This window comes from Pseudotabrizicola algicola (assembly GCF_010915705.1).
GTDB lineage: Bacteria > Pseudomonadota > Alphaproteobacteria > Rhodobacterales > Rhodobacteraceae > Pseudotabrizicola > Pseudotabrizicola algicola.
The window spans coordinates 281,482-392,427 of sequence record NZ_JAAIKE010000001.1; the positions used below are offsets into that span (position 1 = coordinate 281,482).

Consider the following 110,946-nt stretch of genomic DNA (forward strand, 5'->3'; position numbering starts at 1 on the left):
CGCTGTCTGGCATGATCAAGCGGATCGTGCCGGGGGCCGAGACGCGGGCCATCGGCGTGCCGGCGGATATTGCGGCGCTGCAGGGCTGAGGGCGTGCCCGGGGCTGACCCCGGGGGGCTGTCTGCCCCCCGGACCCCCCGAGGATATTTTTGGACAGAAAATGAGGGCAGGGTCATGTTTGATCTGACGGGGAAGACGGCACTGGTGACGGGGGCTTCGGGCGGGATCGGGGCCGAGATCGCGCGGGTGCTGCATGGCGCGGGGGCCACGGTGGCGCTGTCGGGCACGCGGGTGGCACCCCTGGAGGCGCTGGCGGCAGAGCTGGGCGGGCGGGCGCATGTGCTGGTGTGCAACCTGTCGGACCCGGCCGAGGTCGAAGGGCTGGTGAAGCGGGCCGCGGAGGCGATGGGCTCGGTCGATGTGCTGGTCAACAATGCCGGGATCACCAAGGACGGTCTGGCGATGCGGATGTCGGACGAGGACTGGCAATCGGTGATCGATGTCAACCTGACCGCGACCTTCCGGCTGTGCCGCGCGGCCTTGCGCGGGATGATGAAGGCGCGCTGGGGCCGGATCGTGAACATCAGCTCGGTCGTCGGGACCACCGGTAATGGCGGGCAGGTGAACTATGCCGCCAGCAAGGCCGGGATGGTGGGCCTGTCGAAATCGCTGGCGGCGGAAGTGGCGAGCCGGGGAATCACGGTCAATTGCGTCGCACCCGGCTTTATCGAGACCGCGATGACCGAGAAGCTGAACGAGGCGCAGCGCGGGGCGATTCTGGGCGCGGTTCCGGCGGGCCGGATGGGCAGCGCGCAGGAGATCGCGGCGGCGGTGCTGTATCTGGCCTCGGCCGAGGCAGGTTATGTGACCGGCGCCACCTTGCATGTGAATGGCGGCATGGCCATGATATAGGCGCGGGCGTGGCGGCCAAGGCTGCGCACGGTCTTGTGAAAGCGTTTGCCTAAGCGTGCCACCCTTGCTATAGGCGCGCTGGAAATCGCCGGTTCAGCCCGGTGTCGTCGCTGTCGCGGCGGAATCGCCCCGCGAGGGGTAAGGAAAGTGACGGGAAGCCCTCCCGCTGATATAAGAGGAAGTGACATGAGCGACATCGCTGACCGCGTGAAGAAGATCGTCGTTGAGCATCTGGGCGTTGAAGAGGACAAGGTCACCGAGACCGCCTCCTTCATCGACGATCTGGGCGCGGACTCGCTCGACACTGTCGAACTGGTCATGGCGTTCGAGGAAGAGTTCGGGATCGAGATTCCGGATGATGCTGCCGAGACCATCCAGACCTTCGGCGATGCGGTGAAATTCATCACCGAAGCCGCCTGATCTTCGCGCAAGGTCGGACAGAACGGAACGGGCACCCCTTTGCGGGTGCCTTTTTCGTTTCGGGGCGGCGGATGAGGGGTGCGGGGCTTGGCTGGCGCCGGAAAAAGCCCCAGTCGCGGGACCGGGGCTTCGGGGCAGATCAGAACGGGATTTCGTCGTCGAGGTCGGAGCGGCCCGCCGGGGCACCGCGCCCGCCGCCCATGCCGCCGCCACCGCCCATGCTGCTGCCGCCCGAGGGGCCGCTGCCGTAATCATCATAGCCGCCACGGTCATCATAGCCGCCTTGTCCGCCGCCGCCGCCGCCTTCGCCGCGCCCGCCGAGCAAGGTAAGCTCGCCCCGGTACTGGCGCAGGACGATTTCGGTGGTGTAGCGGTCGGCGCCCGACTGGTCCTGCCATTTGCGGGTTTCGAGCTGGCCTTCGATATAGACGGTGGAGCCCTTGCGCAGATATTGTTCGGCGATCCGTGCCAGACTTTCGTTGAAGATCGCGACCGAATGCCATTCGGTGCGTTCCTTGCGTTCGCCCGTCTGCTTGTCACGCCAGTTTTCCGAGGTGGCGATGCGCAGGTTCACCACCTTGCCGCCATTGGCAAAGCTGCGCACTTCGGGGTCGCGGCCAAGATTGCCGACGATGATGACCTTGTTGACCGAGCCTGCCATTGGGTTCTCCGCTTGTCTGCTGTTGTCATGGGTCCGGCACCGGGCCGGGGATCACCGGAGCCTGTCCGGTCTTGGTTAAGAAACCTCTAGCGCACCTATACCGAGGCGCGGGCGGGCCTGCAATGCGGCGGCGGCTGACAAAGCGCGCGAGGGCGCAGGGCGGGCGGGCAAGAAACCGCCGAAATGCCCGCAAGGCCGTGGCGGCGCATCTGGGCTCTGGCATGGCGCGCGATTTTGCCTATAGTCGCGGTGGTCTGAGGCAAGCCGGAACCGATCCATGAAGCAAAGCAGCGCGCTCTTGTCTGTCTCTCTGGTGCTGGCGCTTGCGTGTCTGTCGCCTGCGGCGGCGGTGGCCGAGGGGTTGAACCTTTCTGGGTCGAGCAAGAGCCGGGCTTCGCTGTTCAATTCGCAGAAGAAGCTGCTCGACGGGCGGCTGGCCAAGCAATACGAGGCGTCGGTCCGGCTGACGCCCAAGGGCAAGGCGGCGGCCAGCGCGGCCCCCGAAGCCGCGGCGCCGCGTTATTCGGGGCGTTACAAGGGCGAGTATCTGGCGGTGGCGCGTGCCATGGCCAATCGCCACGGCATTCCCGAAGACCTGTTCCTGCGGCTGGTGCAGCAGGAATCGGGGTGGAACCCGTCGGCGGTGTCGCACAAGGGCGCGACGGGGCTGGCGCAGCTGATGCCGGGGACGGCGCAGAAGCTGGGGGTGGATATCAACGATCCGCACCAGAACCTCGAGGGCGGGGCGCGCTATCTCAGGATGATGTACAACAGGTTCGGCAGCTGGCGGCTGGCCTTGGCCGCCTATAACGCGGGGCCGGGGGCGGTGGAAAAGCACAATGGCATTCCGCCCTATGCCGAGACGGTGAATTACGTGAAGGCGATTCTGGGCTGAGGGCGCGGGGCCTTCGCGCACGGCGCCTTTGGCCAGCCGCCGGGGGACTTCGCGTCCCCCGGACCCCCTGCGGGATATTTGTGAACAGATGAAGGGGGCGGCGCATGCGGGAGGCGCCGCCTTTTCGATTTTACCACAGATGCGCGACGTGGGGGGCGATCAGGCGGGTGTAGACGTCACGCGCGGCCTGCATCTGTCCGGCGCTTAGGGCGGGCAGATCGGCGGCGGCGGCATTGGCGCGCGCCTGCGCCGGGGTCTTTGCGCCCGGAATCACCACGGTGACGGCCTGTTCCATCAGGATCCAGCGCAGGGCGAAGGCGGCCATCGGCGTGCCTTGCGGCACGAGGGGGCGCAGCGCCTCGACCGCTTCGAGCGCCACGTCGAAGGGAACGCCGCTGAAGGTTTCGCCCTTGTCGAAGGCCTCGCCGTTGCGGTTGAAGGCGCGGTGGTCGTCGGCGGCGAACTGGCTGTCGGGGCCCATCTTGCCGGTGAGCAGGCCGGAGGCCAGCGGCACGCGGGCGATGATGGCGACATCTTTCGCGCGGGCCTCGGCAAAGAAGCGGTCGGCGGGCTTCATGCGGAACAGGTTGTAGATGATCTGCACCGAGACCACGCCGGGGTGCTGGATGGCGGTCAGCGCCTCATCGATCGTTTCGACCGAGACGCCATAGTGGGCGATCTTGCCCTTGGCCCTGATCGCGTCGAGCGCGTCAAACATCGCGGGATTGCTGTAGACCGGCGTCGGCGGGCAGTGCAGTTGCACGAGGTCGAGGCAATCGACGCGCAGGTTCTTCAGGCTGCGGTCGATGAAGGATTCGATGGCGGCACCCGTGTAGGCTTCGGCGGTGTGCGGGTTCAGGCGGCGGCCGGCCTTGGTGGCGACGAAGGGGCGGGGGCCCTGGCCGGCCTGCGCCCGTTCTGCCAGCACCTCGGCGATGATCTGTTCGGACCGGCCGTCGCCATAGACATCGGCGGTGTCGATGAAGGTCATGCCGGCATCGAGGGCCGCGTGGAGCGTGGCCTTGGCATCGTCCCAGCTGACCTCTCCCCATGTGCCGCCGATGGCCCATGCGCCAAAGCCGATCGGGGTGGTGCTGTGGCCAGTGCGGCCAAAATCGCGGGTCTGCATCTTATGTCCTCCGGTTTGTGGCGGCAGTTTACGGCGGGCGGGCGGGGATTGCCACGGTGACGCAGGCCCTTTTCGGCGGGCAGCGGCTGCGCTAGGGGTTGGGGATGGAATTGGTGGTGGACAAACTGGCGGTGGCGCGGGGCGGTGTGACGCTGCTCGAAGGGGTGAGCTTTGCGCTTGCGCCCGGGCGGGCGCTGATCTTGCGCGGGCCGAACGGGGTGGGCAAGACGACGCTGTTGCGCACGCTGGCGGGGCTGCAGCCGGCGGTGGCGGGCCGCGTGAGCGCGCCGCCCGAAAGCCTGACCTATGCCGCCCATGCCGACGGGCTGAAGGCGGTGCTGACGGTGGAGGAGAATCTGGGCTTCTGGGCCGCGATCCACGGGGTTGGCGGTGTCGGTGACGCGATGGCGCGGATGAACCTGCTCGATCTGCGGGACCGCCGTGCCGCCAATCTTTCGGCGGGGCAGAAGCGGCGGCTGGGTCTGGCGCGTCTGTTGGTGACGGGGCGGCCGATCTGGGTGCTGGACGAGCCGACGGTCTCGCTCGATGTGGCATCGGTGGCGCTGTTTGCGGGGGTGGTGCGGGGGCATCTGGCGCAGGGCGGCATGGCACTGATCGCCACCCATATCGATCTGGGGCTGGACGAGGCGGCGGTGCTGGACCTTGCGCCGTTCAAGGCGCGGGTGACGGTTGGCTCTGGCGGATTTGACGAGGCCTTTGCATGAGGGCGCTTTTGCTGCGCGACTTGCGGCTGGCGTTTCGCGCCGGGGGCGGCTTCGGGCTGGGGCTGGCGTTCTTTCTGCTGGTGGCGGTGCTGGTGCCGCTGGGCGTGGGGCCGGAGCCTGCGACGCTGGCGAAGATCGCGCCCGGTATCTTGTGGGTGGGGGCGCTGCTGGCCTGCCTTCTGTCGCTGGACCGGATCTTTGCGCTGGATTTCGAGGATGGCTCGCTGGACCTGCTGGCGACCTCGCCGATTCCGCTGGAAGGGGTGGTGGCGGTCAAGGCCTTCGCGCATTGGCTGGTGACGGGCCTGCCGCTGACGCTGGTGGCACCCGTGCTGGGGGTGCTGCTCAACCTGCCGGGGCCGGGCTATCTGTGGCTGGTGGCGAGTCTTGCGGCCGGCACGCCCGCGCTGTCGGTGATCGGGGCCTTTGGCGCGGCGCTGACGGTGGGGATCAAGCGGGGCGGGCTGCTGTTGTCGCTGCTGGTCTTGCCCCTCTATGTGCCGACGCTGATCTTTGGCGCCGAGGTTGTGAAGCGCGGGGCGGCGGGGGCCGAGGTTTCGGTGCCGCTGCTGCTGCTGGCGGGGATCACGGCGGGGGCGCTGGCGCTGCTGCCTTTTGCGGCGGCTGCGGCAATCCGCGTCAATCTGCGTTGATGTTTGACATGATAGTGACTTGAGACGCGTTATGAGAGAGGTTAGGCCAGCCTGATGTCGTTGTGGGAATATGCCAACCCGAAGAAGTTCATGCAGCTCTCGGCCGGGGTTCTGCCCTGGGTGGGGGGGCTGACGGCGGTTTGCCTGATTGTCGGGCTGGTCTGGGGGTTCTTCCTGACCCCGGATGATTTCCGGCAAGGTTCGACGGTGAAGATCATCTTCCTGCACGTGCCAAGCGCGATGATGGCGATCAATGCCTGGGTGATGATGCTGGTGGCAAGCCTGATCTGGCTGATCAGGCGGCACCATGTGAGCGCGCTGGCCGCCAAGGCGGCGGCCCCGGTGGGGCTGACCTTTACCGCGATCGCGCTGGTGACGGGCGCGCTGTGGGGCCAGCCGATGTGGGGCACCTGGTGGGCCTGGGACCCGCGGCTGACCGCCTTCCTGATCCTTGCGCTGTTCTATCTGGGCTATATCGCGCTGTGGCAGGCGGTGGAGGACCCCGACACGGCGGCCGATCTGACGGCGGTGCTGTGCATGGTGGGCTCTGTCTTCGCGGTCCTGTCGCGCTATGCGGTGAAGTTCTGGAATCAGGGGCTGCATCAGGATTCGACCATCCTGAAGGTGGGCGAGAAAGACCCGATCGCCCCCGCCTTCTATGTCCCGCTGGTGGTCTGCATCGCGGGGTTTGTGTTGCTGTTCGTGCTGCTGGTGCTGATGCGCACCCGCACGGAAATTCGCGCGCGGCGTCTGTCGGCGCTGCTGGCACGGGAGCGTTTGGCATGATGCCGGATCTGGGGCGCTATGCGGTGGCGGTGCTGTCATCCTACGGGGCGACGCTGGCCCTTCTGGCGGCGCTTCTGGCGCTGACGGTCTGGCGCGGGCGGCGCGTCAAGCGCCAGTTGGCCGAGGTGGAGGCGCGGCAGGCCCGCGCCCCGACAGAAGGAGAGCGGTAATGGCCCGATGGTTGATGGTGCTGCCGCCCGTGCTGTTTGCGGGGCTGGCGGGGGCGTTCTATTTTGGCATGATGAACAACAACCCCAATGACATGCCGACCGCCTTTCAGGACAGGGCGGCCCCGGTGGTGCCCGTGACCGGGCTGGCGGGCGTGGCGCAACTGACCGATGCCGATCTGCGCACGGGGCAGGTGACGGTGGTGAACTTCTTTGCCACATGGTGCCCGCCCTGCCGTGCCGAGCATCCGGTGCTGCTGGAGATGGCGGCGGCGGGCGTGCGGGTGGCGGGCATCAACATCATGGATGATGATGCCAAGGCGATTGCCTATCTGGCCGAGGACGGGAACCCGTTCTTTGCGGTGGCAACCGATCCGCAGGGGCGCAACCGTGTGGAATGGGGGGTGACCGCGCCGCCCGAGACCTTCATCATCCGCGGGGATGGCACGGTGGCCTTGCGCTTCATCGGGCCGTTGATCGGGACGGATTACGAGAACCGTTTCAAGCCTGCGCTGGCGGCGGCCCTGGCCGCCGAGGTGCAAAGCTAGGCCAAGAGCAGCAGGCCAAGGAAGGCGAGCAACCCCAGTTCCGGCAAGGGCAGGGGCGGAAGGACCCGTTGCTGCGGTCTGGCGGGGGGCTGCGGGGCAAGCGGCGGGAAGCGGTGGGGCATGGGGTGGCATCCTGTGTTCTGGGTGCCATGACTGTGGCACAGAGGTCTGAACAGAAGATTGCCGATGAAAAAGGCCCGGTCCTTGCGGATCGGGCCTTTCCTGTCTGTGTGGCTCTGCCTTGGGCCTCATCCCTTCCTTGCGGGCGGTCTTCGGAGCGAAGACGCCCGCAAGGGCGGAGGAGCGGCCGGGTCAGGCCTTGGCCAGATCGCGCAGAACGTAGTGCAGCACGCCGCCGTGCTCGACGTATTCGATCTCGATCTCGGTATCGATGCGGCACTTGAGCTGGATGGTTTTCTCGGTGCCATCTGCATATTTGATCGTGCAGGGCACCAGCGACAGCGGCTTGAGGTCGCCGTCGAGCCCGTGGATCGACACCACCTCGTCGCCGGTGAGGCCGAGCGACTTGCGGTTCATGCCTTCGGTGAATTCGAAGGGGATGACGCCCATGCCGACGAGGTTCGAGCGGTGGATACGCTCGAACGACTCAGCGATCACGGCCTTGACGCCAAGAAGCGCGGTGCCTTTGGCCGCCCAGTCGCGCGAGGAGCCTGCGCCGTATTCGATGCCGCCGAAGATCACCAGCGGGGTGCCAGCTTCCTGATAGGCCATCGAGGCATCATAGATGCTGGTCTGCTGGCCATCGGGGCCTTTGGAATAGCCGCCCTCGACGCCATCGAGCATCTCGTTCTTGATGCGGATGTTGGCGAAGGTGCCGCGCATCATCACTTCATGGTTGCCGCGCCGCGAGCCGTAGGAGTTGAACTCGGACACCGGAACCTGCCGCTCGGTCAGGTATTTGCCTGCCGGGGTGGTGGCCTTGAACGAGCCTGCGGGCGAGATGTGGTCGGTGGTGATCATGTCGCCCAAGAGGGCTAGCACCCGCGCGCCCTCGATGTTCGAGATCGTGCCGGGGGTCTTGGCCATGCCTTTGAAATAGGGCGGGTTCTGGATGTAGGTCGACGAGGTCGGCCAGTCATAGGTTTGCGAATCCGTGACCTGCACCGCCTGCCACTTCTCGTCGCCCTTGAACACGTCGGCGTATTTCTTCTGGAATGCCTCGCGCGTCACGACCGCATGAACGATGTCGGCGATTTCCTGATTGGTGGGCCAGATGTCTTTCAGATACACCGGCTTGCCATCCTTGGAGGTGCCCAGCGGTTCCTTGGTCAGGTCGATGTTCATGTCGCCTGCCAGCGCATAGGCCACCACCAGCGGCGGGCTGGCGAGGTAGTTTGCGCGCACGTCGGGCGAGATGCGGCCTTCGAAGTTGCGGTTGCCCGAGAGCACCGAGGTGGCCACAAGGTCGCCTTCGTTGATCGCCTTGGAGATTGCCGGATCGAGCGGGCCGGAGTTGCCGATGCAGGTGGTGCAGCCATAGCCCACGAGGTTGAAGCCCACGGCGTCAAGGTCTTCCTGCAGGCCGGCGGCGTTCAGGTATTCCGACACGACCTGGGACCCGGGGGCGAGCGAGGTTTTCACCCAGGGCTTGCGGTTCAGGCCAAGCGCGCGGGCCTTGCGGGCCACGAGACCGGCCCCGATCAACACATAGGGGTTCGAGGTGTTGGTGCAGGAGGTGATCGAGGCGATCACGACCGAGCCGTCACGCAGCACGTAATCCTTGCCTTCGACCTTGGCGGTCGACAGGCCGTCGGTGTTGCCGGGAATGGCCTCGGCCGCCGGGGCAGGGGCGCCGCCTTCGGCGGTCATCTCGGCCTTTTCCAGCTTGGGCGCTTCGGGGGCCTTGCGCAGGCCGCGGATGTAGTCGCCGAAGGCGGTCGCGGCAGAGGTCAGCGGCAGATAGTCCTGGGGGCGCTTCGGGCCGGAGATGGCCGGAACGATGGTGCCCATGTCGAGTTCGAGCGTGCTGGTGTAGATCGGGTTGTAATCCGCACCGCGCCACATGCCGTTTGCCTTGGCATAGGCCTCGACCAGTGCGATCCGCGATTCCTCGCGGCCCGTCTGGCGCAGGTAGCGCAGGGTTTCATCGTCGATCGGGAAGAAGCCGCAGGTCGCGCCGTATTCGGGGGCCATGTTGGCGATGGTGGCACGGTCTGCCAGCGGCAGGCGGTCCAGACCGTCGCCGTAGAATTCGACGAACTTGCCCACCACGCCATGCTTGCGCAGCATCTGCACGACCTTCAGCACGAGGTCGGTCGCGGTGGTGCCTTCCATCATCTGGCCGGTCAGCTTGAAGCCGACGACTTCGGGGATCAGCATGGAGACGGGCTGGCCCAGCATCGCGGCCTCGGCCTCGATGCCGCCCACGCCCCAGCCAAGGACGGCCAGACCGTTGACCATCGTGGTGTGGCTGTCGGTGCCGACGAGGGTGTCGGGATAGGCGACAAGGTTGCCGTCCTGATCGGTGTCGGTCCAGACGGTCTGCGCGAGGTATTCGAGGTTCACCTGATGGCAGATGCCGGTGCCGGGCGGCACGACGCGGAAGTTGTTGAATGCGTTCTGGCCCCATTTCAGGAAGACATAACGCTCCATGTTCCGCTCATATTCGCGGTCCACGTTGGCCTGGAAGGCGCGGGGGGTGCCGAATTCGTCGATCATCACCGAGTGGTCGATCACGAGGTCGACCGGGTTGAGCGGGTTGATCTTTTGCGCATCGCCGCCAAGGCCAAGAATGCCGTCGCGCATCGCCGCAAGGTCCACCACGGCTGGAACGCCGGTGAAATCCTGCATCAGCACGCGGGCAGGGCGATAGGCGATCTCGCGCGGGTTCTGACCCTTGTTCTTGCCCCAGTCGGAAAACGCCTTGATGTCATCGACCGAGACGGTCTTGCCATCCTCGAAACGCAGCATGTTCTCCAGCACCACCTTGAGAGCGGCGGGAAGGCGCGAGAACTCGCCCAGGCCAGCCGCTTCGGCAGCGGGGATCGAGTAATAGCTGACGGTCTGGCCGCCGGCGGTCAGGGTCTGCTTGGTTTTCTGGCTGTCATGTCCGACTGTGACGGTCATTTTGGGCCTCTTGGCTAGGGGAACGGGAATGGCTTAAGGTCGTCTCCGGCCGCTTGTGCCGGGGAATCGCTGGCTTTGTATACAATTGTATGCCAAGAATCCAGCCCTCGTTTCAGTGAACTTGTGTCGATCTTGCCATGAACCGGGGCGTGATGGGAATTCATCTTGGCCTCGCAAAACCTTGATTGGCGGCTCCACAGTCGCGTCTGTAAAACGAAAGGGCAAGTTTGGGGATGACAGCAGTGACAAAGCGAGATTTGGTCAGCGCGGCGTTCGGGCTTTGGATTGGCATGTCCGGTGCGGCACTGGCGCAGAGCGCGCCCGTTGTGGTGGAGCTTTACACCTCGCAAGGCTGTTCGTCCTGCCCGCCCGCCGATGCCTTCATGGAAGAGCTTGTCAAAAGCCCCGATGTGATCGCGCTGTCGCTGCATGTCGACTACTGGGATTACATCGGCTGGCGCGATACCTTTGCCAGCCCGCATTTCACCCAGCGCCAGAAAGCCTATGCCAAGGCGGTCGGCAGCCGGATGATCTACACGCCGCAGATGATCGTGGGCGGGCTTGACCGGGTGGAGGGCAATGATCCGGCGCAGGTGTCCGAGGCGATCCGCCGCCATCAGGCGCAGACCAGTCCGGTGCGGCTTGTGGTGACGCGGGAGGGCGATCAGATCACCATCCGCGCCGAGGCCGATCCGCCGCTGACCAAGCCCGCGCGCATCCAGCTTGTGCGCTATCTGCCCGAGGCGACGGTTGCCATCGGGCGCGGCGAGAATGAAGGGCGCGAGGTGAAATACACTAATATCGTGACCGACTGGCAGTCGGTTGCGACCTGGCCCGGTGTGGACCCGTTCGAGATGACGGCCTCTGTCGCGGGGCCTGACCCTGTGGTGGTGATCGTGCAGACCGAGGGGCCTGCCGATGTGCTGGCGGCGGCGCAGATCAGGTAAGGCTCAGGGTTTCCAGCGGCGGTGAATCCAGAACCACTGGTCGGGATAGCGCCGGATCAGCCGTTCCAGATTGTCGTTGAGCGCCTGTGTCATCGCCTCGGGCGTGCCGTGCGGGATCGGGGCGTCGACGATGATCTGGAAGGACAGGCCATCGGGCTGGCGGATGGCATAGGTCGGGATCAGCTCGGCATCATATTTCAGGGCCATGTCGGCTGCGGACAGCGCGGTGAGCGCCTCTTGCCCGAAGAACGTCAGCTTCACGCCCTTTTGCATGCGCTGGTCGGGCAGGATGCCGAGCATGCCGCCGCCGCGCAGGTGTTTGAGCATCTGCCCCATGCCCGCGCGCCCGCGTTCGAAGATCGGCTGGCCGATGGTGCCGATGGCCTGCACATAGTGATCGTTGAACCAGGGGTTCGACATCGGGCGATAGAGCGCGCCCAAGGGATAGCCGCGCGCGATGAGCGCCGCGCGCACCGCATCGTAATTGCCGAAATGGCCGGTGGCGAGGATGACGGGGCGCCTTGCCGCATGGGCCGCCTCGAGGGCCGCGACGCCATCGCCTGTCAGCGGCAGTTCGGTGGTGCGGGCGATGAATTCGGCGCCGGAATAGATCTCGATCACCGTGCGGCCGATGTTTTCGGGCACGCGCGCGACCATGCGGTCGATCTGGTCGGCGGGCAGGTCGGGGAGCGTCAGCGCCAGATTGTCGCGGATGCGCTTGGGCCAGCCCGCGAGCGGCGCCACGATGCGCGCCATCACCCAGCCACAGAGCGGCACGCGCCAGCGGTAGGGCAGCGCGAGCAGCAGCCAGAGCACCGTGCGGATGGCGCGGTCAGACAGCCATTGGCCCCAGGTGCCGGTTTTGTGCGCGGTCGTGTCGGTCATCCGGTCCGTTTTACAGGCTTTTGGATGCGCCATGCACCCGTGTTTCGCGGTGCCAGACATAGAGACCCGCCAGCACGATCACAAGCGCACCGATGATCGTCGGCAGATCCGGCACCTCGTCATAGAGGATATACCCCCAGCCGGTGGCGAAGATCAGCCCGACATAGGCGAAGGGCGCGACGCTCCCCGCCTCGGCCAGCGTGAAGGCGCGGATCAGGAAGAGTTGCGCGACCGTGCCAAGCACCCCGATCAGAGCGAATTGCGGCCAATCAGCCATCGGCACCGGCACCCAGACAAAGGGCAGGGCGGCGCTGGTGACCGCCATGCCGAAGAGGGCGGCAAGGATCATCGGTGTCCATGCGGTTTCATGCGGGCCGAGGCGACGCGTGAGCAGGGCGTTGATGGAATAGAACACCGCCGCCGCCAGCGGCAGCAGGGCGGCAGGGGTGAACACCGACAGGCCGGGGCGGATGATGATGAGCGCGCCGATCAGCGCCGCGATCACGCCTGCGAGGCGGCGGGGGCCAAGCCGTTCGCCCAGAAACAGCGCCGCGCCCAACGTGATGAGCACGGGGTTCAGATCGCCCAGAGCGGTCGCCTCGGCCAGACCGATATAGGGAAGCGCCGAGAAGAAGCAGGCAATCGCACCAAGCTGGCAGGCCGAGCGCACCAGATGCAGCACGGGCCATTGCGTGCGCAGCATCTGCGGCAGGCGGGGGCCGAGCAGCAGTGCCACGATCAGCACCTGACCCGCAAAGCGCGCCCAGATCACCTGCGGCACCGGATAGCGCGCGATCAGCCCCTTGGCGGCGGCATCCATTGCGGCAAAGCAGAAAATCGCCAGCACCATCAGGAGAATGCCGCTTTTGGTGTCTTTGAGGGTGGGGGGTGTCATCATCCGTCCTTTGCGGAGCGGACGCTAGCCTGCGCGGATGCGGTTCACAAGCCATTGGATGCCGCGCCCCGCCATCGGGACGCGGGGGGCTGTCATTCCTCTTCGCGGTTCATCACGACTTCGCCCGCGCCTTCCAGCTGGCGGATGGTGGTGACGATGGCTGTCATCGCCTCTTCGGCGTCTTTCTCGCGCACCTTGCCGCGGCTGGCCATGTCTTCCCGCAGGGATTGCGCCATGCGCTGCGACATGTTGGCCAGAAAAAACTCCACCGTTTTGGCCTGTGCGGGATGGCTTTGCGCGGCGGTGAAGGCCGTGACAAGCTGCGCGGTGTCGACCATGCGCACGATTTTCGGAATGTCGCGCGGCATGATCCGCGCCGGAATATGCGAGAAGGTGAAGATCGCCTTGCGCACCTGTTCGGCGAATTCGGCATCTTCGGCATCGAGCCCCATCAGCACGTCATCGCGCGTCGCCGCCGTAGAGACGTTCAGGATGGCCCCCACCCGTTCCACCGGGCCTGCGTCAAAGGCGCGGGCCGGCTGGGCATCAAGCTGCGCCGCAAGGGACAGGCCGATGCGGCGCACGGTATCGGGGGCGACATTGCCGGTCATCGAGACGGCATAGGCGACGCGGCGGGCCTTTTCCCCCGGCAGACGGCCAAGGAGTTCTGCCGCCTTCGGCACCGGCAGCTTGGAGAGCATGACAGCCGCCACCTCCACGCTTTCCACCTCCAGCACGGGCAGGATGCGGTCTGCGGGCAGGGTCGTCAGCCTGTCCCACGGGTCCGCCTTGCCCGAGGCGCCCGCCAGCCTGCGCAGGCGGTTGGCGGCGGTGGGGCTGATGTGCCCGTCCATCATGGAGAGCGCGCCATCAATGCCGCCGGGAAAGGACAGCCCCACCTCTTCCAGTTCGGTCATGAATTCTTCGACCACCTGCGCCAGCGTCGCGCGGTCGACCAGACGCATCTGGCCGATCTGTTCGGTCAGCGCAGCCTGCATGTGTTCGGGCAAGGCAGAGACGGGCAAGGTCGCCCCCTCCGCCAGCAAAAGCCGCACGATGATGGCCGCCTTTTCGCGCGGAGTGGGTGCCCGCCTCTCTCCGTGGCTGCCGCCCAAGGAAACGGCGCGCTGCACCGGAGTGATGCGCGCCAGAGCATGGCCAAACTGATCCGACATCCGATTCCCCGTTCTGGTGGTCCTGCACGGGCAGGGTGTCACGTCGGGGTTAACGGTGGCTTACGTCCGGTCAGGTGGTCGGGGCAGGGATGCACTCGCCCTTGGCCTGATCCCAGGTCATCCCCTCCTTGCAGGACGAGGCGGTGATTTCTTTCATGCCCGAGCACTGGGCCATCGACATCGACGGCAGCAGCATGAGCGCGATGACGGCAGTGGTGATCGTTGTCTTCATCAGTCGTCCTTCCCATGAAAGTTGTCAGTCTTGCAAAGGTAGCACAGGACGGCCCGAATCAAGCCTGCTTTCCGGCGGCCTGCGAGGGCCGCCGGTCACGCTTCTGTTATGCGCCCAAAAGCCGGGCGTCAGGCGCCAAACACGCGGGCGAAGATCGTATCGACATGCTTGGTGTGATAGCCAAGGTCGAACTTTTCCTCGATCTGGGCCGGGGTGAGCGCGGCGAGCACCTCGGCGTCATTCAGGAGTTCCGTTTTGAAATCAGCGCCTTGTTCCCAGACCTTCATGGCGTTTCTCTGCACCAGACGATAGCTGTCCTCGCGCGAGACCCCCGCCTGCGTCAGCGCCAGCAGCACCCGCTGGCTCATCACCAGACCGCGGAACTTGTTCATGTTCTGCATCATGTTCTCGGGGTAAACCACGAGTTTCTCGACAACTCCGGCCAGACGGTGCAGCGCGAAATCCAGCGTGATGGTGGCATCGGGGCCGATGGCGCGCTCGACGCTCGAATGGCTGATGTCGCGCTCGTGCCAGAGCGCGACATTCTCCAGCGCCGGCACCACCGCCATGCGCACCAGCCGCGCAAGGCCGGTCAGGTTCTCGGTCAGCACCGGGTTGCGCTTGTGCGGCATCGCGCTCGAGCCCTTCTGGCCGGGACTGAAGAATTCCTCGGCCTCCAGCACCTCGGTGCGCTGCATGTGGCGGAATTCGGTGGCGATGTTCTCGATGCTGCTGGCGATGACGCCAAGGGTGGCAAAGAACATGGCATGACGGTCGCGCGGGATCACTTGCGTCGAGATCGGTTCGGGCGTCAGGCCCAGCTTGGCGCAGACATGCTCTTCCACGCGCGGGTCGATATTGGCAAAGGTGCCGACCGCGCCCGAGATCGCCCCCGTCGCAACTTCCGCCCGCGCATTGACCAGCCGCGCCCGCCCGCGCGCCATCTCGGCATAGAACCGCGCAAAGGTCAGGCCCATCGTGGTCGGCTCGGCATGGATGCCGTGGCTGCGCCCGATGCGCACGGTGTCCTTGTGCTCGTAGGCGCGGGCCTTCAGCGCGGCCAGAACCCGGTCCATCCCCGCCAGCAGCAGATCGGCGGCGCGCACCAGTTGCACGTTCAATGTGGTGTCCAGAACGTCGGAACTGGTCATGCCCTGATGCACGAAGCGCGCGTCATCGCTGCCGATATGCTCGGCCAGATGGGTCAGGAAGGCGATGACATCATGCTTGGTGACCGCCTCGATCTCGTCGATGCGGGCCACGTCGAACTCCACATCCTTGGCGCGCCAGACCGCTTCGGCATTGGCGCGCGGGATCACGCCCAGATCGGCCATCGCATCGCAGGCATGTGCCTCGATTTCATACCAGATGCGGAATTTTGTGGCGGGCGACCAGAGGGCAACCATCTCGGGGCGGGAATAACGTGGGATCATCACGAACCTATCATTGGAAAGGGGGTGCGCGGCCCCCTTAGACTGCGCACATGCATGACGCAAGGCAAAGGGGACCGGATGCTGCGTTTCGGGGTGGTCTTGATGCTTTGGTCGGGTCCGGGGCTGGCCGCAGACTGGCAGACGCTGACCGGCGACCAGATCAGCGCGGCGCTGACCGCGCGTGTCGTGGTGTTTCCCGAAGGGGTCGCGCAGTATTTCCTCGAGGACGGGCGCACCATCCGTGCCGGATCCTGGGGCGAATGGCGGGTCGACAGTGACCGCTACTGCGAAAGCTGGTCGGGCAAGCGCCCGATCTGCGCCGAGGTCGACAGCGACGGCATCGACCTGCGCTTCCGCGAGGACAGCGGCTTCGTGCGCGCGGGGCGCTATGGCGACCTATAGGGTCATCCGATAGCGGATGTGGCCATCCTCGGTGCAAAAGCTGTCATAAAGCCGCCGTGCCTGCGCATTGTCGCGCGCGGTGTTCCAGTAGAGCCGGTGCCACGCCCGCGCGCGGCCGATGGCGATCAGATCCTCGATCAGCGCCCGCCCCACGCCGCGCCCGCGCGCGTCAGGGGCGACGAACAGGTCTTCCAGATAGACATCATCCCCCGCCACCCATGTCGAACAATGCGGATGGTGGATGGCAAAGCCCAAGGCCAAATCGCCCTCGAAGGCCATCCGGCAGGTCATCAGATGCCCCGGATCGGCAATCCGCGCCCAGGTCGCCGCCGTCACCGCAGGGTCCAGCGTCACATCGTAATAGGCCAGAAACCCGTCCCATAGCCTGCGCCACGCCGCTTCATCCGCTGCTTCTGCCGTCCTGATCTGCACGACCGCCCCATTCATCTGTTTCTAAATATCCTCGGGGGGGTCCGGGGGGGCAGACAGCCCCCCCGGCCTTTGCCGCAAAAGTGACGCCGGCCCGCCTCAGACCAGCTTCGCCAGCACCCGCGCCCAGGACCGGATGCCCTTCTGGAAACATTCGAGGTCGTATTTCTCGTTCGGGCTATGGATCTGGTCATCGTCGCGGCCAAAACCGATCAGCATGGCATCCATGTCGAGATAGGTCTTGAAATATCCGGCAATCGGGATCGATCCGCCGCAGCCGACGAAGGCGGCGGGTTTGCCCCATTCTTCGCCAAGCGCGGCGCGGGCAGCGTCGAAGGCGGGGGCCTCGACCGACATCACGCCGGCAGGGCCGTTGCCGTGGCCGTGGAATTCGACCCGGCAATCGGCGGGCAACTGCTCTTGCACCCAGGCACGGAAATGGCCGCGCAACACATCGGGGTCCTGGCCTGCCACCAGGCGGAACGAGATTTTCGCATGGGCCTCGGCGGGCAGCACGGTCTTGAAGCCCTGTCCGGTATAGCCGCCCCAGATGCCGTTGATCTCGGCGGTGGGGCGTGACCAGAGCATTTCGAGGGGCGTGCGGTCCTGCTCGCCCGCAGGAACCGACAGGCCGACATCGCCGAGGAACTTGGCGTGATCGAAGGCCAGTGCCTGCCATTGCGCGCGGATGGCGTCGGGCAATTCCTGCACGCCATCGTAGAAATGCGGCACCGTCACCCGGCCCGTCTCGTCGTGCAGATTGCCGAGGATCTTGGTCAGAACGCGGATCGGGTTGATCGCCGCGCCGCCATACATGCCGGAATGGAGATCCTTGTCGGGACCATAAACGGTGATCTCTTCCCCCAGCAGCCCGCGCAGCATGGTGACGATGGCGGGGGTAGTATCCTCGAACATGCCGGTGTCGCAGATCAGCGCGATGTCGGCTTTCAACTCGGCGGCGTTATCCTGCATGAAAGGGATCAGGCTGGGCGAGCCGGATTCTTCCTCGCCCTCGAGAAAGATCGTCAGCTTGCCGGGCAAGCTGCCATGCACCGCTTTCCAGGCGCGGCAGGCCTCGATGAAGGTCATCAGCTGGCCCTTGTCATCGGCCGATCCGCGCCCGCGGATCACCCGGCCCTTGGCGGTGTCCTGCACCTCGGGGTCGAACGGGTCGCGGTCCCACAGGTCGAGCGGATCGACGGGCTGCACATCGTAATGGCCGTAAAAGAGCAGGTGCCGCTCGCCCGTGCCACCATGCGCCACCACCATCGGATGGCCTGGGGTCGGGCGGCTGGAGGCGTCAAAGCCGAGGGTCTTGAGATCCTCCACCAGCCAGTCGGCGGCGCGGGCGCAATCTGATTTATAGGCCGGATCGGTGGAAATCGAGGGGATGCGCAGCAGGTCCAGCAGCCGGTTCACCGATTGGTCAAGATCAGCGTCAATTTTCGCGAGAACTTTGTCCAGAGACATGATTTCTTTCGCTTCTCTACATAAAGTGAATGATGGACCGACCGTAACAGGATGCTAGGCACTGTCCAGAGGCCCGCCCGTGCGTTACATGGCAGCGGGACAGAACAGTGCCTGACAGGCAAAGGAGGACACATGGGCCTGAATTCCATGACGAGGGCAGGTGGCGCGGCGGCGCTCCTGGTGCTGGCCGCAGGATTTGCGCAGGCGCAAAGCGTGCCGGTGGAAACCGGGGTCAACGGCGGCTCTGCCGTGAGCCTGCATCTGCACCCGTTCCTGACGCCCGAAGAACTGACGACGCTGCGTCTGGTCGCCTCGAACGATCAGGCGTTGTCGCTGTTCGTGACCAGCCGCAGCGGCCATGCCGCAATGGCGATGTCGCCGGACGAAGGCTTTGTGCGTAACGGATCGCCCGTGCCCTCGGCGGTGGCTTTGGGCGATCTGCCCGATGCGGCGGCGGCGCGCACGGCGGCCTTGGCCGAATGTGACAAATTGCGCAAGGCCAAGGCCCCTTGCGTTGTGGTGCTGGAAGTCGCACCTTCCCCCTGATCCGCCGTCTTGTCATGCGGCTGGCCGAGGGGCGTCAAATTGACCTGTTCCCAAAGGCCGCCGTCTTGATGCATGTCAAGGCAAGCCGCAGGTGTCTCGCCCCAGAAAGGGGCAAACCTGTATGCCATCTTCCCTGTGCCGATCTCGCGCGGGGTGCCACGGAGAAGACCCGATGCGTTATGAAGCCGCCCTCGATACTGCCCTTCAGCGTCTGCACGATGAAGGGCGCTATCGCACCTTTATCGATATCGAGCGGCAGAAGGGGCAGTTTCCCCATGCGGTCTGGACGCGGCCCGATGGCAGCAAGAAGGACATCACCGTCTGGTGCGGCAACGATTATCTCGGCATGGGCCAGCACCCTGTGGTGCTGGGCGCGATGCACGAGGCGTTGGATGCCACCGGCGCAGGGTCGGGCGGCACACGGAACATCTCGGGCACCACGGTCTATCACAACCGGCTGGAGGCCGAACTGGCCGATCTGCACCGCAAGGAGGCCGCTCTGGTCTTCACCAGCGCCTATATCGCCAATGATGCGACCCTGTCGGTGCTGCGGCAGATTTTCCCAGGCCTCATCATCTATTCGGACGCGCTCAACCACGCCAGCATGATCGAGGGCGTGCGGCGCGGCGGCGGGCTGAAGCGGATTTTCCGGCACAATGACGTGGCGCATCTGCGCGAATTGCTGGAGGCCGATGATCCGGAGGCGCCCAAGCTGATCGCTTTTGAATCGATCTATTCGATGGATGGCGATTTCGGCCCCATCGCCGCGATCTGCGATCTGGCTGACGAATTCGGGGCGCTTACCTATCTGGACGAAGTTCATGCCGTAGGTATGTATGGGCCGCGCGGTGCCGGCGTGGCCGAACGTGACGGCCAGATGCATAGAATTGACATCATCAACGCCACGCTGGCCAAGGCTTATGGCGTGTTTGGCGGCTATATTGCTGCAAGTGCGAAGATGGTGGATGCGGTGCGCAGCTATGCACCGGGCTTCATTTTCACCACATCGCTGCCGCCTGCCGTGGCGGCTGGCGCGGCGGCGAGCGTAAAGTTCCTCAAGACCGCAGAGGGGCAGAAACTGCGCGATTTGCAGCAATCGCATGCCCGCACCCTGAAGATGCGGCTCAAGGGTCTGGGCCTGCCGATCATCGATCACGGGTCGCATATTGTGCCTGTGCATGTCGGCAACCCCATCCATTGCAAGATGCTGTCCGATATGCTGCTGGACCAGTTCGGGGTTTACGTGCAGCCGATCAACTTCCCGACCGTGCCGCGCGGGACCGAGCGGCTGCGCTTTACCCCGTCGCCGGTGCATGATTTTGCACAGATCGATGCCCTGATCCGGGCGATGGATCAGCTCTGGGGACATTGTGCGCTGAATCGTGCCGAGGTCTCGGCGTAACGGTCTTCTCGCAGGTGCAAAAGACCTTGTGCTGTGGTAACGAATCCCTAATACGAAGAAAATGAGTCGTGATCGAAGCGACGACGGGGACATGGTACTATCATGGGGCAGAGCGCATGATCGGGCGGAGGGCAAAACCTTCGGAACCGGAGATGGAAAAGCCAAAGGGCTTTGATGACTTTGATCTGCGTCTGGGTGATCTGATGCGGGGCGAACGCGCCACGCTGGGCAAATCGCTTCTGGATGTGCAGCGCGAGTTGAAGATCAAGGCGGCCTATATCGCCGCGATCGAAAACGCGGATGTGTCGGCCTTTGAGACACAGGGCTTTGTCGCGGGTTATGTGCGGTCTTACGCGCGCTATCTGGGCATGGACCCGGATATGGCTTTTGCGCGCTTTTCCAAGGAAGCCAATTTCGAGGTTGCGCACGGGATGAGCGCGGCGGCCTCGTCTTCGGGCATGACGGCGGCGCGCAGCCGCAGCACGCAGGTGTTCAGCGATCCGCTGGCCAACCCCAACGCAACCTTCATTCCGCGCGGCGAAAGCATGTTCGCGCGGGTGGAGCCGGGGGCTGTCGGCTCGCTTCTGGTGCTGGTCGCGCTGATCGGTGCCATCGGATATGGCGGCTGGTCTGTGTTGCAGGAAGTGCAGCGCGTGCAACTGTCGCCGGTGGATCAGGCCCCCAGTGTGGTGGCCGAGATCGACCCGTTGGGCAATGTGACGGGCGCCGCCCCGCTGGTGCGGTCGGCCCCTGCAGGGGAAGGCACCGCGCTTGCCGCTGCCGACCCCGTGCAGGAAAGCAGCGAGGCGGTGGGGCGTCTTTACCGCCCGCAGGCGCTCGATGTGCCGGTTCTGGTGTCGCGTGACGGGCCTATTGCCGGAATCAACCCGCGCCTGACCGCAACGGCCACCACGCCCGACGCGGTGGCCGCCGCCGTGGCCGAAGCCTTGGCGCAGGACGAGCAGGCGGTGCAGGTTGTCGCCAATGCGCAGCCCGGTGTGGAATTGCTGGCCGTGCGCCCGTCTTGGGTGCGGGTTTCGGCCAAAGATGGCACGGTGCTGTTCGAGAAGATCCTCGATGCGGGCGAGCGTTGGGCCGTGCCGCAACTGGAAGAGGCGCCTGTGCTGCGCGCGGGCAATTCGGGTTCGGTCTATTTCGCGGTGAACGGGCAGACCTATGGTCCGGCCGCACCGGGGGCGCAGGTGGTGCGCAACTTGTCGCTGTCGCCCGAGGCGCTGACCGAGAAATTCGCCGTGGCCGATCTGAGCCGCGACGCCGATCTGGCGGCGATTGTGAATGTGGCCGATGCCTCGCAGGTTCTGACGCCGCCGTCGGAGTAAGCGGGCCAGCGTAAATCTGTCACGCGTGATTGACAAAGCCGCCCCTGCCATTGCCGGGGCGGCTTTGTCGTATTATCCATGGGCAAACCGATGAGGACCCGTGCCGAGATGAGCCACAATCCGATCCGCCCCTGGCGCAACATCTACCGCCGCAAGTCGCGCCAGATCCGCGTGGGCAAAGTGCTGGTGGGGGGCGATGCGCCGATTTCGGTGCAGACGATGACCAACACGCTGACCACCGATGTGGCGGCGACGCTGGAGCAGATCCAGCGCGCGGCGATTGCGGGGGCCGATATCGTGCGGGTGTCGACGCCCGATCAGGAAAGCACGGCGGCGCTGCGCGAGATCGTGCGCGAGTCGCCGGTGCCGATCGTGGCCGATATCCATTTCCACTACAAACGCGCGATCGAGGCTGCCGAGGCCGGAGCCGCCTGCCTGCGGATCAACCCCGGCAATATCGGCGATGCCAAGCGCGTGGCCGAGGTGGTGAAGGCCGCGCGCGATCATGGCTGTTCGATCCGGATCGGCGTCAATGCCGGCAGTCTGGAAAAGCACCTGTTGGACAAATATGGCGAGCCGTGTCCCGATGCGATGGTCGAGTCGGGCATGGACCATATCAAGCTGTTGCAGGACAACGATTTTCACGAGTTCAAGATCAGCGTGAAGGCCTCCGATGTCTTCATGGCCGCTGCCGCCTATCAGCAACTGGCGGATGCAACCGATGCGCCGATCCACTTGGGCATCACCGAGGCGGGCGGTCTGATGTCCGGCACGGTGAAATCGGCCATCGGTCTGGGCAACCTGCTGTGGATGGGGATCGGCGATACCATCCGGGTGTCTCTGTCGGCGGACCCTGTCGAGGAGGTGAAGGTCGGCTTCGAGATCCTCAAGTCGCTCGGCCTGCGGCATCGGGGGGTGACGATAATCTCTTGCCCGTCCTGTGCGCGGCAGGGCTTTGACGTGATCAAGACGGTGAGCGCGCTGGAGGACCGGCTGGCCCATGTGACGACCAGCCTGTCGCTGTCGATCATCGGCTGCGTGGTCAACGGGCCGGGCGAGGCGCTGATGACCGACATCGGCTTTACCGGCGGCGGGGCCGGATCGGGGATGGTCTATCTCGCGGGCAAACAGAGCCACAAGCTCGGCAATGAGGCGATGATCGACCATATCGTCGAACTGGTCGAGAAAAAGGCTGCCGAGATCGAAGCGGCAGAGGCCGCGGCCGAAGCAGGGCAGGCGGCGGAGTGATCAGCGCCCGCGCCAGACCCAGCCGCCGCCCAGCACGCGGCTGCCTTCGGGCGCGTAGAAAACGCAGGCTTGCCCTGCACTGACGCCGTTTTCGGGATCAAGCAACTCCACCTCGGCCTCTGTCGCCGACAGGGGCCTGATAACCGCGGGGCGCGGCGGGCGGGTGGAGCGCACCTTGACATGGACATGCCATTCGGGTGCCGAGTCGAAGGGGGCGTCGCCCAGCCAGTTCACCTCCCGCACGGGGACGGTGCGGGTGGCCAACGCCTCACGCGGGCCGACGATCACGCGGCGCGTTTCGGGATCGAGCCGCACCACGTAGAGCGGATCGCCAAGGCCCCCGATGCCCAAGCCCTTGCGCTGCCCGATGGTGTAATGGATCACCCCGCGGTGCTGGCCCAGAACGGTGCCATTCAGGTCAACGATCTCGCCCGGATCGGCGGCACCGGGGCGCAGCTTTTCGATCACCGCCGCGTAATTGCCGTTCGGCACGAAGCAGATGTCCTGGCTGTCGGGCTTGTCGGCCACGGGCAGGCCGTATTTCGCAGCCAGCGCGCGGGTTTCCGCCTTCGAGGCCAGATGGCCGAGCGGAAAGCGCAGGAAGGCAAGCTGTTCTGCCGTGGTCGAGAACAGGAAATAGCTTTGGTCGCGGTTGGCATCGGCCGCGGAATGCAGTTCCGGCCCCAGCTCGCCGGTCTTGCGCTGGATGTAATGGCCGGTCGCCATGCAATCGGCATCGAGATCGCGCGCGGTGGCCAAGAGGTCCTTGAACTTGACCCGTTCATTGCATCGGATGCACGGCACCGGAGTTGCGCCGGCCAGATAGGCGTCGGCGAATTCCTCGATCACCGCCTCGCGAAAGGTGTTTTCATAATCCAGCACGTAATGCGGAAAGCCCATCGTTTCGGCCACGCGGCGCGCGTCGTGAATGTCACGCCCCGCGCAGCAGGCGCCTTTCTTGGCCAGTGCCGCCCCGTGGTCATAGAGTTGCAGCGTGACGCCGACGACGTCATAGCCTTCTTCCTTGAGCATCGCGGCGACGACGGATGAATCGACACCGCCCGACATGGCCACCACCACGCGGGTGGCGGATGGCGGCTTGGGCAGCCCCAGCGAGTTGAGCGGGTGATCCAGCATGGTGTTACCTTTCCGGGATTGCGCGCAATATAGGAAAATGCGCGATACTCTCAACCCCTTGTCCTGCGCAACCTTCACCTTCGCTTAAGTCTGATGGGTCACCCTCGCCGGTATCCGTGAGGACCAATGGGAAGTTTTGGCCATGTATCTCAAACGTGTTGATGGCCCGCGACAGGTGACCTTGCCCGATGGCAGCATTCTGACACGGGCGGATTTGCCTGCGCCCGACACGCGCCGCTGGGTGGCCAGCCGCAAGGCGATCGTGGTGCGGGCGGTCGTGCATGGCCTGATCACCGAGGCGGAGGCGCTGGAGCGTTACGCCCTGTCGGAAGAGGAATTTGCGCTCTGGCGTCAGGCGGTTGCCCAGCATGGCGAGAAGGCTTTGAAGGTCACGACTATCCAGAAGTATAGACAACTTTAAGTTGTTTTTGCTTCGCGCTCAGGCAGAGTAACGGTCAGTTAACCATTCAAGGTCAGTGTTGTTAACGAAGCTGGTTGTTGCGGAGTTTGAAAGATGCGGATTCTACTTGTCGAGGATGATCCCACCACATCGCGCAGTATCGAATTGATGCTGACCCATGCCAATCTGAACGTCTATTGCACCGATATGGGGGAAGATGGGGTCGATCTGGCAAAGCTGTATGATTACGATCTCATCTTGCTCGATCTCAACCTGCCGGACATGTCGGGGCATGAGGTGCTGCGCCAGCTGCGTCTGGCGCGGATCGAGACGCCGATCCTGATCCTTTCCGGCTCTGACGACACCGATTCGAAGCTGAAGGGCTTTGGTTTTGGCGCGGATGACTATCTGACCAAACCTTTCCACCGCGAGGAACTGGTCGCCCGCATCCATGCCATCATCCGCCGCTCCAAGGGGCATAGCCAGTCGATCATCATCACCGGCAAGATCAATGTGAACCTTGATGCAAAGACGGTGGAGGTCGAGGGCAAGACGGTGCATCTGACGGGCAAGGAATACCAGATGCTGGAACTGCTTTCCTTGCGCAAGGGAACCACCTTGACCAAGGAGATGTTTCTCAACCACCTTTATGGCGGGATGGATGAGCCGGAGTTGAAGATCATCGACGTGTTCATCTGCAAGCTGCGCAAGAAACTGGCCGAGGCGACGGGGGGCCAGAACTATATCGAAACGGTCTGGGGCCGTGGATATGTGCTGCGCGATCCGGTGGGCGAACAGCGCAAGATGGCGGCCAGCGCCTGACCCTTGCCCTTGGCCGGTGCCCCTCCTACACCTTGGGGGGCAAGCGGAGGGGATGATGGCCGGAACGTCAGTCAAACAGTTGACAGAAGATCAGGCGCGCGCCGAACTGGCGCGCCTTGCCGAAGCGCTGGCTGCGGCGAACCGGGCCTATCATACGCTGGACGCGCCCGAGATCTCGGATGCCGAGTATGACGCGCTCAAACAGCGCAATGCCGCGATCGAGGCGCGCTTCCCTGCGCTGAAGCGGGCCGACAGCCCCAGCGACAAGGTGGGGGCCGCCGTGGCGGATGGCTTTGGCAAGGTGGCGCATTCGGTGCGCATGCTCAGCCTTGAAAACGCGTTCGAGGACGGCGACATCGGCGATTTCGAAGACCGGGTGCGCAAATATCTGAACAGCAGCGGGGCCTTGGCCTTTACTGCCGAGCCGAAGATCGACGGGCTGTCGCTCTCCCTGCGCTATGAGGGGGGCGTGTTGGTGCAGGCGGCCACGCGCGGCGATGGCGAGGTGGGCGAGAACGTGACCGAAAACGCCCGCACGATCGGCGACATTCCCCAGCGCCTGACCGGCGCACCCGATGTGCTGGAGGTGCGCGGCGAGGTCTATATGAGCCACGACGATTTTGCCGCGCTGAACGCACGGCAGGCGGCGGCAGGGGGCAAGACATTCGCCAATCCGCGCAATGCGGCCGCAGGGTCCTTGCGGCAACTGGATGCCAGCATCACTGCCGCGCGCCCTTTGCGCTTTTTCGCCTATAGCTGGGGCGCGCTGTCTGAACCGCTTGCCGCCACGCAATACGAGGCGATTGCACGGCTGGCGGCCCTTGGTTTTCAGACCAACCCGCTGACGCGGCTGTGCGACGGGCCCGAGGAGATGCTGGCGCATTACCGCGCCATCGAGGCGCAGCGGGCGACCTTGGGCTATGACATCGATGGCGTGGTCTACAAGGTCAACGATCTGGGGTTGCAGGCACGGCTCGGGTTCCGTTCGGCCACGCCGCGTTGGGCGATTGCGCATAAATTTCCTGCCGAACTGGCCTGGACCACGCTTTTGGGCATCGACATTCAGGTGGGGCGCACCGGGGCGCTCTCGCCCGTGGCGCGGTTGCAGCCGGTGACGGTGGGCGGTGTGGTGGTCAGCAATGCGACGCTGCACAATGAGGATTACATCGCCGGACGGGATGCCAAGGGGCAGGAAATTCGGGGCGGGCGCGATTTTCGTATTGGCGACTGGGTGCAGGTCTACCGCGCTGGGGATGTGATCCCGAAACTGGCTGATGTGGACCTGTCGCGGCGGGACAGCGGCTCGCAACCCTATGTCTTTCCGCATGAATGCCCCGAATGTGGCAGCCCTGCGCTGCGCGAGGAGGGGGATGCGGTGCGGCGCTGCTCGGGCGGGCTGATCTGCCCCGCGCAGGCGGTGGAACGGCTGAAGCATTTCGTCAGCCGCCATGCCTTTGACATCGAAGGTCTGGGTGCCAAGCAGGTGGAGATGTTCTTCCGCGATGCCGACCTGCCGGTGAAAACTCCGGCGGATATCTTCACGCTGGCAGAGCGTGATGCCGCCAACGGGTTGAAGCGGTTGAAGAACCGCGACGGCTTTGGCGAAACCTCGGCCCGCAAGCTGTTTGCCGCAATCGAGGACAGGCGGCGGATCGGGCTTGACCGGCTGATCTTTGCGCTGGGCATCCGGCATGTGGGCGAGGTTGCGGCGCAATTGCTGGCGCGGCACTACAGCACATGGGAGACCTTCGAGGCGGCGGTGACCCATGCCGCGCCGGGCAACGAGCCCTGGGCCGAATTGCTGGCGATTGACGGGGTGGGCAAAACGCTTGCGGAAAGCCTGACGGCGGCGTTCCAGAACGAGGCCGAGCGCGCGGCGATTGACGCGCTGGTGGCGCAATTGCAGGTGCAGCCCGTGGTGTGGAAGGCCGCGACCGACAGCCCTGTTGCGGGCAAGACGGTGGTGTTTACCGGCACCTTGGAGAAGATGACGCGGGCCGAGGCGAAGGCGCGGGCCGAGGCGCTGGGTGCCAAGGTGGCGGGCAGCGTGAGCGCCAAGACCGATATTCTGGTGGCGGGGCCGGGGGCCGGGTCCAAGCTGAAAGAGGCGGCCAAGCACGGGGTCACCACGCTGGATGAAGATGGCTGGCTTGCGTTGATCGAGGGCGCATGAGCCGGCCCGAAGCCCTGTTTCCGCTCTTTGCGGATCTGGATACGCTGGAGGGGGTTGGCCCCAAGACCGCGCGCGCGATGGAAGGCCTGGGCGTCACGCGGCCCAAGGACCTGTTGCTGCTGTTGCCCCATTCGGGGGTGGATCGCAGCCGCAAGGCTTCGGTGCGCGATGTGGTGCCGCCCACCGTGCTGACGGTCGAGGTGGAGGTGGGCGCGCATTTTCCGCCGCGCAGCAAGGGCAAGCCTTACCGCGTGATGGTCCGCGATGCGCAACTGGAATGGGCGCTGGTGTTCTTCCATGCGCGCGGCGACTATCTGCAAAAGCTGCTGCCGACGGGGCAGCGGCGCATCGTTTCGGGCCGGATCGAGCTTTTCGATGGCATCGCGCAGATGGTGCATCCCGACCATGTGCTGCGGCTGGACGAGGCGGTGGCGCTGCCTGTCTATGAGCCGGTCTATCCGCTGACCGCGGGGGTGACGCAGCGGCTGCTGGCCAAGGCGGTGGAGGGGGCGATGGCGCGTGCGCCCGACCTGCCGGAATGGATCGACCCCAGCCTCAAGGCGCGCGAAGGCTGGCCGGACTGGCGCGCGGCGATTGCGGCGGTGCATCGGCCTGAGGGGCCGGCGGCGCTGGCCCAGACCGATCCGGCACGGGCGCGTCTGGCCTATGACGAGCTGTTCGCGCATCAGTTGACGCTGTCGCTGGCGCGGGCGTCGCTGCGCAAGTCAAAGGGCGTGGTGACATGCGGCTCGGGCGTATTGCAGGCGCGGGTGCTGGCCAGTCTGCCCTATGCGCCCACGGGCGCGCAGACCCGCGCGGTGGCCGAGATTGCCGCCGACATGGGCGCGCCCTTGCGGATGAACCGGCTTTTGCAGGGCGATGTGGGGGCGGGCAAGACGCTCGTGGCCTTCATGGCGCTGCTGATCGCCGCCGAGGCGGGCGGGCAGGGTGTGATGATGGCCCCGACCGAGATTCTGGCGCGCCAGCATCATGAGGGGCTGGCCCCGTTGGCGGCGGCGGCGGGGGTGCGGCTGGAGTTGCTGACCGGGCGCGACAAGGGGGCCGAGCGGGCGGCCAAGCTGCGCGATTTGGCCGAGGGGCGGATTGCGGTGCTGGTGGGCACCCATGCGGTGTTCCAGAAGGATGTGGCCTTTCACGATCTGCGGCTGGCGGTCGTGGATGAACAGCACCGCTTTGGCGTCGCGCAGCGGATGGAGCTTGGGGCCAAGGGCCGCGCGGTCGATGTGCTGGTGATGACGGCGACGCCGATCCCGCGCAGTCTGGCGCTGGCCAGCTATGGCGATATGGATGTGTCGGTGCTGGACGAGAAACCGGCGGGGCGAAAGCCGATCAAGACCGTGATGATCGCCGCCGCGCGGATCGAGGAGGTGGTGGCGCATCTGGCCCGTGCGGTCGCCGAAGGGCGGCAATGTTATTGGGTTTGCCCCTTGGTCGAGGACTCCGAGGTTCTGGATTACGCCAGTGCCGAGGCCCGCTTTGCCAGTCTGCGCGCCGCGCTGGGCGATCAGGTGGGGCTTGTGCATGGCCAGTTGCCCCCCGCCGAGAAGGATGCCGCGATGGCGCGGTTCCAGCGCGGCGAGACGCGGGTTCTGGTGGCCACCACGGTGATCGAGGTCGGGGTGAATGTGCCCAACGCCTCGATCATGGTGATCGAGCGGGCCGAAATCTTCGGTCTTGCGCAGTTGCACCAGTTGCGGGGGCGCGTCGGGCGCGGGGCGGCGCAATCGACCTGCCTGCTGCTGTATCAGGCGCCGCTGAGCGAGGCCGGAGAGCGGCGGCTGACCACGATCCGCGACACCGAGGACGGGTTCCGCATTGCCGAGGAAGATCTGGCGATGCGGGGGGCGGGTGACCTGATCGGCACGGCGCAATCGGGGCTGCCGCGCTTTCGCGTGGCCGATCTGGAGCGGCAGGGGGCGCTGATGGCGGTGGCGCAGTCGGATGCGCGGGCGCTGCTGACGGTCGACCCCGGGCTGACCAGCCCGCGCGGGCAGGCGGCACGGCTGCTGCTCTGGCTGCTCGATCAGGACCGCGCGATCCGGCTGATCGCCGTGGGCTGACCAAAAATCTTAATTTGTTCCCGAATGTTCTTAAAAAGTTCTTTACAGACACGGGGAACGTGTGAGAACAATATGGCAACAAGCAAGCAGGAGGATGCCATGGTTGCCCAAGTCAAGGATATCGTCACCCGGTCCCGCGCGACGCTGATCGAAGATCTGGCGGGTGTCGCGGCCCTGTTTGCCACGCTTTTTGTCTGCCTGTCCTTTACCTCGTTCTGACACTGCCTGCGGTCTGCCCGATCGCGCGCCCCGCACCTGTCCCCAAGTGGTGCCCCTTGCGCGCAACAGACACGCCACTTGCCGCCGCATGTCACTGACATGCGGCGGTTTTTTCACTCAGGGGCCGTCATTCAAAGGCATAGGCCAGACGCAGGCCGCCCCAGTGCCGCCCCTTGACGCGGATCGGGGCGGAGACGTCTTTCATCATTGCAAACGTGCCGCCGCCCATGTCGCGGCGATAGACTTGCAGCAGGAAGGGTTCGGTATTGCGTCCGGCCCCCAGACCGACGCGGTCGTCGAAGATGCGGCGGTTGCGGCAATGGGCGGCGTTCCAGACTGGATCACGGCTTTGCGGGGCGCTGAACTTTGCGTTGTGGGTCGGCAGATAGCCGTTGCGGTCCACCGCCGCGCAGAACACGATTCGCGGGTCCATCGTCAGGACGGTTTCCTGCACCGCCGGGAAGAGCCTGTCCGTCAGATCGGTGAACGGGGCGAGCAACTGTTCGGGGTTGGTGCCGGGGATCGGGCGATAGCGCTGGTCGAACAGGGTGGCGAGCGGGATCTCGCCGCTGTCAACGGCCGCGTCCAGCCGCGCGCCGAGTTGTCTGGCGGCGTCGCGCACAAGGTTGATCATCGGCCCGTCCGCCGAGCGCGCGCCCAGTTGCACCGCCTTTTGCACCAGCCTTTCGCTCAGCCCGATCAGGCCCGAGGTTTGTTCGCGCGCGCGGGTCATGCCGGTGGCGGTGGTGTCGGACGCGGTCAGCAATGCGTCAAACAGGGGGGTGAAGGTGTCATTCGCGGCCTGCACCCTTGCGGCGGATTGCGCGATGCCTTGCGCCGCCATCTGTCCCGAGCGGACGCTTTGCGCGATGTCACCCAGCGCGGTGTCGATCCCTGCCGCGCCGGTCAGAGCATCGCCCGCCCGCACCGCCACCTGTTCCGCCTCGGTGCGCAGCCCGCCGATCCCGTTCGTCAGCCCGTCGATGGCATGGCGGATAGCCTCTGTCGCTTTTGCGGTGCGACGCGACAGGGCGTTGATTTCATCCGCAACCACGGCAAAGCCGCGACCGGCGCTGCCGGCATGGGCCGCTTCGATCTTGGCGTTGATGGCAAGGATGTTCACCTGCATGGCGATTTCACCAATCTGGTGCGCCGATTTCTGCATCTCGGTCAGGGTGCCCGCCACCGAGAGCATCCGCGCGGCCAGGGTCTGCACCCATTCGGCAACGTGCTGGCTTTCCACGTTGCTGTCGCGGATCTGGCGCGAGGAGTGTTCCACGCCTTCCAGCGTCTGCGCGACGGTCTGCACCAGAACATCCGTGGCCTCGCGCACGGCGGCGTTCTCGCGTGCGACCGCCTCGACCGCCACCTTGGCGCGCTGCATCAGGGCGCGCTGGTCCTGTGTCGTGGTATCAAGGGTGTCGATGAAACCGGCGACCGCGACCACATCATGCCCGAGGTGGATAGCGGTGCCGTAAAGATGGTCGAGCACGTCGAGGTCGGGTTCAGCTTCCACCGGCTTCAATACGTTCATCTCTGGCCTCTTGCTTTGGAACCGTTAAAGACGGGCCGGAGAGACGGTGCGTTTAGGCATCCCCCGCATTTTTCTGTGCAGCATCCGCGCTGCTGGCGGCCTCTGCGGCGGCCTCGATTGCCAAGAGGATGGAGGCGTGGCGGTTCTTGTAGTCGCGGGCAGGGGTCAGCACCTCAAAGCCCGCGAAGGGGGCGGGCGGCACGGGGCCCGAGGATTTGAGCATGGCGCGCAAGGCGTCGCGCCCCGCCGCAAGCTCTGCCGCGGTGCGGCCCAGAACCGCCTGACCCAGCAGGCTGGCCGCGGCCTGACCCAAGGCACAGGCCTTGACGTCCTGCGCGAAGGCGGTGACGCGGCCCGCTTCCATCACCACATCCACCGTCACGGTCGAGCCGCAAAGGGGCGAGCGCTTGCGCACCGTCGCCTGAGGCTGGGGCAGGCGGCCGTGGTGCGGGATATCCGCCGCGAGTTCGAGGATGCGGCCGGAATACAGGCTGATCAGGTCACTGTCGCTCATTTAACGAGACCGCTGGGGTGCATGGCGCTTTTCCTTCTGACCTGTTTTAGATAGACCGATCCCCCGCAGACGCCAAGGAGAACGCGCATGGCTTTTGACCCCGCAAGCCTAAAGTATGATGCGAACGGATTGATTCCCTGTATCGCGCAGGATGACGACAGCGGCGAGGTGCTGATGATGGCATGGATGAACGCCGATGCGGTGGCTCGGACGCTGGAGACGGGCCGCGTGACCTATTGGTCCCGCTCGCGCGCGGCGTTCTGGGTCAAGGGCGAGACGTCGGGGCATTTGCAGCATCTGGTGGAGTTGCGGGTCGATTGCGACCGTGATTGCCTGCTGGTTCGGGTGCGCCAAGAGGGTCCGGCCTGCCACACCAACCGCCGGTCGTGCTTTTACACCGTGGTGCGCGACGGGGCCGAGGTGATTGTCATGGAACCTATGGCTGCGACGAATAGTTGAGCTATTATCTCGGCTTTACCGGTGGCGGGTCTTGACCTTTCGCGCGGAAACACAGCTATTTGCCCCAACCACAATCGACAAAAGGATGAAAACCATGGCTTTCACACTTCCCGACCTGCCTTACGCCCATGATGCGCTGGCGGACCTTGGCATGTCGAAAGAGACGCTGGAATATCACCACGACATTCACCACAAAGCCTATGTCGACAACGGCAACAAGCTGATTGCCGGAACCGAGTGGGAAGGCAAGTCGGTCGAAGAGATCGTGGTCGGCACCTATAACAAGACCGCCGTGGCGCAGAACGGTATCTTCAACAACGCCAGCCAGCACTGGAACCATGCCCTGTTCTGGGAAATCATGGGACCGGGCGAGAAGAAGATGCCGGGCGAGCTGGAAAAAGCGCTGACCGAGGCTTTCGGGTCGGTCGACAAGTTCAAGGAAGAGTTTTCGGCGGCCGGTGCGGGCCAGTTCGGATCGGGCTGGGCATGGCTGGTGAAGGACGCCTCGGGCGCATTGAAGGTCACCAAGACCGAGAACGGGGTGAACCCGCTGTGCTTTGGCCAGACTGCTTTGCTGGGCTGTGATGTGTGGGAACATTCCTACTACATCGACTTCCGCAACAAGCGCCCCGCCTACCTGACGAACTTTCTTGACAAATTGGTGAACTGGGAAGCCGTCGCAGCCCGCATGTAAGCCTAAGCTGTTGATTTAAAACAAAACCCGCGCAAGTTGGCCTTGCGCGGGTTTTTTGCTGCGGTCAAGGTGTCACACTGGCGTTGTAGGCCGGACTTCCCATCTAGGGGCGAGAGCAAACAAGAAACGATGGGAGGCCAAATGACGACGATGACACGCAACTGCTGGCTGGTGGTGGTGGACGGTGACGGCGCCATGATTCTGGAAAATGCCGGCACGGTTTCGGCGCCCGATCTGCGGGTGATTGACCGGATTTCGACGCCGGGCAGCGAAGGGGCGGCGGACAGGCTGTCCTATGGGGCGCGTGCGGGCGGAGCCGAGGCCAGCGACCGCGCACGGCTGGCGGAAACGGCAATGGTGGCCATGCTGATGACGCGCCTGTCTTTTGCGGTGCGCCAGTCGCGCACCTCGCGTCTGGCGATAGCCGCGCCGCCGCATTTGCTGGAAGCGATCCGCACGCGGCTGGATGACAATTTGCGCGGGCGCGTTGTGATCATGTTGCCCAAGACACTGACGCACAAGCCATTGGAGCAGGTGGTGACCGTCATCAATGATGCGATGCTGCGCGCCGCCTGACGGCACAGTTCGTGCATGGCCTGCGCTTTGGCGCGTAAACCGTTGCTGGATCAGGATAAAGCCTGCTCCAGCGCGGCAAGAAGCGCCGGAACGTCCGGCACGCTGGTATAGGCGGTGCGCAGGTGGTCTTCGGCAAAGCCCTGTGCGATGACGTGATCCATCAGCGCGATCAGCGGTTGCCAATAGCCAGAGGTATCAAGAAGGAAGATCGGCTTGCGGTGCAGGCCGATCTGCCGCCATGTCAGCACCTCGAAAAACTCGTCCAGACTGCCCGCGCCGCCCGGCAGGACCACGATGGCATCCGAGTTCATGAACATGACCTTCTTGCGCTCGTGCATGTTCTCGGTGATGACCAGCTGGTTCAGGTCGCGCTTGCCGCGTTCCTTACCCATCAGGTGTGTGGGGATCACCCCCATCGTGCTGGCACCTGCCGCGATGGCGGCGCGCGCCACCTCTCCCATCAGGCCGACATCGCCCGCGCCATAGACCAGCCGCCAGCCATGCTGTGCCAGACCGTTGCCGAGGCTGAGCGCGTCTTGGGCATAGGCTGGCGACTGGCCGGGACGTGATCCACAAAAGACACAGACAGAACGAAGCGGGGTCATAAGAGCATCCTGATGGTATTTTCGTTGCAAGCCCAGTGATATCGGGGTTCCTATGCAAAGGAAAGCAGGGGCCGGAAACAGGCCTCGCTGGTCCGGCGGTGACGGGCCGGGGATGTGACGGGGAAATGCGATGACGGTTTGGCAGGGCATGAGCGGCGGCGCGCGGGCGGCAAGTGTTGCGGCGGGGGCTGCGGTGGTGGTGGCGGTGCTGGCCTTGATCTGGCCGAAGCCGGAGCCGGAGACATCGGCCACGCCAGCCCCGATGGCCGCGAGCCCTGCGGCGACGGCGCCGGAAGCGGCTCCGGCCGGGGAGGTCGCCGCGGCGTCTGATGAAGTGGCGGCGGAAGAAGTGGCGGCGGAAGAAGTGGCCGAAGCGGTGCCAGAACCCGCACCGGAACCCGCTGGCGCCGATGATGCAGCCCCCGGCGATGTGGCCGAAGCGGCTGACGCGCCCCAAGGGGACGAAGACATTGCCGTGGAGGCAGAGGCCGGCACCGCCGCCGCCGGCGATGCGGCGTCGCAAGAGGATGTGGCGGAAGCGGCTGAGGCACGCGCCGAGCCTGCCGCCGAGGCCGCGCCGCTCTCAGAAGCGGTGGCGCCCAGCTTTGACAGTTACCGCGTACAGGCCGATGGCTCTGCCGTGGTCGCGGGCCGAGCCGCCCCCCTGTCGCTGGTGCAGGTGCTGGTGAACGGCGCGGCGGTGGCCGAGACGCGGGCGGGCCGCGATGGCAGCTTTGCCCTTCTGTTCACCCTGCCGCCCAGTGCCGATGCCAGCCTGATGACGCTTGAATCGGTGCTCGAGGACGGGCGCAGGCCGGTTTCGTCGCAATCGGTGGCCTTGGGGCCGATTGCCGGACCGCAAGTGCTGGCGCAAGCGGAGCAGGCCCCCGCCGAAGCACCGGTCGAAGCACCTGCCGAAGCACCTGCCGCAGTAAATGACGCGCCCGGGGCGGTTCTGGCCCAAGCTGGCGCGGATGCGGAGCCTGAGGCCGTGGCCGAGGTGGTTGCGGAGCCTGAGGCGGTGGCTGACGCGGCCCCCGATGCGGTGGTCGCGGCGGCGGAAGGAGCGCCAGAGCCTGCGGCCCCGCCTGCCGCGCTGCTTGTGACAGAGGAGGGGGCCGCGCTGGTGCAGGCCCCTGCCGAGCGGGTGGCGGGCAGCGAAGCCGCAGCGGTGGTGCTGGACGCGATCTCCTATTCTCCTACCGGCGCGGTGCAGCTTTCGGGACGGGGCGAGGCGGCACAAGCCGTGCGCCTCTATCTGGACAGCGCGGCGGTGGCCGAGGCGGCGATCTCGGCTGCCGGTCAGTGGCAGGTGACATTGGGCGACACGCCCCCCGGTGTCTATACGCTGCGGATCGACCAGATCGACGCGGCAGGCAAGGTCACGGCGCGGTTCGAGACGCCGTTCAAGCGCGAGACGCTGGAGACGCTGGCCGCCTTGGCCCAGCCCGATGCCGCAGCCGATGCGCCGCCGGAAACCGGCACGCCCTCAAACCCCGCCGAGCCGCTGCCTGCGGCGGCTGGCGCTGAGCCGGCCCCTGCTGCGAGCGCTGCGGATGCGCCGCAACCGGTGGTGGCCGATGCCGCCGCCGCGCCCGCAGCACCTCCGCCCCCCGTGACGGTGACGGTGCAGCCCGGATTTACCCTCTGGGGCATCGCGCGCGAGAATTTCGGCGAGGGCATCCTCTATGTGCAGGTCTATGAGGCCAACCGCGACAAGATCCGCAATCCCGATCTGATCTATCCGGGGCAGGTCTTTACTATTCCGGCCAAACCCTAACGAGGCTCTGGCCATTTCTGGCGCCACCCCCTAGGTATTGGGGCCGGAAAAGAGGCCCCCTATGTTTGATCCTGCCCCGAAAGATGCCCCGGCCACCGGTTTTCAGACCATGGCCCGTGTTGTCCCCTATCTATGGCCCCCGGGCGAGGCCTGGGTAAAGCGCCGGGTGGTTGGCGCGCTGCTATTGCTGGTGATGGCCAAGATCGTCTCGGTCTCGACCCCGGCGATCTACAAGCAGGCGGTGGATGCGCTGGCGGGGGAAAGCCCGGATACCGGCACCTTGCTCGGGCTGGCGGCGGTGGGGCTGACGATCGCCTATGGCGTGGCCCGCCTGATGACGGTGGCGTTTCAGGAAATGCGCGATGCGGTTTTCGTGCGGGTGGGCCAGCGTGCGCTGCGCCAGCTGGCGCTGGAGACGTTCACCCATATCCACCGCCTGTCGCTGCGCTATCACATCACCCGCAAGACGGGGGGGCTGAGCCGGATCATCGAACGCGGGGTGAAGGGCGTCGACTTCCTGTTGCGCTTCATGCTGTTGTCGATCGGGCCGCTGATCCTTGAACTCAGCATGGTGTCGATCATCTTCGCGCTGGTGTTCGGCTGGCAATATGCGGCGGTCGTGGTGGTGGTCATTTCGATCTATGTGGCCTTTACCTTCAAGGTCACCGAATGGCGCGTGGCGATCCGGCGCGAGATGAATGCGCAGGATACGGATGCCAACCAGAAGGCCATCGACAGCCTGCTGAACTATGAGACGGTGAAGTACTTCAACGCCGAGGCGATGGAAGCACAGCGTTATGACAACGCGATGCAGCGCTATGAGGTGGCAGCGGTCAAGACAGGGCTTTCGCTGGCCTTCCTGAACCTCGGGCAGGCGTTCCTCATCACCACGGGGCTGGTCATCGTGATGGTGATGGCGGCGCGCGGGGTGCAGGCGGGGCAGTTGACGGTGGGCGATTTCGTGATGGTCAACGCCTACATGATCCAGATCACCATGCCGCTGAACTTCCTCGGGACCGTCTATCGCGAAATCCGGCAGGCACTGGTGGACATGGGCGAGATGTTCGGGCTTTTGGGCCAGCCTGCCGAGGTGACGGACAAGCCCGGCGCGCCCGATCTGGCGGTGCGCCAAGGCGAGGTGACCTTTGACGCCGTACGCTTCGACTATGACCCGACGCGGCCTATCCTCAAGGGTGTGAGCTTTACCGTGGCCCCGGGGCAGCGGGTGGCACTGGTGGGGCCTTCGGGGTCGGGAAAGTCGACCATCGGGCGGCTGCTGTTCCGGTTTTACGATGTGACGAGCGGCGCGATCCGCATCGACGGGCAGGACCTGCGCGATGTGACGCAGACCAGCATCCACGGCCAGATCGGCGTGGTGCCGCAGGATACGGTGCTGTTCAACGATACGGTCTATTACAACATCGCCTATGGCCGCGCTGGCGCGACACGCGAGGAAGTGGAGGCCGCGGCGAAGGCGGCGCGCATCCACGATTTCATCATGTCGCTGCCCGAAGGCTATGAGACGACGGTGGGCGAGCGCGGGCTGAAGCTGTCGGGCGGGGAAAAGCAGCGGGTCGGCATTGCGCGCACCTTGCTCAAGAACCCGCCGATCCTGATACTGGACGAGGCGACGAGCGCGCTCGACACCCAGACGGAACGCGACATTCAGGACAGCTTGTTGCTGATGGGCAAGGGGCGATCCGTGATCACCATCGCGCACCGCCTGTCAACCATTGCCGATGCCGACCAGATCATCGTGCTGGAGGCAGGCGAGATTGTGGAGCAGGGCACGCATGAGGCGCTGCTGGCCAATGGCGGACGCTATGCGGCCATGTGGGCGCGGCAATCGGCGGAAGAAGAGGAAGAGGCGGCATAGGGCCGTCTTTTCTGCGCCTTTGCGGCGAGCGCGCTATTCGGCGGCGCTGCGGAGCGGATGGGGCGTTTGGGGTTCTGATGGTTCATCCCACAGGATCGTCGGCCCCTTGACCGCGCGGGCCGCGCGGGTGAGCGCCAGATCGCGGGCCTCGAGGCTGCCCTTGCCGTGGGCGAGCGCCGAAAGCTGCGCCCAGCCGCGATAGGCCCCCGCCCAGAACCAGACCCGCAGCGCCAGCAGCGAGGGTGTCAGCACCAGCGTCAACATCGTGGCGACGCCAAGCCCGAAGACCACCGCCGTTGCCAGCTGGATCCACCACAGCGCCGAGGGGCTGTTAAGCGAATAGCCGCCGCCGAAGAAATCGACCGAGAGGCCGAACATCATCGGCGCAAGGCCCGCCATCGTGGTGATGGTGGTCAGCAGAACGGGGCGCAGGCGCTGTTCGGCGGTGCGGGTGATCGCCTCGAGCTTGGGCATGTAGCGGCTGAACTCCTGATAAGTGTCGATCAGGATGATGTTGTTGTTCACCACGATGCCCGCGAGCGCGACGATGCCGGTGCCGGTCATGATGATGCTGAAGGTCTGGCCCATGACCATCATGCCGATCAGCACCCCTGTGGTGGAGAGGACCACGGCCAGAAGCACCAGAACCGCATTGTAGACAGAGTTGAACTGCGCCAGCAGGATGATGAACATCAGCCCAAGCGCCCCAGCGAAGGCCTTGCCCAGAAAGGCCCCGGCCTCGGCCTGGTCTTCCTGATCGCCTGTCCATGTCCAGCTGACACCTTGCGGCAGCGGGTTGGTGGCAAGCCATGCGTTCAGCGTCTCGATCCGCTCGGTCGCGTTGATCGGCACGCCATCGGGGCGGGTCAGGCCGGGGGCGACATCGGCCTTGACGCTATAGACGCGGGATTCGTCCACCCGCTCGATCCGGCCCAGTTTGGCGACCGGCTGGCGGGTGATGAAATTTGACAGCGGCACAAGGCCATCATTGGTGCGCACCTTGAGCGAGTCGAGCGTGGACAGCACGCGGTCGGCCTCGGGCAGACGGACGCGGATTTCGATTTCCTCATCCGAAGAGTCGACGCGCATGGTATCAAGGAGCACCCCGCGCGTTACCAGTTGCACCATGCCGCCCACGGTGGCCACATCGGCCCCGAAGCGGCCTGCGCGGGCGACATCGACGGTGATTTCCCAGTCAATGCCGGGCAGGGGGCGGGTATCTTCGACGCCGATGATGCCGTCCATCGTCGCCATCTGGGCGCGCACGATTTCCACCGCATCGCCAAGGGCGCCAAAATCATCGCCCGACAGGCGCAGGTGCAAGGGTTTGCCAGACGCCGGGCCGGAGGAGCCTGCCAGCACCTCGATACGGATGCCGGGCAGGCTTTGCAGCCGCGCGGTCAGATCGGCGATGATGCGGTCGCCGCCCAGGGCGGGGTCATGGCTGCGCTCTTCCCAAGGGGCGAGTTCCAGCTGGATCTGGCCGATGCTGTCGAGCGGGGCCTGCGCGCCGCCGGTATTGGCGTTGAGCCCGCCCGCTCCGGCGAAAGAGAAGGTGGATTTCACCCCCGGCGTGCCGACAACCAAGGCTTCTGCCTGCCGCAGCAGCGCGTCCTTTTCGGCCAGCGACAGGTTGCCGCGCGCCTGCACATAGACGATGGCCTGTTCGGGTTCGGTGGCGACAAAGAATTCGACGCCTTTGCCATGCTGCGAATAGAGGCCGAAGACCACTGCGACAAAGCCGATCACTGCCGCGATGGTGACCAGAGGCATGATCGGGTTGCCGGTCAGGAAGCGAATCACATGGCCGAACGGGCTGCGGCGGTAGCCTGCAACGATGGGGGCGCGGCGGACGGGTTTTGCCGCCTCGATCGTGATGGAGGCGGCAAAGCCCCCAAGCATTGCCAAGGCCACCCCCGGCAAAAGCGCGGTGGCGCCGCTGCCGCGCGGGGCGAGCATGAGCGCGACACCGGTGAACAGGAGTCCCAGCGCCACAAGGACCAGCACCAGCCGCAGCCAGAGCGGGCGCGGGCGCAGCAGGGCGGCGATGGCCTCAAGCCGACGGGTGATGCGGCCGGCGACGCCGCCGACCACCGGCACATAGATCAGCGCGACCAGCAGCGACGCCGAGAGCACGAAGATGAGGGTGACGGGCAGCATGCCCATGAATTCGCCGGCCACACCCGGCCAGAACAGCATGGGCAGAAAGGCGCAGAGCGTGGTGGCAGTGGAACTGACGATGGGCCAGAACATGCGCTTGGCGGCTTCGGTATAGGCGGCCATCGGGCCGGAGCCGTCCTGAATGCGCTTGTCGGCATATTCCACCACCACGATGCCGCCGTCGACCAGCATCCCCACCGCGAGGATCAGGCCGAACATCACGATGTTGGACACCGAGATGCCGAGCACGGCAAAAAAGGCGAAGGTCAGCAGGAAGGTGGTGGGGATCGAAAAGCCCACCAGCAGGGCCGAACGGGTGCCGAGTGCCGCCAGCACCACCACCATGACCAGCGCAATCGCGGTCAGCACCGCTCCTTCAAGCTGGCGCACCATGCCTTCGACATTGGTGGACTGGTCGAGCGAGGCTGCCACCGAGACAGAGCGGCGCAGCGGCTCCGGCCAGGCCGCGACCTCGGCGGCCACCACATCCTGCACCAGACGCGAGGTGTCGATCAGGTTGAAGCCTTTGCGCTTCACGACCTGAATGGCGACGGTCGGCTCTCCGTTGTAGCGGGCGGTGCCGGTCGGGTCTTCGAAGGTGAGGTTGATCTGCGCCAGATCACCGAGGGTGATGGCGCGGTCGCCGTTGACCTTGACGGGGAGGCCGTAAACCTGCGCCGGGCTGTTGAAGCTGGAGGGGATCTTGACGGCGAAGGCCCCGTCGGGGGTTTCCACCTCTCCGGCAGCGATCAGCTGGTTGTTGCGGGTGACCACGGTGATCAGTTCGGCGGCGGTGACGTTGTAAGCCTCGAGCTTCAGAGGGTCGATCAGCACCTCGAGCATCTCGTCCCGGTGGCCCGCCAGTTCCGCCTTGAGCACCGGCTCCAGCGCGGCAATCTTCGATTGCAGGTCTTTCGCGGCGCGCAAGAGCGTGCGTTCCGGCACATCGCCAGACAGGGCGATGACAAGAATGGGAAATTCGCTGAAGTTGATCTCGTTGACCGAATATTTGTCGGCCCCTGCGGGAAACTTCGCCTCGGCGGTGTTCATCCGGTCGCGCACGTCGGCGATGATCTTGGTCTTGTCCCAGCCGAATTCGAATTCCAGCGCGACGCCGCCATAGCCCTCGGCCGCGGTGCCCGATATGCGCTTGAGCCCGTCAAGGCCGGACAGTTCCTGTTCCATCACCTTGACCAGCAAGGTTTCGGAGTCGGCGGCGGAAATGCCGGGGAAGGGGACCGAGACAAACAGGGCGGGGATGTCGATATCGGGCTCGCCCTCTTTGGGCAGGCTGACATAGGCCAGCACGCCTGCGGCCGCCGAGAGCAGGATGAAGGCCACCACCATGCGGGCACGGGCCGCGGCCCAGTCGATGAGGCCGGTCATGGCGCGACCTGACGCAAGGTGACGGTGACGGGGCTGCCATCGGTCACGAATTCCTGACCGACGGTGATGACGGTCGCCTCATCGGGAAGGCCGGTGACGAGCACGCCCTCGACCGTGTCGCGCAGGACGGTGACGGGGGCAAAGCTGGCCTGTCCGTCGACGGCAAGCCGCACCCCGAGCACGCCGGCATTGTCGAGGGTCAGGCTGGAGCCGGGCAGAAGATGCGCCATCACGCCATCGGCCCCGATCAGCATTTCCGCCGTCTGCCCGTCGCGGATCGCAAGGTCGGGGTTCGGCACCGTCACCTCGACCCGGAAGGTGCGGGTGGCGGGATCGGCCGAGCGGGAGAGGAACGTCACGCGACCCTGCACCTCGCGCCCCGAAATCAGCCGCGCCCCCGCAACCGCGCCCACTGCGATGCGGTCAACATCGGCCTCGGGGACAAAGCCCACCAGCTTGATCGGATCAAGCTGGATCACGGTCGCGCATGCCCCGCCCGGCTGCACAAGGCTGCCCAGTTCGGCGGTATCGGTTTCCAGCAACCCTTCGAACGGGGCCGTGACGGTCAGACGGGCGATGTCGATGCGGATCGCCTCGAGCGCCGAGCGGGCGGATTGCACCCCGGCGCGGGCCGATTCCAGCGCGGCCTCGGTGCCGATGCGGCGGGTTTCGGAGGCAAAGCCGCCCTCTTGCAGGCGGGTCGCGGCCTCGGCGTTGATCTCGGCCTCGCGCAAGCGCGCCTGCGCCTCGATCACGCGGGCCTCGGCCTCGGCCTCCTGCTGGGGGCGCGTGCCGGGATCAAGGGTGCAAAGCGTCTGGCCCGCAGTCACAAAGGCCCCGCGCCGCAACGGTTCGGAGCGCACGAGGCCGCCGGTTTCCGCCCGCACTTCGACCTGACGTGCCGCCTCGGTGCGGCCCCGCGCGATCACGGCATTTTGCACCAGCGATGCGCGAGAGGCGAGCCCGACGACGGAAATGGCACCATCGGCGGCGACAGAGGGCGAAGGGGGCGCGCCGGCAGGGGCCGCAGCGGGTTGCGCGCCAGTTTCGGCGGCGGTGGTGGCCATCAGCCTGTCGCGTTCAAAGACGGCGACATAGAGCGTCGCAGCCACGGCCAAGGCGGTGAGGGGAGGAAGGATACGCATGACCACCTTTTTCGAGCCGCTCCGGCTGTGCCTAATCTAAGGCTTGTGCCGCGTCGCGGCAAGATGCGCGCGCAGCGCGGGCGGGGGCAGGGCTTGGCAAGCCCTTGTGCTTGCGTGTAAGACAGGGCCAAAGGGTTCGGTCTGGTCGGGATGATCCCGGCATGGCCGCAGCCGACAGCGCCTGAAGAAAGCCAGAGTGACGTGAGCAATCCCGAAAGTTTCATCCAGGAAGTCACCGAAGAGGTCCGTCGGGACCGGCTTTATGCCTATTTCCGCAAATACGGCTGGATTCCCGCGCTGATCGTCGTGGGTGTCGTTGCCGGCACCGGTTGGACCGAATGGTCCAAGGCGCGCAATGCGGCGCAGGCGCAAGCCTTTGGCGATGCGGTTCTGGACGCGCTCGATCTGGGCGGCGCGGAAGAGCGGCGGGCTGCCTTGGCGGCTGCCCCTGCCTCGGGCGCGCAGCAGGCGGTGCTGGCGCTCTTGCTCGCCTCGGACCCGGCGGAAGACCGCGCGGGCAGTCTGGCGGCGCTTGAACAACTGGCGGCAGATGGCGCGCAGCCGCAAAGTTATCGTGATCTGGCGGTTCTGCGCCGGGTGATCCTTCTGGGCGCCGAGATGCCTGTGGTCGACCGCCGCGCGCTGCTTGATCCGGTAGCGGCGCCGGGACGTCCGTTCCGGCCGCTCGCGCTGGAGCAGCTGGCCTATCTCTTGGTCGAGGAAGGCCGGACCGAAGAGGCGATTGCCGCGCTGCGGTCGCTGACGCAGGACCAACAGGCCCCCGCGGGCTTGCGTGGCCGTGCAGGACAGATGATTATGGCGCTGGGGGGCGATGTTGCCCCGGCGGGTGATGCGGGTTGATCCGGCGCTGCTGGCTCGGGTCCGGGGGAGTGGAGCGGATGGTGACACGGAAGCGCTGTTTGGGACTGTCGGCCATTGCCGCTGTCATGCTGCTCTCTGCTTGCGAGCGTGAACTGGTGCTGTCGGGGGAGCGTTTCCCCGTGCGCGCCGATCTGGATGCCTCGCTGCCCGTGCCGGGACAGCCTGCGCCCGTGGCCCCGCCATCGCAGCCGGTGAACCAGAGCGTGGCGATTTCGCTGCCCGCCCCAGTTGCCAATGCCGATTGGACGCATCGCGGCGGCTCTGCCCGCCATGCCTCTGTGCACGGGCGTTTGTCAGCCGCGCCGCAGCGCGTGTGGAGCGCCAATATCGGCGCAGGGTCGAGCCGGATGAACCGGCTTTCCGCCGCACCCGTGGTGGCGGACGGGCGCATCATCACGATGGACAGCCGCGCGCGTGTGGTCGCGACCGGCACCAATGGCGCAACCCTCTGGCAGACCGAACTTGCCGCCCCCTTTGACCGTGGCGGCGATGTTTCGGGTGGCGGCGTCGCGCTTGGCGGTGGCATGGTCTTTGTGGCGACCGGCTATGGCGAGTTGGTGGCGCTACAGGCCAGCACAGGCGCGGTGGCGTGGCGGCAACGGCTCGCCAGCCCGGTTTCGGGCGCGCCGGCCTATGATGGCGGCAGCGTCTATGTGGCGACGCGCGATGGCGCTGGCTGGGCGGTGGATGCGCGCAGCGGCAAGGTGCAGTGGACGGTTCCGGGTCTGCCAAATGCGCTGGCGGTGGCTGGCTCGGCTGCGCCTGCGGTGACTGACCGCACGGTGATTTTCCCCTTCCCCAGCGGCGAGCTTGTTTCGGCCCTGCGGCTGAACGGCGTGCGTGTCTGGGGCGCTCCGGTGACGGGACAGCGTCCGGGGCGCGGGTATGCGGGGCTGACGGATGTGACGGGTGATCCTGTCGTCGTCGGCAGCACCATTTACGCGGGCACCGCCGCAGGCCGCACCGCCGCGATTGACGCCGGAACGGGCGAGCGCCGGTGGACAGCGGTAGAGGGCGCGATGAATCCGCCGTTGGTGGTGGGCGGGTCGGTTTTTGTCGTCAATGACGAAGCGCGTCTCGTGCGGATGGATGCGTCCAGCGGCGATGTGATCTGGATGGCCGAGATGCCCTATTTCGAGAACGAGCGGCCCCGTCGGCACAAGGCGATCACCGCGCATTACGGTCCGGTTCTGGCGGGCGGGCGCATTGTGGTCGCCTCGGGAGACGGGCTGCTGCGGTTGTTCGATCCGGCCAATGGCGCGCTAGTCGGCACGGCACAGATCCCGGGCGGTGCGGCGTCAGCCCCTGCGCTTGCGGGCGGGGCTTTGTATGTGGTCGGCACCAACGGGCAACTTCACGCTTTCCGTTAAGGCCAAAGCCCTGTATGGGGTTCGGCTTGAATGATACCGGACCTGTATAAGACATGAGCTTTACCCTCGCCATCGTGGGCCGCCCCAATGTGGGCAAGTCGACGCTTTTCAACCGCCTTGTGGGGCGCAAACTGGCCTTGGTCGATGACCAGCCCGGCGTGACCCGCGATCTGCGCGAAGGCGACGCCAAGCTGTTCGATCTGCGCTTCACGGTGATTGATACCGCCGGTCTGGAAGAAGTGACCGATGACAGCCTTCAGGGCCGCATGCGGCGGCTGACCGAACGCGCGGTCGACATGGCCGATATCTGCCTGTTCCTGATCGACGGGCGCGCCGGCGTGAACCCGTCGGATGAAGTGTTTGCCGATATCCTGCGCAAGAAGGCGGCGCGGGTGATCCTTGGCGTGAACAAGGCCGAGGGCCGCGCCGGAGAGGAAGGCGCGCTGGAGGCGTGGTCGCTGGGTCTGGGGGAGCCGCTGCGCTTGTCGGCCGAGCATGGCGAGGGGATGGATGACCTGTATCGCCTTCTCAAGCCCCTGGAAGGCGAGTTTGCCGAGCGGGAGGCGGAGAACACCCCCCTGACCGACGTGGATATCTCGGAAGAAGACGCCGAGGTGGAGGCGGATGAATTCGCGCATCGCCCCACGGCGAAAAAGCCGCTCCAGATTGCGGTGATCGGGCGCCCGAATGCCGGAAAATCGACGCTGATCAACAAGATCATCGGCGAAGATCGTCTGCTGACCGGGCCGGAAGCCGGGATCACCCGCGACGCCATTTCCGTGCGGTCGGAATGGCAGGGCACGCCGGTGCGGATCTTCGACACCGCCGGCATGAGGAAGCGCGCGAAAGTCACGGAAAAGCTTGAGAAATTGTCGGTTGCCGACGGTTTGCGCGCCGTGCGCTTTGCCGAAGTGGTCGTCGTGCTGCTGGATGTCGATATTCCGTTTGAGTCCCAAGACTTGCGGATCGCAGATTATGCGGAATCCGAAGGTCGCGCCGTGGTGATCGCGGTGAACAAATGGGATCTGGAAGAGGACAAGCAGGACAAGCTGGCCGAACTGAAAGAGATGTTCGACCGCCTGTTGCCACAGTTGCGCGGCGCGCCGCTGGTCACGGTTTCGGCCAAGACCGGCCGCGGTCTGGACCGCCTGCATGATGCGATCCGCCGCGCGCATGACACCTGGAACAAGCGCATCACCACCAACCGGCTGAACACCTGGCTGAGCGCGATGACCGAGGCGCACCCGCCACCGGCACCGGGCGGCCACCGGATCAAGCTGCGTTACATGACGCAGGTGAAGACGCGCCCGCCGGGGTTCGTGATCAAGTGCTCGCGCCCCGACGAGCTGGCCGAAAGCTACAAGCGCTATCTCGTCAACGGCTTGCGCGACCACTTTGACATGCCCGGCACGCCGATCCGCCTGTTCTTCCGCAGTCAGGCGAATGAAAATCCGTTCAAGGATCGCAAGTTCCATACGCCCAGCCGTTTGCGCAAGCATATGGACAAGAAGTAGCCGGTCGCGGGCTTTTCATCATCCGCGCCCCATGTTAGGGACGCGCCGAAATTCACGGGTGCAAGGCAGGGCCTTGACCCATTACAGGAGACGCCGAAATGGCCATCGAACGCACGCTTTCCATCATCAAGCCCGACGCGACCAAGCGCAATCTGACCGGCAAGATCGTTGCCAAGTTTGAAGAAGCCGGCCTGCGCGTCGTCGCCTCCAAGCGCATCCACCTGACCGCCGCCCAGGCCGGTGAGTTCTATGCCGAGCACAAGGAGCGCGGCTTCTACGGCGAACTGTGCGAATTCATGGCATCCGAGCCGGTGGTCGTGCAGGTGCTGGAAGGCGAAGGCGCGATTGCCAAGAACCGCGAAGTGATGGGTGCCACCGATCCGGCCCAAGCCGCTGACGGCACCGTGCGCAAGGATTTCGCGCTGTCCAAGGGCGAAAACTCGGTTCACGGGTCCGACAGCGCCGAGTCGGCTGCGCGCGAGATCGCGTTCTTCTTCTCTGGCCTCGAACTGGTCGGCTAAGGCCGGGCGGGGCGGCTAGCGCCGTTCCACCACACCGAAAAACTGAAGGGCCGCCTCCAGATCGGAGCGGCCCTTTTCCTTTGTGCCCAGCATGGCGGATTTGATCGCATCAAAACGGGTGCGCAGCGCGGCCTTTTCGTCGCCCTTGCAGTCGTTCCACGGACGGCCTTGCAGGCCCATCACCAGAACGTAATAGCCGATGAAATGCGGCGGCGTTCCGGACATAAGCAGGCGGCGGTAGGCCTCATCCGCGCCAAGCGCCCGCAATTCTGCCGCCGTGTGGATGCCAGCGCGGGCAAAGGCCGCTTCCGATGCGGGGCCAAGGTTGGGGATGGAGGAAACGGGATCAGACATGGCGCACCGTGGAATCAGAACGGGGCCAGCGTGACCGCCGACCCCGTCTTGTGCAAGTCTGTTCTTTATCTGTTCTTCAGATCGACGCCCAATCCTTGAAAACCGGCGTGCCACCCTGCTGCTGCGGTGCGGGCTTGCTGCCGCCTTGCTGCTGTTGGCCGCCTTGTTGGGGCGTGGAATTCTGCTGCGGGGTCATTTTCTGCTCCATCTGACCATATGCCTGCCGTGTTTCCAGCATTGGCACGGCTTGAGGCCGCAGCAAGACGAAAACATGACAATGCAGCGACGCATTTATGCTGCCTGTGTAAAACCCGCAACAGGCGAAGCGATCACGTTGTCGAATTCCGGGCCGCGCATGGCAAAAACCTGCCGCATGATGCGCTAGCGGCCTTGCGCGGGGCCGTGGGACAGCCAGAGCCGCGTGCCTGTTGCCAATCACCGCCCCGCGGCTTGCCGCCCCTCATGCAAAAGGCCCGCGCATCGGCGCGGGCCCTTGGTCTGTAAGGTGCGGATGGATTTACAGAAGCGCCTTGGCCTTTGCCGCAGCAGCTTCGGCCGTGATCCCGAATTCGGCATAGAGCCGCTCTGCCGGGGCAGAGGCGCCAAAGCCCTGCATCCCCACGAAATCGGCCTTGTCGCGCTTGCCGCCTTCGCCCAGCAGCCATGCGTCCCAGCCAAAGCGCACACCGGCCTCGATCGCCACACGGACGGCACCGGGGGGCAGCACCTTGCGGCGATAGGCGGCATCCTGTTCGGCAAAGAGTTCAAGGCAGGGCATCGAGACCACACGGGTGCCGATCCCTTCGGCTTCCAGCAGATCGCGAGCCTTCAGCGCGATTTCCACCTCGGAGCCGGTCGCCATCAGGATGACCTGACGCTTGCCCGTGGCCTCGGCCAGAACATAGGCGCCCTTGGAGACGAGGTTCTGGTTCGTATGCGTCTTGCGCACCGCAGGCAGGTTCTGCCGCGACAGCGCCAGCACCGTGGGTGTGGTCTTGGTGGTCAGCGCGACCTCCCAGGCTTCGGCGGTTTCCACCAGATCGGCGGGGCGGATCACATAGGTGTTGGGCGTCGCGCGGCTGATGGCCAGATGTTCCACCGGCTGGTGGGTCGGCCCGTCTTCGCCCAGCCCGATGGAGTCATGCGTCATCACATAGACCACGGGCACGCCCATCAACGCCGAAAGGCGCATCGAGGGGCGGGCGTAATCGGTAAAGCACATGAAGGTGCCGCCATAGGCACGCACGCCGCCATGCAGGGCCAGACCGTTCATCGCGGCAGCCATGCCATGCTCGCGGATGCCGTAATAGACGTAGCGGCCCTTGCGATCCTCGGCCGAGAAGACGCCCAGATCGGCGGTCTTGGTGTTATTCGACCCGGTAAGATCGGCAGAGCCGCCGATGGTTTCCTGCATCACCGGATTGACGGCGGCGAGCACCTTTTCCGAGGCCGCACGGGTCGCGAGTTTCGGCAGGTCTTCCACGGCCTGCTTCTTCACGCCGCGGATGGTGGCGGTCAGCTTGGCAGGCGCATCACCGGCGAAAATGCGCTTGAACTCGGCCTGTTTGGCGGGCGACAGCGCGGCCAGACGGGTTTCCCAGTCGGCGCGGGCGGTCTGACCCTTCGCGCCGACGCCTTCCCACCAGCTTTTCACATCGGCAGGCACTTCGAACGGGCCGCCGGGCCAGCCGTAGCCATCCTTGGCGGCTTGCAGTTGCGCCTTGTCGGTCAGCGCGCCGTGGCCCTTGGAAGTGTCTTGCGCCGCATGGCCGATGGCGATGTGGGTCTTGCAGGCGATCATCGCGGGGCGCGGGCTGGCCTTGGCGGCGGTGATGGCGCGGTCGATGTCCTCGGGATCATGCCCGTCGCACGAGAAGACATCCCAGCCTGAGGCGGCAAAGCGCGCCGACTGGTCGGTGACGTCGGAGAGAGACACCTTGCCGTCGATGGTGATGCCGTTGTCATCCCAAAGCACGATCAGGCGCGAAAGCTGGAGCTTTCCGGCCAGACCGATGGCTTCTTGCGAGACACCTTCCATCAGGCAGCCATCGCCCGCGATGACATAGGTGTAATGGTCCTGAACCTTGGCTCCCCAACGGGCGCGCAGGGATTCTTCGGCCATCGCAAAGCCCACGGCGTTGGATATGCCCTGACCCAGCGGGCCGGTGGTGGTTTCCGCTGCCGAGACATGGCCATATTCCGGATGGCCTGCGGTGATCGCCCCCCATTGGCGGAAGTTCTTCACCTGCTCCAGCGTCATGTCGGCATAGCCGGTCAGATACATCAGGCTGTAAAGCAGCATCGAGCCATGACCCGCCGAGAGGATGAAACGGTCACGGTCGGGCCAGCGCGGGGCCGAGGCATCGAACTTCAGATGATTGGCGAACAGCACGGTGGCCACATCGGCCATGCCCATCGGCATGCCGGAGTGACCGGAATTGGCGGCGGCGACAGCATCCAGCGTCAGGGCACGGATGGCGGTGGCGCGCATCCAATGATCGGGGTGGCGTTCGCGCAGGGTCTGGATGTCCAAGGCCGGGCTCCTCATACTTGGATCAATGCGGGTTGAGGGTTCCTTACCACCCCAGACGGCAAGATCAAGCACAGCGGGCCCTCTGTGGACGATATGGGGCGTTCCTCCCCCCTGCTTTGGGATAAGATCAGGGTTGACCTGTCCTTTTTCGATTCGCATTGGTAAGATGAGGGCAGAGTAAAACGCCGGGACAGCCGGGAAAGAGGGGGCATGGACAACATTGCCGAACTGGAGCGCCGGATCACGGCGGCGCTGATGCGGATTGGAACCGGGGTGGAAAGCCTGTCGGCGGCACAGGCCGCAGCGGAGCAGGGCGCGCCGGTTGCAACGCTGGCCGATGGCGTGGCCGAGGCCGAGATCGCGCGGCTGAACGAAGCGCTGGATGACGAGCGCGGGCGCAGCGCGCAGTTACAGGAACGCCTGCGCGCCCAGCGGGGCACGGATGACGGAAAGGTGCAGGCACTCGAGGCCGAGGTGGATCGGCTGACGCGGCTTCTGGATGTGCAGGGGCTGGAAATGCAGCGCCTGAAGAAGACCGTGGTGGGCTTGCGCGAGCAGTTGCGCCTGATGGGCGAGGCACAGGCCGAAGGCAGGGTGGAGCCGCATCTGATCAACAAGGCGATGCTGACCGAGTTGGAGGCGCTGCGCGCCCTGCGCTCGGCCGAGGCGGCCGAACTGGAAGAGTTGATCGCGGCGCTTGACCCGTTGGCGGGTCCGAAACAAGAGGTGGCGCAGGATGCCTGATGTAACTGTCACCATCGGCGGGCGCGATTTTCAGGTCGCCTGTCAGGCCGGAGAAGAACATTTCCTTCGCGCGGCGGCGGCCATGCTGAACGCCGAGGCAGAGCCCTTGGTGCAGCAAATGGGCCGTTTGCCCGAAGCGCGGATGCTGCTGATGTCGGGGCTGATGCTGGCCGACAAGACGGCAGCGGTGGAAGATGAAAACCGCCAGTTGAAGGAACGGGTCGCAGCCCTTGAGGCGCGCGCCGTGCCGCCGCCTGAAAAGGTGGAAGTGCCGGTGATCCCGCCGCAGGTCTTCGAGACGATGGCGGAAATCGCCGCGCGGGCCGAGGCCTTGGCCGACCGCATCGAAGAAAAGGCGCAGGCGTGATGCGGCGGCGCATCGCGCCCGTGCTGGCCGTGGTGGCTGGCGTTGCCGCAGGCGCGCAGGTCTGGGCTGCGCCTCTCGAGGTGAACAACATCCGCCTGACCTGCGACCGTGATGTGGTGGTGCCGGTCACTTTTGTCACGGGGCCGGAAGATGCGGTGGCAGTGATGCAGATCGATGGCGGGCAGTTCCTTTTGTATCAGGAGCCGGCAGCCTCGGGCGCGCGCTATGCCTGGCCGTCGGGCGGGGCAAGCTATGTGCTGTGGACCAAGGGCGATCAGACCACGATCCTGTGGCGCGAAGCCGGAGCCGAAACGGTTCTGCTGACCTGCACCCGGGAAATGTAAAGCCCGCGAGGTTACGCGGGCTTTTCAAGGGTTTGTGGCGCGTCTTTGAAGCAGAGTCTCAGGAAGCGTTGGCTTCGCGGATCTTGTTCGCGGCGTCCTTGTCAAAGGCGACGCCCTTGGCTTCGAACAGGGCGTCGAGTTCGCCCGACAGGGTCATCTCGGTGACGATATCACATCCGCCGATGAATTCGCCCTTCACATAGAGCTGCGGAATGGTGGGCCAATCGGAGTAATCCTTGATGCCTTGGCGGATTTCGGCATCGGCAAGAACGTTCACATCGGCAAACTCGACGCCCATGTAATTTAGAACGCCCGCGACGCGGCTGGAGAAACCGCATTGCGGCATCATCTTGGTGCCCTTCATGAACAGCACCACGTCGTTCTTTTCGACAGTATCCTTGATCTGGTCTTGAGCACTCATCTGCGTGTTCCTTTGGTTATTCCGGGGCGCGGGTGGTCAACGCCAGGGCGTGCAATTCGCCATGCGCCCCGTCCATCTTGCCTTTGAGGGCGGCATAGACCGCGCGCTGCTGCTGCACGCGGTTCATGCCGCGAAACGATTCATCCACCACTTCGGCGGCGAAATGCTGACCATCATCGCCCTGCACCGTGATTTTGGCCTGCGGAAAGCTGGCGCGGATCAGGGCTTCGATATCGCGTGCGTCGATGGGCATAGGCGGCTCCTGTCGTGTCTTGGGACAAATCTAGGCTGCCACAGCGGTGGCTGCAAGAAAGCTTTGGCAGAATATCCGCCGCCTCAAAGGCCAAGCGTGGCTTCGAAGGCGGTTCTGTAGGTGGCGCTCAGGTCGGCCAAGGGGGCTGACTGCCCGCCCAGGCTGACGCTGTCGCCTCCAAAGCGCCCGACCACGGTGACGGGCACCCCCGCCGCATGGCCCGCGCCCTTGAGCCCGTGCAGCATATGCGGATCGATCGCCACCAGATAGCGCGCCTGATCTTCCCCGAAGAGCGCGGCAATATCGCCGGTTTCCAGATCGATACCGATGCCCGAGGCTTCGGCCATTTCAAAGGCGGCCAGCGCCAGCCCGCCATCGGAAAGGTCGGTGCAGCAGCGGAAGGTCTTGGCCTGCGCGCGGATGAAATCGCCGTGGCGCTTTTCGGCGACAAGGTCGACTGCGGGGGCATCGCCTGCCTCGATCCCGAAGGCCTCGGCCAGAAGCGCAGATTGGCCAAGGTGCGCGCCGGTGCTGCCGATCAGCACCGCCAGATCGCCCGCCTGCGCCTTGCCGTGGATCAGGTGATCCATTGTCGGCAAGAGGCCGACCGCACCGATGGTTGGGGTGGGCAGGATGCCGGAGCCGTCGGTTTCGTTGTAGAGCGAGACGTTGCCCGAGACGATGGGCATATCCAGCGCGGCCACAGCGGCCCCGATGCCTTTGATCGCGCCGACAAGTTGGCCCATGATCTCGGGTTTTTCCGGGTTGCCGAAGTTCAGGTTGTCGGTGGTGGCAAGCGGGGTTGCGCCCATCGCCGTAAGATTGCGATAGGCTTCGGCCACGGCCTGCTTGCCGCCCTCGAACGGGTTGGCCTTGACGTAGCGCGGCGTCACATCCGAGGTGAAGGCCAGCGCCTTGCCGGTGCCATGCACCCGCACGACGCCCGCAGGCAGGCCGGGGGTGACCAGCGTATCTGCGCCGACCTGACTGTCATATTGCTCCCAGACCCATGCTTTGTGGGCGTAGCTGGGGCTGGAGATCAGCGCGCGCAGGCCATGGAGCGGCGCAATCGCCGGAACCTCGGCCAAGGGCGCGGCGGCGGGCGTTTCCACCCAAGGGCGGTCATATTCGGGGGCGGTCGACGAGAGCTTCGACAGGGGCAGATCGGCCTTGATGTCGTTGCCATGCAGGATGAGGAAGCGGTCTTCGGGAATGGTTTCGCCTACGATGGCGAAATCGAGATCCCATTTGACGAAGATCGCCCGCGCCACATCCTCAAGCTCTGGCTTGAGCACCATCAGCATCCGCTCCTGGCTTTCCGAGAGCATCATTTCATAGGCGGTCATGCCGGTTTCACGCTGCGGCACATCGGCGAGCTGCAGCTTGATGCCCAAGCCGCCCTTGTCGCCCATTTCCACCGCTGAGCAGGTGAGGCCAGCCGCGCCCATATCCTGAATGGAGATGACCGCGCCGGAGGCCATCAGTTCGAGGCAGGCTTCCAGCAGGCGTTTTTCGGTGAAGGGATCGCCGACCTGCACGGTGGGGCGTTTTTCTTCGATCGTGTCGTCAAACTCGGCCGAAGCCATCGTGGCCCCGCCGACGCCATCACGGCCTGTTTTGGCTCCGAGATAAACCACCGGCATGCCGACGCCCGAGGCGACCGAGTAGAAAATCTTGTCGGCATCGGCCAGACCTGCCGCAAAGGCGTTCACAAGGCAGTTGCCGTTATAGGATTTGTGAAACCGGACCTCGCCGCCGACGGTCGGCACGCCGAAGGCATTGCCGTAGCTGCCGATGCCTTCGACCACGCCCTTGACCAGATGAGCGGTTTTGGGATGCGAGGGAAGGCCGAAGGACAGCGCGTTCATCGCGGCAATCGGGCGGGCGCCCATTGTGAACACATCGCGCAGGATGCCGCCAACGCCGGTGGCCGCGCCCTGATGGGGTTCGATGTAGGAGGGGTGGTTGTGGCTTTCCATCTTGAAGATGACCGCCTGACCATCGCCGATATCGACCACCCCCGCATTTTCGCCGGGGCCGCAGATCACTTGCGGGCCGGTCGTGGGCAGGGTGCGCAGCCATTTCTTGGACGATTTGTAGGAACAATGCTCGTTCCACATCGCCGAGAAGATGCCAAGTTCGGTGAAGTTTGGCTCGCGGCCGATGATCTCAAGGATCCGGGCATATTCGTCGGGTTTGATCCCGTGCTTTGCGATCAACTCGGGCGTGATTGCAGGTTCGGTCATGTCTGGATTCCCCGATGCGGCCTCGTTGCTGCGCTTTAGGCGAAAGCAGGCGCAAGGGGAAGGGGGCATAGGCCCCGGCACGGGGAAGCCGGGGCCTGTCGCAGAGGCGTTAGTTGGTGGAAGAGCCGCCTTCGGCGTCAAGTTGCGCGTTGAGCGCGGCGAGGATTTCGGCCTTGGACCAGATCAGCAGGACATCGCCCTGCGCTTCCTGACCGGCGGCCAGCATCACCTGAAAGTTGTCGGCCATCGCGCCGACCTCTTGGTCGAGATCGACCAGAATGATCGTGGTGCCATCGGCCTGTGTGGCCGCGCTGGAGATCGTGCCAAGGCGCTGCCCATCCGAGGACAGCACCGCGTTGCCGACATAGGCTTCGGAAACGGGGGTGATGGAATGTCCGGCGGCGGTTCCGACGGTGCTGGTGCCATCCGCCACGGCGGTGATGCCCACCTGCGCGGTGATATCGGTGGTGTCGCTGGTTACCTGCGCCAGAGCCGGAAAGGCGATGAAGGCACCCAAGGCGGTGCTGACAAAGAGGGTTTTAAGTTTGGTCATCTAAAAGTCCTCGCTTTTGGTTTCGTGGCCAGAAGCCATGCGGAAAGAACACCCGAGGGGCGGCCGGGTTGCCTCTTTGCGATCCGACTTCGGCGCGGCGCACGAAAGCGGAGGAAATCCGCCTGCGGGGCCGAGTCAGGCAGGCGGATTGTTGCGAGGGCGGCAGCGGGTGCGGAACCTTTTCGCGGCTCGCCCCCTGCGGTTCTTATTGTGCTGAGAACGCGGGCGCTGCGCGGATTGTCTGGGCAAAGCGGCGGCAATTGCGCGGAAAATAAAAAAAGGCCGAGCATAAAGCTCGGCCCAAGTCCAACAGGGAGGTATGAAGCGTGTGAGAGTGAACACTCGACCACCCGCTTCATGGGTGGATTTAGGCATGCGCTTGATTCGGAGCAAGGCTGAACATGCTGCTAATGCAGCATGGCCGCTATGTGCTGGGCGCATGGCTACTGTTGGCGCGTCGGCAGGTCAGTCGACTTGCTGGCGTTTGCGATAGGCGAAAATCTCATCCGTCACGAATTCGCGGAAGGCCGCGACGCGCTTTGAATGGCGCAGCTCTTCGGGATAAGCGAGGAACACCGGCACCTCTGCGCTTTCGGTTTCCGGCAGGACGCGCACAAGATGGGGGAAGTCTTCGGTGATGTAATCGGGCAGGACGCCGATCCCCAGATGGTTCAGCACGGCCTGAAGCACCCCGAAGTAGTTGTTCACCGTCAGGGTGGACGGAATATCATGCGCCATGAGTTCCTGCACCAGTGACGCGCCCGCCGCCACCTGCGGCACGCCCGCGTGCTGTGCGATCAGGCGGTGCTGGGTGAAATCATCCATCGAGGTGGGTGTGCCATTCTCGGCCAGGTATTCCGGAGACGCATAGAGCCGCATCTTGATGTTCATCAGCCGCTTGCGGATCAGGTCGGCCTGGCTTGGTTCTTTCATGCGGATGGCGACATCCGCCTCACGCATGGGCAGATCGAGGACACGTTCTTCCAGCATCAGGTCGATCTTGAGGCTGGGGTATTTCTTGTAAAGGTTCGCCAGACGCGGCGCGAGCCAGAGCGTGCCGAACCCCGTGGTGGTGGTGACGCGCAATTCGCCGAATACCTCGTCCTCGGAATCGCGGATGCGGGCGGCGGTCGCCTCCAGCCGTTTGACCATCGCCTGCGTGGCGTCAAACAAAAGCTCGCCTTGTTCTGTAAGGATCAGCCCGCGCGCATGGCGGTGGAACAGGGTGACCGACAGGCTTTCCTCCAGCGCCCTGATCTGGCGGCTGACGGCGGATTGCGACAGATGCAGCACGTCACCGGCATGCGTCAGGCTGCCTTTGTCGGCAACCGCATGAAAGATGCGCAGTTTGTCCCAATCCATTTTTAGACCCTTTAAAGAAAGCCAGACGCTAGCACGGTCCGCCTCATGTGGGGAGAATCATTCGTATGTAAATGCCGCTGCGCCCGTTAATCTGTGACAAAATCGGCCCTTTGTTTCGCGTGGGCGGGTGACCGCGCAGGCAAGCTTTGCCGTTCGGCGTTTTGCCATGATGCGGCGGGGGCGTTTGCGGGGACTGCGGCGCCCGAAGGGATTGGCCTTTCAGGCGCTGCCGCCGTGGAGAGGGGCGGGCGGGAATTTCTGCGCCGCGCCACATACGATCTTTCACCCTGCCCGTTGCGGCCTTATGATCCGCGCCACGAATGCGAGGCGACATACAAAACGCGCTGACCGGGCCAAGGCCCCGCAACAGGCGCAGAGCGGGGGCAGGCAATGGCGGTTGGGGTTTTTGACAGCGGGATTGGCGGGCTGACGGTGCTGGACGCGATCACGCGGCGGTTGCCGGACCTGCCTCTGGTTTATCTGGGGGACAATGCCCATGCGCCTTACGGGGTGCGGACGCATGAAGACATCTTCAACCTGACCTGCGCCGCGGTAGAGCGGTTGTGGGACGAGGGCTGCGATCTGGTCATTCTGGCTTGCAACACCGCCTCTGCCGCCGCGCTCAAGCGGATGCAGGAAACATGGCTGCCTGCGGACAAGCGGGTGCTTGGGGTGTTCGTTCCGATGATCGAGGCGCTGACCGAGCGGCAATGGGGCGACAATTCCCCCCCGCGCGAGGTGGCGGTCAAGCACGTCGCCCTGTTCGCCACGCCGGCCACGGTTGCGAGCCGCGCCTTCCAGCGGGAACTGGCCTTTCGGGCGATCGGCGTCGACGTCGAGGCGCAGCCTTGCGGCGGGGTGGTCGATGCGATCGAGCAGGGGGACGAGATTTTGGCCGAAGCGCTGGTGCGCAGCCATGTCGAGGCGCTCAAGCGCCGGATGCCCCACCCCGAAGCGGCGGTGCTGGGCTGCACGCATTACCCGCTGATGGAGGGGGCATTCCAGGAGGCGCTCGGGCCGGGGGTCAAGGTGTTCAGTCAGGCCAATCTGGTGGCCGAATCCTTGGCCGACTATCTGAGGCGGCGGCCCGAGATGCTGGGCAGCGGCACCGGGTCGAAATTCCTGACGACCGGCGATCCGAAGACGGTGTCTTCCAAGGCCACGCAATTCCTGCGGCGGCGCATTGTTTTCGAGGCGGCCTGACCGCGATTGATCCTGATCAATCACATCTGCGCATTGCGGCATCACAACACTCGACAAGGGCAGGGTTTCGCCCCACATCAGGGTCACATTTGACAAGAGAGGTGCGCATGTCGGGGATGAAGGGGCTGAAGAAGCAGCGGCGGGTGCAGATCATCTTGCTGGCCTTTGCGGCTTTGGCTGTATCCACGGCAATGATCGGCTATGCGATGAAGGACGGGATCAACTTCTTCCGCAGTCCGACGCAGGTGGTCGAGGACCCTCCGCGCGAGGGAGAGGTGTTCCGGATCGGCGGTCTTGTCGAGGAAGGCAGCATCATCCGTGGCCAGAGCGAGACCATCAGCTTTCGCGTGACCGATACCAACCAGACCATTCCGGTGCGCTATACCGGGATTTTGCCTGATCTGTTTTCGGAAGGGCAGGGCATGGTCGGCACGGGGTCTATGGTGGGCGATACATTTGTCGCCACCGAGATTCTGGCCAAGCATGACGAAACCTATATGCCCGCCGAAGTCGTCGATGCGCTGAAGGCGCAGGGCGTTTATCAGGACTCCGGCAGCTAAGGGCGCGCGCCGTCTTTCTGCGCCGTTAATCCAGAAGCGGCAGGTTTGCCTCGGGGGAGTGTCGGAACTCCGGGGAAAGCCAATGACAAGCGTAAGACGACTGGCCGAAGAGATTGTCGCCCGCGAGGGCGGTTTTGTGAACGATCCTGACGATCCGGGCGGGGCCACCCGGCATGGTGTCACCCTTGGCACCCTGCGCAGGCTGGGGCTTGATGTGAACGGGGACGGGCGGACCGATGTGGCCGATGTCCGGAGCCTGAGCCGTGCGCAAGCGGTGGAGATTTATCTGGAGCATTATCACAAGCGCCCCGGCATCGCGGCGCTGCCCGAGGTTTTGCAGGCCTCGGTGTTTGATATGTATGTGAATGCCGGATCCAATGCTGTGAAGATCCTGCAGCGGCTGGTCACCGATATGGGGTTTCCCTGCACCGCCGATGGCAAGATCGGCCCGCAGACAATCCGCTCGGCGCAGCTGGCCTATGAAGCGGCGCCCCGGCATCTGGCGGATGCCTACGGGATTGCGCGGCGCAATTATTACTACCGTCTGGCAGATGCCCGCCCGCAAAGCCGCAAGTTCGCGCGGCGGGTCGATGGCGGCAAGGGCGGGTGGATCACCCGCGCCGAGGAATTCATCGCGCCGCGCTATCATCTGACCGCAGCGCAACATCGGGAAAGGGTCGCAAAATGGGGCTGATTTCGGGTTTGGGTCTGGGGCGGGGCGCGGTTCCGGCCCTGGGGGGCGTAAGCCGCGAGATCGCGCGCTCGATCGCGCCCGATCTGGCGCGTGGTCTGGCGGATGCGGTGCAGAACCTGCCGGTGCCCGAACCGGGCGCGCTGCCGCCCGCGCGTCCCGGATCGGGATATGACCGGCTGATCGATGCCCTCAACCGCTTGCCGCGCCCCTTCATGGCCTTTGGCGCGCAGGCGCTGGTGCTCTATGCCCTGCTGGACCCTGCGGGTTTTGCGCGGCGGATGGAGGGGCTTGATGCCATGCCCGAGGCGCTGTGGTGGCTGCTCGGGGCGGTGATTACCGCCTATTTCGGCGCGCGCGAGGCGCATCACCTGCGCAACAGAACACCGCCCGCCGCGCCGTCCGCGACCGCAAGCGCCGCCCCGAAAGCGGGGGATGACCTGTCGGACGGGGCCAATCCGGCCTTGGAGGACTGGCGCGGCAACGGCTGAACTTGACCTGACTTGCGCCCTCTGGCATGGCCTTGGGCGCAAGACAGGATTTGATCAGATGCACCTCTTCGCCGATATTCGCTCCACCGTGCTGGATGCCTTGACCCAGATGCAGGCCGAGGGCGCGTTGCCCGCCGGTCTCGATTTCGCCAATGTCGCGGTAGAGCCGCCGCGCGATGCGGCACACGGGGATATGGCGACCAATGCGGCGATGGTGTTGGCCAAGGCTGCGCAGATGCAGCCGCGCGCGATTGCCGACGTGCTGGCCGCGAAGTTGCTCGCCGATCCTCGTATCACCGCAGCCGATGTGGCAGGGCCGGGCTTTTTGAACCTGCGGCTGGCTCCGATGGTCTGGCAAGGCATCGTGCAGGCCGTGCTGACGCAGGGCACAGATTTCGGCCGGATCGATCTGGGCAAGGGCCTGAAGGTCAATGTCGAATTCGTTTCAGCCAACCCCACCGGCCCGATGCATGTGGGCCATGTGCGCGGCGCGGTTGTGGGCGATGCGCTGGCCAATCTGCTGGCCTTTGCGGGCTGGGATGTGACGCGCGAATATTACATCAACGATGGCGGCGCGCAGGTCGATGTGCTGGCGCGCAGCGCCTATGAGCGCTACCGCGAGGCGCATGGGCTGGAACCGGAAATCCGCGAGGGGCTGTACCCCGGTGATTATCTGGTGCCGGTGGGCGAGGCGCTTAAGGAAAAATACGGCGACAGCCTTCTCGACAAGGGCGAGCAGGTCTGGCTGTCCGACGTGCGCGACTTTGCCACCCAGATGATGATGGACCGCATCCGCGAGGATCTGGCGGCGCTGGGCGTGCAGATGGACCTCTATTCCAGCGAAAAGGCGCTTTACGGCACCGGCAAGATCGAGGCCGCGATCCAGACGCTCAAGGGCATGGACCTCATCTACGAGGGTGTGCTGGAGCCTCCAAAGGGCAAGGAACCCGAAGACTGGGAGCCGCGCGTGCAAACGCTGTTCCGCAGCACCGCGCATGGTGATGACGTGGACCGCCCGGTGCAGAAATCCGATGGTGGCTGGACCTATTTCGCGCCCGATATCGCCTATCACTATGACAAGGTGCAGCGCGGCTTTGACCAGTTGATCGACATTTTCGGTGCCGATCACGGGGGCTATGTCAAGCGCATGAAGGCGGCGGTTTCGGCGCTGTCGGGCGGGCGTGTGCCGCTGGACATCAAGTTGATCCAGCTGGTCAAGCTGTGGAAGAACGGCGAGCCGTTCAAGATGAGCAAGCGTGCCGGCACCTTCGTGACCCTGCGCGACGTGGTGGAAATGGCCGGCGCGGATGTGACCCGCTTCATCATGCTGACGCGCAAGAATGACGTGGCGCTGGATTTCGACTTTGACAAGGTGCTGGAGCAGTCGAAGGACAATCCGGTGTTCTACGTGCAATATGCCAATGCACGGGTGAACAGCATCCTGCGCAAGGCGCGCGAGGCTGGCGTGGATGTTTCGGACGCCGCGCTTGCCGCTGCCGATCTGACGCGGCTGGACCACGCGGCCGAGATCGGGGTGGCCAAGAAGATTGCCGAATGGCCGCGCCTTGTGGAGATTGCCGCGCGCGGGAACGAGCCGCACCGCGTGGCATTCTACCTGTATGAACTGGCTTCGGACCTGCACGGGTTGTGGAACCGGGGCAATGACGACGTGTCCTTGCGCTTCCTGCAGGAGGATACCGCCACATCGCAGGCGAAAATCGCGCTGGCGCGGGCCGTGGGCGTTGTCATTTGCTCAGGTCTTGGTATCTTGGGGGTAACTCCGGCCGAGGAAATGCGCTGACCAACAGTGTCCCGCCGGTGATGCAGGCAAAAAGGGCGGGGCAAACCCGTCCGATCGAGGCAGAGCATGGCGGATATCGACTATGATGATTACGAGGCGGCGCCTCGTATCACGGGCGGACAGGCGCAGCGGCTGGTTCATCTGGCGGGGGCGGCCTGCTCGCTGGCATTGATCGCCGGAATGGCGTTCTGGGGGTATAAGCTGGCGGTGCGCGATGTGACGGGCGTGCCTGTCATCCGCGCTGCGGAAGGTCCGATGCGGATTGCGCCGTCAAACCCCGGCGGGTCGGTTGCCGACCATCAGGGCATGGCGGTGAATGTGGTGGCGGCTGCGGGCGGTGCGGGGGACCTGCCCGAAGAAATCGTGCTGGCCCCTGCGCCGATTGATCTGAGCGCGGAAGACGTGCCGGGCCTTGCGCCGCTTGATCCGCTGGCCGAAGCTGCGCCCGCAGCAGCCCCTCTGTCCGCGGCAACGGGCATGGCAGGGTCGGACCCTGTGGGGCTGGACGGGCCTGTATCTGACATTTCCGCCGTTCTTTCGGATCTGGCGGCGGCCCCGGATGCGACCGCGCCTGCCGCGGAAGATGCGGTTGCCCTTGCGCTGGCCGAAGCGCTTGGCGGGGCCGCGCCACTTGCGCCCTTGGCAGAAGAGCCCGTGGCAGAGGCCGCACCGGATGGCATGGGCGCGGCGGTGATCCGCCCGCGGCCGCGGCCGGGAACGGCCTTGGCTTCTACGCCTGCGGCTTTGGCGGCGGCAGAGCCGGTGAATGTTGCGGTGGCCATCGGCCCCGAGGTGGATGTGGCCAGCCTCGCGGTTGGCACCCGTCTGGTGCAACTGGGCGCTTTCGACAGCGCCGAGATCGCGCGCGCCGAATGGGTCAGGCTGCGGGACCGTTTTGGCGATCTGATGACAGGGAAATCCTTGGTTGTGCAATCGGCGCAATCGGGTGGGCGCACGTTCTATCGCCTGCGGGCGCATGGCTTTGCGGGCGAGGATGACTCGCGCCGCTTCTGCGCCGCGCTGCTGGCGGAAAACGCGCCCTGCATTCCGGCCGTGCATCGATGACGGGCCGGCTTGCCGCGATTTTCGGCTGCGCGGGGCCGGTTCTGGGCGCGGATGAGGCGGCGTTTTTCCGCGACGCCGACCCGTTCGGCTTTATCCTTTTTGCGCGCAATGTCGACACTCCGGCGCAGGTGCGCCGCCTGACCGCCGATCTGCGCGCGGCGGTGGGGCGCGATGCGCCGGTGCTGATCGATCAGGAGGGCGGGCGTGTGCAGCGCCTGCGTGCGCCGCATTGGCGCGAGTGGGCGCCGCCTCTGGACACGGTGGCGCAAAGCCGCGATCCGGCTCGCGCGATGTGGGTGCGCTCGCGGATCATCGCGCACGAGTTGCGCGGGCTGGGCGTGGATGCCAATTGCGCGCCTTGCGCAGATGTCGCCTCTGATGCCACCCATCCGTTTTTGAAGAACCGCTGCTACGGCACCGATGCGGCCACCGTGGCGGCGATGGCTTTGGCGGTGGCGGAGGGGCATCTTTCGGGCGGCGTGCTGCCTGTGGTCAAGCATTTGCCGGGACATGGGCGCGCGACGGCAGACACGCATCATGACTTGCCGACCGTCACAGCCTCGCGCGCGGAACTGGCGGCGACAGATTTTGCGCCCTTCAAGGCGCTGAACCATCTGCCGATGGCGATGACCGCGCATATTGTCTTTTCCGCCTATGACGACAGGCCCGCGACCCAAAGCACCGAGATGATCCGCGTGATCCGTGAAGAGATCGGCTTTGAAGGTCTGCTGATGACGGATGATCTGAACATGCAGGCCCTGCGAGGCACTTTGGCCGAGCGCACGGCAGCCTCGGTGGCTGCGGGCTGTGATCTTGCGCTGCATTGCAAGGGCGATATGGCCGAGATGGAGGCTGTTGCTGCCGCCTGCGGTGAGCAGGGCGAGGCCACGCGCCAGCGAGCCGAACGGGCGCTTGCCATGCGCTCTGCCCCCGACCCCGTTGACATTCAGGCCCTCGAAGCAGAATTTCGTGGGCTGATGTCCGGGGATGCCGATGCCTGAACCGATTGCCGACGATTGGGGCGAAGATCGCCTTGCGCCTGCGGACCGTATGGCCGCAGAGGCGCTGATCGTCGATGTCGACGGGTTCGAAGGACCGCTTGACCTTTTGCTTACGCTGAGCCGCACCCAGAAGGTGGATTTGCGGCGGATTTCCGTGCTGCAACTGGCCGAGCAATACCTTGGCTTCGTGCAAAAGGCGCAAAGCCTGCGGATCGAGCTTGCGGCGGATTATCTGGTGATGGCGGCTTGGCTGGCGTTTCTCAAATCGCGCCTCTTGCTGCCGCCCGAGCCCGGGGAAGATGGCCCGAGCGCAGAGGATCTGGCCGCGCACCTCGCCTATCAGCTGGAGCGCTTGCAGGCCATGCGCGAGGCCGCCGCGCGGCTGATGGCGCGCGACCAGCTCGGCCGCGATTTTTTTGCGCGCGGCGTGCCGGAGACGATCAGTCACCACCGCTCGGTCACCTATGAGGCGTCGCTGCTGGACCTGATGCGTGCCTATGCGCGTATCCGCACCAAGGACGAATTCCGCCCCTTTGTGATGGACCGTGACCATGTGTTCACGATGGAGCAGGCGCTGGAGCGGATGCGCGGCCTGATCGGCTATGTCGGTGAATGGTCGGAGCTGACTCAGTTCCTGCCCGAGGGATGGGAGGCCACGCCGATGCGCCGCCGATCTTCGGTGGCCGCCCATTTTGCCGCCATCCTTGAAATGGCCAAGCGCGGCCAGATCGAAGTGCGTCAGGGCGAGATGTTTGCCCCGATCCAGATCCGCCGGGGTGCGCAATGAGCGAGCCCATGGAAAAGAGCCTGTTCGACGCGCCGCCGATGGGCGAGCAGGAGCGGATGGTGGAAGCGATCCTGTTTGCCAGTGCCGAGCCTGTCACGGTTGCAGAACTGGCCGCGCGCATGCCGCATGGCTGCGATCCGGCCGAAGCATTGGCCTATCTGCGCAAGCGCTATGAGGGGCGCGGCGTGCATCTGGTGCGGGTGGGCGATGCATGGGCGATGCGCACTGCTGCCGATCTGGGACATCTGATGCGCAAGGAAACGGTGGAAAGCCGCAAACTGTCGCGCGCCGCCATAGAAACCTTGGCGATTGTCGCCTATCATCAACCCGTAACCCGCGCCGAGATTGAAGAAATCCGGGGTGTGGCCGTATCGCGCGGCACGGTGGACCAGTTGATGGAACTGGATTGGATCAGGCTGGGCCGGCGCAGGATGACACCGGGTCGCCCTGTCACCTTTGTGGTGACCGAGCATTTTCTGGATCACTTCGGTCTGGAATCGGCACGCGATCTGCCGGGGATCAAGGAATTGCGGGCAGCGGGCCTGCTCGACAACCGGCCCTTGCCGGGGTCGATGCAAAAGCCTGATGACGATGAGGACGAGGCCACTTCCGGCCAGAGCGAATTGTTCGAGGATTGAGATGAACCTGAACCAGATCATCAATATGGTGACCCGCATTTTCCTGCGGAAGGGCGTCAACTGGGGCATCAACAAAGGCACCCAGATGATTTCCAATCGCGGCAAATCGGGTGCTTCGGTGCCACCCGCCGACCCGCATCACGCCAATCAGGCGCGCGAGGCGGCCAAGCGCGCACGCAAGGCGGCAGCGGTTACACGGCGCATCGGCCGCTGAGCGTCACCTGCCTGTCACTTTGTTGTGCGATCCATGCGCTGCTGGTCGCGCGTAGCATCCCCACATGGGTTAGGGGGCTTGCCAGATGCGATCCGCCAGATATAGTCCGGTGTATCAGGGCAGGTTCCCTGCGCTGTGGCCAGATGGGCAACCGAGATGGGTGGGGTCACTCTACGGATGGACGGCGATTTCAGAACTCAGTTTGTGCGCGACCCGGCGTCGCTCAAGCATTATCCGGCGCTGGTGCTGAATGCGGACTATCGCCCGCTCAGCTATTACCCGCTCAGCCTGTGGCCCTGGCAAGAGGCGATCAAGGCGGCGTTTCTGGACCGGGTGCAGATCGTGGCCGAATATGACCACGTGGTCCGAAGCCAGAGGGCCGAGTTCCGGATACCCTCGGTCGTCGTGCTCAAAGATTACGTTAAACCCCAAAAGCGCGTGGCCTTCACGCGCTTTAATCTTTTTCTGCGGGACGAGTTCTGCTGCCAGTATTGTGGCGCAAAGGGCGATCTGACCTTCGATCATGTGGTGCCGCGTGCGCGGGGCGGGGTGACAAGCTGGGAAAATGTGGTCGCCGCCTGCAGCCCGTGCAATCTGCGCAAGGGCTCCAAAACGCTGCGCCAGTCGGGTCTGCACCTGAACCGCGTGCCACGCGCGCCCACAGCCGAAGAGATGCAGGCCCATGGCCGGCGCTTTCCGCCCAATTACCTGCACGACAGCTGGATGGATTTCCTTTACTGGGACGCCGAACTCGACGCCTGACCGGTTCTGGTTTGCGCGCGGGCGTGAATATGCGCATGCATTCGCGCGCGTCTTGCGCTAGACGCCACGGCAAAGCGGGGCCGTTGGTTGCCCCTGTGGTGCGAAAGGCGGCGGGATGACTGTTTCATGGCTTGTGACCCATTCGGGGGGCTTTCACGCGGACGAGGTTCTGTCGACCGTTGTGCTGTCGCGGCTTTTCCCCGACGCAAGCCTTGTGCGCAGCCGCGACCTTGCGTGGATCACCCCCGCTGCCGACCGTCTGATCTACGACGTCGGACGTGCTTATGACGCTGGGGCGGGGATATTCGACCATCATCAGCGTGACGCACCGCTGCGTGACGATGGTCAGCCCTACAGCTCCTTCGGGCTGATCTGGCGGCATTTCGGGATGGAGTATCTGCGCGCTCTTGGCCTGCCGGAACAGGATATCGCGCCGATTCACGCAGCCTTTGACGCCGATTTCGTGCTGCCCGTCGACCTGATGGACAATGGCGCATTAAGTCCGGCCTCGGCTGGCCCGCTTTTGGCTGATCTGACGCTGCCGATGCTGCTGGAATCGCTCAAGCCCGTGTTTGATGATCCCGACCCTGAAGCCGACACCCGCGCCTTCCATGCAGCGCTTTCGGTTGCGCGTGCCTTTGTCGAGGCGGCGATCCAACGCAAGGCTGCCAAGGCGCGCGCTGAGGCCGTGGTGCTGCGTGCGATCGCTGATGCCGGACAGTCGCGAGTGCTTGAACTGCCGCAGGGCATGCCCTTTCGTGCGGCGATCGAGAAGGTGGGGGCAGAGCATCTGCTTTTCGTGATCCATCCGCGTGAGACCGATTGGGCGCTGACCGGCATCCGCGTCGCCGATGACAGTTTCACGCAGCGTGCCGACCTGCCAGCCCATTGGGCGGGCTTGACCGATGCCGCGCTGGAGGCGGCTTCGGGTGTGGCTGGTGCGCGCTTTTGCCACAATGGCCGCTTCATTGCCGTGGCTTCGAGCCGCGCCGCGATCCTGGCAATGGCGCAGGCCGCCGTTGCCGAGGCGGTGGGTGCCGAGGTGGCGGGCGCAGAACTTGCAGTGTAGGCCGGAAGGCGCATTGCGGGGGCAGAAAAACGGTCCGCGCGGGGGGTATTGTGCGGCAGACGCACATCCAAAGCGTTTTGATCCGGCATCACCCGATGCTAGACTTTGGTCGTCTGCTTGGATAGAAGGGCTGCGTTAGCGCTAACGGCGCCCGCAGGAGCGAGGATTTCCAGATGGTTTCGCGAGTCATTCCGGTCGATGCATTTGATCTTGTGATTTTTGGGGGCACGGGCGACCTTGCCCGCCGCAAGATCCTTCCGGGTCTGTATCGGCGTTTCGTGGCAGGGCAGATGACCCCCGACAGCCGGATCATCGGGGCCGCGCGCGGCGAGTTGAGCGATGAGGATTTCCGCAAACTGGTGGCCGAGTCGATTGACGAATTCGTGCCGAAAGACCGCCGCGACGCCGCGATGATCGCGGACTTCCTGACGCGCCTGCATTATGTGGCCATCGATGCCAAGGGCGATGGCGGCTGGAGCACGCTCAAGGACATGATGCGCGACGGGGTCGTGCGCGCCTTCTATTTCTCGGTCGCGCCGTCCCTGTTCGGAGATATCGCCCTGCGCCTCAAATCGCATGGGGTGGCCGATGATACGGCGCGGATCGTGGTGGAAAAACCCTTTGGCCGTGACCTGAAAACCGCCAAGGCCCTGAACGCGACGCTGGCACAGCATTTCCAGGAGACGCAGATCTACCGGATCGACCATTACCTCGGCAAGGAAACCGTGCAGAACCTGATGGCGGTGCGTTTCGCCAATATCCTGTTCGAGCCGCTCTGGAAGGCCGAATACGTCGACCACGTGCAGATCACCGTGGCCGAGACCGTGAGTGTTGACGGGCGCGGGGCCTATTACGACAAGTCGGGCGCGATGCGCGATATGGTGCAGAACCATATGATGCAGCTGTTGTGCCTCATCGCGATGGAGCCGCCCTATCACTTCGACCCGGATGCCGTGCGCGATGAAAAGCTGAAGGTCATCCGCGCGCTGGACCCGGTGCCGCAGCAAGATATCGTGCGCGGCCAATACCTTGCCGGTGGCGGGCAGGGCGGGTATCTGGAGCATTGCGAAGACCCCGCCAGCACCACCGAAAGCTATATCGCGATGAAGGTGCATGTGTCGAACTGGCGCTGGAAGGGCACGCCGTTCTACCTGCGCACCGGCAAGCGGTTGCGCGCGCGGGCCTCGGAAATTGCCATCACCTTCCGCGAGCCGCCCCATTCGATCTTTGACGATGCCAAGGGCTGGCGCGAGAATGTGCTGGTGATCCGCCTGCAGCCGGACGAAGGCATGAACCTGATGGTGATGATCAAGGAACCGGGACCGGGGGGGATGCGGCTGATGCAGGTGCCGCTGGACATGTCCTTTGCCGGGGTCATGGGCGATCAGGCCGAGGATATTCCAGATGCCTATGAGCGTCTGATCATGGATGTGATCCGTGGCAACCAGACGCTGTTCATGCGCGGTGATGAGGTCGAGGCAGCATGGGCCTGGACCGATCCGATCATCGAAGGCTGGACGGCACGGGGCACCAAGCCGCAGGGATATGATGCGGGATCTTCGGGGCCGGAAGATGCGTTGATGCTGATGCACCGTGACGGACGGCGCTGGCGGGAGATACGATGATGGATTTCATAACCTATCCTGACGCAGAGATGATGTATCTTGCACTGGCCAAGCAGATTGCCAGTGAACTTGGCGGGTTTTTGCGCCGCGATGGTCGCGCATCGCTGTGCGTGCCGGGCGGCACCACGCCGGGGCCGGTGTTTGATACGCTGTCAGGGGTCGATCTTGACTGGGCCAATGTGGCGGTGTTCCTGAATGATGAACGCTGGGTCCCCGAAAGCAGCCCGCGGTCAAACACGCGGCTGCTGCGCGAGCGTTTGCTGCGCGGACCGGCAGCGGCGTCGCAACTGGTGCCGCTTTATGCGCCTGCCGATCAGCCGGAGGACATGCTGGAAACCCTGTCGGCAGGAATCGCGCCGCATCTTCCGATTTCGGTGCTGCTGCTGGGAATGGGAGCGGATATGCACACCGCCAGCCTGTTTCCGGGGGCCGATCTTCTGGCCGAGGCTTTGGCTCCGGATGCGCCTGTGCTGATGGCGCTGCGGGCCGAAGCTGCCGGAGAGCCGCGCATTACCCTTTCGGCACAGGCGCTGAAAACCGCTTTCCATACGCATATTCTGATCCGCGGCGCGGAAAAGCGCGCGGCGCTGGAGCGGGCGCAAGGCCTGTCCGTCACCGAGGCACCGGTCCGCGCGGTGCTGGATGTTGCAACTGTTCATTGGACGGAATGAGATGAACCAAAGCTGGGACGCCCTCAAAGACCATCAAGCTGCCGTCGAGGGTCGTCCGATCCTTGATCTTTTCGCCGAAGGAGGCCGTGCCGCAGACTTCTCTGCGACGGTTGACGGCATGATGCTTGACTATGCCAAGACCAACATCGACGCCCGGGGGCGGGCCTTGCTGCTGGATCTGGCTGAAAAGGCGGGCGTGGCCGAGAAACGAGATGCGATGTTCGCAGGGGTCAAGATCAACGAAACCGAAGGGCGGGCGGTGCTGCATACGGCGCTGCGCAACATGGACAAGCCTCTGCTGGTCGACGGGCAGGATGTGACCGTGGCGCTGCGCGAGACGCATGCGCGCCTGCGTGCCTTTGCCGATGACGTGCTCAGCGGGCGCTTTGCCGGACAGGGGGGCAAGATCACCGATGTGGTGAACATCGGCATCGGCGGGTCTGACCTTGGCCCCGCGATGGCGGTGTTGGCCTTGGCGCCGTTTCACGACGGGCCGCGCTGCCATTTCGTCTCGAATGTCGACGGGGCCCATGCGGCGGACATCCTGCGCGGGTTGAACCCTGCGACCACGCTGGTGATCGTGGCCTCCAAGACCTTTACCACCATCGAAACCATGACCAATGCCGAAACCGTGCGGGCCTGGATGGCGCGTGAGGTGGCGGAGCCAGCGGCGCAATTCGCCGCCGTTTCGACCTCTGCCGAAAAGACCGCAGCTTTCGGGATTCCGGCGGAGCGTGTCTTCGGGTTCGAGGACTGGGTGGGCGGGCGTTATTCGATGTGGGGACCGATCGGCCTGTCGCTGATGCTTGCAATCGGGCCGGAGCGCTTTGACGATTTCCTGCGCGGCGGGGCGGCGATGGATGCGCATTTCTGCAGCGCACCTTTTGCCGAGAATCTGCCCGTTCTGCTGGCGCTGGTGGGCATCTGGCACAACCAGTTCTGCGGCTATGCGACGCGGGCCGTCCTGCCCTATGACCAGCGCCTCAGCCGACTGCCCGCCTATCTGCAACAGCTTGAGATGGAATCGAACGGCAAGCGCGTGGCGATGGATGGCAGCGATCTGCCCTATCATTCCGGCCCTGTGGTCTGGGGCGAACCGGGCACCAACGGCCAGCACGCGTTTTACCAGCTAATCCATCAGGGGACGCGGGTGATTCCCTGCGAGTTTCTGGTGGCCAAGCGCGGGCATGAGCCGGATCTGGCGCATCAGCATCTTTTGCTGGTCTCCAACTGCCTTGCCCAGTCCGAGGCGCTGCTGCGCGGACGGTCCTTGGCGCAGGCGACGGAAATCATGGCCAAGAAGGGCCTGACAGGGGTGGAACTGGACCGTCAGGCGCGCCACCGCGTCTTTCCGGGCAACCGGCCCAGCACCACGCTGGCCTATGACCAGCTAACGCCCTTTGTGCTTGGCCAGATCATCGCGCTTTACGAACACCGGGTGTTTGTCGAAGGCGTGATCCTTGGCCTGAATTCCTATGACCAGTGGGGGGTGGAACTGGGCAAGGAACTTGCGCTGGCGCTGCAACCCGTGCTGGAAGGCAAGGCAGGCACCGAAGGCAAGGACGGATCGACCGCGCAACTCGCGGCATGGTTCCGGAGCTGACGCAGCTGGGTGCACCGGGCCATGATCTGGCCCGGTGCCGACCTGAAAAACGGCCCGCAGTTACTTCAGCGCGGCCGTCACGATGACCTCGACGCGGTAATCGGGTGTTGCCAGCTTTGCCTCGCCCGTCGCGCGTGCCGGAGTATGACCTTGCGGCACCCAAGCATCCCAGACCGAGTTCATCTCCGCGAAATCCGCCATGTCGGCCAGCCAGATCTGGGCCGACAGGATGCGGGTCTTGTCGGTTCCGGCCTCTGCCAGAATCCGGTCTACCTCGGCAAGGCAGGTGCGGGTCTGGTCCGCGACCGAGGCACCGGGGTTGCCGACTTGGCCCGCAAGCCAGATGATGCCGTTATAGCACACGCCCTCGCTCATGCGTGCGCCGGTGCCGATGCGGGTGATGTCGTCGTTCATGGAAAGCTCCGCTTGTGAAAATCCCCTGCCTGCCTAGCGGCGGGGCTGCACAAAGTGAAGGGGGCTAGTCCAGCCGCTGACAGGTAAAACTGTCCCCCGAGACGGGCGAGAACCAGTAGAGCGTGCTGTCGGGATTCACGGAGACAAAAAGCTGATAGCTGTCGTCAAATGACAGGACAAAACCGTTGCCATCAACCGCGATGTCGGTGATGGGCATATCTTCCGAGCCGTTGTTGTAGCTGTCCGCCGTAAAGGTAAACTCTGCCACTTCACAGTTCCAGCGGCCTTCAAAGGCAAACGTCTCTGCCGCAAGGCTGGGGCCCGCGGCAAGCAGGGTCGCGGAACAAACGGCGAGCAGAAAACGCATGGCAGATCCGGGAAAAGGAATTGGAGCGGGTGAAGGGAATCGAACCCTCGTCATCAGCTTGGGAAGCTGCGGCTCTACCATTGAGCTACACCCGCGACGCGTTCCGAGGTAAGCCAGTCATGCGCCGCCGTCAAGCACCAATGCGCGGTTCATCGGCGCGACTTCGCCGTCGGGGCCTGCCCTGTGGGGCGGGCGGATTGCCGTGTCAGTCGCCGAAAAAGCCGTGGGCGCGCTGCCATGCCGCATCTGCCGCGATCTCGCCCGGGGCATCGGCGACCCCGTGCAGAGCGCCGCCCCAAGCCATGCCAAGCCAATCGGCGCAGCGCCGTAGCATCGCTTCGGGAAGGTCCGGCACGGTCGGGTCCGGATCTGCCCGCACCGTGATCAACCACAACCGCTTTTGCCTGATCCAGATCGGAAACTCCAGATCGGGCAGGTCCAGAAAGCCGGACCAATGATCCAGCAGCAGCTTGGCTGGTGCAGGCAGGCTGTACCAATAGACCGGGGCCACAATGCAAAGATCGCTGGCCGCGCGCATCCGGTCGACAATGCGGGCCAGATCGCCCTCTGGACGCGTGGGCAGGGTCGGGCGCGGATCGATGAACGCGGGCAGGTCAAGGCGCGTCAGGTCAAGCCAGTCGCAGGGGCAGGGCAGGGCCTGCGCGGCATGGCGAGCCAGTTGCTCGCTGTTGCCGCCCTTACGGGCAGAGGACAGCAGGAACAGGAAACGGCGGTCTGGCTCGGCGATCATGGCGCGCAAGGGATCATGCGGGCGAAGAAAAGAAAAGCCCCCGGATGCCACAAAGACACCGGGGGTTGGCCACATGGGCGCTTGCGACAGAAGAGGGACAGTTTACATCTGCCGCAAGACACCTCTGGGCTCCGGGAACGTCGGGCGGAGTGACACACGACGCCCCTCGACTGCCAGCTTTACATTGCGGGCAGAAGCACCGTGTCGATCACATGGATCACGCCATTCGACTGTTTCACGTCGGCGATGGTGACGGTGGCGATGTTGCCCATGCCATCCTTGATCTTGACGGCATCGCCTTCCAGCATGACGGTGAAATCACAGCCGCCAACCGTGTTCACGGTGTGCATGCCGCCGCCGTCGCCGATCATCTTGACGATGTCGCCCGACAGCGCATTGGCGGCCACGACGTGGCAGGTCAGGATCTTGGTCAGCTGGTCCTTGTTTTCCGGCAGCAGCAGCGTTTCGACCGTGCCTGCGGGCAGCTTGGCAAAGGCGTCATTCGTCGGTGCGAAAACGGTGAACGGGCCAGCGCTTTGCAGCGTTTCGACCAGACCTGCGGCCTGCACTGCGGCGACAAGCGTGGTGTGATCCGCCGAATTCACCGCGTTTTCGACGATGTTCTTGTCCTCGAACATCGGCGCGCCGCCGACCATCGGGTTTTCGGCAAAGGCGGTGGCGGTGGACAGCGCAAGGATCGAGGCTGCAAGGAACAGTTTCATCAGACAACTCCCAAAAATCTGAGACAGGATCATCCTGCCTTCGCTTTGGTTTACGAGCGTCCGTGAGCGCGAGTTTCAGAACATCAGAAGATTTTTTCCCCGCTCACGCTTCGGTGAACGGGGAGGGCCGGATCAAAGCTCGGCGGTCAGGATGACCGGTCCGGTCGGCGCACCGGTGGGAGAGCCGCCTGCAGGTTCGACGGATACAGCCAGCACCCAGCCCTGTGGCGGGCGCGGATATTCGACGTCAAGGGGATCGCTGCCCAAGAGGCCCAGAGACACCGGGGCCGCGCCGGGGGCAATGACCCAAAGCTCATGCGTTTGCCCCTCGGGCGCCGGGTTGCCGGTCACGCGGCTCACCCGCAGATGGGTGCCATCGTGACGCGCCTCATAGACCAGAGCCGAGCCTTCAGTGCCAAGGTTGGCAATCACCACGCCCGGCGCGGATTGCGGCATAAGCAGCAAGACCCCCAAGCCCACGACCGAGGCCGTTACAGCGCCTGCCAGCCACAGACGCCAACTGCGTTGCAGCGCGGCCGCTTTGGGGAAGAGCCGCGATTCAATGCGCGGCAGCAAATCGGGCGGCACCGGAACGCTGGCATAAGCCTCGTTCAACGGCGCGAAATGCGCGATCCAAGCGGAAACGCGGGCTGCAAAGGCGGCATCTGTCTTTATGCGTGCCTCTGCGGCCAGCCGTTCGGGCAGGGCAAGCACACCCAGCACATATTCTGCGGCCAAGAGGTCGTCATCATCCTGCGGGGAAAACGGGGCGTCTGTCATTGCTCCAGACACTCCTTGAGCTTCAGCAGACTCCGCCGGAGCCATGTGCGCATGGTGTTGAGCGGAATGCCGTGGCGTGTCGCGAGCGCCTCGTAGGACAGGCCATCCAGATAGGCCCCGCGCACCGCCTCGGCCCGGGCAGGCTCCAGCGTATCGAAGCATTCCGAAACGCGCCGCGCCTCGCCTTGCGCGATCAGCCGGGTTTCGGCCCGCGGGGCGCTGTCGGCGATCAGAGCGGCGGCATCATCATCATTCTGTTCGGGTTTGCGCGCACGCAACCGGTCGATCGCATGGTTGCGCGTAAGAGCAACCAGCCACGTCATGCCTGCGCCGCGGGACGGATCAAACCGCCCGGCCCGCAACCAGACCCGTGTGAAAACCTCTTGCAACGCGTCCTCCGCTTCCGACCTTGTGCCAAGGATACGCAGCAGGACGCCCATAAGTTTCGGCCCGGCATGATGGTAAAGGTCACGGAATGCAGCCCTGTCCTGCCGGGCGACACGCTCCAGCAAAAGGCAGGTTTCTGTTTGGATCATGCCAGCATTCATACGCCAGACGCTATCACGCCAGAGCGGCGATGCCAGCCCCAAATCAGGCGTTTAGCCACGCCGCCGCCGTCCTTCCCGCCCGCCTGCGGTGTTGAAGGACAAATGGGGCAAGGTAACAATCGCCGCCAGCGAGGGAAAACCGTCGACCGCATGCGGGATCGCGTTGGCATTGACGAAATGTTCCTGAAAGCGCGGCTCGATCGCGGTTTCGACCTTATGGATGTGATGCACCGTCGCTTCGATCTGATCACGCGCACCCACATTGCACAGGGCGATACGGGCACCGGTTCCTGCCGCGTTGCCCGCGCTCGTCACCTTGTCCAGCGGCGCGTCGGGGATCATGCCCAGAACCATCGCGTGCTTGGGGCTGATATGCGCGCCAAAGGCTCCGGCAAGCGTCACCCTGTCGACATGGTCGATGCCCATTTCGTCCATCAGCAGCCGCGCACCGGCATAAAGCGCGGATTTCGCCAGCTGGATGGCGCGGATGTCGCCTTGGGTCACCAGAATGCGCGGCCCGCCATCGGCGCTGCCATCATGCAGCACATAGGCGTGCGTGCGTCCCTCGGCGATGCAGCGCGCCGTGCCGGTTTGATCCGGCCCGCCGATGAGACCGCCCTGGTCGACAAGTCCGGCCATCCGCATCTCGGCAACGGCCTCGATGATGCCCGAGCCACAAATGCCGGTGATGCCAAGGCGTTCGGTCGCAGCGGCAAAGCCCGGATCATCCGACCAGAGATCGGAGCCGATCACGCGAAAGCGCGGTTCTTTAGTAACGGGGTCGATTTCCACGCGCTCGATGGCACCGGGCGCTGCGCGCTGGCCAGAACTGATCTGTGCGCCTTCGAATGCCGGCCCCGTGGGGGAAGAACAGGCCAGAACCCGGCTCTTGTTTCCCAGCAAGATTTCGGCATTGGTGCCGACATCGACGATCAGCACCATTTCTTCGGATTGGCCCGGCTGTTCCGACAGGGCGACGGCGGCGGCGTCTGCGCCGACATGGCCCGCGATGCAGGGCAGCATATAGACTCGCGCTGCCGGATTCACCGATTTGAGGTCAAGATCGCGCGCATCGAGCGACAGGCTGCCTGATGTGGCCAAGGCAAAGGGCGCTTGCCCCAGTTCGACCGGGTCAATCCCCAAGAGAAGGTGGTGCATCACCGGATTGCAGACCACCACCGTCTCATAGATGCTGGCGGGATCTGCCCCGGCCTCGGCCGCGATGGACTGCGCAAGCCCATCGAGTGCCTCTCGCACGACGCGTGTCATTTCCACATCGCCGCCCGCGTTCATCATGACATAGGAAACCCGGCTCATCAGGTCCTCGCCAAAGCGGATCTGCGGGTTCATCACCCCGCCGGAGGCTAGCACCCGCCCGTCACGCAGATCGCACAGATGCGCTGCAATGGTTGTAGACCCCAAATCAACCGCAAGCCCCAGGATCGCGCCGTCATGAAATCCGGGCCAGAGGTCAAGGATGCGCGGCCGGCTGTCGTGATTGCCCTTGTGCAGCGCAACGGTGACTTTCCATTCACCCTTGCGCAGCGTCGGCTGCAAGCGCCGCAGGATCGCAAGATCGGCTGCCACGTCCTCGACCTGCCACTGGTCGCGCAAAGCGATGGCAAGGCGTTCGAAATCGCCGGTCGGTTCGTGCATGTCAGGCTCCGCCACCTCGACGTAGAGAAGGCGGGTGGCGGGGTCCATCGCGATGACGCGTTCGGCGGCCGATTTGCGGATCACCTGCTTGTGGACCTGACTCTCGGGCGGAACGTCGATCACCACATCGCCCATGATCCTGGCCTGACAGCCAAGACGGCGACCATCGAGCATGCCCCTTTTGGATTTGTACCGCTCCTCGACCGCGTTCCATTCGGTCAGCGCATCCTCGGCCACGGTGACGCCGTGCTTGGGGAACTCCCCGTAGCCGGGGCTGATCTGGCACTTCGAGCAGATTCCGCGCCCCCCGCAGACAGAGTCGAGGTCAACGCCCAGTTGACGGGCCGCCGAAAGGACCGGGGTGCCAAGCGGGAAGTGCCCGCGCTTGCCCGAAGGTGTAAAGATGACAAGGGCGTCGTCAGACATGGGCATACTCCTGCTGCCTGCGTTGTAGCAGCGTTGGGCACGGCGGCAATGGGCCGGTGGGCCCGATTTTCATACGGGAAATCAAGGTGACGGAGGCGCTGCGCAGGTTTGGCACAGGGGACATTCGCGGTCGGGGTTGCTCCCCGACCACGGCACTGCAGGGCAGAGAAGGCTCCGGCGCATGAGCTGCGTCGAAGCCCTTGGAAAGACTGCGGATGGATGCCTGATGATCGGTGCCACGGGGCAAGCCTGCCCTTCCCGCAGAGGCCATCAGGGTATCAGGCGCGTCCGCGACGGCCACCGCGACGCCCCCCGGCCGCCTGGCTGGCAGCGGCCGAAGCCTCTGCAAAGGTCATGCCGCCGTCAACGGCCTCCAGCACCTTGGCGAACCTGATCCACTCTCCGCCATTTGCGTCATGGTCCATCAGGAAGTTGGCGGCGCGGATGGCCTCCATTTCCTGCTGGCGGACGGGGTTCATGATGGCCGAGGTCATGCCCGCGCCGATGGCCATCGGCAGGAAGGCCCCGTTGATGCCGTGGCGGTGGGGCAGGCCAAAGGAAATGTTTGATGCGCCGCAGGTGGTGTTCACGCCCAGCTCTTCACGCAGGCGGCGAACGAGGGCAAAGACCTGTTGTCCGGCGCTGCTCATGGCCCCCACGGGCATCACCAGCGGGTCGACCACGATGTCATGCGCGGGGATACCGAAATCGGCGGCACGCTCGACGATCTTCTTGGCGACGGCAAAGCGGACATCCGGATCGGGCGAGATGCCAGTGTCGTCATTCGAGATCGCCACCACCGGCACATTGTATTTCTTGACCAGCGGCAGCACGAGTTCGAGCCGGTCCTCTTCGCCCGTTACCGAGTTCAGCAGGGGGCGGCCCTCGCAGGCAGCAAGCCCTGCTTCCAACGCGGCAGGAACCGAAGAATCGATGCACAGGGGCACGTCCACGGTCTGTTGCACAATCTCGATCAAGGCGCGCATCAGCGGCGGCTCGACAAAGTTGTTGTCGGCATAGCGGGGGTCTTCCGCCATCTTGTTGGTGAACACCGCGCCCGAATTGACATCCAGAACCGTGGCACCGCAGGCGACCTGCTCCAGCGCGTCGCGGATGACGGTTTCGAAATTGCCCGCCTCCAGCTCGGCGGCGAGTTTCTTGCGGCCGGTCGGGTTGATCCGCTCTCCGATCACGCAGAAGGGCTCATCAAAGCCGATGATGACAGTTTTCGTTTTGGATTCTAGGACGGTGCGGGTCATTCTTAAACCTTTATCTCAAGCGGCCTTGGCGGGTTTACCAGCGGCGCCGCCATGTTCTGTCACCCATTGGGCATTGGTCTTGATACCACCCAGCGGGAAGAAGTGAACCTGCTCGATGCCGAAATCGGGATGCGCAGCCTTGTGCGCGGCCAGAGCGGTCAGCACATCGGTGGGTTCATAGGGCAAAAGCAGCTTTGTCACGTCCATCGCGCGTTTCTGCAGCACCTTGAGCGAGGGGCCGACACCGCAGGCTATGGCGAACTTGATCAGGGTCTGCAACTTAGCCGGACCGGCGACACCGATATGCACCGGCAGTTTCACGCCTTCGGCTGCCAGCCGGTCCACCCATGCGATTACGGGCGCGGCGTCGAAACAGAACTGGGTCGCCATGGCCATCTGCGCATCGGTGCGCTCGGCAAAGGCCGATTTCCACCGCGCGGCCTCCATCACCATACGGTCAGAGCCATCGGGGTCGATGTCCTTGTTGCCTTCGGGATGGCCCGCAACATGCAGCCGCTCAAACCCGTCGAAGGCCCCTGACTCGAGCAGTTGCATCGAGGTGTGGAAATCGCCCACAGGCTCGGCCACGCCCCCTGCCAGAAGCAAGCCCTGACGCACCCCGACATCGCGGTAGCGTGCCACCCAATCGGTCAGCGTGGCGCGATCCTTGATGATGCGGGCCGGAAAATGCGGCATCGCGGTGAAGCCCTCGTCGGCCAGACGGCGCGCGGTGGTCACCATTTCCTCGATCGGCGTGCCGTCGATATGGGCAATGTAGACGCGGGTGCCGGCGGGCAGCAGAGTGCGGAAATCTTCCACTTTTTCGGCGGTGCGCGGCATCACCTCGATGGAATAGCCTTGCAGGAACGCCTCAAGCTGCCCCTGCGGCGTCGCCGGGGTCTGTGCGGACTTGCTGCGGAAATTGAACAGGGCCATCAACCTCTCCCTCAGGGTCATGCGCGGAGCCTCAGGCCTTGGCCCAGCCATCCGACGCGATCAGTGCTTTCAGACGTTCAGTGTCATATTCGGCTTCGAGCCGCGCCGCTTCCCGGCGCGCCACGTCTTCCTGCTCGCCCTCTGCCTCATAAGGCGGGGCTTTGCGCCATTCTGCCAGATAGGCATCGGCATCCTTGGCGCCGATCTTCATGGCGCAGCGGTCGATGGCTTGCTCGAAACGCTCGGTCAGTTGCACCTTTGCGCCGCGGCGGCCCTTGCCCACGATGACCTGTGCGGGGATGTCGCGCCAAAACACCACTGTCACCTCTGCCATGCGCCGATTCCCCTCCGCCACCTTCCTTTCCCTTCTAGTCGCCCGTTTGCGACAAGAGGGTGCGTTTTCGACATGGCGCGGTGCATCTGCGACCCGAGCCATTGCGGCAGGGCTGACTGGCGCATCGCCGCCACAGCGCCGGCCTTGCCGCAGGCCACGGCAGACCCGGGGCAGGCAGGGCCGCGTATGAGTGCTTGCGGCAGGGGGGGAACGGCGCTACGTTTAAGGTAACCACATATGGAGGGCGGCAATGACGCCCGAGCGTCCCCAAGGGGGGGGCGCGTCGCAAACACCGGTCGAGCCTGACAAAGGCTCTCGTGTCGCCGAATCGTCACCCCCTCACAAGCCGGGGCAGGGCACGCTATACGCGGCGCTCGACCTTGGCACCAACAGTTGCCGTATGCTGATTGCCCAGCCGAAGGGCAGTCAATTTACGGTCGTGGACAGTTTTTCCAAGACTGTCCAGCTTGGCATCGGGCTTGAAGCTTCGGGCCGGCTTTCGCGTGCCTCTATGGGGCGCACGGTGCAGGCATTGCGCATCTGCCAGAAGAAGATCGAACGTCACGGCGTGCATCGGATGCGACTGGTGGCCACCGAGGCCTGCCGCCGCGCGCGGAATGCGCGTGACTTCATCCGTCAGGTCAAGCGCGAGACGGGCCTGGCTCTGGAGATCATCCCGCCGGAAGAAGAGGCGCGGCTGGCGGTGATTTCCTGCGCGCCGCTTGTCAATGAGCGGACCGAGCAATTGCTGGTGGTGGACATCGGCGGCGGATCGACCGAGCTTGTGTGGATCGACCTGTCGGGCGTAAGACCTGAAAACCGCCCGCGGTCCATCATGAGCCTCCATACCGGCTTCAATGCGCAGCCCGAAGGCGGTGCGCGCGTGGTGGACTGGATTTCGGTGCCGCTGGGGGTTGCGACCTTGCGTGACCAGTTCGGCGATGTCGATGATGATGCCGCGCGTTTTGCCCTGATGAGCTGGTTTTTCGAAGAACAGCTTGCCAGCTTCTCCCCGTATAACGCCCAGCAACCGCGCGAGGGTTTCCAGATCATCGGCACATCAGGCACGGTGACCACGGTGGCGGCCAGCTATCTGGGCCTGCGGCGCTATGACCGCACGAAGGTGGACGGGTTGCAGATGACGAGCGACCAGATCGATTTCGTGATCCGCGATTATCTGGCGCTGGGGCCCGAGGGGCGGCGGGTGGACCCGCGCATTGGCCGCGACCGTCATGCGCTGATCATGTCCGGTGCGGCTATCCTTCAGGCGCTGATGCGGATATGGCCGACGGATCGTCTTTCCGTGGCCGACAGGGGCCTGCGCGAAGGCCTGCTTTATGCCCAGATGACCGCCGATGGCGTGCTGACCGAAGGACCATTCACATGAGTGACAAGAACATATCCGGCCGGGGCCAACGTGAGTTGCGGGTGCGGGTGAAAACCGCCAAGGGGCGCAAGCTGTCTTCGACGCTCTGGCTGGAGCGGCAGCTGAACGACCCCTATGTGATCCGGGCACGCAAGGAAGGCTATCGCGGACGCGCGGCCTACAAGATTCTGGAGCTTGATGACCGCTATGGCTTCCTCAAGCCGGGTGCGCGGGTGGTTGACCTCGGTTGCGCGCCGGGGGGCTGGTGCCAGGTGGCGGTGGTGCGCGTGAATGCGCTGGGGCAGAATCCGAAAAAGCCGGTCGGCACCGTCCTTGGTGTCGATCTGCAAGAGGTGGAGCCGATTCCGGGCGCGGAATTGCATCAGCTCGATTTTCTGTCCGATGATGCCGATGCCCTTGTGAAGGGCTGGCTGGGCGGCAGGGCCGATGTGGTGATGTCCGACATGGCGGCGGCAGCCTCCGGCCATAAGGCGACGGACCATTTGCGCATCGTCGCGCTGATCGAGGCGGCGCTGGATTTTGCCTTTGACGTGCTGGAAGATGGCGGCACCTTTGTGGCCAAGGTTTTGGCGGGCGGGGCCGAAAACACCATGCAGGCGACGTTGAAGAAGAATTTCCGCAAGGTTGCGAATGTGAAACCGCCCGCCAGCCGGTCGGACAGCTCGGAGAAATTCGTGGTGGCGATGGGATATCGCGGGCGCGAGCTGGCCGCGGCGGCTGCGGCCGATGATGACGCAGACGAGTGAAACGAGAAAGGCACCCCGCAGGGTGCCTTTTCACGAAAATTCTGCGAATTTCCGGATTCTGAGGCTTAGCCGCCCCAGCTGCGGACCGGGCCGCAATCCATGTGCACGAAGTTTGAACGAGAATAGCGCCCGACGCCGCCCGAGGCACAGGCCGCAGCGGCCTTGGCCATCTGGCTGACCGAACGGGATTTCAGCCGCAGATCGGCCGCCTGACCCTTGAGGTGCAGCGAGTTCTGGGCAACGCCGCTGGACTGTGCACGCAGCATCGCATTGGTGCGGGGGCTGCGGTAGCCAGAAAGCATCATGTAAGGTTCCTTGACGTCCATCAGCCGGTGGGCGGCTGCCATGATGTCAATAGTGCGGGCGTCGATGTTGGTCACATCATTGGACCGCCAGTCGCGCATGAAATGGTTGATCTCTGCCATCACCTCGGGAATGTATTTCCCTTCGATCCAGTAGATCGTGTCGATGCTTTCCCCGGTGCGGCCCGAATACATACGGATGCGGCGAATGTCGCCCGCGCCACGCAAAAGGCCGAAAGCGTTTGAATAGGTGGGTGCCGCAACCGCAACCGTTGCTGCGAACGCACCCAGAAGGCCGCGCCGCGTAAAACCCAACTTCGATGTATCTGCCATTCTAGCGCCTGTCCCGTCGTAATTTGACCACCTAGACGGCGGTTCGTCTTCACTTCGTCCCCAAGTGTGCAAGCTGTATGCCACAGCACCTTTTGCAACCCAAGTGCAGATTCTCCGCCGGTTCCCGGTTTAGGGGCGGTCGGCAAATTTTTGCTGAAAGTCGCCGATGGAATACGCAACATTTTTCTGATCGATCTGTTGCGCGAATGTGACGAGTTTGGCGCGCAATGTGATCTTCTGGCCGTAACGTGAATGGACAGCGCCGCCAACTTCGCGGAATGTGAGGAAAATAACCTAAAAGACTGGTTGGGACAGTGTGACGATGACTCGATGGAATGGTGCTTGTTCTGTGTCCGGCCTGGTGTTGTCGGCCAGTCTGTTTGCCTTTGCCGCGCCGATTGCGGCGCAGGATTTTCCCAGCCCCTTCGTGCAGACCATTGCCGCCGAAGCATCCGAGGATGCGACGATTGCGGCTTTTTATGCCGAGAATGCCTATCGGACCCTGTGGACAGGGGAGGGCGCGCAGGATGTGCAGCGCCGTTCGGCCTTGCTCGCGGCGCTGTCGGGCGCCGCTGCGCATGGGCTGCCGGTGGCACGTTATGATGTGGCAGAACTCACTGCGCAATTGCGGGCGGCACAAACCGAAGGCGACCGCGCCCGCGCCGAGGTGGCGTTGACCCGCGCCTATCTGGCCTATGCCCGCGACATCAAATCCGGCGCGACCGATCCAAAGCGGGTCGATCCGGGCATCGTGCGCGAGATTGCGCGCCCCGATCCGGCGATGCTGCTGGCGCAGATGCAGACGCGCAACCCTGCGGAGGTGATGCACAGCCTTTTGCCGACCTCGCCGCGTTATGCGCAGTTGATGCGGGCCAAGCTCTCGCTCGAAGCGCAGATCGCCGAGGGCGGTTGGGGACCTGCGGTAAAGGCGAAGGCGCTCGCACCGGGGCAGAGTGGCGATTCGGTCGTGGCCCTGCGGGACCGGCTTGGGGCGATGGGCTATCTGGGCCGCTCGGCCACCAAAACCTATGACGCGGCGCTGCAGGCGGCGGTTCAGCGCTTTCAGCTTGATCATGGACTGCCCGCCACGGGCAGCGCCGATGAGCGCACGCTCGCGGCGATCAATGTTGCCCCGCATGAGCGGCTCAAGTCGGTGGTCGTCGCGATGGAGCGGGTGCGCTGGATGCATGACACCCCGCTGGGTGATCGGCACATCTGGGTGAACCTTCCCGATTTCACCGCAAAGATCGTCGATCACGGCAAGGTCACCTTTGAAACTCGGTCGGTGATTGGCAAGGACGTGGCCGCGCAGCACACGCCAGAGTTTTCCGACATGATGGCGCATATGGTGATCAACCCGAGCTGGGGGGTGCCGCGGTCTATCATCGTGAACGAATACCTGCCGCTGCTGCAGCGTAACCCGAATGCCGTGAGCCATTTGCAGGTGATCGACGGGCGCGGGCGTGTGGTGCCGCGCGGCTCGGTGAACTTTGCCGGCTATTCGGCGCGCACCTTCCCGTTCGGCCTGCGCCAGCCCCCGTCCGATGGCAATGCCTTGGGGAAGGTGAAGTTCATGTTCCCCAATGTGCATAACATCTATCTGCACGATACGCCGGCCAAGAACCTGTTCAGCCATGACGTGCGCGCCTACAGCCACGGCTGCATCCGCCTGGCCGACCCGTTCGACTTCGCCTATGCCTTGCTGGCCCTGCAATCGGAGGACCCGCAGGCAGAGTTTACGCGCCATCTGAACACCGGCAATGAAACCACTGTAAAGCTTGAACAAAAGGTGCCTGTGCATCTGGTCTATTTTACCGCATGGCCGGGAGAAAAGGGGCAGATGACCTACCGTGCAGATGTCTATGGGCGCGATGCCAAACTGTTTCAGGCGCTTGAGGCCGCCGGGGTGGTCTTGCCCGCAGTTCAAGGTTAAATCTGCAAAGAGCCGCGAGGGTGCGGCCCGGAGGAGCCGCAATGACCCATTCCATCGCCGAGATTGCCGCCGCCATCGGGGCTGAATTTGCGGGGGATGGCGCGCTTGAGGTGCGTGGGGCGGCAGAGCCTCAGCAGGCCGGGCCGGACCAGCTGGCGCTGGCGGTCAATCCGAAATATGCCGACGGTCTGGCGCAAGGTCGGGCAAGGGCTGCGATGCTCTGGCCCGGAGCGGATTGGCAGCAGATGGGCTTGCAGGCCGCCATCTTCGCGCCGCGGGGCCGTCTGGCGATGGCTGGGCTGACATCCTTGCTTGACGCCGGGCCGGTCATCGCGCCGGGGGTCCATCCGCTGAGCGTGGTCGATCCGTCTGCGCAGCTCGGCGAGGGGGCCGCAATCGGGCCTTTTGTAACCATCGGCGCGGGCGTTGTCATTGGCCCCAATGCCCGCATTGCCAGCCATGTCAGCATTGCGGAAGGCGCAAGCCTCGGGGCTGATGCGCTTGTCCTGCAGGGCGCGCGGATCGGGGCGCGGGTGACCATCGGCGCGCGGGTGATCATCCAGCCGGGGGCAGTGATCGGGTCTGACGGGTTTTCCTTCGTCACGCCGGAAAAATCGGGCGTGGAGGAAATCCGTGAAACGCTGGGGCAGCGGGGCGATATTCGCGCGCAAAGCTGGACGCGCATTCATTCCTTGGGCGCGGTCACCATTGGCGATGACGTGGAAATCGGCGCGAATGCGTGCATCGATCGCGGCACGATCCGTGACACCACGATCGGCAGAGGCACAAAGCTGGATAACCTTGTGCACATCGGACACAATGTGCAGGTCGGCGATGATTGCCTTTTGTGCGGTCAGGTCGGCATTGCCGGATCGTCGCGGATCGGCAACAGGGTCGTGCTTGCAGGCCAGTGCGGCGTGAACGACAATATCTTCATTGGCGATGACGTGATTTGCGGCGGCGCGACAAAGGTCTTTACCAATGCGCCTGCGGGGCGGGTGTTGCTGGGCTATCCGGCGGTCAAGCTGGAAACCCATGTCGAGATGCAAAAGGCCCTGCGCCGGTTGCCGCGTCTGGCCTCGAAAGTTGCCGCGATGGAGAGAGTCATCGAGAAGTCATGAAGGCTTTCTATAAGCCTTTCGAACAGGAAGGAATGATCGCATGACAAATACCGCACAGACCATCATCGGGATCATTGCCGAGAAGGCGTTGCTGGAACCTGCAGACCTGACTGTCGACACCAGACTAGATGCCTTGGCGCTCGACAGTCTTGCGATGGTTGAACTTGTCTTCGCGCTGGAGGAAGCCTTCGACATTTCGGTGCCCTTCAATGCCAACGAACCGGGCAGCGAAGAATTCGACCTCTCGTCGGTGGCCGCGATCATCGCGGCGGTAGAGGGGCTTGTTTCCCAGAAGGCCGCCTGAGCGTCCATGCCAAGAGTTGTGATTACGGGCGCGGGCACCATCAATGCCTTGGGGCATGACGTGGCCTCGACCTATGAAGCCTTTGCTGCGGGGCGTTGCGGAATCGGGCCGCTCGACATTCCCGATGGGGATCGGTTGTCAAATCGGGTCGCCGCACAAGTGCGGGGCTGGACCGCCACCGAACATTTTGACCTGCGCGGGCTAAGCCTTTATGACCGGATGACGCAATTTGCTCTGTGGTCGGCGAAACAGGCGGTGGCGCAGTCGGGTCTTGTGTTTGATGAACCGCTCGCGCTCCGCACCGGGGTGATCCTTGGCACGGCAGGCGGCGGGCTTGGCACCATCGACGACAGCTATCGCGCGGTTTATGCCGAAGGCAAGAACAGGGTTCATCCGCTGACCGTGCCGCGCCTGATGGCCAGCGCCGGGGTGAGCCACATCAGCATGGTTTACGGTCTGCGCGGGCCGGCCTTCGCCGTTTCGACGGCCTGCGCCAGTTCCAACCATGCGATGGGGCTCGCCTTCCAGATGGTCCGGTCGGGCGCGGCGCCGGTGATGCTGACCGGCGGGGCAGAGGCGATGCTCACCTTCGGCGGTCTGAAGGCCTGGGAAGGGCTTCGGGTGATGTCAACGGACGAGTGTCGCCCGTTTTCGGCCGATCGCAACGGCATGATCCAGGGCGAAGGCGCGGCGGTCTTTGTGTTTGAAGCCTATGAGCATGCCAAAGCGCGCGGGGCAGACATTCTGGCCGAGGTTGTCGGTTTTTCCATGTGTTCCGATGCCCATGACATCGTGATGCCGTCGAGTGACGGGGCGGTGCGCGCAATGCGCGGTGCGCTGGAGGACGCAGGGCTGGCGCCGGAGCAGGTGGGCTATATCAATGCGCACGGCACCGGAACCAAGGCGAATGACGCCAACGAGGCTCAGGCGATCCGCACGGTGTTCGGGGCAGAGCCGCCGCCGGTCTCTTCGACCAAGGCGGCGCATGGGCACATCATCGGCGGCACGGGCGCGGTAGAGGCGCTTGCCTGCCTGATGGCGCTGTGTGACGGGGTGATCGCCCCGACGCTGGGCTACAGCCAGCCCGACCCGCTCTGCCCGCTCGATGTGGTGCCGAACACCGCACGCCGCGCGCGCGTCGAGGTGGCCGTCTCGAACGCCTTTGCCTTTGGCGGGTTGAACGCGGTGCTGGTGCTGCGCCGCATGTAAAGGGCCGCGCCCCAGCAAGGACGCGGCCCGGTTTCAGTGCCCTGCGGGAGATTACGGGTTGGTCGCGGACACTGCCGTATAGCCAGCCGTAAAGCCCTTGAGCGAGAGGTCCACGCTGACCTTCTGGTCGGGGGCGACCACGGGAACGATGGTCAGCACAGCCTTGGCCCCGCGCTTGAACTGTTCCACCTCTGCGGCGGTGAAGCCGATGCGCGAGACGCAGCCGATGGTCGAGCAGAAGGTGAAGGGATAGACCCGCGGTGCAGAGCCATCCACGGCCATCATCAGATTCTCGGTCAGCAGGGTTTCCAGCGGCACGATCACCGTCGCGCCAGCGGCTGCCTGCCCGCCTGCAGGCAGGTTGAACATGCTGAATTCGGCCACCGCATTGCCTTCGGAATCAAGCAAAAGCTGGTACAGCTGGCAGGGGTCGGCACCATCTTCGGTGCGGATGCAGCGCTGCTCCCAGGCTTCGAACTTTGCCTCGACATAAGAACTGCCGACACCGGACGCCTCGGCCCCGACTTCTGTTCCCATCGACAGCCCTTCTTCTCCGGCAGCGTCGGCGGCGAAGGTCTCATCCTCTGTCGCGGGAGCTGCGGTGTCCTGCGCCCAGACGGAGCTTGTGGAAACCGCCATAAAGAGGGCGAGTGCAAGAGACTTCGAAAGGGTCGGGTTCGTTGCAAAGGTCATGTCACGTCCATATTTCGCTGTTGGGCTTTCACCCGCTCGCGCCGATCTACCATGTTGCGCCGGACCTGTCAGGTGCCAAAAGCGTGACCTGATGGGGGCGGCAAGGCGCGGGGCCGCCAGTGTGCACGGCTGGTGGCGCGGCCTCTGCCTGTTGCGGCCAAGCACATGGCGAAAAATGAAAAAGGGCCAGTGGTCCGGCCCTTTTTCACGTTTATTTTTTTGCTCCCTGTCGGACTGGCCGACTTCATGGACGTGACGCTACGGTGGAATTTGGCAGGCGTCAACCGGGAATCTGATCACAAATACGCCTGTAAAACATGCGATATAGGGGCAGGTTATCTCCGTTGGGCCTTGGGCGGGGCAGGTGGGCCCGCGCACGGCAGATCGGGGCTTCTTTCAACGCATGGCCTGCCAGTGCAGGATCGCCACTGGCATCGCGGGCGCAAGTTTGTATGGTTGATCGCCAAGGGCCCTGCGGCCTCGGTCGGTGCAGAACAGGAGACATCTGGTGTCGGAAGAGCCTTCAATTTTTGTCGGTGGCGGTGGGAAAGAGTATGGTCATCCGCAGCGGTTGTTGCTTGGCTATGGCAACCGTCACGGTCTGATTGCGGGGGCCACCGGCACCGGCAAGACGGTGACGCTGCAAATCCTTGCCGAAGGGTTTTCTGCTGCCGGTGTGCCGGTGTTCCTGTCTGACGTGAAAGGCGATCTTTCGGGGTTGGCGGTGGCCGGAAGCGCCGCGGGAAAGCTGCACGAACCTTTCATGAAACGGGCGGCAACAATCGGTCTTGATCTGGTTTACAGCGCCTTTCCCGTCACCTTCTGGGATCTGTTCGGCCAGCAGGGCCACCCCATCCGTGCGACCGTTGCCGAGATGGGGCCGCTGCTTCTGGCCCGTCTGCTGGAGTTGACCGAGGCGCAAGAGGGCGTGCTGAATGTCGCCTTCCGTCTGGCAGATGAGGAAGAACTGCCGCTTCTGGATCTCAAGGATTTGCAGGCGCTTCTGGTCTTTGTTGCGGAAAACGCAGGCGCCATCTCGGCGCGCTACGGGCTGGTCGCTCCTGCGTCGATCGGGGCGATCCAGCGGCGGTTGCTGGTGCTTGAAAATCAGGGCGCTGCCGCGTTTTTTGGCGAACCGGCGCTGGATCTGGCCGATCTGATGCTGACCGATAGCGATGGCCGGGGCCGGATCAATATTCTGGCTTCGGACAAGCTGATGCACAGCCCCCGCCTTTATGCGACCTTCCTCTTGTGGCTGCTGTCCGAACTTTTCGAGACGCTGCCCGAGGTGGGCGATCCGGACAAGCCAAAGCTGGTGTTCTTCTTTGACGAGGCGCATTTGCTGTTTGCTGATGCCCCGCGCGCCTTGGTGCAAAAGGTGGAACAGGTGGCGCGGCTGATCCGGTCAAAGGGGGTGGGTGTGTATTTCATTACCCAGAACCCGGCGGATGTGCCCGAGAACATCCTCGGACAGCTTGGCAACCGCGTGCAGCACGCGTTGCGCGCCTTTACCGCCAAGGATCAGAAAGACCTGCGCTTGGCCGCACAGACCTATCGCGACAACCCCGCGTTCAGCACCGAGGATGCCATCCGCGAGGTGGGCACAGGCGAGGCGGTGACGTCATTTCTGGAGCGCAAGGGTATTCCCGGTGTGGTGCAGCGCACGCTGATCCGGCCGCCCAGCAGTCAGGTCGGCCCGATTGATACCGCCTTGCGGGCGCAGTTGATGGTGATGTCGCCGCTCAGGGGCAAATACGACAGCATGATCGACCGCGACAGCGCTTATGAACGCCTGCGCGCGCGCGAGCAGAAAGCGGCGGCAGAGGCAGCCGCCGCCGAAACGCAGGCTGCCCCCCCACGCAGGGGCGAGACGGATCTGCGCCCCGACAGTGACGGGTTCAGCAAGGCGCGGCGCTATGACGGGGGCGACACCACCCGCACCGCAGCCCCCAAGCCGAGGACATCCAGCCGCAGCAGCGATTCCGTGGGCGAGGCTTTTGCGAAAAGTTTCGCCCGCCAGCTTGGCACCAAATCCGGGCAGGCGATTGTGCGCGGTGTGCTCGGCTCATTGTTCAAGAAACGCTGATGCGACGGGCCGGGCAGGGCGGACCTGCCCGGCTAGCCGTCAAAGGGGCCGCATTTTCAGCTTGACGATGCGGTTTTCGCGTTTCTGAACCACTTCAAAGCGGAAGCCGTGGAAGCTGAACGCCTGACCTTCGTTGGGGATCATCTGGGCTTCGTGGATCACAAGGCCGGCAATCGTGTTGGCCTCGTCATCGGGTAGGTTCCAGTCCATCGCGCGGTTCAGGTCACGAATGGTCATCTGTCCCTCGACCAGATAATCGCCATTCTCTGCCCGCTTCAGCGCCGAGTCTTTTTGCACCACGTCGAATTCATCGGTGATTTCGCCGACGATCTCCTCCAGAATGTCCTCGAGCGTGATGAGCCCCTGCAATCCGCCATATTCGTCAACCACCAGAGCGAAATGGGTGCGCCGCTTCAGGAACTGGCGCATCTGTTCGTCAAGCGCCGTGGTATCGGGGATGAAATAGGGTTTCATCGCCACCTTGACGATATCGAGGTCCTTGAGCGTGCCCAAGGTGCCGTTCGAGGTGCGCAACAGGCGGTCGACCTCGCGCAGCAGGTCCTTGGCGTGGACGACGCCGAGAATATTCTCTTCGTCATCGCGGAACAGCGGCAAACGCGTATGCGCCGAGGCCAGAACCTTGGTCAGGATCTGGTCGGGCGGCAGATCGGCGTCGAGCATCTCGATGTGCCGGCGGTGACGCATGATTTCATCGACGGTCCGGCTTCCCAGATCGAGGGCGCCCAACAGACGGTCGCGGTCCTCCTTCTCCACCGCGCCCTCGGAGTGACCGAGAGCAATGGCGCCGACAATCTCCTCGCGCAGGGCAAGGATCTTGCCCTCGGGGTCGGCCCGCACGCCGAAAACGCGCAGCACGCCCCGCACCAGCATGCGGACGACAGTCACGATGGGCGAGAAGACAAGGATCAGCAGCCGGATCACCGGCGCGACCTTGGTGGCAAAAGCCTCGGGAAAGGTGATGGCGAGTGTCTTGGGCAGAACCTCGCCGAAGATCAGCACCAGCACGGTCATACCCAGCGTGGCGAAAGCGACGCCGGAATCGCCCACTACCCGCGTCAGAAGGGCGGTCGCCAAGGATGCCGAGAGGATGTTCACAACGTTGTTGCCAAGCAGGATGGCCCCGATCATCCGCTCGTTGTCCTCGGTAACCTTCATGGCCGCCTGCGCGCCGCGCGATCCCTTGTCGGCCGCCGTTTTCAACTTGGCGCGCGAAGCCGCCGTCAATGCGGTTTCCGAACCGGAGAAGAAGGACGACAGCACCAGAAGACACAAGATCCCTGCGGCGGTCAGCCAAAAGGCGGTGTCGAGGGCAGAGTTTTCCATGACTGTCAGTGTTCCGTTACTGGGTTAATGCAAGGGGTGAATGGCCGCGTGCCTGACGCATCAGGATCCTTTGGCCGCCGTGGCCAGAGGGTGATGCTGTAGCACCAGGGACTTGAGATGATCGTCAAGCACATGGGTGTAAATCTCGGTGGTCGACAGATCGGCATGGCCAAGCAGCGTCTGGATTACGCGCAGATCGGCCCCGCCTGCCAGCAGATGCGTGGCAAAAGCATGGCGCAGCGCGTGGGGCGTGACGCGGGCGGCAGAAACACCCGCTGCACCGGCAATCGCCTTGAGCATAAGGTGCACATGCTGGCGTGTGAGATGTCCATCCGCCCCCGGTCCGGGAAAAAGGTGGCGCGAGGCGGGCCGACCTGCGAGGCGCGCCTTGTCTTCGGCCTCATCGCGCAAGGTGAGCCAGGCTGACAGCGCCGCACGGGCCGGACCGGAAAGGGGCACCATCCGCTCCTTTCCGCCCTTGCCGCGCACCAGCAGCATGCGCGGATCGCCCCGCGCCGCCGAGGCGGGCAGGGTCACAAGCTCGCTCACCCGCATGCCGGTGGCGTAGACGAGTTCCAGCAAAGCCGCATTGCGCGCGCGCTCCGCCCCGTTGCGCCCGTGGCCGCGCGCCGCATCCATCAGCCGCGATACTTCGTCCACGCTCAGCGCATCGGGCAGGCGCTGGACTGCCCCCGGCCCCTTGATGCGGATGGCAGGATTGTCCGCGCGCCAACCCTCTTCATGGGCAAAGCGATACATCTGGCGAATAGAGGAAAGGCGGCGCGCGCGGGTGGCCTTCGACAAACCATTGGCATCACAGGACACCAGATACGCCTCGACATCCTCGCGTGCTGCCGTTGCAAAGGTGCCGCCCCTGTGCGCGACCCAATCGGCAAAATCCTTCAGGTCGCGCCCATAGGCCAGTTGCGTGTTGCGTGCGGCATCCAGCTCGGCGGCATGGGCGTCGAGGAAGGCCGATATCCACCTGTCAGATGTGGCAGGGCCTTCGCTCATCCGCGCCGCTCCAGCAGCATGAGTTCCAGCGCCGTCTGGCGCGCGGTATCTTCAAGTCCGATATGGCGCAGGAAAGCCAACCCCTCGGTCACGCCGGAAAGATCGCCCTGCACGCCCCGCCCGATCTTTTCGATCGCCAGCAAGATTCCCTCACCGATGCGGCGTTGTTCGATCAGAGCCGCGAATTCAGCGGTCGGCTCGCTGCGCAAAAAGGCCGGAGCGATGGCGCGCCCCAAGGTGTCGGGCGGAATCGCGCCAGACAAAGACCCCGTTGCAAGACCGATCAGAAAGGCTTCGCGCGTCGATTCCGCTTTGCGCGCCTTCGCGATCGCTTCATAGCGCGGTGACAGCAGTCCCAGTTCAAAGGCGATCTTGCCCGCCTGACCCGTCAGCGGCAGCCGCGAAAGGTCTTCTGCGAACAAGGTGGCGAAGGGCACCTCTAGTTCTGCCTCGGTCATGCGCGCCCATGCGGCAGGCAGGCTTTGTGCGACCGCGCCCGGATCACCGGCGCGCAGGGCCGTTTCAAAGCGCTGAAAGGCATCCACGCGGTCCCAGACCCCGCCCGAGGCCGCGGGCAAACGCTCGGTGTAAAGGCCAAGCAGAACATTGGGCGCGATGACTCCGGCCCGCGCCAGACGCTCGGCCGATTCGATCTGGCTTTTCCAGCCTGCGGTGTCGCGCAACTCGGCATGGGCAAAGGCCAGCGGCAGCGTCATGGTCGACTGCGGCTCGCCAATCGCTTCGAACATGCGCCACGCCAGCGGGGTCATGCGTGCGGGAATGGGTGGCAGCGCATCCCCCTCGTAAAGGTCGGGGTCAAGAAACCGCGACAGGAGCGAGTCTTCTTCCTCGGTGACATAGCCAAGCGCCTGCGCCGTGCGCAGTGTCAGCGCCGCCGCGTTCCAGTCGCCCGAGCGCGCAACGCAAAAGATGCGGGCGGGAAAGGTCGGGGCCAGATTTGGCGTTGCGCGCATCATCTCGCAGCCGCGCTCTTCGTTTCCGGTCAGCAGCGCGACATCGAAAGCACGGCGAAAAAGCTCGGGGTCGCCCGCAGGGGCGGCCTCCAGCAGTTCCGCCGCCTGATCCAGCGCCCCCATCGACAAGAGCCTGTCGATCCGGGCCAAAAGCAGCGCGCCCTTGCCGCTGCTGTCAGGCGGGGGCGCGGCCTCGGCCAGCATCAGCGTGATCGTCAGCGACTGGAGCGCAGGCAAAAGATCGTTGCGCTCGCTTGCGATGGCGCTGCGCACCTCCTCTTCCAACCCCATGCCCCACAGGTCGCGAGGCAGGCCGCTGGTTGCAGGGGAAAGCAGCCCGATGGCATCGGGCGAAGGCGCATCAAGCACCGAAACCGCCACATCCTGCGGCAAGGCGCCGCCCGAAGTGACGGGCGCCTCTGCCGGAAGGGCAGGCGCGCCAACCGCCGCGCCCGCCGGCGTTGCGACCGAACTCGACAGCCAGTCGATGGCCGACAGCGGATCCTGGGCGCGGGCTGGCAAAGCCGCGCCGGTCGCCATGACCAGTATCAGCGGCAGGGCTGCCCTAATCGGCATTCAATGTCACCGGAACCGTGACCTGAGATTGGTTTGGAGACAGGTCAGCCAGATAGGCATAGCCCGTCAGTGCCGCAAAACCCACAATGCCCAACACAATCACCACCTTGAGGAGACGCCCCACCATTTAGTCCTGCCCTTTCAGCCCGATTGTCCTGCGTGCCACGGGTTTACCCCGCCGTCTTTCCGCAGTGCCCCTATGCCCCCGCTGCGAATTGGCCGCTGCCGGACCGCATCACCGCTTGGTTGGGCGCGATTATATATGGCATTCACGGCGAGTTCACGCCATGAACAAAAAAATGCGCGTGATGCGCGCGAAAGCGTTGCTTTCGCCTGTTTGGCGCTGTGCGGGGACGGAACAAGTGAAGGAGGCAACGTGGCACGCCTGAAAAAGACGGTCGCCATGGTGGGCATGATGGGGGCGGGAAAGACAGCGGTCGGCACGGCGCTGGCGGCGGCCCTCTCGGTGCCATTTGTTGATTCGGACGAGGAGATCGTCCGCGCTGCCAGCCGGTCTATCGCCGAGATCTTCGAGCGCGACGGGGAGCCGTTCTTTCGCGCCCGCGAATCCGAAGTGCTGGCCCGCCTTTTGCGTGGCCCGCCTTGCATCCTGTCGACGGGGGGCGGGGCCTATCTGGCAGAGGGGAATCGCCAGTTGATCTCTGCCACCGGCGTTGCGGTCTGGCTGCGCGCCGATCTTGATCTTCTCTGGAACCGCGTGCGCCACAAGACGACGCGGCCGCTTTTGCGCACCGCCAATCCCAAAGAGACGTTGCGCGCACTCTATGAGGCGCGGGTGCCGTTTTACAGTGAGGCCGATATTACCGTCGATGCCAGCCCCGAGCTTTCCATCGAGGATATGGCCGCACGGGTCATTCAGGCGCTTGCCACCCGCCCCGATGTCCTTGAAGGAGAACAGGCATGACGCTTGACGTGGTTCCGGTCGAACTGGGCAGTCGCAGCTATGAGGTGCGGATCGGTCCGGGTCTGATCGATGCGGCAGGGGCGCAGATTTTGCCGCTGTTGCGGCGACGCAAGGTTGCGGTTGTCACAGACGAGACGGTTGCCAGACTGCATCTGGACAGGCTTCTGGCGGCGTTGGCGGCAGAGGGGATCGAAGCTTCGGCACTGACCCTGCCTGCAGGTGAAAGCACCAAGGGGTGGGCCGAATTTGCCCGCACGACCGAATGGCTGCTGGAGCAGAAGATAGAGCGGCGCGATATGGTCGTCGCCTTCGGCGGCGGGGTGATCGGCGATCTGGTCGGATTTGCGGCAGCGGTCTTGCGCCGCGGCGTGCGGTTCGTGCAGATTCCCACCACCCTGCTGTCACAGGTGGACAGTTCCGTCGGCGGCAAGACCGGTATCAACACGGCGCAAGGCAAGAACCTCGTCGGTGCCTTTCATCAGCCGACGCTGGTACTGGCTGATATCGACGTGCTCGGCTCGCTGCCGGGGCGTGATTTTCTGGCCGGGTATGGCGAGGTGGTCAAATACGGGCTGCTGGGGGATGCGACGTTCTTTGATTGGCTCGAGTCGAATGCCTCCGCGATGGCGGGTGATGCGGGCCTGCGCCAATACGCGGTGCGCCGCTCGGTCGAGATGAAGGCGGGCATCGTCAGCCGCGATGAAACCGAGGAAGGCGAACGTGCCCTGCTGAACCTTGGCCACACCTTTTGCCATGCGCTGGAAAAAGCCACGGGCTATTCCGACCGCCTGCTGCATGGCGAAGGCGTGGCGATCGGCTGCGCCTTGGCGTTCGAATTGTCGCAGCGGCTGGGTTTGTGCGCGCAAGAGGCTCCAAGCCGCGTGCGCGCGCATCTGCGCGCCATGGGCTGCAAGGTTGATCTGAAGGATATTCCCGGTGATCTACCTGACGCCGAGACGCTTCTGGCGCTCATGGGTCAGGACAAGAAGGTGATCGACGGCCAGCTTCGCTTTATCCTGGCGCGTGGAATCGGTGAGGCTTTTGTAGCCTCGGATGTGCCGGGCGATGTGGTGAAAAATCTTCTGGCAGAGGCGCTCGCCGGCTAAGGCAGGCGCAACCCCATGAGGCAGACCAAGGCGCAGCGGGCCTGTCCCGCAGCCCGTTGGCGCGCCGCATCTCGAGAAATCGCCCCATCGCCTGACGCCAAAACGCGCAAGGCGTGAAACGGCATCCTCTGCCGAGACTCTAGCGCCACGCCCTGCCTGAGCAGAGCGATTAGTATTCAATTTCAAGGAAGTGGTTGGCTGGGGCGCCAGGATTCGAACCTGGGTATGGCGGTACCAAAAACCGCTGCCTTACCGCTTGGCGACGCCCCAACCGTGAGGCGGTGTTTAGCCAAGCGTCTTGGCGGGTGCAAGGGGGGTAAATCACAAAAATGCAAAGATGGACGCAGAGCCTTGCGCAAGGTATGGGGCGCACATGGAAAAGCTGGATGTAATCGTTCTTGGGGCCGGAGCGGCGGGCCTGTTTTGCGCAATAGAGGCCGCCCGCCGCGGTCGCCGTGTGCGGGTGGTCGATCACGCCAAGGCAGCGGGCGAAAAGATTCGCATCTCGGGGGGCGGGCGGTGCAATTTCACCAACCTTGAAATCAAGCCCGAACGCTTCTTGTCGCGCAATCCGCGCTTCGCCCTTTCTGCGCTCAAACGCTATACCCAGTGGGATTTCATCGCGCGGATGGATGAGTGGGGCATCGCCTGGCATGAAAAGACGTTGGGCCAGTTGTTTTGCGATGGTCCTGCAACGCAGGTCGTCGAAGCGCTGACGCGCGATCTGGCGCGTGCGGGGGGCGAGCTTTGGCTCGGCTGCGCAGTGGAAGGGGTCGAATCGGAGGCGGGCGGCGGTTTTGCGGTGACGACCGCGCGAGGCGTGCTGCGCTGCGCCTCGCTGGTGGTGGCGACAGGAGGCAAATCGATTCCCAAGATGGGGGCCACGGGCTTTGGCTATCGCCTGGCAGAGCAGTTCGGTCTGCCGGTGGTGGAAACCCGTCCGGGTCTGGTGCCGCTTACCTTTGCCGAACAGGAACTGGTCTGGATGAAGCCGTTGGCGGGTCTGTCGATTGACGGCCGCGTCCGGCATGGGCGCACCGAATTTGCCGAAGGCATGCTGTTCACCCATCGGGGCTTGTCCGGCCCTGCCATCCTGCAGCTCTCGAGTTATTGGCGCGAGGGCGAGGCAATTGCGATGGATGTCAGCCTTGGCCGCGACGTGGCGGCGTTCTTGCGCGCGGCGCGCGCGCAGGGGCCGAAACTGGCGCTGCGCACTGCGCTGGCGGGGCTGGTGCCGGAACGTCTGGCGCGGCATCTGGAAACCGTGATCGCTCCCTCCGGCCCGCTCGGCACCCTGTCCAACGCGGCGCTGGAGCAGGTGGCCGAGGTCTTGCGCAACTGGCGTCTGGTTCCGGTCGGATCCGAAGGCTATCGCACCGCCGAGGTGACGCTGGGCGGGGTCGATACCGACGCGCTGGACGCAAGAAGCTTGCAGGCCAAGGGCTTGCCCGGTCTCTATTTTGTCGGGGAAGTGGTGGATGTGACCGGCTGGCTTGGCGGCTATAACTTCCAATGGGCGTGGTCGTCGGGCTGGGCGGCAGGTCAGGCCGTATAATCAAGGGCTTGATGGGAAAAGCTGAGGTTTTGCTTTAGCCCCGCGCCGGATCTTCATATCTGTGGAGCCGCCCATTCGGATCGGTCACCTGCCAAGCGCCATCTTGCTGCGCCAGATACGTTGGCCCGATCGGCACCTTGCCGTAGCCGCCGGGAATATCCAGCACATAGGTTGGCAAGGCCGTGCCGGACATCCGCCCGCGCAGCGCTGCCATGATTGCCTGGCCTGCCGCAATGGTGGTGCGGAAATGGCCCGCGCCGCGCGCAAGGTCGCAGTGGTGCAGGTAATAGGGTTTGACCCTCAGCCGCAGCAGCGCACGGAACAGGGCTTCGAGGGTATCTGCGCTGTCGTTTACCCCGCGCAGCAGCACGGTTTGCGACAAGAGGGGCACGCCGGCATCCGCCAGACGCGACAGCGCGGCGGCGGCCTCCGGTGTCATCTCGTCGGCATGGTTGGTATGCACAACCACCCAGACCGAGGGATGCTGGCGCAGCGCTTCGACAAGGCTTGCGTTGATCCGGTCCGGGGCAACCACAGGCACCCGCGTGTGCAGACGCACCAGATCGACATGGCCAATCGCCGCGAGACGGCCCACCAGATCGGCAATCCGACGGGCCGAGAGCACCAAAGGATCACCACCCGTCAGGATCACTTCGCGAATGGCTGGAGTGCTGGCGATATAGGCCAGCGCGGCTTCAAGCTGGTCGGCGGGCAGATGGCCGGTGTCGCCCACGGTTTCACGCCGAAAGCAAAAACGGCAATAGACTTCGCAGGTCTTGGTGACATGCAGTATCACCCGGTCCGGATAGCGGTGCGTCAACCCCGGCACCGGGGCGTGCGTGTCGTCCCCGATCGGGTCTGCCATGTCTTCGGGGCGTTCGACCAATTCTTCACGCGTCGGAACGAACTGGCGTGCCACCCCTTCCGAGCCAAGCGATGCCATCTTCATCTGCGGTGTCAGGCGCAGGCGGAAATCCTGTGCCACACGCTCCAGCAGCGGGGCCTCTGCAGCAGGTGCCAAGCCGTCGCTGACCAGATCGGCGACGGTCATCGCCGGACGAAGAGGTAACGTGCCATCCATCTGGGGCGGATCAGGCCCTGAGCCCGGTGGCCGCAAGCAGGCCGCGCCGCTTGGCTTCGTAATAATAGCCGCGCGAATACCACATCACAGCGCGGTCTTGCGATCCGTCAGCCACCATCCACGCACCGCGCAGATACTTGACCGCATAGCGCAGGTTGGTTTCGGCATCGAGAAGCTCGCTCGGGTCTCCCCGAAAGCCCATCGTGCGGGCGGTTTGTGGCGCAATCTGCATCAACCCCAGATAGCTGCCGTTGCGCGCCCTCGGGTTATAGCCAGACTCGCGCTGGACCACCCGATGCACCAGACTGACCGGCACATCATATTCATTGGCATATTTCACGATAAGCGCCCGCAACTCCGGGGTTTCGCCCGGATTAAGCGCACCGCCCGCCGCCACGAAGGTCCGCGTATGATCGCGGCGACCGCAAGCTGTCAGCACAAAGGCCAGTCCGAGCGACAGGGCGGCGCGGCGAGTGATCGGGGGCATGGGCAGGGTCCTCGGTTGCCATATCTGCGCCGCGTTTTAACGCAATTTCGCTACAGGCTCTAGCCCCCGCTGCGGCTGTGCGCGCGACGGGGTCTGCGGGCAAATTAGGACTTTAGGCGGGCTATGATGCGGGCTTGGGGGCTGCTAGGCTGAAACCAGAAGCCATAGGTGAGCCATGACCGTGCACAGCCTGCCGACACCTCGGGGCGCGCAGCCCCGCCCTCTCCAGTTGGCGCTGGTCGTGGATGACCATCCGCTGTTTTGCGACGCCCTGTCGATGACGCTCAAGGCGGTGGCGGGCATCACCCGGATCGAAACCGCGGACCGTCTGGAAAGCGCCATCGCGCGGCTGGAGGGCGCTCCGATGCCCGATGTGGTGGTGCTGGACCTCAACTTGCCCGATGTTGATGGTCTGGATGGCTTGATCCGGTTGAAATCGGTGGTTGGGGCGGTTCCGGTGGTGGTGGTGTCGTCTTTGGCGGACAACCGTGTGGTCAGCGCCGCCCTGCGTGCCGGGGCGGCGGGCTTTGTGCCGAAACATTCGCACCGCGATGTGTTTCGTGCCGCGTTCGATGCGATCCGGCAGGGCAACAGCTATCATCCCGAAGGTTTTGTGCCGCAGCATGACCCCAAGGCACCCGCGAGCCAGCGCGAGGAGGCGGTGGCGCGCCTGTCTTTGCTGACACGTCAACAGGCGCGCATCCTGCAACTGATTTGCGAGGGCAAGCTGAACAAGCAGATCGCCTATGAGCTGACCATCGCGGAAACGACGGTCAAGGCGCATGTCACCGCGATCATGCGCAAGCTGGGGGTGCAGAGCCGCACGCAGGCAGTGCTGATCGCGCGGGGGGCCAGCTTTGACAGTCTGATGCCCGAGGGCGATTGACCCGCCGTGCGCGCCCATTCTAGCCTGTCGCCATGAGGGGATCGGACCATCAGGAAAATCTTGCTGCAGGCGGCCATGCACTGGCGCAGGCTGCGGGCGGTCTTCTGGCCACCGCCTCTGTTCCTGCTGGCGCGCCCGATGCAGCCAGCCGTTTGCATAAGGCTCTGGGGCCCGGTCCTTTCGCGCGCGTGGTCTTGTTTGTCTCGCCCGACGCCGATCTGGATGGGCTTTGTTCCGATATGGAGCAGTTTTTCCCGCCGGGATTGGTGATTGGCTGCACCACGGCTGGCGAGATTTCGCACAGCGGCTATACCGAGGGCGAAATCGTGGCGCTGGGATTTCCGGCCGCGCATTTTCAGACCGAATGTCTGCTGGTGCCGGACCTGATCCGGATTCACACCCAGGAACTGATCGGCCAACTCATCCGCGCCCGCACCGCGTTGCAGGAAGAGCGCCCCGGATGGGATCATGAGTTTGCCTTCATGATGGTAGACGGGCTTTCCACGCTTGAAGATGATCTGGCGGCCACCATCGCCTCGGGCCTCGGGCCGGTTCCGCTGTTTGGCGGGTCGGCCGCCGACGGGGTGCGCTTTGACCGCACGCATGTGATCTGGCAGGGCCGGGCGCTGAACAATGCGGCGATCGTGATGCTGGTGCGCAGCGCCTGCCGGGTGCGGGTGTTCAACCTTGATCATCTGGTGCCGACCGACAGGCGCATGGTTGTCACCCAGGCCGATCCTGCGCGGCGTGTGGTGCGCCAGATCAATGCAGAGCCTGCCGCGCAGGAATACGCGCGGCTTCTGGGCAAGGACCCGGCCCAGTTGACCACCTTCACCTTTGCCGCGCATCCGGTTGTGGTGCGGGTGGGCGGACGCCATCATGTTCGGGCGATCCAGCGGATGGATGCCAATGGCGATCTGGTGTTCTTTTCCGCCATTGACGAAGGTCTTGTGCTGACACTGGCCGAGCCGCAGGACATGGTCGCCCATCTTGACCGCGAACTGTCGCGTCTTGCCGATCTTGGTCCGCCTGCGGCCATTCTGGCCTGCGACTGCATCTTGCGCCGCATGGAAGCGCAGGAGAAGCAGATGTCGGGCGCGATCTCGGCGCTGCTGCGCAAGCATAATGTGGTGGGCTTTTCCACCTATGGCGAGCAGTGGAATTCCATGCATGTCAATCAGACCATGACGGGGGTGGCGATCTACCCGCCAGAGCAGGCATGATCGACTCGCTGATCAATCCGGCCGATCCGCCCGAGCGTCAGATGCAAAAGCTGATGACCATCGCGCAGGTGCTCATGCGCCGCGTCGAGGCTGATACCGATGACAGCGGCGCTGCCTATGCCCAGTTCCAGCGCGCGGCGATGCTGGAAGATCAGGTGCGCGACCGCACCCGCGATCTGGAACGCGCTTTGGACCTTCTGAACGATTCCAACGCGCGGCTGGCCGATGCCACCCGCAGCGCCGAGGCGGCGCGGCAAAACCTCGCCAATGCCATCGAGACCATTCAGGAAGGCTTTGCGCTGTTTGACGCCAGCGATGTGCTGGTGCTGTGCAATTCCCGCTTTGGCATGCATATGGAGGATATTCGCGGCGACCTGCGCCCCGGGCTGACCTTTTCTGCCTATGTCGACCGCGTGAGCCGGTCTGACTTTCTGGAACTGCCCGAGCGCGAATCTCCGGAAGACTGGGCGATCCGGCGCAAGCGTCGGCATCAGGACAGGCATGTGATCTTCAACGTGCGCATGATCTGGGATCGCTGGGTGCAGGTCAGCGAACATCGCACCGCCGATGGTGGCACGGTCATTTTGCAGACGGATGTGACCGACATCATCCGCAGCGAGCGGCAGGAACGCGGCAAGCTGCTGGACGATCAGGCGCGGATGATCCGTGCGACGCTGGACCATATCAATCAGGGTGTGGCGATTTTTGACGCGAATGCGCGGCTTTTGGGCTGGAATGCCAGACTTGGCCAGCTTTTGGCTATTCCGGTCGCGCGTTTCCGCGTGGGGGCCTCGTTCGCCTATCTGCTGCAACGCTTTCGCGCAGAGATCACGCTGTCCGAAGGCATGACAGACGCACAGCTCGAGGCTTGGGTCGGGGCCAAAGCGGGGCGCGATCCGCTGTCCTTTGAAATGCGGCGTGGCACTGACCTGATCCTGGCCGCCTTTGCGCAAGAGATGCCCGATGGCGGCTTTGTGATGAGCTTCACGGATGTGACAGCGGAACGTGCCGCCATCGAAGCGCTCAGCCGCGCCAATGAAACGCTGGAAGCGCGTGTGATGGACCGGACGCTGGAACTGGAGGATGCACTGGCCAATGCCGAACGCGCGAATGCCAGCCGCACCCGCTTTGTTGCGGCGGCCAGCCATGATCTGCTGCAACCTTTGTCGGCGGCCAAACTGTTCATTGCCAGCATCAGCGGCGAGGCGGTGCCACCGCAAGCCGTGGAAGCGCTGGAGAAGGCGCAGAATGCGCTGGTGTCGGTCGAAGGGATTCTAGATGCGCTGCTGGATATCTCGAAGCTCGAATCCGGTCGTGCGGCAGTGTCGGTGGGGCAGGTTGCGCTGCGCCCGATCCTCACCCAACTGGCCGCCGAATTCAGCGCCATCGCGGCGGCCAAAGGCCTGCGCCTGACTGTGCGGCCCAGCGATGCGGTGGTGATGACCGACCCCGCCTATCTTCGCCGCATCCTGCAAAACCTGATCGGCAACGCGATTCGCTATACTGCGCGGGGGCGAGTGGTGGTGGCCGCACGCAATCGCGGCGGCATGGTCCGGCTCGAGGTCTGGGACACGGGCCCCGGGATTCCCGAAGAGGAACAGGACAATATCTTCAAGGAGTTTCACCGCCTGAACGCCCGCGCCTCGGCCAGCGAGGGGATGGGCCTTGGTCTGGCCATCGTGGAGCGCGCCTGTGCCTTGCTCGGCCATCCGCTCGGGCTGTCGTCACGGCTGGGGCGCGGCACCTGCTTTATGCTGCAACTACCTCTGGGTTCGGCCTCGGGTGCCTTGGCCGCGCCGCCGCCGCAGGCCGCGCCGCACCCGAGGATGCGCCTGCAAGGGAAGATCGGTTTTCTGGTCGAGAATGACCCTGACCTGTGCCGCGCCATGACGCTGCTGCTTGAAAAATGGGGCCTTTCGGTTCTCGATGCCGACAGTGGCGAGGCGGCGCTGGCACTGATCGAGGAACTGGGCATTTTGCCCGATTTCTTTCTGGTCGATCACCAGTTGGGCGATGGCATGACGGGGGTCGAGTTCATCGCAACCCTGCGCCTTTTGCACGGCGATGTGCCTGCGCGTCTGGTCACCGCCAATCGCAGCGCCGAGGTGCGCGCCTTGGCGCAGGCCAAGGGAATTGAGATCATGATGAAGCCCATCGATGCCCGCGCGCTGGAAGCCTTTCTGCAAGAGCTTGCCTAGTCGCGCCTGTGTCCTACGACTTAGGTTCCATAGCGCGGCGACGGGGCAGATCATACACTTGCGTTCAAGGGAGATTGACCGATGCAAATGAGTGATACCCGCGAGATAAAGGCTGCGCCCTCCGATGTCTGGGCTGCGATCCTGAACCCCGATGTTCTGAAAGAATGCATCCCCGGCTGCACCGAAGTCACCGGCAACCGGGATGAGGGGTTCGAAGCGGTGGTGACGCAAAAGGTCGGCCCGGTGAAGGCGACCTTCAAGGGCGCGGTCACCTTGTCCGACATCACCGAAGGAGAGCGTGTCACCATATCTGGGGAGGGCAAGGGCGGGCCTGCGGGCTTTGCCAAGGGGGGCGCGGTCGTGGTCCTCGAACCGATCCCCGAAGGCACCCGCCTGACCTATGAGGTAGAGGCGAATGTGGGCGGCAAGCTGGCCCAACTTGGCAGCCGGATCATTGATGGCTTCGCCAAGAAAATGGCGGATGAGTTTTTCACCCGCTTTCAAACAGCGGTCGAGGGGCCGGCCATGCCCGAAGAAGCAGCGCAAAACGCAGACGAGGGCGGCCAAGCCCCCGGAGAACAAAAAAAGGGCTGGTTCAAACGGCTGATCAGCTGACCGCAGACCAACCCACGACAGATTCAAGGGAGGAAAACCATGACGAAGGTCACGATGACCGTGAACGGAAAATCCGTCTCGGCCGAAGCAGAGGGGCGCACCCTTCTGGTGAATTACCTGCGCGAAGGGCTTGGCCTGACCGGCACCCATGTGGGCTGCGACACGTCCCAATGCGGGGCCTGCGTGGTGCATGTCGATGGAAAGGCGGTCAAATCCTGCACCGTGTTTGCGGTCGATGTTGCCGGGTCTGACGTGCGCACGATCGAGGGCATGGCGAATGCCGATGGCAGCCTTGGCGTGGTGCAGCAGGCGTTTCAGGATCACCACGGCTTGCAATGCGGCTTCTGCACGCCCGGCATGGTGATGTCATCAGCGGCACTTCTCGCGGAAAATCCACGCCCGACAGAGGCCGAGATCCGGCATTACCTTGAAGGGAATATCTGCCGCTGCACGGGCTATCACAACATCGTCAAGGCGGTCCTTGCCGCGTCCGGGCAGGACGCAGGCGCGATGGCTGCGGAATAAGGGGGGAAAGATGCCAAAGGATACCGGAATCGGCGCATCCACCAAGCGCCGCGAAGATGTGCGCTTCCTGACGGGGCGCGGCGTTTACACCGATGACCTGAGCCTGTTCGGGCAGGCCCATGCCGTGATGGTGCGCTCCAGCGTGGCGCATGGTCGTATCGTTTCGATTGATACCGCGGCGGCCGAGAGCATGCCGGGGGTGCTTGCCGTGTTTACGGGCGAGGATTTCAAGGATGTCGGTGGCAACCCGGCAGGCTGGCTGATCAACAGCCGTGACGGCACCCCGATGCGCGAACCCAAGCGCCCGGTGCTCGCCCATGGCAAGGTGCGTCATGTCGGCGATGCCTATGCTGCCGTGATTGCCGAAACCTATGCGCAGGCGAAGGATGCCGCGCAGGTTCTGGCCGATGCCACCGTGATCGAGGAATTGCCCGCGATTGTCGACATGCGCGCCGCCGTGGCCGATGCGTCGAACCGCGTGCATGACGAGATTCCCGACAACCTGTGCTTTGACTGGGGGTGGATCGAGGACAACCGCGCCGCCGTGGATGCCGCGATGAAGGCTGCCCCGCATGTGGTGACGCTGGAATTGACCAACAACCGGCTTGTCCCCAATGCGATGGAGCCGCGCGCCAGCATCGGAGAGTATTTCCCCGGCACGGGCGATTACAAGCTGACCACCACAAGCCAGAACCCGCACCTGACGCGGCTTTTGGTCTGTGCCTTCGTGATGGGGATTCCCGAAAACAAGCTTCAGGTCGTGGCGCCTGATGTGGGCGGTGGCTTTGGCTCGAAAATCTATCACTACGGCGAAGAAGCCCTTGTTCTGGCCGCTGCCAAACGTCTTGGCCGTCCGGTGCGCTGGACGGCGGAACGGACCGAAAGCTTCCTGTCGGATGCGCATGGCCGCGACCATGTCACCAAGATCGAACTTGGCTGCACCAAGGAAGGTGACATTCTGGCGATCCGCACGGAAACGCTGGCCAATGTGGGCGCCTATCTGTCGAACTTCTCGACTGCGACGCCAACCTTCCTGCATGGGACGCTGATGGCGGGGCCCTACAAGGTGCCGCATGTCTATGTGAACGTGAAAACCGTTTTCACCAACACGGCGCCGGTCGATGCCTATCGCGGCGCAGGCCGTCCCGAGGCGACCTATTCGATTGAACGTGTCATCGACAAGATGTGCCGCGAGTTGGGTCTTGATCCGTTCGAGGTGCGGCGGCGCAACCTGCTTACCCCCGACCAGTTCCCCTATACCACCCCTGTTGGGCTGGTCTATGACACAGGGAATTATCAGGCGACGCTCGACAAGGCCGTAGAACTCGCCGACGTGGCGGGCTTCGAGGCACGGCGCGCCGAAAGCGCGAAACGCGGCAAGCTGCGCGGCATGGGTCTGTCCACATGGATCGAGGCCTGCGGTATTGCCCCTTCGCATCTGGTGGGCGTCCTCGGCTCCCGCGTCGGGCTTTATGACGCGGCCACGGTACGGGTGAATGCGACTGGCACCATCTCGGTGATGACGGGCGCACACAGCCACGGGCAGGGTCATGAAACCGTGTTCCCGCAGATCGTGGCGGAGAAACTCGGGATTCCCGAAACCTCGGTCGAGATCGTGCATGGCGATACGGCGAAGATCCCGTTCGGCATGGGCTCTTACGGGTCGCGTTCCTTGGCGGTTGCGGGCTCCGCGATGGACCGTGCGCTCGACAAGATCATCGCCAAGGGCAAGAAGATTGCCGCCCATATGCTGGAAGCAGCCGAAGGCGACATCACCTTTGCCGATGGCAAGTTCAGCGTGGCCGGTACCGACAAGGCCAAGAGCTTTGGCGAGATCGCCTTCAGCGCCTATGTGCCGCACAACTATCCGCTTGAGACGCTGGAGCCGGGGCTGGAGGAAACCGCCTTCTATGATCCGGCCAACTTCACCTATCCCGCTGGGGCCTATATCTGCGAGGTCGAGGTGGATGCCGAGACCGGCAAGGTCGATGTGGTCGCCTTTACCGCGGCGGATGATTTCGGCAACGTGATGAACCCGCTGATCGTGGAAGGGCAGGTGCATGGCGGCGTCGGGCAGGGGATTGGTCAGGCGCTGTGCGAGAACACTTCCTATGACGAGAACGGTCAGCTTCTGACCGGCTCTTACATGGATTACGCAATGCCGCGCGCCGATGATGTGCCGTTCTACACGGTCGATCATTCCTGCGCCACGCCCTGCACCCACAACCCGCTCGGGGTGAAGGGCTGCGGCGAGGCGGGGGCCATCGGCTCGCCGCCGGCCGTGGTCAACGCTGTGATCGACGCCTTGCACAGTGGGGGCCATACCCATGTGACCCATATTGATATGCCCGTCTCGCCCAATCGGGTGTGGCAGGCGATCAACGCGTGATCGGAGGGACGCAAGATGCACAATTTTGAATTCGTAAAGCCCTCGAGCATTGCCGATGCGGTCAAGGCCCTCGCGGCCGAAGGCGCGCAGCCGCTGTCGGGCGGACAGACCCTGCTTCCCACCATGAAGCAGCGGCTGGCCGCACCCGAGGTGCTGGTCAGTCTGACCGGCATCGCCGAGATGCAGGGCGTCTGCATGGGCGAGGGCGGGCTGCATGTCGGGGCTGCGACTCCGCATGCGGTGGTCGCGCGCGAGGCGGCGCCAAGCTATCCCGCACTCGCCGCTCTGGCCGGGGGCATCGGTGATCCGGCGGTGCGTAACCGTGGCACCATTGGCGGATCGGTCGCCAATAACGACCCTGCCGCCTGCTATCCGGCGGCGGTGCTGGCTTCGGGGGCGACGGTGGTGACGGATCGGCGCCGGATCGCGGCGGATGATTACTTCCAGGGTATGTTCACCACGGCGCTGGAAGAGGGCGAGTTCATCACGCAGGTGATTTTCCCGGTTCCGCAGGCGGCTGCCTATGTCAAGTTCAACCAACCCGCCAGCCGCTTTGCACTGACTGCCGTTTTCGTCGCCCGCTTTGCCGATGGGGTCCGTGTTGCCGTCACGGGTGCGTCAAACAACGGTGTCTTCCGCTGGGAAGAGGCCGAGGCTGCCCTGTCTGCCGATTTTTCGACGGCGGCGATTTCGGGTCTGTCGGTGTCTGACGCTGACATGATCAGCGATCTGCACGGATCGGCGGCGTATCGCGCCAATCTGGTCAAGGTGTTGACCGGCCGCGCCGTCAACGCCGCGCACTAGCGTCGTTAACGAGTGCGCCCCCGGTCCCGTGCGGGATCGGGGGCTTTTTTTGCCCGTTCTGGGTCAGGCCGAGACCTGTTCGCGCAGGATCGCGGCGGTCATCGAGACCATCAGGTAAATCCCTGCAAAGACCAGCAATGCCACCATCGTGTTTTCAAAGGCGCGCGGATAGGTCGCCTCATCCGGTGGGATCGGGCTGACGGACACCGACAGATAGCGCACCTGGCGGTTCGCATCGGTGCGGGCGGTCTCCATCGACTGCAGCGATTGGGACAGCAAAAGTTGGCGGGTCTGCACATCGGCCTGTGCCACCAACAATTCCGACTGCACCTGAGCCAGCGATTTGCCGCCACCCACGCCTTGGGTCAGACGCGAGCGCAGGGTTGCGATCTCTGCTTCGAGTGTGGCGATCCTGCGGCGCAGGGGCTCCATCCGGGCAACGTTGGGGGTGGCGTTCGATTCCATCTGGGCAAGGCTCAGGCGGTCTTGGCTCAACTGGGTTTCCAATTGGCCGATCTGTGCGGTGATGAGGCTCACCTCGACTTCGGACGAGAGGATCTTGAACTGCTCTTGCAGATCGACAACCTTGCGCTGTGCTGCAAGCATCGCGGCTTCGGCCTGCTCATAGGCTTCGCGCGCGCCTTTCATCTGGTCGGCGCGCAGACGCTGCGTCAGGTGGTCGACCTGATCTTCGGCATAACCGATCAACGCCTGCGAAAACTCGGCCGAGATTTGCGGATCGGCAGCGATCACCTCCATCTTGATGATGCCTTCGGTCGGATCATAGGCGATTTTTACATTGCGCTTGAACACCTTATACGCTGCTTCGCGCGAGGCGCCTTCGGCAAGGCGCTGGATGGGGTCAATCTGAGGCTGCGAGAAATGCGCAATGAAGTTCTTGTCCTCATCCAGCCGCATCATCGCATCGCGCGATTGCAGATAGCCCTGCACCGCAATCGAATCTTGCGAGGTGGCGAATTGTGTGCCGGACAAAAGCCCGCCCATACCCTGTGTTCCGGCAGGATCGGCCTGCTGGATCACGAATTCCGCCTTGGTGGCGTAAAGTGGCGTCGCCACGAAGTAGTAATACCATCCGGCAAGCAGAGTCGGCAGACCCACGAAGAAGAACAGCCTTGCCATCAGCAGCGCCGATTTGCGCCGCCGCCGCTTGGCCAGATCGCGCTGGATGCGCTGGATCTCTGAAAGATGCGCCTCCTCGGCCCGCACTTCGGTAGAGGGCACCTTGATCGGCTTGACGGTCTGCGGCAGTTGCACGCCATCGCCACGCGGGCCCACGGTCAGCGCGTGCGATGCAGCCTCGCCCGCGGGCGGGGGGCTGTCGCCATCGGCGCTGATCATTTCCATGATGGTCGATTTCTGAAACGGGTCCAGACCTGCGGCGCGCAACAGACGCACAGCATCGAAATCTGATGTGGCAGGCAGGCCGTATTTCTGCGCCATGCGCCGTGCCATCCGCAATTGCCGCCCCGTCAGACCTTCCTTGCGGATCTGGTCCAGATCGCCGGGCGTCGCCTCGGTGCCGCCGATGGCAGGGCCGGTGCCCGCACCAGTGCCCGCGCCTGCCAGAGCAGGGGCTGCGTCCATCATCGCCACCACCTGGTCTTTCGCGGTCGGGAAGGGAGCATCGCCAAAACCGTCATCGGTAACCGGCGCTGGGGCAGGGGCTGCAACCGGGGGCCGCACGGCGCTGCGGGCCGGTGTGGCAGGTGTGTTTGCCGGGCGCTGCGGCGCTGCGGGGGCCGTGCTTGCAGGATCGGGCCGACGCAGGTTGTAACGTTTAACCTTGAGCTTGATAGTCATAAAGCTGCTTCGCCTCTTCCAGAGTGTCGAATATGTAAAGCCGCCCGTTGCGCAGCACGGCGGCCTGTTTGCAGAACTTTTCCAGTGTCTGCGCCTGATGGCTTACGATGACCACCGTGGCATTCTGCAACCGCTCGCGCAGGATGCGCCCTGCCTTGCGGTTGAACTCCACATCGGTTGTGGCAGGCATGCCCTCGTCGATCAGGTAGATGTCAAACTCCAGCGCCAGCATCAACGCAAAGGAAAAGCGGGCGCGCATGCCTTGGCTATAGGTGCCGACCGGCATGTCGAAATATTCCTCGATGCCGCAGAGCCAGCGGCAGAAGCTTTCGACATAATCGGGGTCGAGCCCGTAAAGCCGTGCCACATAACGGCTGTTTTCGGTGGCGGTGTGCTTGTTCACAACGCCGCCCATGAAACCAAGTGGAAAGGAGATACGGCTGGTGCGGGTCACCCGCCCTTCATCCGGTTTTTCCAGCCCGGCCATCATGTTGATGATCGTGGTCTTGCCAGCGCCGTTTGGGGCCAGAATGCCCAGCGACTGGCCGATATCGACCCGAAACGACGCCCGATCCAGAATGATCTTGCGCTGCTTTCCGGTCCAGAAAGACTTTGAAACGCCCTCAAACTCGATCACACGCTGCCCCCGTCTGGCCAAGGCTTCTGCCCCGCGCCGCTGTTCGCCCTCCCGGTTGGCATCGGCACTGTCAGCTTAGATGCCAATGCTTAACCGGTCTTGCTGCCGCCCAGCCCTGCTGTATCTAACAGGGCTTTCAGGCATGATTATGTCCGCCCCCGCCCGGCCCTGACATGGCCACGGCGCAGGGCCCGCGCCAGCAGGAACGCTGCCGCGCCCGCCAGCAGAGAGATCACCAGTCCAAGCCGCGCGGCCTCGGCCATCGCGCCCCCCGGCACTGCGCTGTCAAGCGCAAGCACCGGCACCGTAAAGCTGATGCCGCTGATCATCGCGACGATCAGCAGATCGCGCAGGCGCACCCCTTGCGGCAGATCGAACCCCAAGCCGCGCGCGGCAAAGACCGCGCCCACCACCACCCCGAGAGGCTTACCCAGCCAGCAGGCAAGAAGCACCGTGCCAGTTGTCGGGGCCAGCGCCAGCACATCCACCCCGCCGCGCGTCAGCCCGAAGAGAAACAGCACAACCGCAAGCGGCCGCACCAGCAGATGTGCCAGACGGTTGAGCGGGTCATGCAGAAATTCCTCGGCCTCGGCAAACAGCCCGAAGGCGCGATCCGCATGGGGGATCACGGGCACCAGCGGCAGCAGCCCCAAGGCTCCGGGCAGTCCGGCCAGCACCACGCCCAGCCAGGACATGGCTCCGGCCAGAACATAAGGCCACAGCGCAAAAGCGCGGCGATGCTCACGTTCTGACAGTTCGGGGTGTGCCAGACGCGCAAAGAACAGCCATACCAGCCCGACGGCAAGCACCACCAGCCCCAGCCAGGCCAGTCGCAACCCTGCGGCAGGATAGACCAGCCCCACCACGGTCAGCCCGACAATGTCATTGGCGATGGTGATCAGCAGCAGGAGGTGCAGCGCAGGATGGCCGTTGCCAAATATCAGTCGTCCGAAGAGATAGCAGAGCACCACATCCGACCCGATCGGCAGCGGCCAGCCCGTTCCGGTGCTTGCCTCCAGCGCCGTCTCGAAGAGGGCAGAGCTGACCAGCCAGACCAGCACCGCGCCGATCCAGCCGCCAATCATCGCGCCCAGCGGCACCCCGGCACGCCGGCCGGCCAGCGCCCCGCGTTCCAGCCGGATGGCTTCCCAAAGCTCCTTGCCGACGAAGAACAGGAACAGGGCCATCAGCCCTTCGGAAACAATTCCCATCGGGGTCAGCGCCACCGGAAACGGTGCCATCCACAGCGGCAGCGACAGTTCGGCGATCCGCCATTCGATCGCGTCATAATAGGACGCAGGCGACAGCGTCAGCCACAGCGTCGCCAGCGCAATCCCTGCCAGAAGGGCCTGCCCGAAATGGCGCACAAAGGGAGAGACTCGATACATCGCCCAATCCGTTCCAGACCTGCCCCGCGCGGGGGCACCACTGATCCCTACAACCGGGACTTATACGCTTCAATGCAGGCCGCGTGCCAAGTCGGCACGAGCTGCGCTTTTTTTGCAAGGCAATTGCACCTTTCCGAAATACGCCCGCGCCGCGCGCATCTGCCGGGTCGAGGGCTCAGGTCGGTTTGACGCCGTCGGGTGGCAGCAGTCCCAAGCCGCGCAAATAAATGCCGATCCCCGCTTCCAGCAGATCTTCGGGCGGGAAGGGGCTGCGGGTCACGCCATTGGCGCTGCCGCGCATGTAAAGCTCCACCACACCGTGGCTCATGGCCCAGATGTGGGCCGAGAACATTGACGCAGGAGGGCGCATGCCGGGCGGCAGGTGTTGCGAGAGGCTTTCCGCCGCGCGCTCCAGAACGCCCCGCGCCTTGCCCGCCACCAAGGCCAGATCGGGGTGGTCGTTCAGGCTCAGCCCCGCTTCGAACATCGCCATGTAATGGCCGGGATATTTCCGGGCAAAAGCCAGATAGGCCCTTCCGGTGGCCTCAAAGGCCGCGAGGGCCGAGGGACGCCCGTTGTCGAAGGCAAATTCCATCAGGGCGGCGAAAATTTCGTACCCTTGGCGGGCCACTTCGGCCAGAAGGTCCTCGCGCCCCGCGAAGTGCCGATAGACAGCGGCGGGCGTGACATCCGCCGCCTTGGCGGCTTCCGAGAGCGTAAAACCCGTCGGCCCCTGATCGGCGATCAGTCCGAGGGCTGCTTCCACCAAAGCCTGCCGCAAATTGCCATGATGGTATCCGCGTTTCACGCCCGTCCCTTGCGCAACTGGGGTCCGCCGCAAACCAGCGGATCGGGCAGGCCGATCTGCCCGAGATCGCGCCCCTTGTAATCGACGGCCCGCAAGATCGTTTGAACCGCAGCCAGGCGCGCGCGTTTTTTATCATCCGACAGGATTATCGTCCAAGGGGCCACGTCGAAATGGGTGCGTTCCATCGTTTCCTCGATGGCTTCGCAGTATTCTTCCCACTTGCCAAGCCCGTCGATGTCAATGGGCGACAGTTTCCATTGCTTGAGCGGGTCTTGCTCGCGTGCCAAGAATCGCTTGAGCTGTTCGGCCTGCCCGACCTCCAGCCAAAGTTTGAGCAGGATGATGCCGTCGTCCACCAACATGCTTTCAAATCCGGGCAGTTGGGCAAAGAAATGCGCGCGCTGTTCTGGCGTGCAAAAGCCGAAGACGTGCTCGATCATCGCGCGGTTATACCAACTGCGGTCAAACAGGGCGATTTCACCATTGGCAGGCAACCAGTCGACGTAACGCTGGAAATACCATTGCGCCGCCTCGCGGTCCGAAGGCTTGGCGAGGGCCACGACCGAGCAAACCCGCGGATTGAGGTTTTCCCGCACCGCCCCGATGGTGCCACCCTTGCCAGCCGCATCGCGCCCCTCGAACAGCACCACAAGCCGTTTGCCTGTCGCCTTGATGTCCGACTGCATCTTC

Annotated in this window: 110 protein-coding genes and 2 tRNA genes (2 of these 112 cut by a window edge); 63 read left to right on the forward strand and 49 right to left on the reverse strand. The window is 64.3% G+C overall.

What is annotated here, in order from left to right:
* The 3 genes from fabD to G3572_RS01370 all read left to right on the forward strand — a co-directional run.
* On the forward strand, positions 1 to 89 hold the 3' portion of the coding sequence (gene fabD / locus G3572_RS01360; RefSeq protein ID WP_164608884.1) for an ACP S-malonyltransferase. The gene continues 841 nt to the left of window position 1, outside the view; the window shows 89 of its 930 coding nt (coding positions 842-930); its start codon lies off the left edge, out of view; the stop codon is at positions 87 to 89.
* Between the two features lie 85 nt (positions 90 to 174).
* Positions 175 to 912: a 3-oxoacyl-[acyl-carrier-protein] reductase gene (gene fabG, locus G3572_RS01365; protein ID WP_164608885.1), complete on the forward strand. Its 738-nt coding sequence runs from the start codon at positions 175 to 177 to the stop codon at positions 910 to 912.
* 186 nt (positions 913 to 1,098) lie between these two features.
* Entirely contained in the window at positions 1,099 to 1,332 is a 234-nt protein-coding gene (locus G3572_RS01370) for an acyl carrier protein (protein WP_013067402.1), read from the forward strand.
* Between the two features lie 139 nt (positions 1,333 to 1,471).
* On the opposite strand, the gene ssb is transcribed toward G3572_RS01370, so the two are convergent.
* Positions 1,472 to 1,993, reverse strand: a complete 522-nt coding sequence (gene ssb, locus G3572_RS01375; RefSeq protein ID WP_164608886.1) for a single-stranded DNA-binding protein — start codon at positions 1,991 to 1,993, stop codon at positions 1,472 to 1,474.
* 277 nt (positions 1,994 to 2,270) lie between these two features.
* Here ssb and G3572_RS01380 point away from each other — a divergent pair, with 277 nt between their 5' ends.
* Positions 2,271 to 2,888: a lytic transglycosylase domain-containing protein gene (locus G3572_RS01380; protein ID WP_164608887.1), complete on the forward strand. Its 618-nt coding sequence runs from the start codon at positions 2,271 to 2,273 to the stop codon at positions 2,886 to 2,888.
* A gap of 130 nt (positions 2,889 to 3,018) precedes the next feature.
* Here G3572_RS01380 and G3572_RS01385 read toward each other — a convergent pair whose 3' ends face one another.
* Positions 3,019 to 4,017: an aldo/keto reductase gene (locus G3572_RS01385; RefSeq protein ID WP_164608888.1), complete on the reverse strand. Its 999-nt coding sequence runs from the start codon at positions 4,015 to 4,017 to the stop codon at positions 3,019 to 3,021.
* Between the two features lie 104 nt (positions 4,018 to 4,121).
* Here G3572_RS01385 and ccmA point away from each other — a divergent pair, with 104 nt between their 5' ends.
* Genes ccmA through G3572_RS01410 form a run of 5 tightly spaced genes read left to right on the forward strand, consistent with a single transcriptional unit; the run spans position 4,122 to position 6,896 of the window.
* Entirely contained in the window at positions 4,122 to 4,742 is a 621-nt protein-coding gene (gene ccmA, locus G3572_RS01390) for a heme ABC exporter ATP-binding protein CcmA (protein WP_164608889.1), read from the forward strand.
* Entirely contained in the window at positions 4,739 to 5,395 is a 657-nt protein-coding gene (ccmB, locus tag G3572_RS01395; protein WP_164608890.1) for a heme exporter protein CcmB, read from the forward strand. The genes ccmA and ccmB overlap by 4 nt, the downstream gene beginning before the upstream one ends.
* A gap of 54 nt (positions 5,396 to 5,449) precedes the next feature.
* The gene (locus G3572_RS01400; RefSeq protein ID WP_164608891.1) at positions 5,450 to 6,181 is read left to right on the forward strand and encodes a heme ABC transporter permease; all 732 of its coding nucleotides are present in this window, start codon (positions 5,450 to 5,452) and stop codon (positions 6,179 to 6,181) included.
* Complete coding sequence (gene ccmD, locus G3572_RS01405; RefSeq protein WP_164608892.1) at positions 6,178 to 6,351, forward strand: heme exporter protein CcmD; 174 nt, start codon at positions 6,178 to 6,180, stop codon at positions 6,349 to 6,351. The genes G3572_RS01400 and ccmD overlap by 4 nt, the downstream gene beginning before the upstream one ends.
* On the forward strand, positions 6,351 to 6,896 hold the full coding sequence (locus tag G3572_RS01410) for a DsbE family thiol:disulfide interchange protein (RefSeq protein ID WP_164608893.1): 546 nt from the start codon (positions 6,351 to 6,353) through the stop codon (positions 6,894 to 6,896). The genes ccmD and G3572_RS01410 overlap by 1 nt, the downstream gene beginning before the upstream one ends.
* Here the strand turns inward: G3572_RS01410 and G3572_RS22255 are convergent.
* A complete protein-coding gene (locus G3572_RS22255; protein WP_275897719.1) occupies positions 6,893 to 7,018 on the reverse strand; it encodes a hypothetical protein in 126 nt (41 codons plus the stop codon). The two genes, G3572_RS01410 and G3572_RS22255, sit on opposite strands and share 4 nt — an antisense overlap.
* 190 nt (positions 7,019 to 7,208) lie before the next feature.
* Positions 7,209 to 9,983 carry an aconitate hydratase AcnA gene (gene acnA, locus G3572_RS01415; RefSeq protein ID WP_164608894.1) on the reverse strand — a complete coding sequence of 925 codons (2,775 nt, stop codon included), beginning with the start codon at positions 9,981 to 9,983 and terminating at the stop codon, positions 7,209 to 7,211.
* Positions 9,984 to 10,225: 242 nt separating this feature from the next.
* Between acnA and G3572_RS01420 the strand changes: the two genes are divergently transcribed.
* Positions 10,226 to 10,930: a DUF1223 domain-containing protein gene (locus tag G3572_RS01420; RefSeq protein WP_435530943.1), complete on the forward strand. Its 705-nt coding sequence runs from the start codon at positions 10,226 to 10,228 to the stop codon at positions 10,928 to 10,930.
* Between the two features lie 3 nt (positions 10,931 to 10,933).
* On the opposite strand, the gene G3572_RS01425 is transcribed toward G3572_RS01420, so the two are convergent.
* From G3572_RS01425 to purB, 5 genes are all read right to left on the reverse strand, one after another.
* Positions 10,934 to 11,815, reverse strand: a complete 882-nt coding sequence (locus tag G3572_RS01425; RefSeq protein WP_164608896.1) for a lysophospholipid acyltransferase family protein — start codon at positions 11,813 to 11,815, stop codon at positions 10,934 to 10,936.
* 10 nt (positions 11,816 to 11,825) lie between these two features.
* Positions 11,826 to 12,710, reverse strand: coding sequence for a DMT family transporter (locus G3572_RS01430; protein ID WP_240335371.1), 885 nt, complete (start codon positions 12,708 to 12,710; stop codon positions 11,826 to 11,828).
* Between the two features lie 92 nt (positions 12,711 to 12,802).
* On the reverse strand, positions 12,803 to 13,885 hold the full coding sequence (locus G3572_RS01435; protein ID WP_164608898.1) for a flagellar motor switch protein FliG: 1,083 nt from the start codon (positions 13,883 to 13,885) through the stop codon (positions 12,803 to 12,805).
* Positions 13,886 to 13,955: 70 nt separating this feature from the next.
* Positions 13,956 to 14,117, reverse strand: coding sequence for a hypothetical protein (locus tag G3572_RS01440; protein ID WP_164608899.1), 162 nt, complete (start codon positions 14,115 to 14,117; stop codon positions 13,956 to 13,958).
* A 128-nt stretch (positions 14,118 to 14,245) separates the two neighbouring features.
* Positions 14,246 to 15,550, reverse strand: a complete 1,305-nt coding sequence (gene purB / locus G3572_RS01445; RefSeq protein WP_164609878.1) for an adenylosuccinate lyase — start codon at positions 15,548 to 15,550, stop codon at positions 14,246 to 14,248.
* 78 nt (positions 15,551 to 15,628) lie between these two features.
* Between purB and G3572_RS01450 the strand changes: the two genes are divergently transcribed.
* Positions 15,629 to 15,952, forward strand: coding sequence for a hypothetical protein (locus G3572_RS01450; RefSeq protein ID WP_164608900.1), 324 nt, complete (start codon positions 15,629 to 15,631; stop codon positions 15,950 to 15,952).
* Here G3572_RS01450 and G3572_RS01455 read toward each other — a convergent pair.
* Together G3572_RS01455 and G3572_RS01460 are read right to left on the reverse strand one after the other, a co-directional pair.
* Positions 15,947 to 16,399, reverse strand: coding sequence for a GNAT family N-acetyltransferase (locus tag G3572_RS01455; protein WP_164608901.1), 453 nt, complete (start codon positions 16,397 to 16,399; stop codon positions 15,947 to 15,949). The genes G3572_RS01450 and G3572_RS01455 overlap by 6 nt on opposite strands.
* A gap of 81 nt (positions 16,400 to 16,480) precedes the next feature.
* The gene (locus G3572_RS01460; RefSeq protein ID WP_164608902.1) at positions 16,481 to 17,851 is read right to left on the reverse strand and encodes a M20/M25/M40 family metallo-hydrolase; all 1,371 of its coding nucleotides are present in this window, start codon (positions 17,849 to 17,851) and stop codon (positions 16,481 to 16,483) included.
* Between the two features lie 132 nt (positions 17,852 to 17,983).
* Here G3572_RS01460 and G3572_RS01465 point away from each other — a divergent pair, with 132 nt between their 5' ends.
* The 4 genes from G3572_RS01465 (at position 17,984) to ispG (ending at position 22,387) form a co-directional block, all read left to right on the forward strand.
* A complete protein-coding gene (locus G3572_RS01465) occupies positions 17,984 to 18,397 on the forward strand; it encodes a hypothetical protein (RefSeq protein WP_164608903.1) in 414 nt (137 codons plus the stop codon).
* 172 nt (positions 18,398 to 18,569) lie between these two features.
* Positions 18,570 to 19,799, forward strand: coding sequence for a 5-aminolevulinate synthase (hemA, locus tag G3572_RS01470; RefSeq protein WP_164608904.1), 1,230 nt, complete (start codon positions 18,570 to 18,572; stop codon positions 19,797 to 19,799).
* A gap of 116 nt (positions 19,800 to 19,915) precedes the next feature.
* A complete protein-coding gene (locus G3572_RS01475; RefSeq protein WP_164609881.1) occupies positions 19,916 to 21,139 on the forward strand; it encodes a helix-turn-helix domain-containing protein in 1,224 nt (407 codons plus the stop codon).
* 108 nt (positions 21,140 to 21,247) lie between these two features.
* Positions 21,248 to 22,387, forward strand: a complete 1,140-nt coding sequence (gene ispG / locus G3572_RS01480) for a flavodoxin-dependent (E)-4-hydroxy-3-methylbut-2-enyl-diphosphate synthase (protein WP_164609882.1) — start codon at positions 21,248 to 21,250, stop codon at positions 22,385 to 22,387.
* On the opposite strand, the gene mnmA is transcribed toward ispG, so the two are convergent.
* Entirely contained in the window at positions 22,388 to 23,524 is a 1,137-nt protein-coding gene (mnmA, locus tag G3572_RS01485) for a tRNA 2-thiouridine(34) synthase MnmA (RefSeq protein ID WP_164608905.1), read from the reverse strand.
* Positions 23,525 to 23,666: 142 nt separating this feature from the next.
* Between mnmA and sciP the strand changes: the two genes are divergently transcribed.
* From sciP to recG, 4 genes are all read left to right on the forward strand, one after another.
* Positions 23,667 to 23,945 carry a CtrA inhibitor SciP gene (sciP, locus tag G3572_RS01490; RefSeq protein WP_164608906.1) on the forward strand — a complete coding sequence of 93 codons (279 nt, stop codon included), beginning with the start codon at positions 23,667 to 23,669 and terminating at the stop codon, positions 23,943 to 23,945.
* Positions 23,946 to 24,038: 93 nt separating this feature from the next.
* Positions 24,039 to 24,746, forward strand: coding sequence for a response regulator transcription factor CtrA (ctrA, locus tag G3572_RS01495; RefSeq protein WP_164608907.1), 708 nt, complete (start codon positions 24,039 to 24,041; stop codon positions 24,744 to 24,746).
* 52 nt (positions 24,747 to 24,798) lie between these two features.
* Complete coding sequence (gene ligA / locus G3572_RS01500) at positions 24,799 to 26,919, forward strand: NAD-dependent DNA ligase LigA (protein WP_164608908.1); 2,121 nt, start codon at positions 24,799 to 24,801, stop codon at positions 26,917 to 26,919.
* Positions 26,916 to 29,000 carry an ATP-dependent DNA helicase RecG gene (gene recG / locus G3572_RS01505; RefSeq protein ID WP_164608909.1) on the forward strand — a complete coding sequence of 695 codons (2,085 nt, stop codon included), beginning with the start codon at positions 26,916 to 26,918 and terminating at the stop codon, positions 28,998 to 29,000. The genes ligA and recG overlap by 4 nt, the downstream gene beginning before the upstream one ends.
* Positions 29,001 to 29,346: 346 nt before the next feature.
* Here recG and G3572_RS01510 read toward each other — a convergent pair whose 3' ends face one another.
* Both G3572_RS01510 and G3572_RS01515 read right to left on the reverse strand, forming a co-directional pair.
* Positions 29,347 to 30,753 carry a methyl-accepting chemotaxis protein gene (locus G3572_RS01510; protein ID WP_164608910.1) on the reverse strand — a complete coding sequence of 469 codons (1,407 nt, stop codon included), beginning with the start codon at positions 30,751 to 30,753 and terminating at the stop codon, positions 29,347 to 29,349.
* A 52-nt stretch (positions 30,754 to 30,805) separates the two neighbouring features.
* The gene (locus G3572_RS01515) at positions 30,806 to 31,267 is read right to left on the reverse strand and encodes an iron-sulfur cluster assembly scaffold protein (protein ID WP_164608911.1); all 462 of its coding nucleotides are present in this window, start codon (positions 31,265 to 31,267) and stop codon (positions 30,806 to 30,808) included.
* A gap of 87 nt (positions 31,268 to 31,354) precedes the next feature.
* Between G3572_RS01515 and hisI the strand changes: the two genes are divergently transcribed.
* From hisI to G3572_RS01530, 3 genes are all read left to right on the forward strand, one after another.
* The gene (gene hisI / locus G3572_RS01520; RefSeq protein ID WP_164608912.1) at positions 31,355 to 31,726 is read left to right on the forward strand and encodes a phosphoribosyl-AMP cyclohydrolase; all 372 of its coding nucleotides are present in this window, start codon (positions 31,355 to 31,357) and stop codon (positions 31,724 to 31,726) included.
* 94 nt (positions 31,727 to 31,820) lie between these two features.
* Complete coding sequence (locus G3572_RS01525; RefSeq protein WP_164608913.1) at positions 31,821 to 32,420, forward strand: superoxide dismutase; 600 nt, start codon at positions 31,821 to 31,823, stop codon at positions 32,418 to 32,420.
* Positions 32,421 to 32,561: 141 nt separating this feature from the next.
* Positions 32,562 to 32,996: a baeRF12 domain-containing protein gene (locus tag G3572_RS01530; RefSeq protein ID WP_164608914.1), complete on the forward strand. Its 435-nt coding sequence runs from the start codon at positions 32,562 to 32,564 to the stop codon at positions 32,994 to 32,996.
* A 50-nt stretch (positions 32,997 to 33,046) separates the two neighbouring features.
* Here the strand turns inward: G3572_RS01530 and G3572_RS01535 are convergent, their stop codons facing one another.
* Positions 33,047 to 33,601, reverse strand: a complete 555-nt coding sequence (locus tag G3572_RS01535; RefSeq protein ID WP_164608915.1) for an LOG family protein — start codon at positions 33,599 to 33,601, stop codon at positions 33,047 to 33,049.
* A gap of 130 nt (positions 33,602 to 33,731) precedes the next feature.
* Between G3572_RS01535 and G3572_RS22010 the strand changes: the two genes are divergently transcribed.
* Both G3572_RS22010 and G3572_RS01545 read left to right on the forward strand, forming a co-directional pair.
* The gene (locus G3572_RS22010; protein ID WP_240335372.1) at positions 33,732 to 35,381 is read left to right on the forward strand and encodes a LysM peptidoglycan-binding domain-containing protein; all 1,650 of its coding nucleotides are present in this window, start codon (positions 33,732 to 33,734) and stop codon (positions 35,379 to 35,381) included.
* A gap of 61 nt (positions 35,382 to 35,442) precedes the next feature.
* Positions 35,443 to 37,257, forward strand: a complete 1,815-nt coding sequence (locus G3572_RS01545) for an ABCB family ABC transporter ATP-binding protein/permease (RefSeq protein WP_164608916.1) — start codon at positions 35,443 to 35,445, stop codon at positions 37,255 to 37,257.
* Between the two features lie 33 nt (positions 37,258 to 37,290).
* On the opposite strand, the gene G3572_RS01550 is transcribed toward G3572_RS01545, so the two are convergent.
* Positions 37,291 to 40,803 carry an efflux RND transporter permease subunit gene (locus tag G3572_RS01550; protein ID WP_164608917.1) on the reverse strand — a complete coding sequence of 1,171 codons (3,513 nt, stop codon included), beginning with the start codon at positions 40,801 to 40,803 and terminating at the stop codon, positions 37,291 to 37,293.
* On the reverse strand, positions 40,800 to 41,948 hold the full coding sequence (locus G3572_RS01555) for an efflux RND transporter periplasmic adaptor subunit (RefSeq protein ID WP_164608918.1): 1,149 nt from the start codon (positions 41,946 to 41,948) through the stop codon (positions 40,800 to 40,802). The genes G3572_RS01550 and G3572_RS01555 overlap by 4 nt, the downstream gene beginning before the upstream one ends.
* A 201-nt stretch (positions 41,949 to 42,149) precedes the next feature.
* Between G3572_RS01555 and G3572_RS01560 the strand changes: the two genes are divergently transcribed.
* The 4 genes from G3572_RS01560 (at position 42,150) to ndk (ending at position 46,235) form a co-directional block, all read left to right on the forward strand.
* On the forward strand, positions 42,150 to 42,809 hold the full coding sequence (locus G3572_RS01560; RefSeq protein WP_164608919.1) for a hypothetical protein: 660 nt from the start codon (positions 42,150 to 42,152) through the stop codon (positions 42,807 to 42,809).
* Positions 42,810 to 42,868: 59 nt separating this feature from the next.
* Positions 42,869 to 44,200: an outer membrane protein assembly factor BamB family protein gene (locus tag G3572_RS01565; protein ID WP_240335373.1), complete on the forward strand. Its 1,332-nt coding sequence runs from the start codon at positions 42,869 to 42,871 to the stop codon at positions 44,198 to 44,200.
* A gap of 53 nt (positions 44,201 to 44,253) precedes the next feature.
* Positions 44,254 to 45,714 carry a ribosome biogenesis GTPase Der gene (gene der / locus G3572_RS01570; protein WP_164608920.1) on the forward strand — a complete coding sequence of 487 codons (1,461 nt, stop codon included), beginning with the start codon at positions 44,254 to 44,256 and terminating at the stop codon, positions 45,712 to 45,714.
* A 98-nt stretch (positions 45,715 to 45,812) separates the two neighbouring features.
* Positions 45,813 to 46,235, forward strand: a complete 423-nt coding sequence (gene ndk, locus G3572_RS01575; RefSeq protein WP_164608921.1) for a nucleoside-diphosphate kinase — start codon at positions 45,813 to 45,815, stop codon at positions 46,233 to 46,235.
* Between the two features lie 15 nt (positions 46,236 to 46,250).
* Here ndk and G3572_RS01580 read toward each other — a convergent pair whose 3' ends face one another.
* Together G3572_RS01580 and tkt are read right to left on the reverse strand one after the other, a co-directional pair.
* Positions 46,251 to 46,589: a TfoX/Sxy family protein gene (locus G3572_RS01580; protein ID WP_164608922.1), complete on the reverse strand. Its 339-nt coding sequence runs from the start codon at positions 46,587 to 46,589 to the stop codon at positions 46,251 to 46,253.
* Between the two features lie 517 nt (positions 46,590 to 47,106).
* A complete protein-coding gene (tkt, locus tag G3572_RS01585; RefSeq protein ID WP_164608923.1) occupies positions 47,107 to 49,122 on the reverse strand; it encodes a transketolase in 2,016 nt (671 codons plus the stop codon).
* Positions 49,123 to 49,332: 210 nt separating this feature from the next.
* Here tkt and G3572_RS01590 point away from each other — a divergent pair, with 210 nt between their 5' ends.
* Genes G3572_RS01590 through G3572_RS01600 form a run of 3 tightly spaced genes read left to right on the forward strand, consistent with a single transcriptional unit; the run spans position 49,333 to position 50,577 of the window.
* Positions 49,333 to 49,866, forward strand: coding sequence for a hypothetical protein (locus G3572_RS01590; protein WP_164608924.1), 534 nt, complete (start codon positions 49,333 to 49,335; stop codon positions 49,864 to 49,866).
* Positions 49,859 to 50,233, forward strand: a complete 375-nt coding sequence (locus tag G3572_RS01595) for a cell division protein ZapA (RefSeq protein ID WP_164608925.1) — start codon at positions 49,859 to 49,861, stop codon at positions 50,231 to 50,233. The genes G3572_RS01590 and G3572_RS01595 overlap by 8 nt, the downstream gene beginning before the upstream one ends.
* Positions 50,233 to 50,577 carry an MliC family protein gene (locus G3572_RS01600; RefSeq protein ID WP_164608926.1) on the forward strand — a complete coding sequence of 115 codons (345 nt, stop codon included), beginning with the start codon at positions 50,233 to 50,235 and terminating at the stop codon, positions 50,575 to 50,577. The genes G3572_RS01595 and G3572_RS01600 overlap by 1 nt, the downstream gene beginning before the upstream one ends.
* Positions 50,578 to 50,635: 58 nt before the next feature.
* Here G3572_RS01600 and grxD read toward each other — a convergent pair whose 3' ends face one another.
* The 5 genes from grxD to G3572_RS01625 all read right to left on the reverse strand — a co-directional run bounded on the left by grxD (position 50,636) and on the right by G3572_RS01625 (position 55,412).
* Positions 50,636 to 50,998 carry a Grx4 family monothiol glutaredoxin gene (gene grxD, locus G3572_RS01605; protein ID WP_164608927.1) on the reverse strand — a complete coding sequence of 121 codons (363 nt, stop codon included), beginning with the start codon at positions 50,996 to 50,998 and terminating at the stop codon, positions 50,636 to 50,638.
* A gap of 16 nt (positions 50,999 to 51,014) precedes the next feature.
* Complete coding sequence (locus tag G3572_RS01610) at positions 51,015 to 51,251, reverse strand: BolA/IbaG family iron-sulfur metabolism protein (protein ID WP_164608928.1); 237 nt, start codon at positions 51,249 to 51,251, stop codon at positions 51,015 to 51,017.
* 83 nt (positions 51,252 to 51,334) lie between these two features.
* Entirely contained in the window at positions 51,335 to 53,497 is a 2,163-nt protein-coding gene (purL, locus tag G3572_RS01615; RefSeq protein ID WP_164608929.1) for a phosphoribosylformylglycinamidine synthase subunit PurL, read from the reverse strand.
* 109 nt (positions 53,498 to 53,606) lie between these two features.
* Positions 53,607 to 54,050, reverse strand: coding sequence for a hypothetical protein (locus G3572_RS01620; protein WP_164608930.1), 444 nt, complete (start codon positions 54,048 to 54,050; stop codon positions 53,607 to 53,609).
* A gap of 465 nt (positions 54,051 to 54,515) precedes the next feature.
* Positions 54,516 to 55,412 (reverse strand): LysR family transcriptional regulator, encoded by an 897-nt coding sequence (locus tag G3572_RS01625; RefSeq protein ID WP_164608931.1) that lies wholly within the window; start codon positions 55,410 to 55,412, stop codon positions 54,516 to 54,518.
* Between the two features lie 390 nt (positions 55,413 to 55,802).
* On the opposite strand from G3572_RS01625, the gene murI reads away from it, so the two are divergent.
* The 15 genes from murI (at position 55,803) to pgi (ending at position 69,593) form a co-directional block, all read left to right on the forward strand.
* Positions 55,803 to 56,615, forward strand: a complete 813-nt coding sequence (gene murI / locus G3572_RS01630; protein ID WP_164608932.1) for a glutamate racemase — start codon at positions 55,803 to 55,805, stop codon at positions 56,613 to 56,615.
* A gap of 116 nt (positions 56,616 to 56,731) precedes the next feature.
* On the forward strand, positions 56,732 to 57,175 hold the full coding sequence (gene ccmE / locus G3572_RS01635; RefSeq protein ID WP_164609888.1) for a cytochrome c maturation protein CcmE: 444 nt from the start codon (positions 56,732 to 56,734) through the stop codon (positions 57,173 to 57,175).
* An 82-nt stretch (positions 57,176 to 57,257) separates the two neighbouring features.
* Positions 57,258 to 57,869, forward strand: a complete 612-nt coding sequence (locus G3572_RS01640; protein WP_164608933.1) for a holin-associated N-acetylmuramidase — start codon at positions 57,258 to 57,260, stop codon at positions 57,867 to 57,869.
* Positions 57,860 to 58,357, forward strand: coding sequence for a 3TM-type holin (locus tag G3572_RS01645; RefSeq protein ID WP_164608934.1), 498 nt, complete (start codon positions 57,860 to 57,862; stop codon positions 58,355 to 58,357). Before G3572_RS01640 ends, G3572_RS01645 begins: the two co-directional genes overlap by 10 nt.
* 58 nt (positions 58,358 to 58,415) lie before the next feature.
* Entirely contained in the window at positions 58,416 to 60,158 is a 1,743-nt protein-coding gene (argS, locus tag G3572_RS01650) for an arginine--tRNA ligase (protein ID WP_164608935.1), read from the forward strand.
* 66 nt (positions 60,159 to 60,224) lie between these two features.
* Positions 60,225 to 61,223, forward strand: a complete 999-nt coding sequence (locus G3572_RS01655; protein ID WP_164608936.1) for an SPOR domain-containing protein — start codon at positions 60,225 to 60,227, stop codon at positions 61,221 to 61,223.
* Positions 61,220 to 62,224, forward strand: coding sequence for a glycoside hydrolase family 3 protein (locus G3572_RS01660; RefSeq protein ID WP_164608937.1), 1,005 nt, complete (start codon positions 61,220 to 61,222; stop codon positions 62,222 to 62,224). Before G3572_RS01655 ends, G3572_RS01660 begins: the two co-directional genes overlap by 4 nt.
* Positions 62,217 to 63,011: a segregation and condensation protein A gene (locus G3572_RS01665; RefSeq protein WP_205518422.1), complete on the forward strand. Its 795-nt coding sequence runs from the start codon at positions 62,217 to 62,219 to the stop codon at positions 63,009 to 63,011. Before G3572_RS01660 ends, G3572_RS01665 begins: the two co-directional genes overlap by 8 nt.
* Entirely contained in the window at positions 63,008 to 63,649 is a 642-nt protein-coding gene (gene scpB / locus G3572_RS01670; RefSeq protein ID WP_164608938.1) for an SMC-Scp complex subunit ScpB, read from the forward strand. The genes G3572_RS01665 and scpB overlap by 4 nt, the downstream gene beginning before the upstream one ends.
* 1 nt (position 63,650) lies before the next feature.
* Positions 63,651 to 63,863, forward strand: coding sequence for a hypothetical protein (locus G3572_RS01675; RefSeq protein WP_164608939.1), 213 nt, complete (start codon positions 63,651 to 63,653; stop codon positions 63,861 to 63,863).
* A 177-nt stretch (positions 63,864 to 64,040) separates the two neighbouring features.
* Entirely contained in the window at positions 64,041 to 64,625 is a 585-nt protein-coding gene (locus G3572_RS01680) for an HNH endonuclease (protein WP_164609892.1), read from the forward strand.
* A 115-nt stretch (positions 64,626 to 64,740) separates the two neighbouring features.
* The gene (locus G3572_RS01685; protein ID WP_164608940.1) at positions 64,741 to 65,694 is read left to right on the forward strand and encodes an MYG1 family protein; all 954 of its coding nucleotides are present in this window, start codon (positions 64,741 to 64,743) and stop codon (positions 65,692 to 65,694) included.
* A gap of 173 nt (positions 65,695 to 65,867) precedes the next feature.
* Entirely contained in the window at positions 65,868 to 67,319 is a 1,452-nt protein-coding gene (gene zwf, locus G3572_RS01690) for a glucose-6-phosphate dehydrogenase (protein WP_164608941.1), read from the forward strand.
* Positions 67,319 to 67,990 carry a 6-phosphogluconolactonase gene (gene pgl, locus G3572_RS01695; protein ID WP_164609894.1) on the forward strand — a complete coding sequence of 224 codons (672 nt, stop codon included), beginning with the start codon at positions 67,319 to 67,321 and terminating at the stop codon, positions 67,988 to 67,990. Before zwf ends, pgl begins: the two co-directional genes overlap by 1 nt.
* Position 67,991: 1 nt before the next feature.
* On the forward strand, positions 67,992 to 69,593 hold the full coding sequence (gene pgi, locus G3572_RS01700; RefSeq protein WP_164608942.1) for a glucose-6-phosphate isomerase: 1,602 nt from the start codon (positions 67,992 to 67,994) through the stop codon (positions 69,591 to 69,593).
* Between the two features lie 60 nt (positions 69,594 to 69,653).
* Here pgi and G3572_RS01705 read toward each other — a convergent pair whose 3' ends face one another.
* The 11 genes from G3572_RS01705 to G3572_RS01755 all read right to left on the reverse strand — a co-directional run bounded on the left by G3572_RS01705 (position 69,654) and on the right by G3572_RS01755 (position 77,786).
* Positions 69,654 to 70,007, reverse strand: coding sequence for a RidA family protein (locus tag G3572_RS01705; protein ID WP_164608943.1), 354 nt, complete (start codon positions 70,005 to 70,007; stop codon positions 69,654 to 69,656).
* Positions 70,008 to 70,071: 64 nt separating this feature from the next.
* Positions 70,072 to 70,374, reverse strand: a complete 303-nt coding sequence (locus G3572_RS01710; RefSeq protein WP_164608944.1) for a hypothetical protein — start codon at positions 70,372 to 70,374, stop codon at positions 70,072 to 70,074.
* Positions 70,375 to 70,395: 21 nt separating this feature from the next.
* Positions 70,396 to 70,469, reverse strand: a tRNA-Gly gene (locus G3572_RS01715).
* A gap of 110 nt (positions 70,470 to 70,579) precedes the next feature.
* Positions 70,580 to 71,125, reverse strand: a complete 546-nt coding sequence (locus tag G3572_RS01720) for a flavodoxin family protein (RefSeq protein ID WP_164608945.1) — start codon at positions 71,123 to 71,125, stop codon at positions 70,580 to 70,582.
* 179 nt (positions 71,126 to 71,304) lie between these two features.
* Positions 71,305 to 71,847: a fasciclin domain-containing protein gene (locus tag G3572_RS01725; RefSeq protein WP_164608946.1), complete on the reverse strand. Its 543-nt coding sequence runs from the start codon at positions 71,845 to 71,847 to the stop codon at positions 71,305 to 71,307.
* 132 nt (positions 71,848 to 71,979) lie between these two features.
* Entirely contained in the window at positions 71,980 to 72,627 is a 648-nt protein-coding gene (locus G3572_RS01730) for an anti-sigma factor (protein ID WP_164608947.1), read from the reverse strand.
* Positions 72,624 to 73,163 (reverse strand): sigma-70 family RNA polymerase sigma factor, encoded by a 540-nt coding sequence (locus G3572_RS01735; RefSeq protein ID WP_164608948.1) that lies wholly within the window; start codon positions 73,161 to 73,163, stop codon positions 72,624 to 72,626. The genes G3572_RS01730 and G3572_RS01735 overlap by 4 nt, the downstream gene beginning before the upstream one ends.
* 63 nt (positions 73,164 to 73,226) lie before the next feature.
* Complete coding sequence (locus G3572_RS01740) at positions 73,227 to 75,257, reverse strand: ASKHA domain-containing protein (protein ID WP_164608949.1); 2,031 nt, start codon at positions 75,255 to 75,257, stop codon at positions 73,227 to 73,229.
* Positions 75,258 to 75,535: 278 nt separating this feature from the next.
* Positions 75,536 to 76,516, reverse strand: coding sequence for a methyltetrahydrofolate cobalamin methyltransferase (locus G3572_RS01745; RefSeq protein WP_164608950.1), 981 nt, complete (start codon positions 76,514 to 76,516; stop codon positions 75,536 to 75,538).
* 15 nt (positions 76,517 to 76,531) lie between these two features.
* Positions 76,532 to 77,452 (reverse strand): methylenetetrahydrofolate reductase, encoded by a 921-nt coding sequence (locus G3572_RS01750; RefSeq protein WP_164608951.1) that lies wholly within the window; start codon positions 77,450 to 77,452, stop codon positions 76,532 to 76,534.
* A 31-nt stretch (positions 77,453 to 77,483) separates the two neighbouring features.
* Entirely contained in the window at positions 77,484 to 77,786 is a 303-nt protein-coding gene (locus G3572_RS01755; RefSeq protein WP_164608952.1) for a virulence factor, read from the reverse strand.
* Between the two features lie 250 nt (positions 77,787 to 78,036).
* On the opposite strand from G3572_RS01755, the gene G3572_RS01760 reads away from it, so the two are divergent.
* The gene (locus G3572_RS01760) at positions 78,037 to 79,173 is read left to right on the forward strand and encodes a Ppx/GppA phosphatase family protein (RefSeq protein WP_164608953.1); all 1,137 of its coding nucleotides are present in this window, start codon (positions 78,037 to 78,039) and stop codon (positions 79,171 to 79,173) included.
* Entirely contained in the window at positions 79,170 to 79,919 is a 750-nt protein-coding gene (locus G3572_RS01765; protein WP_164608954.1) for an RlmE family RNA methyltransferase, read from the forward strand. The genes G3572_RS01760 and G3572_RS01765 overlap by 4 nt, the downstream gene beginning before the upstream one ends.
* A gap of 65 nt (positions 79,920 to 79,984) precedes the next feature.
* Here the strand turns inward: G3572_RS01765 and mepK are convergent, their stop codons facing one another.
* The gene (mepK, locus tag G3572_RS01770) at positions 79,985 to 80,554 is read right to left on the reverse strand and encodes a peptidoglycan L,D-endopeptidase MepK (protein WP_164608955.1); all 570 of its coding nucleotides are present in this window, start codon (positions 80,552 to 80,554) and stop codon (positions 79,985 to 79,987) included.
* 322 nt (positions 80,555 to 80,876) lie between these two features.
* Between mepK and G3572_RS01775 the strand changes: the two genes are divergently transcribed.
* From G3572_RS01775 to G3572_RS01790, 4 genes are read left to right on the forward strand one after another with little or no spacing between them, the layout of a single operon-like run.
* The gene (locus tag G3572_RS01775) at positions 80,877 to 82,487 is read left to right on the forward strand and encodes a L,D-transpeptidase family protein (protein ID WP_164608956.1); all 1,611 of its coding nucleotides are present in this window, start codon (positions 80,877 to 80,879) and stop codon (positions 82,485 to 82,487) included.
* Positions 82,488 to 82,528: 41 nt separating this feature from the next.
* Positions 82,529 to 83,608, forward strand: a complete 1,080-nt coding sequence (locus G3572_RS01780) for a UDP-3-O-(3-hydroxymyristoyl)glucosamine N-acyltransferase (protein ID WP_164608957.1) — start codon at positions 82,529 to 82,531, stop codon at positions 83,606 to 83,608.
* A 40-nt stretch (positions 83,609 to 83,648) separates the two neighbouring features.
* A complete protein-coding gene (locus G3572_RS01785; RefSeq protein ID WP_164608958.1) occupies positions 83,649 to 83,912 on the forward strand; it encodes an acyl carrier protein in 264 nt (87 codons plus the stop codon).
* Between the two features lie 6 nt (positions 83,913 to 83,918).
* The gene (locus G3572_RS01790; RefSeq protein ID WP_164608959.1) at positions 83,919 to 85,121 is read left to right on the forward strand and encodes a beta-ketoacyl-[acyl-carrier-protein] synthase family protein; all 1,203 of its coding nucleotides are present in this window, start codon (positions 83,919 to 83,921) and stop codon (positions 85,119 to 85,121) included.
* A gap of 51 nt (positions 85,122 to 85,172) precedes the next feature.
* Here G3572_RS01790 and G3572_RS01795 read toward each other — a convergent pair whose 3' ends face one another.
* The gene (locus G3572_RS01795; protein WP_164608960.1) at positions 85,173 to 85,814 is read right to left on the reverse strand and encodes an invasion associated locus B family protein; all 642 of its coding nucleotides are present in this window, start codon (positions 85,812 to 85,814) and stop codon (positions 85,173 to 85,175) included.
* A 508-nt stretch (positions 85,815 to 86,322) separates the two neighbouring features.
* Here G3572_RS01795 and G3572_RS01800 point away from each other — a divergent pair.
* Positions 86,323 to 87,900 (forward strand): helicase HerA-like domain-containing protein, encoded by a 1,578-nt coding sequence (locus G3572_RS01800; RefSeq protein WP_164608961.1) that lies wholly within the window; start codon positions 86,323 to 86,325, stop codon positions 87,898 to 87,900.
* Between the two features lie 39 nt (positions 87,901 to 87,939).
* On the opposite strand, the gene G3572_RS01805 is transcribed toward G3572_RS01800, so the two are convergent.
* From G3572_RS01805 to G3572_RS01820, 4 genes are read right to left on the reverse strand one after another with little or no spacing between them, the layout of a single operon-like run.
* Entirely contained in the window at positions 87,940 to 89,244 is a 1,305-nt protein-coding gene (locus G3572_RS01805; RefSeq protein ID WP_164608962.1) for an HlyC/CorC family transporter, read from the reverse strand.
* A gap of 60 nt (positions 89,245 to 89,304) precedes the next feature.
* Positions 89,305 to 90,258 carry a site-specific tyrosine recombinase XerD gene (locus G3572_RS01810; protein WP_164608963.1) on the reverse strand — a complete coding sequence of 318 codons (954 nt, stop codon included), beginning with the start codon at positions 90,256 to 90,258 and terminating at the stop codon, positions 89,305 to 89,307.
* Entirely contained in the window at positions 90,255 to 91,808 is a 1,554-nt protein-coding gene (locus tag G3572_RS01815) for a hypothetical protein (RefSeq protein WP_164608964.1), read from the reverse strand. Before G3572_RS01815 ends, G3572_RS01810 begins: the two co-directional genes overlap by 4 nt.
* Positions 91,798 to 91,935 carry a hypothetical protein gene (locus G3572_RS01820; RefSeq protein WP_164608638.1) on the reverse strand — a complete coding sequence of 46 codons (138 nt, stop codon included), beginning with the start codon at positions 91,933 to 91,935 and terminating at the stop codon, positions 91,798 to 91,800. The genes G3572_RS01815 and G3572_RS01820 overlap by 11 nt, the downstream gene beginning before the upstream one ends.
* A gap of 249 nt (positions 91,936 to 92,184) precedes the next feature.
* On the opposite strand from G3572_RS01820, the gene G3572_RS01825 reads away from it, so the two are divergent.
* Entirely contained in the window at positions 92,185 to 92,733 is a 549-nt protein-coding gene (locus tag G3572_RS01825; protein ID WP_354003973.1) for a shikimate kinase, read from the forward strand.
* Positions 92,730 to 93,839: a 3-dehydroquinate synthase gene (gene aroB, locus G3572_RS01830; RefSeq protein WP_164608966.1), complete on the forward strand. Its 1,110-nt coding sequence runs from the start codon at positions 92,730 to 92,732 to the stop codon at positions 93,837 to 93,839. The genes G3572_RS01825 and aroB overlap by 4 nt, the downstream gene beginning before the upstream one ends.
* A 195-nt stretch (positions 93,840 to 94,034) precedes the next feature.
* Here the strand turns inward: aroB and G3572_RS01835 are convergent.
* A tRNA-Gln gene (locus G3572_RS01835) sits at positions 94,035 to 94,109 on the reverse strand.
* A gap of 103 nt (positions 94,110 to 94,212) precedes the next feature.
* Between G3572_RS01835 and G3572_RS01840 the strand changes: the two genes are divergently transcribed.
* On the forward strand, positions 94,213 to 95,394 hold the full coding sequence (locus G3572_RS01840) for a BaiN/RdsA family NAD(P)/FAD-dependent oxidoreductase (RefSeq protein ID WP_164608967.1): 1,182 nt from the start codon (positions 94,213 to 94,215) through the stop codon (positions 95,392 to 95,394).
* Positions 95,395 to 95,428: 34 nt separating this feature from the next.
* Here G3572_RS01840 and G3572_RS01845 read toward each other — a convergent pair whose 3' ends face one another.
* On the reverse strand, positions 95,429 to 96,475 hold the full coding sequence (locus G3572_RS01845) for a lysine-2,3-aminomutase-like protein (RefSeq protein ID WP_435530944.1): 1,047 nt from the start codon (positions 96,473 to 96,475) through the stop codon (positions 95,429 to 95,431).
* A gap of 10 nt (positions 96,476 to 96,485) precedes the next feature.
* Positions 96,486 to 96,962, reverse strand: a complete 477-nt coding sequence (locus G3572_RS01850) for a lytic transglycosylase domain-containing protein (protein ID WP_164608968.1) — start codon at positions 96,960 to 96,962, stop codon at positions 96,486 to 96,488.
* Positions 96,963 to 97,137: 175 nt separating this feature from the next.
* On the opposite strand from G3572_RS01850, the gene G3572_RS01855 reads away from it, so the two are divergent.
* The 7 genes from G3572_RS01855 to G3572_RS01885 all read left to right on the forward strand — a co-directional run bounded on the left by G3572_RS01855 (position 97,138) and on the right by G3572_RS01885 (position 105,602).
* Entirely contained in the window at positions 97,138 to 97,848 is a 711-nt protein-coding gene (locus G3572_RS01855) for a response regulator transcription factor (RefSeq protein ID WP_164608969.1), read from the forward strand.
* Between the two features lie 32 nt (positions 97,849 to 97,880).
* Positions 97,881 to 99,071 (forward strand): FIST N-terminal domain-containing protein, encoded by a 1,191-nt coding sequence (locus G3572_RS01860; RefSeq protein WP_164608970.1) that lies wholly within the window; start codon positions 97,881 to 97,883, stop codon positions 99,069 to 99,071.
* Entirely contained in the window at positions 99,068 to 101,269 is a 2,202-nt protein-coding gene (locus G3572_RS01865; RefSeq protein WP_164608971.1) for a hybrid sensor histidine kinase/response regulator, read from the forward strand. Before G3572_RS01860 ends, G3572_RS01865 begins: the two co-directional genes overlap by 4 nt.
* 81 nt (positions 101,270 to 101,350) lie before the next feature.
* Entirely contained in the window at positions 101,351 to 101,884 is a 534-nt protein-coding gene (locus G3572_RS01870; protein ID WP_164608972.1) for an SRPBCC family protein, read from the forward strand.
* Positions 101,885 to 101,923: 39 nt separating this feature from the next.
* On the forward strand, positions 101,924 to 102,409 hold the full coding sequence (locus tag G3572_RS01875) for a (2Fe-2S)-binding protein (RefSeq protein ID WP_164608973.1): 486 nt from the start codon (positions 101,924 to 101,926) through the stop codon (positions 102,407 to 102,409).
* A 10-nt stretch (positions 102,410 to 102,419) separates the two neighbouring features.
* Positions 102,420 to 104,798 (forward strand): xanthine dehydrogenase family protein molybdopterin-binding subunit, encoded by a 2,379-nt coding sequence (locus G3572_RS01880; RefSeq protein ID WP_164608974.1) that lies wholly within the window; start codon positions 102,420 to 102,422, stop codon positions 104,796 to 104,798.
* A 15-nt stretch (positions 104,799 to 104,813) separates the two neighbouring features.
* Positions 104,814 to 105,602 (forward strand): FAD binding domain-containing protein, encoded by a 789-nt coding sequence (locus G3572_RS01885; protein WP_164608975.1) that lies wholly within the window; start codon positions 104,814 to 104,816, stop codon positions 105,600 to 105,602.
* 63 nt (positions 105,603 to 105,665) lie between these two features.
* Here the strand turns inward: G3572_RS01885 and G3572_RS01890 are convergent, their stop codons facing one another.
* From G3572_RS01890 to ppk2, 5 genes are all read right to left on the reverse strand, one after another.
* Positions 105,666 to 107,210 (reverse strand): KpsE/RkpR family capsule polysaccharide export protein, encoded by a 1,545-nt coding sequence (locus tag G3572_RS01890; RefSeq protein WP_354003974.1) that lies wholly within the window; start codon positions 107,208 to 107,210, stop codon positions 105,666 to 105,668.
* Positions 107,211 to 107,400: 190 nt separating this feature from the next.
* Complete coding sequence (locus G3572_RS01895) at positions 107,401 to 108,060, reverse strand: ABC transporter ATP-binding protein (RefSeq protein WP_164608977.1); 660 nt, start codon at positions 108,058 to 108,060, stop codon at positions 107,401 to 107,403.
* 146 nt (positions 108,061 to 108,206) lie between these two features.
* The gene (locus G3572_RS01900; RefSeq protein ID WP_164608978.1) at positions 108,207 to 109,448 is read right to left on the reverse strand and encodes a Na+/H+ antiporter NhaA; all 1,242 of its coding nucleotides are present in this window, start codon (positions 109,446 to 109,448) and stop codon (positions 108,207 to 108,209) included.
* Positions 109,449 to 109,623: 175 nt separating this feature from the next.
* Positions 109,624 to 110,256 (reverse strand): TetR/AcrR family transcriptional regulator, encoded by a 633-nt coding sequence (locus tag G3572_RS01905; RefSeq protein ID WP_164608979.1) that lies wholly within the window; start codon positions 110,254 to 110,256, stop codon positions 109,624 to 109,626.
* Positions 110,253 to 110,946, reverse strand: partial view of a polyphosphate kinase 2 gene (gene ppk2, locus G3572_RS01910; RefSeq protein ID WP_164608980.1) — the 3' portion only. The gene runs 182 nt beyond the window's last position; only the last 694 of its 876 coding nucleotides appear in the window; its start codon lies off the right edge, out of view — the gene reads right to left on this strand; its stop codon occupies positions 110,253 to 110,255. The genes G3572_RS01905 and ppk2 overlap by 4 nt, the downstream gene beginning before the upstream one ends.

Excerpts from the sequence above, each read along its gene's own strand:
- fabG (WP_164608885.1), top strand. The coding sequence starts at position 175 with ATGTTTGATCTGACGGGGAAGACGGCACTGGTGACGGGGGCTTCGGGC.
- G3572_RS01370 (WP_013067402.1), top strand. The coding sequence starts at position 1,099 with ATGAGCGACATCGCTGACCGCGTGAAGAAGATCGTCGTTGAGCATCTG.
- ssb (WP_164608886.1), bottom strand. The coding sequence starts at position 1,993 with ATGGCAGGCTCGGTCAACAAGGTCATCATCGTCGGCAATCTTGGCCGC.
- G3572_RS01380 (WP_164608887.1), top strand. The coding sequence starts at position 2,271 with ATGAAGCAAAGCAGCGCGCTCTTGTCTGTCTCTCTGGTGCTGGCGCTT.
- G3572_RS01385 (WP_164608888.1), bottom strand. The coding sequence starts at position 4,017 with ATGCAGACCCGCGATTTTGGCCGCACTGGCCACAGCACCACCCCGATC.
- ccmA (WP_164608889.1), top strand. The coding sequence starts at position 4,122 with ATGGAATTGGTGGTGGACAAACTGGCGGTGGCGCGGGGCGGTGTGACG.
- ccmB (WP_164608890.1), top strand. The coding sequence starts at position 4,739 with ATGAGGGCGCTTTTGCTGCGCGACTTGCGGCTGGCGTTTCGCGCCGGG.
- G3572_RS01400 (WP_164608891.1), top strand. The coding sequence starts at position 5,450 with ATGTCGTTGTGGGAATATGCCAACCCGAAGAAGTTCATGCAGCTCTCG.
- ccmD (WP_164608892.1), top strand. The coding sequence starts at position 6,178 with ATGATGCCGGATCTGGGGCGCTATGCGGTGGCGGTGCTGTCATCCTAC.
- G3572_RS01410 (WP_164608893.1), top strand. The coding sequence starts at position 6,351 with ATGGCCCGATGGTTGATGGTGCTGCCGCCCGTGCTGTTTGCGGGGCTG.
- G3572_RS22255 (WP_275897719.1), bottom strand. The coding sequence starts at position 7,018 with ATGCCCCACCGCTTCCCGCCGCTTGCCCCGCAGCCCCCCGCCAGACCG.
- acnA (WP_164608894.1), bottom strand. The coding sequence starts at position 9,983 with ATGACCGTCACAGTCGGACATGACAGCCAGAAAACCAAGCAGACCCTG.
- G3572_RS01425 (WP_164608896.1), bottom strand. The coding sequence starts at position 11,815 with ATGACCGACACGACCGCGCACAAAACCGGCACCTGGGGCCAATGGCTG.
- G3572_RS01430 (WP_240335371.1), bottom strand. The coding sequence starts at position 12,710 with ATGACACCCCCCACCCTCAAAGACACCAAAAGCGGCATTCTCCTGATG.
- G3572_RS01435 (WP_164608898.1), bottom strand. The coding sequence starts at position 13,885 with ATGTCGGATCAGTTTGGCCATGCTCTGGCGCGCATCACTCCGGTGCAG.
- G3572_RS01440 (WP_164608899.1), bottom strand. The coding sequence starts at position 14,117 with ATGAAGACAACGATCACCACTGCCGTCATCGCGCTCATGCTGCTGCCG.
- purB (WP_164609878.1), bottom strand. The coding sequence starts at position 15,550 with ATGATCCCACGTTATTCCCGCCCCGAGATGGTTGCCCTCTGGTCGCCC.
- G3572_RS01450 (WP_164608900.1), top strand. The coding sequence starts at position 15,629 with ATGCTGCGTTTCGGGGTGGTCTTGATGCTTTGGTCGGGTCCGGGGCTG.
- G3572_RS01455 (WP_164608901.1), bottom strand. The coding sequence starts at position 16,399 with ATGAATGGGGCGGTCGTGCAGATCAGGACGGCAGAAGCAGCGGATGAA.
- G3572_RS01460 (WP_164608902.1), bottom strand. The coding sequence starts at position 17,851 with ATGTCTCTGGACAAAGTTCTCGCGAAAATTGACGCTGATCTTGACCAA.
- G3572_RS01465 (WP_164608903.1), top strand. The coding sequence starts at position 17,984 with ATGGGCCTGAATTCCATGACGAGGGCAGGTGGCGCGGCGGCGCTCCTG.
- hemA (WP_164608904.1), top strand. The coding sequence starts at position 18,570 with ATGCGTTATGAAGCCGCCCTCGATACTGCCCTTCAGCGTCTGCACGAT.
- G3572_RS01475 (WP_164609881.1), top strand. The coding sequence starts at position 19,916 with ATGATCGGGCGGAGGGCAAAACCTTCGGAACCGGAGATGGAAAAGCCA.
- ispG (WP_164609882.1), top strand. The coding sequence starts at position 21,248 with ATGAGCCACAATCCGATCCGCCCCTGGCGCAACATCTACCGCCGCAAG.
- mnmA (WP_164608905.1), bottom strand. The coding sequence starts at position 23,524 with ATGCTGGATCACCCGCTCAACTCGCTGGGGCTGCCCAAGCCGCCATCC.
- sciP (WP_164608906.1), top strand. The coding sequence starts at position 23,667 with ATGTATCTCAAACGTGTTGATGGCCCGCGACAGGTGACCTTGCCCGAT.
- ctrA (WP_164608907.1), top strand. The coding sequence starts at position 24,039 with ATGCGGATTCTACTTGTCGAGGATGATCCCACCACATCGCGCAGTATC.
- ligA (WP_164608908.1), top strand. The coding sequence starts at position 24,799 with ATGATGGCCGGAACGTCAGTCAAACAGTTGACAGAAGATCAGGCGCGC.
- recG (WP_164608909.1), top strand. The coding sequence starts at position 26,916 with ATGAGCCGGCCCGAAGCCCTGTTTCCGCTCTTTGCGGATCTGGATACG.
- G3572_RS01510 (WP_164608910.1), bottom strand. The coding sequence starts at position 30,753 with ATGAACGTATTGAAGCCGGTGGAAGCTGAACCCGACCTCGACGTGCTC.
- G3572_RS01515 (WP_164608911.1), bottom strand. The coding sequence starts at position 31,267 with ATGAGCGACAGTGACCTGATCAGCCTGTATTCCGGCCGCATCCTCGAA.
- hisI (WP_164608912.1), top strand. The coding sequence starts at position 31,355 with ATGGCTTTTGACCCCGCAAGCCTAAAGTATGATGCGAACGGATTGATT.
- G3572_RS01525 (WP_164608913.1), top strand. The coding sequence starts at position 31,821 with ATGGCTTTCACACTTCCCGACCTGCCTTACGCCCATGATGCGCTGGCG.
- G3572_RS01530 (WP_164608914.1), top strand. The coding sequence starts at position 32,562 with ATGACGACGATGACACGCAACTGCTGGCTGGTGGTGGTGGACGGTGAC.
- G3572_RS01535 (WP_164608915.1), bottom strand. The coding sequence starts at position 33,601 with ATGACCCCGCTTCGTTCTGTCTGTGTCTTTTGTGGATCACGTCCCGGC.
- G3572_RS22010 (WP_240335372.1), top strand. The coding sequence starts at position 33,732 with ATGACGGTTTGGCAGGGCATGAGCGGCGGCGCGCGGGCGGCAAGTGTT.
- G3572_RS01545 (WP_164608916.1), top strand. The coding sequence starts at position 35,443 with ATGTTTGATCCTGCCCCGAAAGATGCCCCGGCCACCGGTTTTCAGACC.
- G3572_RS01550 (WP_164608917.1), bottom strand. The coding sequence starts at position 40,803 with ATGACCGGCCTCATCGACTGGGCCGCGGCCCGTGCCCGCATGGTGGTG.
- G3572_RS01555 (WP_164608918.1), bottom strand. The coding sequence starts at position 41,948 with ATGCGTATCCTTCCTCCCCTCACCGCCTTGGCCGTGGCTGCGACGCTC.
- der (WP_164608920.1), top strand. The coding sequence starts at position 44,254 with ATGAGCTTTACCCTCGCCATCGTGGGCCGCCCCAATGTGGGCAAGTCG.
- ndk (WP_164608921.1), top strand. The coding sequence starts at position 45,813 with ATGGCCATCGAACGCACGCTTTCCATCATCAAGCCCGACGCGACCAAG.
- G3572_RS01580 (WP_164608922.1), bottom strand. The coding sequence starts at position 46,589 with ATGTCTGATCCCGTTTCCTCCATCCCCAACCTTGGCCCCGCATCGGAA.
- G3572_RS01590 (WP_164608924.1), top strand. The coding sequence starts at position 49,333 with ATGGACAACATTGCCGAACTGGAGCGCCGGATCACGGCGGCGCTGATG.
- G3572_RS01595 (WP_164608925.1), top strand. The coding sequence starts at position 49,859 with ATGCCTGATGTAACTGTCACCATCGGCGGGCGCGATTTTCAGGTCGCC.
- G3572_RS01600 (WP_164608926.1), top strand. The coding sequence starts at position 50,233 with ATGCGGCGGCGCATCGCGCCCGTGCTGGCCGTGGTGGCTGGCGTTGCC.
- grxD (WP_164608927.1), bottom strand. The coding sequence starts at position 50,998 with ATGAGTGCTCAAGACCAGATCAAGGATACTGTCGAAAAGAACGACGTG.
- G3572_RS01610 (WP_164608928.1), bottom strand. The coding sequence starts at position 51,251 with ATGCCCATCGACGCACGCGATATCGAAGCCCTGATCCGCGCCAGCTTT.
- purL (WP_164608929.1), bottom strand. The coding sequence starts at position 53,497 with ATGACCGAACCTGCAATCACGCCCGAGTTGATCGCAAAGCACGGGATC.
- G3572_RS01620 (WP_164608930.1), bottom strand. The coding sequence starts at position 54,050 with ATGACCAAACTTAAAACCCTCTTTGTCAGCACCGCCTTGGGTGCCTTC.
- G3572_RS01625 (WP_164608931.1), bottom strand. The coding sequence starts at position 55,412 with ATGGATTGGGACAAACTGCGCATCTTTCATGCGGTTGCCGACAAAGGC.
- murI (WP_164608932.1), top strand. The coding sequence starts at position 55,803 with ATGGCGGTTGGGGTTTTTGACAGCGGGATTGGCGGGCTGACGGTGCTG.
- ccmE (WP_164609888.1), top strand. The coding sequence starts at position 56,732 with ATGAAGGGGCTGAAGAAGCAGCGGCGGGTGCAGATCATCTTGCTGGCC.
- G3572_RS01640 (WP_164608933.1), top strand. The coding sequence starts at position 57,258 with ATGACAAGCGTAAGACGACTGGCCGAAGAGATTGTCGCCCGCGAGGGC.
- G3572_RS01645 (WP_164608934.1), top strand. The coding sequence starts at position 57,860 with ATGGGGCTGATTTCGGGTTTGGGTCTGGGGCGGGGCGCGGTTCCGGCC.
- argS (WP_164608935.1), top strand. The coding sequence starts at position 58,416 with ATGCACCTCTTCGCCGATATTCGCTCCACCGTGCTGGATGCCTTGACC.
- G3572_RS01655 (WP_164608936.1), top strand. The coding sequence starts at position 60,225 with ATGGCGGATATCGACTATGATGATTACGAGGCGGCGCCTCGTATCACG.
- G3572_RS01660 (WP_164608937.1), top strand. The coding sequence starts at position 61,220 with ATGACGGGCCGGCTTGCCGCGATTTTCGGCTGCGCGGGGCCGGTTCTG.
- G3572_RS01665 (WP_205518422.1), top strand. The coding sequence starts at position 62,217 with ATGCCTGAACCGATTGCCGACGATTGGGGCGAAGATCGCCTTGCGCCT.
- scpB (WP_164608938.1), top strand. The coding sequence starts at position 63,008 with ATGAGCGAGCCCATGGAAAAGAGCCTGTTCGACGCGCCGCCGATGGGC.
- G3572_RS01675 (WP_164608939.1), top strand. The coding sequence starts at position 63,651 with ATGAACCTGAACCAGATCATCAATATGGTGACCCGCATTTTCCTGCGG.
- G3572_RS01680 (WP_164609892.1), top strand. The coding sequence starts at position 64,041 with ATGGACGGCGATTTCAGAACTCAGTTTGTGCGCGACCCGGCGTCGCTC.
- G3572_RS01685 (WP_164608940.1), top strand. The coding sequence starts at position 64,741 with ATGACTGTTTCATGGCTTGTGACCCATTCGGGGGGCTTTCACGCGGAC.
- zwf (WP_164608941.1), top strand. The coding sequence starts at position 65,868 with ATGGTTTCGCGAGTCATTCCGGTCGATGCATTTGATCTTGTGATTTTT.
- pgl (WP_164609894.1), top strand. The coding sequence starts at position 67,319 with ATGGATTTCATAACCTATCCTGACGCAGAGATGATGTATCTTGCACTG.
- pgi (WP_164608942.1), top strand. The coding sequence starts at position 67,992 with ATGAACCAAAGCTGGGACGCCCTCAAAGACCATCAAGCTGCCGTCGAG.
- G3572_RS01705 (WP_164608943.1), bottom strand. The coding sequence starts at position 70,007 with ATGAACGACGACATCACCCGCATCGGCACCGGCGCACGCATGAGCGAG.
- G3572_RS01710 (WP_164608944.1), bottom strand. The coding sequence starts at position 70,374 with ATGCGTTTTCTGCTCGCCGTTTGTTCCGCGACCCTGCTTGCCGCGGGC.
- G3572_RS01720 (WP_164608945.1), bottom strand. The coding sequence starts at position 71,125 with ATGATCGCCGAGCCAGACCGCCGTTTCCTGTTCCTGCTGTCCTCTGCC.
- G3572_RS01725 (WP_164608946.1), bottom strand. The coding sequence starts at position 71,847 with ATGAAACTGTTCCTTGCAGCCTCGATCCTTGCGCTGTCCACCGCCACC.
- G3572_RS01730 (WP_164608947.1), bottom strand. The coding sequence starts at position 72,627 with ATGACAGACGCCCCGTTTTCCCCGCAGGATGATGACGACCTCTTGGCC.
- G3572_RS01735 (WP_164608948.1), bottom strand. The coding sequence starts at position 73,163 with ATGATCCAAACAGAAACCTGCCTTTTGCTGGAGCGTGTCGCCCGGCAG.
- G3572_RS01740 (WP_164608949.1), bottom strand. The coding sequence starts at position 75,257 with ATGTCTGACGACGCCCTTGTCATCTTTACACCTTCGGGCAAGCGCGGG.
- G3572_RS01745 (WP_164608950.1), bottom strand. The coding sequence starts at position 76,516 with ATGACCCGCACCGTCCTAGAATCCAAAACGAAAACTGTCATCATCGGC.
- G3572_RS01750 (WP_164608951.1), bottom strand. The coding sequence starts at position 77,452 with ATGGCCCTGTTCAATTTCCGCAGCAAGTCCGCACAGACCCCGGCGACG.
- G3572_RS01755 (WP_164608952.1), bottom strand. The coding sequence starts at position 77,786 with ATGGCAGAGGTGACAGTGGTGTTTTGGCGCGACATCCCCGCACAGGTC.
- G3572_RS01760 (WP_164608953.1), top strand. The coding sequence starts at position 78,037 with ATGACGCCCGAGCGTCCCCAAGGGGGGGGCGCGTCGCAAACACCGGTC.
- G3572_RS01765 (WP_164608954.1), top strand. The coding sequence starts at position 79,170 with ATGAGTGACAAGAACATATCCGGCCGGGGCCAACGTGAGTTGCGGGTG.
- mepK (WP_164608955.1), bottom strand. The coding sequence starts at position 80,554 with ATGGCAGATACATCGAAGTTGGGTTTTACGCGGCGCGGCCTTCTGGGT.
- G3572_RS01775 (WP_164608956.1), top strand. The coding sequence starts at position 80,877 with ATGACTCGATGGAATGGTGCTTGTTCTGTGTCCGGCCTGGTGTTGTCG.
- G3572_RS01780 (WP_164608957.1), top strand. The coding sequence starts at position 82,529 with ATGACCCATTCCATCGCCGAGATTGCCGCCGCCATCGGGGCTGAATTT.
- G3572_RS01785 (WP_164608958.1), top strand. The coding sequence starts at position 83,649 with ATGACAAATACCGCACAGACCATCATCGGGATCATTGCCGAGAAGGCG.
- G3572_RS01790 (WP_164608959.1), top strand. The coding sequence starts at position 83,919 with ATGCCAAGAGTTGTGATTACGGGCGCGGGCACCATCAATGCCTTGGGG.
- G3572_RS01795 (WP_164608960.1), bottom strand. The coding sequence starts at position 85,814 with ATGACCTTTGCAACGAACCCGACCCTTTCGAAGTCTCTTGCACTCGCC.
- G3572_RS01805 (WP_164608962.1), bottom strand. The coding sequence starts at position 89,244 with ATGGAAAACTCTGCCCTCGACACCGCCTTTTGGCTGACCGCCGCAGGG.
- G3572_RS01810 (WP_164608963.1), bottom strand. The coding sequence starts at position 90,258 with ATGAGCGAAGGCCCTGCCACATCTGACAGGTGGATATCGGCCTTCCTC.
- G3572_RS01815 (WP_164608964.1), bottom strand. The coding sequence starts at position 91,808 with ATGCCGATTAGGGCAGCCCTGCCGCTGATACTGGTCATGGCGACCGGC.
- G3572_RS01820 (WP_164608638.1), bottom strand. The coding sequence starts at position 91,935 with ATGGTGGGGCGTCTCCTCAAGGTGGTGATTGTGTTGGGCATTGTGGGT.
- aroB (WP_164608966.1), top strand. The coding sequence starts at position 92,730 with ATGACGCTTGACGTGGTTCCGGTCGAACTGGGCAGTCGCAGCTATGAG.
- G3572_RS01840 (WP_164608967.1), top strand. The coding sequence starts at position 94,213 with ATGGAAAAGCTGGATGTAATCGTTCTTGGGGCCGGAGCGGCGGGCCTG.
- G3572_RS01845 (WP_435530944.1), bottom strand. The coding sequence starts at position 96,475 with ATGGATGGCACGTTACCTCTTCGTCCGGCGATGACCGTCGCCGATCTG.
- G3572_RS01850 (WP_164608968.1), bottom strand. The coding sequence starts at position 96,962 with ATGCCCCCGATCACTCGCCGCGCCGCCCTGTCGCTCGGACTGGCCTTT.
- G3572_RS01855 (WP_164608969.1), top strand. The coding sequence starts at position 97,138 with ATGACCGTGCACAGCCTGCCGACACCTCGGGGCGCGCAGCCCCGCCCT.
- G3572_RS01860 (WP_164608970.1), top strand. The coding sequence starts at position 97,881 with ATGAGGGGATCGGACCATCAGGAAAATCTTGCTGCAGGCGGCCATGCA.
- G3572_RS01865 (WP_164608971.1), top strand. The coding sequence starts at position 99,068 with ATGATCGACTCGCTGATCAATCCGGCCGATCCGCCCGAGCGTCAGATG.
- G3572_RS01870 (WP_164608972.1), top strand. The coding sequence starts at position 101,351 with ATGCAAATGAGTGATACCCGCGAGATAAAGGCTGCGCCCTCCGATGTC.
- G3572_RS01875 (WP_164608973.1), top strand. The coding sequence starts at position 101,924 with ATGACGAAGGTCACGATGACCGTGAACGGAAAATCCGTCTCGGCCGAA.
- G3572_RS01880 (WP_164608974.1), top strand. The coding sequence starts at position 102,420 with ATGCCAAAGGATACCGGAATCGGCGCATCCACCAAGCGCCGCGAAGAT.
- G3572_RS01885 (WP_164608975.1), top strand. The coding sequence starts at position 104,814 with ATGCACAATTTTGAATTCGTAAAGCCCTCGAGCATTGCCGATGCGGTC.
- G3572_RS01890 (WP_354003974.1), bottom strand. The coding sequence starts at position 107,210 with ATGATGGACGCAGCCCCTGCTCTGGCAGGCGCGGGCACTGGTGCGGGC.
- G3572_RS01900 (WP_164608978.1), bottom strand. The coding sequence starts at position 109,448 with ATGTATCGAGTCTCTCCCTTTGTGCGCCATTTCGGGCAGGCCCTTCTG.